Here is a 115343-nt window from a genome sequence, read left to right on the forward strand (position 1 = left end):
ATTTATAATTACATTTATAAATTTTAAAATGGATTTTATTTTAATTTTAAATTTACTTATAAGTATTATTTTGTACACGATTCTAATAGTCTACCTAATTCTATTTACAAGGAATATGAACAGGGTAAATGGTCTGCAGATCACCATGATTATTTTTTCTATTATTATGAATTTAATCGCCATAGAATTGTATAGGCTTACGAATATGATAGAATTATATTTAATAGTTAAGGTATGTATTCTCATGCTATGCATAGGATATTTATCTATTAAAACGAATGGAGAAAGGATTGTAGTTAGCTACTATTGATATGTATAAAAGATTAATTAGAATTTTAACTTTTCACATTTTAATAATTATATTTTGGGGAGTTCTCTTCAGCTTTGGAGATCTTACAGAAAATTTGAAGATTGTTGAGCTTGCGTTTTACATGCTTATGGTTACGGCACTTGTGATTTTCTACACAGAAATCTCAAACAAGGATAAAACTTCTGTTGCAAGTCTATTAAATATTATTTCTCTTGGGGCGATTGCTGCTATTCCAATTAAAGGGATAGAGTGCAAAATAATTCTAATCGCTATAAGTTTAATTTCAACTGGGATCTATATTAAAAAATATTTTATATATAAAAATATAAAGGGCATAAATATCATTCCAATTTCTAATAACTCAGTCTCCATATTTGCGGTAGCAATGGGAATTTTAATTGGAACTCTTGCATACTTATTTGACATCGACAGATTATCCATCGGAATTATTTACAATATTTTGATAATAGTATTTGAGATGCTACTTATATTTTCCATTAGAGAAAGAGAAAATAACTACGAAAAAATATACAAGATGTACTATCTCTCAGACTACATTTCCAAGGAAAGGGACGAATTTGCCAGGGTCATTCACGATGAAATCATCCAGGATATCTATGCTACCAAGAATTATCTTTCGCTAAAAGAGCCAAATATTCCTTTGACGAAGGAGGTACTCACAGACCTTGAGATTAAATCGAGAAAGCTTATGAAATTCTATCAATCGAATATTTTTGAAGGCGGAAGCATTGATATTTCTTTGGAAGAAGTGGTAGAAAATATAAAAAGTCTATATAGAGATAAAAATCTTGAAGTGAACATAGAAGTCTCTGATGAAATTAAGAGTCTAAAGGATGAAAATATAAAGAGGCTCATCCTCATAATCACAAGGGAGCTTGTAAACAATGTGTACAAACATTCCAATGGCTCTTATCTAAATTATAAAATATTTAAAAATGGAAAGGATATTTGTATAAATTTAGAAAGCAACGGCGCAGTTTCAAAAGATATTTTAAATATAGAGAAATCAACTAGAGGAGTCATGGTTCTAAAACTTTTGGTAGAGTCTAACTCTGGAAAGATTAATTATAATTTGGAAAAAGATTTGCTATCAACGACGGTTAAGCTGGAGGTGGAAGATGAAAATTCTATTGCTAGACGATCATAAAATTCTAGGACAATCCATAAAGATGCTCTTGGAAGAGGAGAGAGATGTTACCTGTGATTATATTTCATCTTCAGAAAATTTAATGGAAGCACTAGAAAATAGCTATGATATATTGCTTTTGGATATAAACTTAAAGGCGGAAAAGACTGGGATTGATTTAGTAGAAGAAATCTTGAAGAGATATCCTAAGCAAAAGATAGTCGTATTAACATCATACGATTTGGTAAATTATAGAAAGATTGCCTTTGATCTTGGAGTAAAAGATTTTATAAATAAATCTGTAGAAGCAAGTGAACTAGTGAGTAGACTTAGGTCTGTAAATGGTGGAGGAAAAATTAAAAATTCTCCACAAATTCTAGAAACACTAACGGAAAGAGAAGTAGAAGTCCTTAGAGAAATGATAAAGGGAGAAAATAAAAAGGACATTGCCAAGAAACTATATATCAGTGAGAGAACTCTCTACAATCATATCTCAAATATCTACGAAAAACTCGGTGCGAAAAATATTGTAGAAGCATACAATAGAGCCATGGAACTGGGATATATCGATCCAGTAATGTAAAAAAAGAGCTACGAGAATAGCTCTTTTATATTGTCTTTATAAATGTAAATTTTGATTCTGTTGAGAGTTCTTCTGCAAATTTAAAGCCTTCCAGGTTGAAGTTTTTTAGATCTTCTAGGTTTTCGATTTTATTCCTGCAGATGTAGTTTAGCATAAGACCTCTCGATTTTTTAGAAATGGTGGAGTGGGATTTTAGTTTGCCATCCTTTTTTTCAAAGAAGTCGAAGTCGTAGATTTTAAATTTCTTTCTATCGATTAAATTTGAAAATTCGTCGGAAGCTAGATTTAGAATAGTTTCTCCATCTTCAAATGCGCTATTAAATTCATCCTTCCAGAAATTTTTAAGACTTAGTCCATCGACTTTAATTCCTATGTTCATGTCAAGACGATAGGGACGGACGAGTTTCTCTGGATTGATCGGTCCATAAAATGCTGAAAGGATGACGAGATGTTCGTCTAGGTAAGATTTTTCATCTGAATTTAGAGAATCTATGTCGAACTTCCTAAAGGCAAGTCCAGTATACATTTCGATGGCTCTGTAACTTTCTTCGATGTAGAAATTATCTATATAATTTAAAACCTCATCTGCAACTTTGTCTGAAATTTTGTAGATGTTTTTTATTTCATCTTTATTTAAATTTTTAAGTTCTGATATTATTGTTTTTGTTTTATCCGAGTAGTTTGTAGCTTCTTTATAAGGACTTTGAAAGCTCATTTCTTTACTCGGTGAGAATATTATTTTCATAGGTACCTCCTATAATATTATAGCAAATGATATAATTTATTTAATACGATTATTTCGAGGTGGAAAATGGCAAAATATTTAAGAGAAAAGCCTTCGAATTTTAAATTTAGCCTTCATGATGCGAAGATTATAGATATTGATTATGATTATGGCGAAAATAGACTTACTTTTAAGACTCAAAGCGGTTTTATCGATGTAGAAAGAAACGAAATGGTGGACGGGGAGATCATTTTGGAAGGCGTGTCCTGGGATGATTCCTATGTCTACATCATGGAGTATAAAAATGTTCTAACTGGCAACGTGGGCAGCTTCGTTGGAGAGAAGATGTACCTGGGTGATTTTGTCGGTGCATTTGATTCTAAATTTGGAAGCTTCGATGTGATGAGCGAATATGATTCTTACATGACATATATGTTAAGTGGTTTTTTGAAGAGAGGAAGCGAAGAATTAGAGGCGAATATAGAGATTTTCTATAATGGAGATATTATTTATAATGTGAGAGGGTAAGTTTTTTTTAAAAAACGCAGTTGGGAGGACTTGCTCTTCAGATGTTATACCCGTTCGACTTCAGAGCCTACGGCTCTTTCGCTCAGGGTGACTGTAGTTGGGAGATTTTTCGTAAATAATAATTATTAATCAAAGGGGTTTATATGAATATAATATTTAAAGAAGACTGCATTCCTGAAATGGATGCTATTTTAAAACTATATAATGATGTTGGTTGGACTGCATACACCGACAATCCAGAAGAACTTTTGAATGGAATTAATCATTCTTTAAAAGTTTGGACTGTTTGGGATGGAGATTCCCTCATTGGTCTTGCCCGTGTGGTTGGAGATGGATACACCATCATCTACATCCAAGATATTTTAATTTTAAATAAATATCAAGGAAAGAAAATAGGCAGCAAACTTATTAAGCTTATTTTAGAAGAATACAAAGATATTAGACAGGTGGTGCTTCTCACTGAAGACAGTGAAAAAACTATTGGATATTATACAAAGAATGGTCTTACAGATGTGAGAGATTTAGAGTGCACCGCATTTGTAAAATAGGAGAACAAAATGAAATGTTTAAACTGTAATAATGATATGATAAAGGGAACTGTGGAAGGAGTAGGCCAAGGCGCTGGATCTTTCTACGAGTTTACCTCAGATGAAGAGAAGAAAAAAACTGGAATAGTTGGTTTCTTTACGAGAGATACTGTTTCAATCTCAACCACAATAAGAGAGCAGGACGCTTGGTACTGTCCAAAATGTAAAAAGGTCTTGATGTGGATGGACACGGATAAATAAAATAAAAATACCATCGCTTAGTTAAACGGTGGTATTTTTTATTTAGTATTTAATTTTTATATTCATCTAGCTCGACTAATTTGTCATTTTCCATTATAAATGGATGGGAAGTGGTTTCAGATTTGTAGTCTTTGTACTTATCGTAAAGATATTTAAAACAATCTTCTTTTGTAGCAAACTTGATAGCTTGATAAGGTTCTTGGAAACTTATTTTTTCAATCCAAAGGTAGTGATCATTTCCTTTAGCGAGCACTCCAACGTGACCAATAAATAGTGAATCGTAATCCAAATCATCATGAATTACCACTGAAACCATGGAAATATTATCGTTAAAATTTAAATTGAAATTGGATAGATGCTCTTCCATTTTCTTTCCATGAACTTTATAATCCTTGGTCTTTTCTGTCTTTATCTTGGAAAATATACTATAGAAATTTTCTTTTTCAGCATCATTTAAGATTTTGCTATTATCAAGAGCACTCATATCGAAGGCTAAATCTTCGTTATCGTATGGGATATTTTTAGAACCGATACTATTTTTTAGAAGAACAAAAGTATTTATTCTACAATTTGTGCCAATAAACTCACCCTTTTTAGAAGTCCAAAGCTTATCTATCTTTTCAAAATCATATTCCGGATTTATTTCTGGCTTAAATTCTCCATGTAGGGATGTATTTTCGATTGTTTGATTATAATCTTCTACAAGAGAAGCGAACTGGTCCACATCTTCCTCTTTTAGATATTTTTTAATAGTTTCTGTAACTTCTCCTAAACTTTCTTTAGAACTCATGTTGGACATGGTAGTTTCCTTTGGATTTGCGTTATTTTCTGTTCTTACATCAGTTTTATTTCCACAGGACACAAGAAAGATTAAACAGGTAATTAATATAAGTATTTTTTTCATATTTCCTCCTACATTTATTATATTTTATCAAAGTTAAATTCTCATGGTAGAAAATTTTATAAATTGTTCACGAATTGTTTAATTAACTATTCGATTTTTTAGTTTACTTCGGGTAAATATTTTAAAACATTAATTTTCATTAAGAATAAAATAAATATTTGTAGAAGGAGAAAGAGATGCGAAAGTCCATTATATTAATTATTTTTGCTTTGGTTTTATTCATGACTGGATGCACCAGTTTAGGTGAAAGCAAAGAAAGAACGAATGGCAAAGATATAATTAAAAAGATAAATGAGATAATAGAAAATGAAGAAGAGAAAAATATAGGCACTAATCCAAACGATGGAGTGGATTATAAAGATTCTGATTTAAAGACAATCTACTTGGCGGGAGGTTGTTTTTGGGGTTTAGATGCGTACATGGAAAGGATCTATGGAGTAGCTGATGTTGTAAGTGGTTATGCAAATGGCAAGACGGAGAACCCAACTTATGAAGATGTTTCTCATAAAAATACTGGTCATGCTGAAACTTTGGAAGTTAAATATGATCCTAGTAGATTAAGTCTCGATGAGCTTCTTAATTATTATTTAAAGGTAATTGATCCTACGAGTTTAAATAAACAGGGAAATGACGAGGGAACTCAATATAGAACGGGAGTATATTTTACAGACGAAAAAGATAGGGAAATAATTGAGAAAAAGCTAGAAGATGAACAAGAAAAGTACAAGAATAAAATCGTTGTTGAAGTTAAGAAATTGGAAAATTTTTACAAGGCAGAGGAATATCACCAAGATTATTTAGACAAAAATCCTTACGGATACTGCCATGTTGATTTAAGAAAAGCAAATGAAATTATAATCGACAAGGATAAATATAAAAAGCCAACCGAGGAAATTTTAAAAAGAAGGCTAACGCAGCTTCAATATAATGTGACTCAAAATAGCGACACCGAACAACCTTTTTCTAATGAATATTGGGACAATGAAAAGAAAGGTATCTATGTAGATATAGTTACGGGAGAACCACTATTTGTTTCAACAGATAAATTTGAATCAGGTTGTGGTTGGCCTTCATTTTCAAAACCAATTTCTAAGGATGTTTTAAAGTATAGTAGCGATAGCAGTCATAATATGGATAGAGTAGAAGTGAAAAGTCGCTCCGGAGATTCTCATTTAGGACATGTATTCGAAGACGGACCTAAAGAATCTGGTGGTCTAAGATTTTGCATAAATAGTGCAGCATTAAGATTTGTTCCATTGGAAGAAATGGACAAAGAAGGCTATGGATATTTAAAACATCTAGTTAAATAAAAATTTGCAAATAAAATCCCCTTAATTTAAGGGGATTATTTTAATTATATTTAGTTTCTCTTTCGTGAAGTACGTGGTGAATTTCATTCATATCCACATCTTCCAAAGTTTTATGCTTCCAATTCGGATTATTGTCCTTGTCAATTAAGACTGAGCGGATGCCTTCTTCAAAGTCGCCCCTCAAACTAGAGTCCAAGATATACATCCAATCTCTCTTAAGAGTTTCGACTCTGTCCCAATTTTCTCCAGCCTTTAGCTTTTCAAATTGTAGCGCCATGCTGTAAGGACATACCATCTCAAGTTCTTCTAAACATGCATTGGCAAACTCATCATCTTCATTTTCTTTAAGTGCACTTACTATTTCAAAGACCGTATCCTTGTCGTAGTACTTCTTTATATTTTCTTCGTTGAAGGAGAGATCTGTCTTTTTAGTTGGAAGGTCGTAATCTTTTAGCACATCTTTAAAAGCTGTTATTATTTCTTCTGTGGATTTATTCTCCCTTCCTAATTTGAAAAGTTCTTCCAATAGTTCATCTTTATTATTTTTTTCTACAAGGTAGTCTGTGATTCCAAGATGTTTTATGTCAGATGCAGAAATTATCTTTGAGTTTAGGGTTATATAGTTTGCAGTCGGTCTATCAATTTTAGATAGTACGGTTCCAACTCCTACATCTGGGACGATTCCAAGCTTGGTTTCTGGCATTGCAAATCTCACCGTTTCATCTGCAATTATTATATCTGAGTGCATTGAAAGTCCCACACCGCCACCCATGGAAACTCCGGTCCAAAATGTGATGGTTGGTTTCTTGGTGGTTGCTAGGAATAGATCTAGATCGTACTCCTTTGTAAAATAACTCATAAGACATTTTCTGTCCTTGCACTTTGAAAAAGATTCATATACTTCCTTTAAATCTCCTCCTGCGCAGAAATCTCTTCTATCTGAATTTAAAACGACAATCTTTACATCGTCATTATTTTCTAAATCTCTATAAATATTCAAAAGATCTTCGAGCATCTGTGATGAAAGGGCATTTAGACCTCCTTCTCTCGATAGAGTCACCACTGCGATGTGATCTTTTATATAATGTTTTATCATCCAATTCCTCCTAAATCCTGTTTATTCTTTGTTATTATACCCAATTTGATATTTGTTTTTATAATTTTGCTACTTAAAATAAATCTATGTTAAAATGTACTTATGAAAGAATCATTATTTAAAGAAAAAGTTTTTAAAATTGGAGATTTAATCGTAATCATATCTATCGTTTTAATTGCTTTTGTAATATTATTTTCAACTAGAAAGGGAGCTTTCGTTGAAGGTTCTACAATAAACATAAAGGTAAATGGAAAGGTTGTAAAAACCATCAAGGTGGATGGCAATATGGAAGGCAAGGTTGAACATATTCACACTGAGTTTGGGGACAATGAAATTATGTTTACAAAGCATGGAGTTAAGATGGTTGAATCAGATTGCAAGGACAAACTATGTATGAAGATGGGCGAGATCACTTCTAAGGGAGAGTCAATAGTATGTCTTCCAAATAGATTAGTTATTGAGATTGAGCCTGGAGAAGACGGATTGGATGTGTTGTTACATTGAAAGAGACAAAAAGATTATTATTCATATCACTTTTAGTGGCGCTAGGAATAGTGCTCGGAACATTTGAATCACAAATTCCACTTCCTATTCCGGTACCAGGGGCGAAACTTGGACTATCAAACATGGTGGTTTTGGTAGCTATATATACGCTAGGTTACAGAGAAGGATTTTTAATTATGATTTTTAAATCCATCATGCTCATGCTTGTAACTGGTGCAGTAAGTGCATTTATATTTTCTGCAAATGGGGCACTTTTTTCATCCGTTGCGATGATTCTCTCCCACAAATATCTTAGAAAGTACCTAAGTCCAATCGGAGTTTCTGAAATCGGATCTGCATTTCACAACTTCGGTCAGATTGTAGCTGCGATATTTATTTTAAAGAGCAAGACACTTATTTCATATCTTCCATACTTACTTTTGATGGGGATATTTACAGGATATTTTGTAGGTCTTGCAAGTTACTATATTTCAAAAAATGTTTCAAAACATAAGGAGATAAGATGGAGAAATTAATACTCGCTTCCACTTCGCCGAGAAGAATAGAAATTTTAAAAGATGAGTTTGAAATCGAAACAGTGAAACCACAGATTGAAGAGAAGATTGGATTTGTAGAAGATCCTATTTCCAACTGCATATCTCTCGCCTTTGAAAAAGCTGCGTCAGTAGCTGAGGATTATACAAATGAAACTATTTTGTCTGCAGATACAATAGTGGTACTAGATGACAAAGTTCTCGGTAAGCCAAAGAATAGGGAAGATGCTTTCAAAATGTTGAGGTCTCTTTCTGGCAGGGAACATAGAGTCATAACTGCATTTGCAATTATAAATTTGGATAGAAAAATAAAGTATACTGACTACGTTTCAAGTTCTGTAACTTTTAAAGATTTAAGTGACTCTGATATCGATGAATATTTAAATACCGGTGAATACGTAGACAAGGCTGGCTCCTATGGCATTCAAGGAATAGGAAAAGTCTTAGTTTCTCACTACGAAGGAAGTTTTCTAAATATAGTTGGGCTACCACTAGAAGAAGTTAAATCTGTAATCAAAAAGATAGATGAGGGAAGATTAAATGGAATTTAATGAGAGTTTAAAAAATTTAGAAAAAATTGAAAAGGTTGATGTGGCTAAGAAAACCATCAAGGATCTTCCAATAGAAGATCGTCCACAGGAAAAACTATTTGCGGAAGGAGAAGCATCTCTTTCCAATGCAGAGTTAATCGCCCTTATAATTAGGACTGGCACGAAAGAAGAAACTGCTGTGGAACTTTGTCAAAAACTTTTAAATGCCTATGGTGGAATCGGTGAGCTTACGAAACTTCGTCCATCGGATATCATGAAGATCAAGGGGTTTGGACCTAGCAAGGCTGCTATGGTATCTGCAGCTCTTGAACTAGCAAGACGAATATCTACAGTTTCTAAATTTGAAAAACTCCTTCTAAATAATCCAATGGCAATCTATGAATTTCTAAGCCCGCAGATGAGCCATCTTCCATACGAATCATTCCGTGTACTTTCACTTGATACAAAGAAATGTCTCATAAAATCTAGTGAAATTTCTAAAGGAACATTGGATGCGACTGTGGTCCATCCGAGGGAAGTATTTAGAGAAGCTATCGAAGTAAATGCACATTCAATCATCATAAGCCACAATCATCCATCGGGAGATCCTGTTCCTTCTCAAAAGGATAGAGATATCACAAACATACTTTTAAAAGCTGGAGATATTTTAAACATAGAACTTGTGGATCATATTGTAATCGGAAGAGGAAAGTACTTCAGTTTTAGAGAAGAGGGGATTTTATTTTGATTTACATTGACTCAAAATCTGAACAAATTTTTATATATAGAGATAGGCTCGAAGAAATATTTGAATTTGGAGAGAAAAATATCCTAGATAATATTTATTTGGGAAGGGTAGTGGAATACAATTCGTCCCTAGAAGCCTACTTCGTGGATATTGGAAGGACCAAGGTCTATCTCAAGAAGAGTGACTCTGGTCCTTTAAATATAGGTAGTAAGACTCTCCTACAGATAAGTAAAATGACAGAAGATAAATTTCCAAAGGCGGTGGTGGACTTCACCATTCCGGGAAGGTACATGGTTAAAATAGGAGGAGAAAATAAATTTTCTAAGAAATTATCCAAAGAAGAAGTAGAAGATTTAAAGAAATATAGTTTTGAAGGAGTGCTCTTTAGAACGGAAGCTAAATCTGCCACAGAAGAAGAACTTTTAAATGAATATGAAAAAATTAACTCCATCTACAATATGGTAGGTTATGAAAAAGATTTTGAACCTGCACCTAGACTTTTATACAGAAGAGATGTGGTGGATGAAGTGGTAGGTCGCTATGACGAAGACATCATAACAAACGACAGAGAAATCTACAAAAAATATAAAAATAATTACAAAATCGAATATGACAAGAATTTTGAAATCAAGTATTCGAAGATTTATCTCGATTATTTAAAATTATTTGAAGAAAAAGTTGAACTGAAATCCGGTGGAAATATCGTAATAGAAGACACCACAGCCTTAACAGTCATAGATGTAAATTCTGATAAAAATTGGGATACTAGCATGAAAAATTTAGCTTTATCGACCAACAGAGAAGCCATAGAAGAGATTATGTGGCAAGTAAAACTTAGAAATATCTCTGGAATAATCATTGTTGATTTTATAAATATGAAGGACCAAAAAGATAGGGAAAAGATTCTAAACTTTGCGAAAAAATTAAATAGCACAATGAATCTAAAACTTAGCATCCACGGATTTACAAAACTGGGATTACTCGAAATTTCTAGACAGAACATGGGAGAAAGAAGAAAGTTCGATGAAGTATAAAAAAATTGTAAAGGCTAAATTTATAAGAAAACTCAATCGTTTTACGGCGGAAGTGGAATTAGATGGAGAGATAAAACTCGCCCATCTTCCGACCACTGCAAGACTGAGAGAACTTTTGATTCCGAAAGCGACCTGCTACTTGGAGGAAGCTACAAATAAAAATAGAAAGACTCCCTACACAATTACATCCATAGTTAAAAATGGTGAGATTTTAAATATTGTCTCCACAGTTGCCAATGATTTGGTCTATAACTCCATAGTAAATGGAGAAATCCTAAGCAATTTAAAGATAAAAGACTTGAAGAAGGAAGTTAAATTTTCTCATTCTAGATTTGACATGGGATTTACGACAGAAGATGGGAAAGAAGGATTTATAGAGGTAAAATCTGTAAATTTAAAGAGAAATAATATCGCTATGTTTCCGGGCTCACCGACACAAAGGGGAAGAAAACATCTAAAAGAGCTATCTCATGCGAAAAGAGAAGGAAAGATTGCTGTCCTTGTCATAGTAGTACTTTTTGAAGAGATGGACTACTTCACTGCAAATATTGCAACGGATCCGGAATGGTCAAAGGAGCTCTTAAATTCAATCGGTGAAGGTGTAGAAATATATGCTTACAACTCCAAGGTAAAAGAAGATTCGATAGAGATAAAAGAAGAAGTGAAAGTAGATCTAGGATATTCAATAGAAAAAGGCGATGAAAAAAATAAATTTCTATTTAAAAAAGATGAAGATGTCCTAGGAAGTTTTAAACTTACAAAAGTAAAAGAGGCTTTAGAAAATAATTTTACAAGAAATGAAGCTGAAGATTATCTACTACTCTCAGAAGTAGAAATATTAGATAAATCTGAAAAATCAGTTGAACTTGTGATTTCATTTGTAGAACAGTTAACTTCAGATAAGAAACTCGATATTTTAAAGATTGAAACAAAAGAAAATGATAGAGATAAATTTTTAGAAAAAATACTTATAAAAATCGGATATGAAGAATTAAATTTAAAGGATAATAGTAGCAGAAAAATATTTAAAAAATTTGTCGATAAATAGATTATCGTTTACTATTGACTTTAATTCTCAATATGATACTATATTAAATAGAAGAATATGTTGAGAGGAGAATGGTATGAAAGACGAAATAACTGAATCTATAATAGAATGTGGAAAAAATGAATTTCTTGAAAATGGATTTGAAAAAGCATCTTTACAAGAAATTTGTAAAAAATCAAATATAACTACTGGAGCATTTTATAGAAGATTTAAATCCAAGACCGACCTCTTCGAAACTATCGTATCTCCGTCAGTACTCTCAGTTAAGAATTTGGTTTCATCTCCAAACGATGATGTGCCAACCTTTATAAGAAAAGTTTTGAATGGCAATCAAGATGAGGACACACTACTTAACTTCTTTGAACACAGAGATAATATTATTCTTTTATTAAATGCTGCAGAAGGCACAAAGTACGCGGAATTTTTCCATAATGTAGCTAAATCTATGTCAGATGTTGCTTATAAATACCTATCTTCAATGGAAGAAGCACATGAAATATCAGAAGAAGAACTACATATCTTTATGTCTAGCTACTTACAAGCTATATTTGAAGCGGTAGTACACGCACAAAATAAAGACGAATACAGAACTTATGTAGAAAATCTAAATAAATTTTATAATTGGGAAAAGATTTTAACAGACTAACTTTGACAAGCCTATTTTAATATGTCAAAATGAAACTAGAATATTTTGGAGGTCAAAATGAAGTTAGTATTATTAAGACATGGACAAAGCGAGTGGAACAAACTAAATCTATTCACTGGATGGAAAGATGTAGATCTTTCAGAAAAAGGAGTAGAAGAAGCTAAATCTGCAGGAAGAAAATTAAAAGAAGCTGGTATCGAATTTGATATCGCCTACACTTCATACTTAAAAAGAGCCATAAAGACATTAAATATCGCTCTTGAAGAGATGGATAGTCTCTATATAGAAACTGTTAAAACCTGGAGATTAAACGAAAGACATTACGGCGCACTACAAGGACTAAATAAAAAAGAAACAGCAGAAAAATACGGTGATGAGCAAGTGCATATCTGGAGAAGGTCTTTTGATATAGCACCACCACTTATGGACAAAGACGATGAAAATTCAGCTCACAGGGATAAAAAATACAGAGATTTTCCACAAGATGTAATCCCAGATGGAGAAAGTCTAAAGCTAACTTTGGAGAGAACATTGCCATTTTTTATGGATGAGATTGGACCAAGTTTAATCGCTGGCAAAAATGTGCTAGTGGCAGCCCACGGCAATAGTTTAAGATCCATCACAAAATACATTGAAAATATCTCCGACGAAGAGATAACTTCTGTTGAAATCGCGACAGGAGAACCAATCGTATATACACTAGATGAAAATTTAAAAATAATAAAAAAAGAAATTCTATAATATAAAATATAAACCAAAGGTAAATTTATCTTTGGTTTTTTATTTGGAAAGACATGAATTTTTAGAAAAGCATAAATTTAATATAATAACTAAAGTATCGTAAAATTCCTTTAAATCATTTCTTTTCTGTATTATAATAAAAGTAATGGGTAAATTTATAAAAAAGTTCGATTCTCTTATTATAGAGATGCTTAACAAGAAGATTAAATGTTCCTTCTTGGACATTTTCTTTAAAAATTTTACAAACATATGTGGTCCAGTATTTCTAACGATAATGACGGCTTTACTAATACTTATTTCTAGTACGAGAAATATGGGACTTCAGCTTGGGTCAATGCTCATTATAAACGGAATCGTGGTCCATATAATAAAGATCATAAGGAAGAGACCGAGACCCTACTGGGTAGATGAATTTATAAATACTTTGGGAATAGATCTAAATGATTATTCATTTCCATCTGGCCATACCAATGCAGCTTTTACAATATTTTTTGTACTTAAAAGCATATTTCCACAGTATCTATATATTTTTCTAATCTTTGCAATCCTTATGGCGATTTCAAGAGTGTATCTCGGAGTTCACTATCCAACGGACACGGTGGCAGGAGCATTCGTATCTTGGATACTATACTTAATTCTATATGAGAAAATCAGAATCTTTATCGGAGGTTAATATGTTACTTACAAACTTTTTAGAAAAGAGAAAATCAGTTAGAAACTTCACAGACAAATCAGCTGACAGCGCAACTTTAGACAAAGTAAAATCAATAATCAAAAATTCAGAAGAAGAAAATTACATTCTTTTTGAAAATGGAAAGATCATCGCTAAGGGATTAGAAGGCAAGGCTGGATACAATAACACAATGATCGTTGCTCCACACTATATCGGTCTTTCTGTAAATGGAAGTACTGATGAAGATAGACTAAAGACTGGATACTATCTTGAAAAGATAAACACAGAACTTATAAGACTAGGTCTATCAACATGCTGGATCACAGTAGATAATGTAGATGATGCAACTTCAAAATCTGTTTTTGGAGAAGAAGGAGCTCACATCTCTTACCTAATCGCATTTGGATATCCAAAAGCTAGAAAACTTTTCGATCCTAAGACTCAAAGCGAAAGAAAACCTGTATCAGAAATAGTTTTCGTAGACGATTTCAACCATCCTGCAACAGCAGAAGATTTGGAACAATACGGAATTTTAAATATTATGTCTACAATTAGGTATGCGCCTAACTACATGAATTTACAACCATGGAGATTTTTAATAAAAGAATCTGCTATGGAACTTTTCATGGAAGAAAAATACGACAAAACTAAGACACTAGTTGACTGTGGTGTAATAATGTATTACTTCGAAGAGCTTATGAAAGCTATGGGAAGAAAATCTACTTGGAATATAAAATTAGAAGAAGCTGAAGGTATGCTTAAAATAGCTACATTTACTATGTAATTAAAGAGACTTTATGTCTCTTTTTTTTGTAATAAAAATTTTAAGAAATTATTTTTTTACATCTGGTGAAAAATTCTATTGACATGGTAATTTCTTATTGGTATTATTGCATTAGAAAGTGCTCAAGAAATTTGAGCGAAAGAGTGCCTAGGGATCCGTACTATGTAAAGGACCAAGCGGCACAGTGCTATGCACTACACCGAAGGGACAAAAGCCCAGGAGGATAGGTTTCGCTGACCTATCTTTCTGGGCTCTTTTAATGAAAAATTTTAAGGAGTGTATTATGAAAACAATTTACGAAGGTAAGACAAAAAACGTTCTAGAATCAGAAGATGGAAAGATATTTTTAAAATTCAAAGATACCATGACTGGCACAGATGGTGTATTTGATACAGGCGGAAATGAAGTAGCCGGATCTATCGAAGGAGCAGGTAGCGAATGCTTAAAAGTTTCCAAATTCTTCTTTGAAAAACTTCGTGAAAAAAATGTAAAGAGCCACTATGTTGACTCAGATTTAGAAAACAACTTAATGGAAGTTGAACCTATTACAATCTTTGGAAAGGGACTTGAAGTTATCACTAGATTTGTAGCAGTAGGATCATTTATAAGAAGATACGGAAGCTACATTGAAGAAGGAGCATCACTTCCAGGATACACAGAGATAACATTAAAAGATGATGATAGAAATGACCCACTAATCACAAAAGAAGGACTCGTAGATCTAAACATCTTAACAGCAGAAGAATATGACGAAATCGTAAGACAAAATCTTGAAAATGCAAAGATCATAAGAGACATTCTTGAAGAAAAAGGACTTAAACTTTATGACATCAAACTAGAATACGGAAGAAGAAAAGAAAACGGAGAAATAATTTTAATTGACGAAGTAAGTGGTGGAAACATGAGAGCATACAAAGATGGCAAGTACATCGAACCACTTGAACTTTCTAAATATCTAGGTATTTAATTTATTAAAAGAACGGAGAAAGAATGAGAGTTTCAGTTATTATGGGTTCTATTTCTGACAAAGAAATAGCTGACAAAGTAGTTAAGAAATTAAAATCATTTGATATAGAAACAGAAGTTAAAGTAATCTCTGCTCACAGAGCTACTAAGCTTCTTGAAGAATATGTAAAATCTGCAGAAGAAGAATCAAAGGTATTCATAGGAATCGCAGGAAAAGCTGCTCATCTAAGCGGAGTTATTGCTGCCATGACCACAAGACCTGTAATTGGAATCCCAGTTAAAAGTTCTACTTTAGGTGGACTTGAAGCACTACTATCCACAGTAGAAATGCCTAGTGGAGTACCAGTAGCAACAGTTGCTATAAATGGCGGAGAAAATGCTGCTATACTAGCTGCAGAAATCCTAGCAGTTTCAGATGAAAATTTAAGAAACAAACTTAAACAAATGAAACTAGATATGGAAAAAAAGATTAAAGAAACTGAATATGTTTACGAGGATTAAAATTTGAGCGCAATATTTGGAGTTTTTTCTCAAAGAAAAAATAAAAATGTATTTTTAAGAATTTATGCCGGTCTCTATGCCCTTCAACACAGAGGGCAAGAGGCTATGGGCATCTGTCTAATCGAAAATGAAAAGATATCTGAGATTAAGGGAAGAGGATTAGTATCTGACAATATAAAACACGACAATAAGAATAGCATCGGAGGATACGCAGGAATTGGTCACGTTAAATACGAATACTCTGACGATGATATAACTACCCTACCTATGCCTTGGCAATACTATCCAGATGGCAAGGACCAAGTAATAATCGCAGTAGACGGTAAATTCTTAGACGATAGAGATGTAGAAGAGATAGCTGGAGTTTTAAACGGACCAATCGAAAAAATTCCAGAATATATTCTAAACCTTAAGGGAGCATATTCAATTATCTTTGCAAAAAAAGATATGATGATTGCAATAAGAGATCCCCATGGAATAAAACCACTTTCAATGGGTAAGGTTGATTCAGAAATAATATTCTCAACAGAAACCTGCGGAATCACAGGTTCAGATGCAGAAGTAGTAAGAGATCTTCAACCTGGAGAAATAGTAGTAGTTACAAAGGACGAAGTGAAATCACTAAGAGCGGGAAACTTCACAGCAACTCCATGCGTCTTTGACTTCGTGTACACAGCAAGACCAGATTCATTTATAAATGGAACGAGTGTATATAGATCAAGAATAAAAATGGGCATGGAACTCTTTGAAGAAGCTCCAGTAGAAGCTGATATTGTAGTGGGATCACCAGACTCTGGTATGATTTCAGCACTTGGATTTGCGAGAGCTTCAGGAATAAGTTACGAAAAGGCAATAGTTAGAAATAGATATATTGGAAGGACATTTATACTTCCATCAGATGAAATGAGAAAAAAAGGCGTGAAGATGAAATTATCGCCTATTAGATCACTTATTGATGGTAAGAGAGTTGTCCTTGTTGATGACTCAATAGTAAGAGGTAACACTATAAAACACGTCATCGAAATACTAAAAGATTCTGGAGCAAAAGAAATTCATGTTAGGATTGCAAGTCCACCAGTTATTAGATCAGAATCTCTTACATTCGATGTGCCAAGCCCAGAAAAATTGATAGCAAACGGAAAAACTGTAGAAGATATACGCGAATATATAGGAGCAGATTCCCTTGCATACTTAAGTCTAGACGGACTAAATAAAGCCTGTGGCAATGGTAAGTTCTATGAAAGATGTTTTGGTGGATATGATCCATTTGAAGAAGGAGATGAAGATGTCAATTAATTACAAAGATTCTGGCGTAGATGTTGAAGCTGGAGCAAAGGAAGTAAAACTTATAAAAGGTATGGTAGAAGCGACCCATGGGAAGGAAGTTCTATCATCAATAGGTGGATTTTCTGGGCTATTCAGTCTAGAAAGTATGGACTATAAAAATCCGGTACTAGTTTCTGGAACAGATGGGGTAGGTACCAAGGTTATCATTGCTCAAAGCATGGATATTAATGACACAGTTGGGATAGACTGTGTTGCTATGTGTGTGAATGATATACTTTGCCAAGGTGCAAAACCATTATTTTTCTTGGATTATATTGGAACTGCAAAGCTTGAACCTCATAGAATGGCAGAAATTGTAAAAGGTGTGACAGAAGGTTGTAAGATTTCAAATATGGCACTAATCGGTGGTGAAACTGCAGAGATGCCAGGAGTTTATCATGGAGAGGACTATGATTTAGCTGGATTTGCTGTTGGAATCGTGGATAAAGATAAAATCATCGATGGTTCTACAATCGAAAAGGGAGATATAATATTTGGTCTTTCATCTTCTGGAATACATTCAAATGGATATTCATTAGTTAGAAAGATAGTCTCTGAAAGATCAGGACATGAATTAACAGATAAGGTAGAAGGTTTAGAAAAATCTCTTGGGGAGACACTTCTAACACCTACTAGAATCTATGTAAGAGAAATGTTAGACCTAATGGCAAAAGTTGATGTCAAAGGCGCTTGTCATATAACTGGCGGCGGATACTATGAAAATATACCTAGAATGATGCCAAAGGGACTGACAGCAAGTATAGATGTAACAAATGTAAAGATTCCATATATCTTTGAACTTTTAAAGAAATGGGGAAATCTTGAACTAAGAGAAATGTATAGCACATTTAATATGGGTCTTGGAATGGTATTTGTAGTTAAAGAATCTGATAGAGAAAAGGTGCTTCAACATTTCAAAGATTACGACTCTATCTACGAAATCGGAAAAGTTGTAGATGGCGATGAAATTGAACTCAAATATTAAAGTAGCTGTCCTAGTTTCTGGTTCAGGCTCAAATCTTCAAGCAATAATAGATGCTTCGAAAAATGATAGAGATTTCGGAGCTGAAGTTGTACTTGTAATCTCAAATAGAGAAAAGGCATATGGACTAAAACGGGCAGAGTTAGAAAACATAGACCACTTCTGCATTAAAGACAATGAAGAAGTACTTAAAAAATTAAAAGAATACGAAGTAGATTTAGTAGTCTTGGCTGGATATTTAAAGATAATTCCAGAAAGCATAATAGACGAATTTCCAAATAGAATTATAAATATACATCCATCGCTAATACCATCTTTTTGTGGAATGGGCTACTATGGAATAAAAGTCCATGAAGCTGCCATAGAAAGAGGCGTAAAGGTAAGTGGTTGCACCACCCATTTTGTAAATAAAATGGCGGATGCAGGTCCAATTATCTTGCAAAAGGTAGTGGATGTAGATTTTTCCTATGATGCGGATAGATTACAACAAGAAATTTTAAAGGAAGAACATAAAATTCTACCAGAATCCATAAAATTATTCGCCCACGGAAAGCTAGAAGTAGTAGGAAATAGAGTAAAAATAAGGAGTAATAATTGATGCGTGCACTAATTTCAGTATATGACAAAGAAGGAATCGTAGAATTTGCAACCGAGCTTGAAAAACTTGGCTACGAAATAGTAAGTACAGGTGGAACATACAAAAAATTAAAGGATAGCGGTTTAAAAGTAATAGAAATTGATGAAGTTACAAAATTTCCAGAAATTTTAAACGGAAGAGTTAAGACGCTAAACCCTCTTATCCATGGAGCAATCCTCTATAAGAGAGATAATGAAGAACACGTAAAGACTGTAAATGAACATAACATTACATCCATAGATATAGTTGTAAACTCACTATATCCATTTGAAGAATGCCTAAAGAGAGGCGCTTCTCACGATGAAATGATTGAAAATATAGATATCGGTGGACCATCTATGATTAGATCCGCTGCAAAAAACTACAAAGACGTACTAATCGTAACTAATAGAAATCAATATGACGAAGTACTTAAGAGATTAAAAGAAAATAACTGCGACGAAGAATTTAGATTCTCCCTTGCAAAGGAAGCTTTTAATCTAACTGCAAGATACGACAGTCTAATCGCTGGATACTTCAATTCATTCGGCGAAAAAGAAGAATTTGAAAAGATACTTGAACCTAGGTATGTTTTGAAAGAAGTCCTAAGATATGGAGAAAATCCACATCAAAAGGCAGCTTTCTATGAAGAAGAAAATATAGACAAAGTTGAATATAAAGTTCTCCATGGAAAACAAATTTCCTACAACAATCTAAACGATATGTACGGAGCAATAAAAGCTCTTAAAAACTTCGGAGATATTCCAACTGCAATTGCAGTTAAGCACACCAACCCATGTGGAATGGGCACCGGTTCTACTTTGGCAGAAGCGTTTAGAAAAGCATACGAATGTGACGACGAAAGTATATTCGGGGGAATCATCGCTCTAAATAGAGAAGTAGATCTAGAAACTGCAGAGATGCTTTCAAAAATCTTCCTAGAAATCGTAGTGGCACCATCATTTGCAAAAGATGCCTACGAACTTTTGGCTAAGAAGAAAAATATCAGACTTATCGAAATGCCAAGAATCAACGATTTTGAAATAAAGATGTCTGTTAAAGAAGTTTTAAATGGACTTATCGTTCAAGAGTATGATAATGTTGATTTAGATGAAGATAAACTTGAAGTAGTGACTAAGAGAAAACCTACAGAAGAAGAAATGAAGGAACTTAGATTTGCTTGGACTGCTGTTAAAGCAAGTGCATCAAACTCTGTTGTTGTAGCTAAAAATGGTGGAACACTTGGAATTGGTCAAGGTCAAACCAAGAGATCTTGGGCAGTTGAAGAAGCTCTTGAAAGAGCAGGAGATAAGATCGAAGGAGCAGTGTTTGCATCAGATGGATTCTTCTTTAAAGATACCATGGAACTTTTAAATAAATACGGCATCAAGGCTATAATAGAGCCAGGTGGATCTGTAAAAGACCCTGAAGTCATTGAATTTGCAGATGCTCATGATATGTCAGTAGTCTTTACTCATATCAGACATTTTAGACACTAAAAATAAATTTAAAAAAATTTTAAAAATAGTGTTGACAAAATTTTAAATAGCCCGTACAATAAAAAACAAGTTCAAAAAACGAACTTAAAAAACAAACTTAAAAAACAAACTTAAAAACTACAAGACAGGAAGAGTAAAAAGAATTTTAGTCTTTACAGAGAAGCTACATTTTGGTGAGAGTGGCGAGATGAGATCTTTTGAACATGATCCTTGATGGGGTGGTTCGATATTTAGAATCACACGGGAACTCCCGTTACAGAGTTAGTGTATGATGGTACATGAAGTGGCATTATTATTTATTATTGTAATGCAATTAAGGTGGTAACGCGGATTATTTCGCCCTTTTTATCCTAACGGATGGAAAGGGCGTTTTTTTTATTTTACAGGAGGCAAAATGATAGAAATTAAAAATGTAAGTGTAGCATTTGAAAATAAAAACAAAGTGGTACACGCACTTAGAAATGTATCTCTTGATATAAAAGAAAAAGAGATATTTGGAATTGTTGGTTACTCTGGAGCTGGAAAATCAACCTTGGTAAGATGTATAAATCTTCTTACCAGACCAGATTCTGGAGAAATATATATAAAGGGAGAGGATATAACAAAATTATCAGAAAAAGAACTTAGAAAAAAGAGAATGAAGATAGGAATGATTTTTCAACATTTTAATCTGTTCTCAACAAGAACAATATTTGAAAATGTATACTATCCTTTAAAACATTCGAAATTAAAAGAGAGTGAGAGAATTAAAAAAGTAGAATCGCTTTTGAAATTAGTTGACATCTATGAAAAGAGGGATGAGTACCCTAGCAAACTCTCAGGTGGTCAAAGACAGAGGGTGGCAATAGCAAGAGCCCTTGCAAATGACCCTGACATACTTCTTTGTGATGAATCTACTTCAGCTCTAGATCCACAAAACACTTCTCAAATTTTAAAACTTTTAAAGAGACTTAACGAAGAACTTGGGCTGACCATCGTAATCATAACCCACGAAATGCAAGTGGTTAAATCCATTTGTACCAAGTGTGCGGTGATGGAAGATGGAAATATTGTAGAGAGCAAGAGCGTGTTAGAAATCTTTTCAAACCCAGAACACAGACTTACGAGAGAATTTATTGAAAGCACAATCCAATCAGAAGAAGTATTAGAAACTCTAAAGAACAACAAGGACGTTGTAGTGACGGACAAATCCAAACTAGTAAGACTAGATTATACAGGAGATTCCACACTGGAACCTATAATCCTTGAGCTTTACAAAAAGTTTGACGTGGTCACTTCGATCCTTTGGGGAAATGTAGAATTTATACAGGATACACCACTTGGAGTTTTGATAGTGATATTAAAGGGAGATTGTAAAAATATTTTAAAGTCCTTCGAATACATGAGGGAAAAAAATATTAGGGTAACTGAACTTAAACTGGAGGAAGAAAATGAGTGAATTTTTTAAGAATGCGATAGCGATTAAAGGTGATTTTTTACCTGCAACATTAGAAACAATTTATATGGTATTTTTTACTTCGATATTTGCAGGTATAGTAGGACTAGCACTTGGAATAGTGCTTGTAACTACGAAGGAAGGCGGAATACTTGAAAACAAGGTTTTAAATTCAATCCTAGATAAATTTATAAACCTACTTCGTGCGGTGCCATTTATAATTATTTTGGCAGTGGTTGCTCCACTTACAAGTGCCATTGTCGGCACGAGGATCGGAGCGACAGCAGCGATAGTTCCACTTTTCTTTGGAGCATTTCCATTCTATGCAAAACAAGTTGAATCAGCTCTATCTTCTATAGACAAAGGTCTTATAGAAGCGGCAGTTTCAATGGGAGATAGTCCTTTTAATGTGATCACCAGAGTCTATTTAAGAGAAGGACTTCAAAATTTAGTAAGAGTTTCTGCTCTTACCATGATATCTTTAATCGGATTAAGTGCAATGGCAGGAGCTATTGGAGCGCAAGACTTAGGTAAGCTTGCAATAGCAACCGGTTACAATAGATTTCAAGATGACGTAGTAATAGTATCGATGGTTCTTATACTAATACTTGTGTATTTTGTACAAGGAATATCAAATTTAGCAATCAAAAAATTAGAAAGATGAGGTATTAAAATGAAAAAAACAATTAAATTTTTAGCAGTAGCAGCATTAGCAGTAGTATTAACAGCATGTGGTTCAAAGGACACCGCAAAGAAAGTAGATGAAAAAGTAGGAATAGATCGTCCAGTTAAGATAGGAGTAGTAGGAACTAAATCAGACACTTGGAATTTCGTAATTAAAAAACTTGAAAAAGAAGGAATAAAGGCTGAACTAGTAGAATTCACAGACTACAATCAACCAAACGTAGCACTTCTAGCAGGAGATATCGACCTAAACTCATTCCAACATCAAAACTTCCTAGATCACTTCAACGAAGATAAGAAATCAAACATAGTTTCAATAGGAAAAACACAGCTTGCACCACTTGGAATCTATTCAAATAAAATAAAAGACGTAAGTGAACTAAAAGAAGGAGACAAGATTGCAATCCCAGATGACGTTTCCAACCAAGCAAGAGCAATATTCTTACTTCAAACTGCAGGACTTATAAAAGTTGACGGTAAACCTGGAGATCCAGTAACACCAAAAAACATTATAGAAAATTCAAAGAATCTAGAAATAATACCAATGGACGCATCACAAACAGCAAGAGCATTAGATGACGTAGCAGCATCTTGTATAAATAATGGAGTTGCAACTGACGCAGGATATACTCCATCAAAGGATTCAATATTCCTAGAACCTGTAGATGAAAATTCAATACCATATATAAATATCATAGCAGCAAGACCAGAAGATAAGGACAACGAAATATTTAAGAAAATTGTAGCAGCATACCAATCTGACGACACTGAAGAAGTAATCAAAAAAGAAAGTAAAGGATCTTCAATAGCAGCTTGGAAATAATAAACTGGAGGAAAAAAGATGATTTCAAAAGAAGTTTTAGATTTAAAAGACTATGTAGTAGAAACTAGAAGATATCTTCACAAAAATCCGGAAGTATCACTAAAAGAATATAAGACATCTGCATTTATAAAAGGTGAACTAGACAAACTTGACATCGAATATGTAAATGTAGGAGAGACTGGAATATTGGCAACCATAAAAGGAAAGCATGAAGGTCCAACAGTATTCTTAAGAGCAGATATGGATGCCCTTCCACTTCAAGATAAAATTGAAAAGGATTATAGATCTATAAACGAAGGTGTGTCCCACGGATGTGGACATGACGCCCATGTGGCGGGACTTCTTGCAACTGCTAAGATTATTGCAAAGAGAAAAGATGAAATAAAAGGAACAGTTAAGCTCTGTTTCCAAGCAGCAGAAGAGATAGGTAGAGGAGCAAAAGAATTTGTAAAAGCTGGACATCTAAAAGATGTGGACTATGCATTCGGAATCCATGTTGCAAGTTCCCTACCTGTTGGTAAAGTTGCCGTAGTTCCAGGAGCGATAAATGCCTCCTGCGATATATTTAAAATCCATGTCAAAGGAGAAAGTGCTCATGGATCTAGACCAGACCTTGGAAAGGATGCTCTTCTTGCAGCAGCATCTATAGCCGTTGAACTACAAAATATAGTTTCAAGAAGGGTAAGTCCACTAGATAGCGTCGTGCTTACATTAGGTAAATTAAACGCAGGCACAGCTTATAACATCATCGCAAATGATGGTTATATAGAAGGAACTCTAAGGACACTTGACCAAAATATAAGAGAAAAAATCTTAAAGAAGATTGAACTTATTTCCAAAAATATTGCAGAAGTCCATGACTGTGAAGCAGAGTTTGAAAACTACAACGCAGCATCCATACTTAAAAATGATGAAAAACTCACAGAAGAAGTACAAAAAATCGCAAAGAAGATACTCGGCACAGAAAATGTAATCACAGCTGGCAAACCATCTCTAGGAGCAGAGGATTTCTCAGAATTTACAAACTTAGTTAAGGGAACATTTATAAATGTGGGCACATCAAGTTGTGACGCTACCTCCTATCCTCACCACCATGAAAACTTTGATCTAGATGAAGAAGGAATCCTCTATGGGGTGGAATTATTTAAAAATATTTTAGAAAAATATTCATTAAAAGAAAATAAAATTGATCTAGAAAAATTTGGCACAAATAAAAAATCAAAAAATAAAAATAAATCTTTAGCAGGAATTTGGTAAAATTTAAAAACCTCCAATAATTATTGTTACAAAATGGAAAATTCATAATTTTAAAAAATTATAATATGTTACAATAATTATGGAGGTATTATGAGAATTTTAAGTAAGAAAAAAACAGCTGAAGTAATAGAAATACTAAATAAAACATATCCAGATGCAAAGTGCGAATTAAACTATTCGACTCCATTTGAACTTTTGGTAGCAACCATTCTCTCTGCCCAATGCACGGATGTGAGAGTAAATATGGTGACTAAAGAATTATTTAAAAAGTACAATACCCCACAGCAATTCGAAGAACTTGGAGCAACTTCGATAGAACCACTGGTAAAAACTTGCGGCTTCTACAGAAATAAAGCCAGATCCATCTATGGGGCATCGAAGATGATCATAGATGAATACGGTGGCGAAGTTCCAAATACCATAGAAGAACTTGTGAAACTTCCAGGAGTAGGGAAGAAGACAGCAAATGTAGTTGCGTCAAACTGTTTTGGCATACCTGCAATAGCGGTTGACACCCATGTGTTTAGGGTTACAAATAGAATTGGAATCGTAAATGAAAAAACTCCAGAGAAGACAGAAGAAGCACTTATGAAGAGAATAGATAAAAATATGTGGACAAAGGCTCATCATCTAATAATTTTCCATGGGAGAAGAAGATGCATGGCTAGGAATCCAGATTGTGGACTTTGTGAGGTGAGAGAGTATTGCAACTGGATAAAGTAAAAAAAGCGGTATATATAACTATAACTGTACTAATCCTTTCCATATTAATATTTAGTTACTACTATTCAGTTAAAGACTCCGGAAAAATATATAGTGGAGTAAAAGTAGACTCCATAAATGTATCTGGACTTACCTGTGAGGAAGCTGAGAAACTAGTAACTGAAAAGACCAATGAGAAAAAATCAAAAAAGATTGAATTTAAATTAGGAGATTTGACTTACTCAAGAACGCTTGGAGAACTTGGATTTGACAAAGAAATAAAAGACGCAATAAAAGAAGCGTTCTATGTAGGAAGAAGCGAAAATAAAATCGCAAACTTCTTCAGGATAATCTCACTTCCAATAGCGAATAAAAATATAGAATCTAAAACTATAATATCTGATGAAAAAGTACAAGAATCCATAAATTACTTAGTAGATAAAGTCTATATAAAATCAGAAAATGCAAAAGTAGAAAATATAGATGGAAAATTTGTAAAATCAAAAGAAGTAGTAGGAAGATATCTGGACGCATCAAATCTAAAAGAAGAGATTAAAAATTCCATAGGCAAGGTTGACACAGTTGAAATAAAAGCTTTGCCTATACTACCCGAAGTAAAATCCGAATTCTTCGATGGAATCGACGCAGTGTTAGGAAGTTTTATAACGGATTTTCACAGATCAGAAGACAATAGAAAGTTCAATATAGAACTAGGAGCAAGTAAAATATCCAATATATTTGTAGCGCCTGAACAAGAAATATCGTTCAATGACACCATCGGAGAGATGAATGAAGCAGGTGGATTTAAAGCTGCAGGAGTCATAGTAAATGGAGAGTTCGACAGAGGTTGGGGCGGAGGAATCTGCCAAGTATCAACAACCCTCTACAACGCCCTCGTAAGGTCTGACATAGAAATATTAGAAAGATCCAACCACTCCCGTCCAATAGGATATGTGGAAAGAGGAGCAGACGCAGCAGTGGCACCAGGATATAAAGATTTAAAATTCAAAAATAACTTAAAACATAAAATATATATAGACTCAAAAATCGTAGATGACAAAATAGAATTTATAATTTATGGAAACAGTAGCGACAAAGAATTCGACATAGACCTAATTACTAAATTTGTAAGTGAAAAAACACCAGAAACCATAACTAAGTACTCAGATCAAATTCCAGAAGGAGAAGTACAAGTTGAATCCCAAGGCAACAAAGGCTACGATTACTCATCATTCAAAGAATATAAAAAGAATGGAGAAGTAGTAAAAGTAGAAAAATATCTAAGCTCACACTACATACCAAAAAATAGGGTAGTAGTAATAGGACAGGGAAAAGCAAAATCAAAAGATTCTGAAGAAAAGTCAAAGAAAAAGGAAAGCAAAAAAGATAACAAAAAGGAAAGCAAAAAAGATAACAAAAAGGGAAGTAAAAAAGAAAATAAAAAAGAAACTAAGAGTAAAAAATCAAAGAAAGAAAAAAGATAAAGATTTTACGCTAAAGCACCGATAAGGTGCTTTTTTATTGTAAAGCCTTCCAGGATTTCCTTTCTCTTAAATACTTCCAATATGTCTAAAGGTGCTTTTAAAGAGGAGACTGAAATTTTGCATTACAACCTCCGCATACTTTAAGTTTCATAATTTCACCTCTACATTTAATAAAATACTTTAAAAAATTTTTTAAAACAACTATAATAAATTTATGTTTAAAGCGACAGATTATGAAGAAATTTTAAAATTTAAAAATCCTATTTTTATTGATTTGCGAAGTGAAGGAGAGTTTGAAGACGGGACAATTTTAGGGGCAATATCCATGCCCATACTTTCAAATGAGGAGAGAAAAATTGTGGGTACTCTCTATGCATCAGGAGATGTAAAGGGAGCAAAGGAAAAAGGTGTGGAGTTTTTTGCACCCAAGCTTACGGATTACTATAAGCGCATTTCCCAAATGGAAGAAGATCATGAAGTTGTCCTATTTTGTTCTAGGGGAGGCTTTCGCTCTACTGCACTTTTTAATCTCTTAAAGACCTTGGGACACAATGTCTACAAGCTAAATTACGGATACAAGTCATATAGAAAATATGTCCTTAACTTTATGGAAACCTTTAAAGATTACAAGTATGTGGTCCTTAAAGGCTACACTGGCTGTGGCAAGACGGAAATTTTAAAAGAGCTAAGGAAAAGGGGAGAGAATGTCCTTGATCTTGAAGGCCTTGCAAGACACAGAGGCTCCCTTTTTGGAGGAGTAGGCATGGGATTTCAGCCTTCTCAAAAGACCTTTGAGTCGGAGCTTATGGAAAGCTTTAAAAGTTTTAAACCAGGTCCGGTCTTTGTAGAAGGAGAGTCACCACGCATAGGAAGCATAAATCTTCCTTCGGAACTTATAAAGGCTATGGCTAAGACGGATAAAGTTTTTTTAATTGAGGACACAATTGAAAGAAGAACAGAGCGAATTAAGTCCGACTATTTAAATGACTATGGCTTGGAGAAAAAAGAAGAGATTATCTCAGCACTTGAAAATTTAAAGAGATATATAAGTGTAAAGAGATACGAAAATTATTTGAAGTTGGTGGATGAAGAAAACTTCGATCTTATAATTAAAGACTTGATGATAAAATACTATGACGCCAATTACTCTATAAATAAGGACAAAATTTTTTATAAAATTTTAAATGAAGATATTAAAAAATCCTGTGACACAATACTTAATACCTTAAAATAAAAGCATCAGAAAAGGTGCTTTTTTTTCGAATAAAATTTTGGTGATAAGTTTTATTATGAAATAAATTTAAAACAAAAAAATAAAAAACCGATACAATCGTATCGGTATTAATTGGTGCGGAAAAGGGGACTTGAACCCCTACGCGAATAGTCGCACATGCCCCTCAAACATGCCTGTCTGCCAATTCCAGCACTTCCGCAAAACATCTTATTTAGTTTACCACTTTTGAATTATTTTTTCAACTAAAATAAAAAATCTCCCACCAGGGGAGATCTATAATTAATTTTTTCTCTTTTTTATTCTTCTTGCTGCGAAAAAGATATTCTTTACATTTTTCATTGGAACTTTTCTAAAATGTTTTAGAGCTTTATATGCTAAGAATATCATTTTTAATTTTCTCATCTTCTACCTCTTTTCTTGTGGTGCATGTACCAATCTTCGTCATGAACGTTGCAGTAAAGGGATGGCACATATTGATAGTCATCCGGGTATATGCCTCCGTGATCTTTTGAATTGTATGGTGGATTTCTTTTGAACAGTATCTTTAGTTCTACATCTTCTTTTGGACAGTATTCTCCTGCGAGTCTGCCTGAAGAGTTGCAGATTAGAAGTTTTACATGTCCATCGCAGTATTCTGTAGGCACATTTGTCGCTTCAAAACTTTCTAAGTATCCATCCTGTGCTTCTTCACAGAGTTTTGTACCGAGCTTTCCAGATTTTTCACAGATAAATTTCTTAACTATTCCATCAGGTGTTTTGAATTTGTCTGGCAATTCTCCATCTTGAGCAATCTTTTCTATTTCTTTGTAGAAATTTATAAGATAATCTTTGTCTACATTTACTTCTATTTTTGGTGAGTCGGCTCCAAACCATGTAGTGATTACGTAGTCGTTTGTAAATCCACTTAGCCACATATCGCTTCTATCTTTATTGATACCCATCATCGCTCCTTGGTCATACTTTCTAGCCATAGGTTTTAGTTCACCACGGGTGACATTTGTCCTTAGTGCATCTCTAAGCAGATGACCAATGGTTTCTTTGTAAATTCTCTTACCTTTTGGGTTTGAATTGTCGATTAAGGATTCACCATTACTATCTATGATTTTAATTATTGATGTAGGTTTCTTGTAGTCACCGAGCCTTGCTACGGTTAAGTACGCATTAGTCATATCAAAAGGTGAGAAGCCGTAGTGCAAGTTGCCGAGTCCTAGTCCGTCTAGTGTTTCGTCATTTTTGTTTGGATCTTCTGTCGAGGTTATGAACCTATCATTTTCATTTATAAGTCCGATTAGTTTTAGAGTTTCTACAGATTTTTTAAATCCAACTTCTTTAAGTATTTTAACTGCTGCCACGTTGGAATTATTTTCTAGTGCAAGCCTTCTTGTGAGAAGTCCCTTGTATCCGGGATATTCATTGGATGGCCACATATTGCCATCTACAAACATCGGCACATCGTCTACCACGTCTGAAAGTCTATCTCCTTTAAGTAGAGATGCTAAGTACACAGAGAATGGTTTCAAAAGACTTCCAGGATTTCTTGTGCTGTCATAAGCTCTATTAAATATTTTTTGATTTTTAGATTTTGTATCAAGCCCGCCTACGATTGCTCTAATATATCCGGTTTGCACATCGGTTATAAGAGATGCAGATTCCGGTTGAGTTATAGGGTTTCTATCTGCATTTATAAATTCATTTGAAATTATTAGATTGTCATCTACAATTTTGTAAAATGTCGGATTGTCTTTTAAAAATGCGTGATCTATAACGATATAATCCTTTTGATTTTTAAATGAATTCTCCGGCACCTTTATCTCTTGAATACTATATGTTACAAGGGATTTGTCGCTGAATTTATAGGTGTCTACTATGTCGATTTTCTTATCTACTCTTAAAAAATTCTTGTTTATTGAAAGGTCATTGGACTTTGAAATAGAATAGTCTTCCTTAGATAATTTTAGATTGAAATTTTCATCGAAATACTTGTCGTGATTTAGATACACTAAATTTCCTGCAGAGTCGATGATATTTTCGTTTGCGTCTATATTTATGGAAAGTCCAATGCTTTCTCCGCCACTTTCTATATATGTCTTTAGATTTTCGTATACATTTTCTAGCTGATTTTGTTTTAACTTGTCAATGGAACTTATGATGTGGTAACCATTGGTAAGCAGTTTGTATTCAGCTTCATCTGCAGAGACATTGTAGAGTTTCATAAGCTCTCTCGTCGCCTGAGCCTTTATAAAGTCGGTGGAATAACTGCTCATTTGGTGGTATTTTTTAATACCTGGCTTGATCGAGCCAACTATATCGAAATCTAACGCCTCTTTATATTCTGCTTCAGTTATCTTTCCAAGGTCCAACATTTTTTTAAGAACTATTTTCTGTCTTTCAAAAGCTTTGTCATTTAGAACTATGTTGTATTCTATTCCGTCTATTACAGTAGTTCCCACTAATTTATTCTTATCCTTGTCAAAATTATCTACAGTGAGCCTCTTAACTGGAGGATATTCAACAGGTGATTTTGCAATTCCTGCCAAGAGGGCAGCTTGAGCAAGGTTTATATCTTTTGCATGTTTAGAAAAATATGATTGGGAGGCAGCTTCAACTCCGAATGCTCCTTGTCCAAGGTCGATTCTATTTAAATACCCTTCCAAAATTTCTGGTTTAGATAAAACAGATTCAACTCGAAGTGCAAGATATGCTTCTCTTATCTTTCTAGTGAGAGTCTTTTCGTTTGTTAAGTAAACATTCTTAACCAGTTGTTGGGTGATGGTTGAACCACCACGCACTAGATTTCTACTCTTTATATTTGTTAATGTCGCCCCTGCAATAGATTTTAAATCTATGCCGTGGTGAGTATAAAACCTTTGGTCTTCTATGGATACAAATGCATCTTGCAGCACTTTTGGAATTTCATCTATGGATAGAATGGTTCTATACTGTCTCGCATCAATCTTTTCTAGGAGTTCGCCCTTTTCATCATAGATATATGAGGTCTGTTCGAAACTCGAAGACAGATTTTTCAAATTGGTAGGAGGGGATTTCTTTATAATTGAATAAAAAACAGTAGCAAAAATAGTACCTATAGTTATAAGTAGTATAAGTATAGATAGAATTATTACTTTTATTTTTCTTTTTTATTTAAATCTTTAAAATTAAATTTAAAATCTAAGTTTAAATTGAAATTCATTTCTTACCTCCCAAATTCATTATAGCATTAAGAAATCGTTTTGTCTTTTTCAATATTGTATTAAACAGAGGACTTTCACCATCTTTTATATAAAATTTCAAAATCTATAAAATGATAAAATTAAAATTTTATTGTATAATGACTTTATGGAATACATTGAAAATTTAAAGAAAAAAGAAAAAGTTATACTTGTCGGCACAGACCTTGGAGCACTTCCAAATTCACTTAGTTCATCCATGGAAGAACTTAGGGAACTTGTTGAAGCTGATGGCGGGGAAGTGATGGGAGTGGTCACTCAAAATATTGAGAAGTTCAGCCCAAAATTTCTAATCGGCTCGGGAAAAGTAAATGAGATTAAAGAAATCGCAAAAAATATGGAAGTTGAAACCATTATTTTCAACGACGAGCTGACAGGGATTCAACTTAGAAACTTGGAAAAAGAATTAAAATTAAAAATTGTAGATAGAACCAACTTGATTTTGGATATTTTTGCCCTTCGTGCCAACACCTATGAAGGTAAACTGCAAGTGCTACTTGCAAAGAGGGAATACGAAATGCCAAGACTACTCGGTATAAAGGGTTGGTCCAGAACCGGTGGAGGAATCGGAACTCGTGGTCCTGGGGAACAAATTATAGAAACAGATAGAAGAAGACTCCAAAGAGAAATCGACTCCATTCGTGACAAATTAAAAGTTGCAGAAAAAAATAGAGAGACTAGATCCAAGAGAAGAATGGAATCTCGACTTCCAATCGTGTCCTTGGTGGGATATACCAACGCAGGAAAGAGTACGATCTTAAATAGAATTAAAAATTCTAACAGTAGAGAAGTATTCGTAAAAAATATGCTCTTTGCAACCCTAGATCCAAATTCAAGGAAGTCAAAACTTTTAAATGGAAGAGATTTTATAATTTCCGATACGGTTGGATTCGTATCAAAACTTCCGACGAAACTTATAGAAGCATTTAAATCCACCTTGGAAGAGATAAGAGGTTCTGATTTAATCGTCCATGTTATGGATGCATCTTCATCGGACATAGAAATTCAGTACAAGACCACAATGAATATTCTAAAAGACATAGGGGTTATGGATGTTCCAATCTTAACTGTATATAACAAGATGGATAGAGCAGAGCTTGAAGATATAATCCTACCTCAAGTGGATGGAGATTATATATTTATATCTGCTAAGCATGATGAAAATATGGACAAACTGCTAAATGCTATCGAAAAATGTTTGAATATAAAGTATCAAGAAGTTTCACTTCTATTTCCATATAGCAAGACAGATGTGCTTGATAGATTTTTAAGTGGCGTAGAAGCTATATCTGTGGAATATTTAGCTGAAGGCACCAAGGTAAGAGCCATACTAAACGAAAATGAAATCAGAGAGTACGGTGAATTTTTATGATGTACTATTCAATGCTCGGGGAATCTACCGGAGAATTTATTGAAAAAAAATCTAGATTTATTGGATTTATAAAAAGAGTTGAAACGGAAGAAGAGGCTTTGGAGTTTATAGATGAAAAAAAGTCCAAGTACTACGACGCAACTCACAATACTTACGCCTATATAATCGGAGAGAAAAAGAATATTCAAAGATACTCCGATGATGGTGAGCCAAGTGGAACTGCAGGAGTGCCAATGCTTGAAGTTTTAAAAAAAGAAGACATGACCAATGTGGTGACGGTGGTTACGAGATACTTTGGAGGAGTTCTTCTAGGAGCAGGAGGACTTGTAAGAGCATATACAAAGGGAGTAGTAGAAGCGATAAATGGTGGCACAAAAGTGCTTATAAAATCCATGAACCGAACGAAATTCACCTACGACTACACCGCCCACGGAGCGATTACAAACTATCTTATAACAAATGGGTATAAAGTAATAGAAGAAAATTATACAGACATGGTCAGCGTCACCATCGATGTGGACCCAGAGGATAAAAAGATATTTGACGATATGAATGACATGACCAGTGGAAGTGTAGAAATAAAGAGTTTGGGAGAGGTAATCCTTCCAACTGTAGATGGAAAGATATTATACGAGGTGTAAAATGGATAAATTAAATAAAATGGTAGAGCAAAAAAATTGGGCAGTAGTTGGAGCAAGATCTGACGAGTCCACCTTTGGATACAAGATTCCAATGAGGATGCTAGAACATGGTTACAATGTCTACATGGTAAATCCAAAGCTTGATGAAATTGAAGGCAATAGAGTCTATAAAAAACTTTCTGATATTGAAGAGAAGATAGACGTGGTAGATGTGGTAGTAAATCCTAAAGTAGCCATTTCAGTTCTAGATGAAGCTAAGGCTATGGGAATAGAAAATATATTTTTCCAACCTGGAACTTACACAGATGAAACTTTGGAATACGCAGACAAACTCGGACTAAATTATGTAACAAATTGTATCTATAAAATCTTGGGGGCAAAATGATTAAGAGAATAGAAGATTTCGAGAAAAAGATAGATGAAAAAGTAAATTATATAAAAAGATCAGTTGAAGAAGCTGGACTTAAAGGAGTGGTCTTTGGACTTTCGGGAGGACTTGACTCTGCAGTGGTGGCGGCACTTTGCAAGAGAGCGTTTAAAGATGATGCTCTAGGAATAATCATGCCAATCCACTCAGCACCACAGGACGAAGAAGACGCTAGACTCGTAGCAGAAAATACGGGAATAAATCTAAAAAAAGTAGACTTAACTAAGACCTTTGATGCATTTATGGAATCGGTAGATGAAACCAATGTAGAAATGAGCATCCACAATGTGAAACCTCGCCTAAGGATGACCACCCTTTATTATTACGCGCAAAGTAAATCCTACATGGTAGTTGGAAGTTCAAACTATTCTGAATACTACACAGGATATTTTACGAAACATGGAGATTCTGGAGCAGATATATTTCCGATAGTTGATCTACTGAAAACAGATCTATTTGAAATGGCAAAATACTTGGGACTTCCAGAAAAAATTATAGACAAGAAACCATCAGCAGGACTATTTGAAGGACAAACCGACGAAGATGAAATGGGCTTTACCTATGAAGAGCTAGATGGATATATTATGAAGGAAATCAAACTAGATGAAAAGAAGAAAGAGCTTATAGATAGACTTCACAGAATTAATAAACACAAGATGACGATCTTAAAAGAAGAATAAATGGAAATCAACCAAAATTTAATGGGATAAAAAACTGGCAGCTGAAGCTGCCTTTTTATTTGCAAGAAATCTTATCTTGTTAAATAATTTTTATCGATAAAAATTACAAGAAACAATATGTGATTAAATATTAAAAACCCTATCGAAACTTGTAAAAAAATTATTCTGGTGTTATTATATAAACATAGAACACCCCTAGGGGGGTGTAGGAGGTACTATGGAAAAGAAATATGATGTCAGAGGCATGACTTGCTCGGCATGTGTCGCCAATGTAACCAAGGCTGTAGAAAGGCTTGATGGTGTAAGCACTGCCAACGTCAACCTCATGACCAACTCGATGAAGGTAAATTTTGACGAAAACAAAATAAATGATGAAGAAATTATAAAAGCTGTGGAAAAAATTGGCTATGGAGCAAGCCCGGCTGGAGAAAAAATAAAAAATGAAGCTGGTCCAGTGGATGACAGGGAGAGAGCCCTAAAGCATAGGCTAATCTCTTCTAGTATCTTTATGCTCATCCTCATGTATATTGCTATGGGTCACATGGTTCACTTGCCAACTCCAAGGATCTTTCATGGAAGAGAAGGGGCGGTTATCTTTGCCTTTTCACAATTTCTATTGGCTCTTCCAGTTGTATTTATAAACAGGGACTTTTACATCTCTGGATTTAAGGGACTTAAGAACAAGGCTCCTAACATGGATAGCCTTGTTGCTATTGGTTCTCTTGCAGCTCTTATCTATGGAATCTTTGCCATTTACATGATGGCATATGGATTTGGTCAAGGGGACATGGAACTTGTTGATGCTTACAGGCACAATCTCTACTTTGAGTCTTCAGCAATGATATTGACTCTTATAACTGTTGGGAAATACTTGGAAGAAAAATCCAAGAACAAGACAAGGTCATCTCTTGCAAAGTTAATGGACCTTGCTCCAAAAATGGCGACAGTTATTGAAGATGGCAAGGAAGTTGTAAAAAATATAGAAGATGTAAGAGTTGGAGATATTTTAATTGTAAGGCCTGGCGAATCTGTGGCAGTTGACGGTAAGGTAATTGAAGGTGCATCATCTCTTGATGAATCAGCAGTGACTGGTGAGTCAATCCCAGTCCAAAAGTCTGTGGGCGACAGGGTAATCTCTGCGTCTATAAACACAACAGGGTCCTTTAAGTTCAAGGCAGAAAAGGTTGGGGAAGACACAACAATTTCTCAAATTATAAAATTAGTTGACGAGGCCAACCAGTCCAAGGCTCCTATTGCCAAGCTGGCAGATAAAATTGCTGGAGTATTTGTGCCAACAGTTTTGATTATTTCTGCAATAACTTTTGGAGTTTGGATGTATCTTGGTTATGGATTTGAAAATGCACTTAACTTTGCAATTTCTGTTTTGGTTATCTCTTGTCCTTGTGCATTGGGACTTGCAACACCAGTTTCAATAATGGTTGCAACAGGCAAGTCTGCAGATTTTGGACTTCTATTTAAGAATGCAGAAGTTTTGGAAAATCTCCACAAGATTGATGTAATCGTAATGGATAAGACAGGGACAATCACTGAAGGCAAACCAATCCTAACAGATGTTGTTACAGACTTAGACGAAGATGAATTTTTAAAAATTGCTGGGTCTCTAGAAAAAAATTCTCAGCACCCACTAGCTTCTGCAATATTAAATTATGCTGAAGAAAAAAATATAGGCTTAGAAGAAATCACTAACTTCAATTCAGTTAGCGGCAGGGGCCTAAATGGAGAGATCGCTGGAAATAAGTATTTTGCTGGAAATCTTGAATACATGCTAGAAGAAAAAATTGACCTAAAGGGCTTTAAGGCAAAGGCAGAAGAACTGGCAGGAGAGGGGAAAACTTCTATGTACTTTGCAAATGAAAATGAAGTCATGGGAATAATCTCAGTAAAGGACCTTCCTAAGAAGTCGTCAAGGGATGCAATTAAACTCCTAAGAGACATGGGAAAGATTATTATTATGCTAACTGGAGACAATGAAAAAACTGCAGAAGCAATTGCTGGAGAAATTGGAGTTGATGAAACTCTCGCAGGTCTTTTACCTCAAGATAAGAATAAGGAAATCGACAAAATTCAAAAATCTGGCAAGAAGGTTTTAATGATTGGGGACGGAATCAACGATGCTCCATCCCTTGCCAAGGCAGACATAGGCATGGCAATAGGTCATGGAACAGATGTGGCAATTGAGTCATCAGACGTGGTCCTAATGAGGTCCGACCTCTTAGATGTGGTTTCTGCCCTTGAACTTTCCAAGGCTACAATAAAAAACATCAAGGAAAATTTATTCTGGGCATTTTTCTACAACACACTTGGCATTCCACTAGCTGCAGGACTTTTGTTCCCAGCCTTTGGGATAAAACTTTCCCCAATGTTTGCAGCCTTTGCAATGAGTTTGTCATCAGTCTTTGTTGTAAACAATGCCTTGAGACTTAGAAGATTTAAGCCAAGGGGACTTAAATCTTCTCTAAATAAAAATGAACCCATAAGTGAAAAAGAAAACGCAAAAGAGGAAAATCTTAAAGAAAAAAATGAAAAAACAACTAAAATAAAGGTAGAAGGCATGATGTGTGGCCACTGCGAGAAGAGAGTTTCCGATGCTCTAGAAAAAACTGGCAAGGCGAAAAATATTGTGGCAAGCCATGAAAATTCTTCTGTAGAATTTATAGACCAAGGTCTAAGTCCAGAAGAAATAAAAAATGCTATTGAAGATGCAGGTTATAAAATTATTAAAAATAAAGGAGAAGATAGTATGGAAAAGATTTTAAAAGTAGAAGGAATGTCTTGTAATCACTGTGTGGCATCAGTAAAAAAGGCTCTTGAAGGAATTGACGGAGTAAGAGAAGCTGATGTAAGGCTTGAAGACAAAAGTGCAAGGGTAGAACTTGACAAAGATCTTGCTGATGAAGCACTTGTTAAGGCAGTTGAAGATGCAGGCTACTCTGCAAAAATTGAAAAATGAGAGCAGACAAGGAAGTCCAACTTAGAAAATTAAAAACTGTCAGGGGACAAATTGATGGACTTATAAAAATGGTGGAGGAGAACAGGTACTGCCTAGATATCTCCAACCAACTCATGGCATCAATCTCAATCCTTAAAAACATAAACAAGGATGTTCTGACAGCCCACCTAAGAGGTTGCGTTAAGGATTCCTACTCTAAGAGCCAGGAAGAAATTGACGAGAAAATCGAAGAAATGAACACAATTATAAATAAGTTGTCAAAATAGGTGGGATATGAAATTAAAAAAATAATGATAACACCCTTTTACTGGATGATCAGTAGGAGGGTATTTTTTATATAGATAATATCATAACAAGTGCAACATAAATAAACTCATAGCTAAAAAGCCATGCGTATTTTTGGTTGCTTTTGTTATTTTAGATTTGATATTTTAATTAGCGGTCATGTGTTCATTTTACATAAAGAAAGAGACTCGAATTAACGAGTCTCCCAAATAATTTGCATAGCCAATTTATTATGCTCTTTCTCTATAAATAGGCATTGACATACATCTTGGGCCCCCTCTACCTCTAGAAAGTTCCCCTGACTTCATAATGTGAAGTGTAACACCGTGATCTCTAAGAATTTGGTTTGTAACAACGTTTCTATCGTAAACAACTACTTCTCTTGGTGCGATAGCTAAAGTATTGTATCCATCTGACCATTGTTCACGAGAAGCATCTAGTAGTCCACCAGAACCTTGACGAATAAGGTCAACCTTATCAAGGTGAAGGTTCTTTAGAAGCACTTCTTCGATATCAGAAGATTCTTCTTCAGTGTGTAGGTTCTTGCCGTCAAATGTAATTCCGAAACAAGTTAGAGAATCTTCGATTTCTGGGTGAACGGTAAATAAATCTCTATCCACCATTGTAAATACTGTATCTAGGTGCATGAAGGCACGTTTCTTCGGAATTGAAAGGACAAGAATCTTTTTAAATCCAGTTTCTTCTCTTAGAACTCTCTTAGCAAATTGTTCGATTGCACGGGCAGAAGTTCTTTCAGAAGTACCTACAGCTATAAGTTCATCGCTTAGCACTAGGATGTCTCCGCCTTCGATTGATGCTGGAAGTTCTCTATTGTAGTGAAGATCTTCGTCTTTTATTTTAAAGTCGTTGTGATATTTGAAAATATACTTGCCAAATAATGTTTCGCGTCTTCTAGTTTCGCTCCACATATGGTTTAGAGAAACGCTGTGACCTATAAGAGAGAATGGGTCTCTAGTGAAGTATAGGTTTGGCATTGGTTTTGTAACGAAAAATTCATCCTTCTCGATTATTTCTGGAAGGGAAGTCTTCTTGTAATCAGGAAGATCAGATTTTCTAATTCCTCCCATCATTTTAAGAACGAGTTCCTTATTTTCCATATTTTGGAAAAGTTCTTTTAAGATTTCTTTTTCTCTGTCAACTTGGATGTCAGATTCTTTTAAGAATTCGTCTATACAAGCTTCTTTGATTCCTGAATCTGTAAGTGACTCTGCTGCTAAATCTTCTAAATAATAAACTTCGCATCCATTGTCTCTTAAGATTTGTGCAAAGTAATCATGTTCTTCGACTGCAGCATCTAGAAATGGAATTTCGTCGAATAAAAGTTCACCTAGTTGATCTGGAGCGAGGTTTGTAAGCTCGTGACCAGGTCTATGAAGAATAACTTTTTTTAATTTTTCAATCTCTGAGTAAACATTAATATTTTTGTTCATAAGTTCTCCTTTCAACTAACTTAATTTTAGATTAAATTAAATTTATTTTTTTGTCAACATGACAAGAATTTAAAAAAAAGACCTCTGATAACAGAAGTCTTTCTAATTTAACTATTCAAAGCTCTATCTATGTTTCTTATGAAGTCTTGTACATTAGTAACCATTGAAACAGCTGTTAGAGTTCCTCTGTCGGAAAGTTTGTTTACAGCGAATTCTTGAATATCAACTGTATACATGTAAACAGGTCTTATCACTCCGTCAAACTCATTGTAAGATGGGGTCATGTTTCCAGTTGCTATTGTGTAAAGAATAGCTGAAAGCATTATGATTGTTGAGGTACGTCTAGCGTGGGTCCTCATCTTGTTTTGAGCTTCGTAAACATTATCGATAGTTTCTGGTAGTGCTAATCTATCTCTAATTGTACCAGCCATTACTACTTCAGTGCCACATTCTATGGCAGCCTTCATGAAACCGTCCTTTACAAGACCAGATTCAACAAGAGCTTTAGTTGAGCCATATTTTCTTGCGAGATTTATAGTTTCATATAGGTTTACTGTAGTATTTTGTTCGTGAACGAAATGTTCTTGTCCCCAAGTGGTTCCGTAGATTCCGCGTTCTAAGTCGAAGGCAGCAGTTTCTGTACCACAGAAGATTGCTTGAACATATCCGTTTCTAATAAGTCTTTCAAGAGCAAGTCTTGCATCTTCATCAAGGGCGATTGCAGAACCGATAATCATAGTTACATATCCGTTGTTTGCTTTTTCGTGACGAAGAACATCGTAAAGTGTATCGTAGTCAACGGAGAAGGCAGTTTCTCTTGATCTTCCAGCTCTAAAAGCAAAAGTATCAAGCTCTTCAGACTCTTCTAAGAATCCGCCGGTCCACATGTAGATCCCTTCAGAACCATCTTCGGTTCGTCCGATTACAACCTTGTCACCTTTTTTTAGATTTCTAAATTCTACAATGTTAACGGATTCTTCACCAGGTGTGTCGTTTGCAACACAGACAGTATCCATTCTAGACTGGGTAGCTAAAATCCATTTGCCATTTATTTTAAAATATTCTGGATAAACAGAAAGTGCGTGGTAATGTCTTGGGCTTATGCCATCTACTTTAACTTCTTCTAAATGAACATTAGGTGCATTTTTTAGAAATTCTTGTTCGAAATCTGGATGATGGTACTTAGGCATTTGAAAATCCATTATAGCAATCCTCCTTCTTCATTTTCTCTTCTTTTATTTTCTAGTTCAACGTATTCTTCTTCAGGAAGCTCCATTTCATTTGCAAATGTCTTGTCAGCCGGAGTAACAAGAGCACGTTCTAGATTTACAACGAAGTCTTGTACGTTTGTAATCATAGGAACGAAGGCAATATTTTCTCTAGCATGAGCCATTTTGTTTGCTACGTTTTCTGTAACGTCGATTCCGTACATATATACAGGAGTAATATCTCCGTTTTCTCTAATTCTATAACTTGAAGCAAGATTTGCTGCAGCTAAGTTGTGAAGCATAGTAGCAAGTCCTATTATAAGAGTTGCTTTGTCAAGATGCTCTTTCATGTGGGTTAGACCTTCTGTTGTGTTTCCATATACTTCAGGAAGAGGTCCATCATCTCTAATGGATCCAGCAAGTACAAAAGGTACGTCCATTTGTGAAAGTGTCTTTATGATACCATCTTTTACATTTCCTTCAGCAATGAATTTTTTAATAGATCCAGCAGATCTAACTTCGTTTAGAAGGTCAAGGTGATTGTAGTGTCCGTTAGGTACGTTTTGTTGAGTGTAGATATTTTGTCCAAGGGCAGTGCCTAAGAATCCACCTTCAAGATCGTGGGTTGCCATTGCATTACCAGCCATTAAGCAGTTGATGTATCCAGCTTCAGCTAAGTGGTTTAATGCAACTCTTGTATCGTGGTCAAATACCACTGAAGGTCCAAGAACCCATACGATGTATCCGCCGTTATCTCTTTCGTATTCCATTTGTTCGAAAAGGAATTTATAATCTCTTGAAAAAGAAGTTTCAACGGCTTGACCAGGTTCAGAATATACTGATTTAGGGAAACCTTCTTTATATACTAGTACACCATTAGAACCGTCTTTAGTTCTTCCGGTTACGACTTGTTCACCTTTTTTAAGATCTCTAATTTCTTTTATAAGGATGTCACCATCTTTAAGAACTGCAACGCAGTTAAGTGAGTTATGTTCTGGTAGTAACCATTCTCCATCTACTTTGTAGAATGTTGGTAGGTGAGTTGTAAGATAAAAATTATCTGGCGCAACTCCATCTTTTTCTACTTCAGCAACAGTTATATTTTTTGCATTTTTATAAGCCTCATTTGAAAAATCAGGCTTTTCAAATATTGGTAAATGAAATTTCATACTGCCTCCTCATAGTATTTATGGTTATAGTTTATCATAATTAAAATATTATAGAGATTTTATTTATTGTTACACTTGTAAGAAAACAAGTGATTTAGCCATACAGCTTTAAATTATTCAATCTAATACAATTATATAATTAGATTTTATCCAATGAAAACTATTTGAGACTTTCTAAATTTCTAAACTCTCCAGGATTTACTTTCATAAATTTTATAAAGTTACGAGAAAATGTTTTGCTAGAGTTGTATCCAACTTCCAAAGCTATTTCTATAATCGGTTTTTCTGTCTCTATTAAAAGTTCAGCAGCTCTCTTAATTCTAAGGTTGTTTAAAAAGTTTGAGAAGTTCATCTCAACAAGGTAGGAGAGTGCTTCATTTATAGCTGGAGGAGTAAGATCAAACATTTTGGAAATATTGCCGATGTGTAGATTTTTGGCGTAGTTTTTATAGATGTATTTAACCATATTTCCCGTGTTTTCATCGTGTTTAATGTGAGTTATATTATTTATATTTTGGTAGGAATCTTTGAATTTTTTGGTTCCAATACCCTTTTGATCTTTAAACACTCTTGAAAGGTGAGCGGCGTCTGTGTAATTTAAAATATCTGCAATCTCATCTAAAGTTAAATCGGTATAGAGTAAAAAGTAGATTACTTTATTTAACTTCATCTCTTGAAGAAGATCATAGAACCCAAGTCCGGTTAAAGAATAGATATATCTAGAGATGGAAGATTCACTCATACAGAATATTTTGCTCATTTCTTCCAATGTAATCTTTCTCTTTGAATTTAGATACATGTATTGGAAAATCTCTTCTGATGGAAGTGGTGAATAGTCTTTGTGTTCGTGTTTCTTTTCAGGAATATTTCTAAGGTATAAAACTATTAATTCGGCAAGTTTTGAAATCATATAGATGGAAGAGTATTCCGCTTGTTCAGAAACCACCATTGAACGAATACCTACTTCATCTCTTATATCTTCAAATATGGTTCTCATTTTTTTAAGTTCAATTTCATTTGGAACTACGAAATTATTATTATAAAGAAGAGAAATCATATCTATATTTTCGTTGCTGACATTTAAAGTTTTCTTTATAACTTCGTTTAAAACTTCAAATGAATAGACTAACAAGTAGTAGCTAAGTGGTTTTGTAATCTCTACAATTTCAGAAATTTGCCAAGGTAGTAGTGCTATGATGACACCAGGGCGAAGATCAAACTCTCTATCTAGAACTTTTATCTTTCCTTCACCTTCTAATATATATAAAAACCTAGATTCTTTATGTAAGAGTGGAGTAGTTTTTGTGTAGTCAACTTCTACATCGAAACTTATAATATCTCCTTCTTTATCTTGTCTATTAAATGTTTTTTGAATTTCGATTTTTCTATTCTTATTCATCGTAACCTCCAAAATAATTATAACATACTAAGTAGCTCTCTAAGGAATATAAAATAGTTGGTATAATCTAAAATTTATTAAGAAACAGGAAATATTTTCATTGTATAATCAATTTAAAACAAAAATAATAAATGAAAATGTCCTTTCGAATATATATGATTATTGTAAAATGTAGATGTAGAAATACGTTAAAAATTTTTAAAATAAAAGGAGAGTTACTATGCCAAAGAATTTTAGAGGTAAGAATTACTTAAAACTTATTGATTTTACATCTGAAGATATGAGATATCTTCTTGATCTTGCAAAAGAATTTAAATCACTTAAGAGAGCAGGCGTTCCACATAAATACCTAGAAGGAAAAAACATCGTTTTATTATTTGAAAAGACTTCAACTAGAACTCGTTGTTCATTCGAAGTTGCAGGTTATGACCTAGGAATGGGAGTTACTTACCTAGATCCACAAGGATCTCAAATGGGACATAAAGAATCTATAAAAGATACTGCAAGAGTACTTGGAAGAATGTACGACGGTATCGAATACAGAGGATTTAAACAATCAGTAGTTGAAGAACTTGCAGAATATGCAGGAGTTCCAGTATGGAATGGTCTTACTGATGAATGGCATCCAACACAAATGCTTGCTGACCTTTTAACTATCGAAGAACACTTTGGACACTTAAAAGGACTTAAATTTGTATACATGGGAGATGCTAGAAACAACGTAGCAAACTCTCTTATGATCGCTTGTGCAAAAATGGGCATAAACTTCGTTGCATGTGCACCAGAAGAACTATTCCCAGAAGCACATCTAGTTGAAATGGCTAGAGAAATTGCAAAAGAAAACTTCTGCACAGTAGAACTTATCTCTGATGTAAAAGAAGGAACTAAGAATGCAGACGTTCTATACACTGATATCTGGGTATCAATGGGTGAACCAGCTGAAATCTGGAAGCACAGAATTGATCTTCTTCACAAATACCAAATCAATAAAGAAGTTATGAACAATGCAAACGAAAAAGCAATCTTCTTACACTGCCTACCATCTTTCCACGACACTGAAACAAAAGTTGGTAAAGATATTGAAGAAAAATTTGGTCTAAAGGAAATGGAAGTTTCAAACGAAGTATTTGAATCTAGACAATCTCTTGTATTTGACCAAGCAGAAAATAGAATGCACACAATTAAAGCTATCGTGTACGCAACTCTTTGCTAATAAAATCCTTCCACTTGGAAGGATACATAATGATTTAATTTAAAGATACTAAAAGATGCTATCTTTTTAATTAAAAACCATTTTGTAAATGGGTAAAATCTTATAAAATTTCCGGCTTCAATGTAAAGCCGGTCTTTTTCTTAATAGTATTAATTTACAACGTTAACTTACAACGTCAAGGAGGAAATTTGGAAAAGAATAAAAATAAATCCCTATTTAAAAATGAAGTTGGCTTAGAGGCTATAATATTTATTGCAGCATTCATGGCTTTCTTCTGCTACATGGGAAGCATTATGGGCGGCACCAATATGATTAAGACGATGATGTCCACAGGATTCGATCTTCTTATGAACGTATGCTTTTATCTTATGGCGGTTGCTGTACTTGCAGGTGGTGTCAGTGGTCTGTTTTCAGAATTTGGAGTTATTGCACTTATAAATAAAGTTCTTTCAAAAGTAATGGGACCACTTTATGATCTACCGGGAGCAAGTTCTCTAGGAATGTTAAACTGTTACATGTCTGACAATCCAGCCATCCTTACTCTTGCTCATGATGATAACTTTAGACAATACTTTAAAAAATATCAAATGCCAGCTCTTACAAATTTAGGAACTGCATTTGGAATGGGTCTAATCGTTACTACAACTATGATGGGTTTCAAAGTTGAAGGAGCTATAACAGCAGCTCTTGTAGGAAATGTTGGAGCGATTATAGGCTCTATAGTTTCTGTAAGACTTATGATGAGACATACTAAAAAATATTATGGAACAGTAGACAAGGTTGAGACCACTCTTTCCGATCCGATTCCAGAGGGAATGAGAAGGGTAAGAGAAGGTAGCATCGGTTCAAGATTTATCCAATCCCTTCTTGATGGAGGTAAAGTTGGAGTGGACATGGGAGTTTCAATAATCCCTGGTGTAGTCTTGATCTGTACGTTGGTAATCATGCTTACCAATGGAGTTGGTGAAGCTGGTGTGTATGACGGTTCAGCGAACCAAGGTATTGCTATTCTTCCTGTAATCGGAGAGAAGCTAAACGTAATTTTAAAACCTCTCTTTGGTTTTTCAAGTCCGCAAGCTATTGCAGTTCCTATTACAGCTCTTGGAAGTTCCGGTGCTGCTATCGGAATGGTGTCTGAAATGGTTAACAAAAATCTTGTAACACCTAATGACATTGCAGTATTTACTTCTATATGTATGTGTTGGAGTGGATATCTATCTACTCACATCGCAATGATGGATGCTCTTGGAACAAAAGAAATGACAGGTAATGCCATACTATGCCACACTATTGGTGGAATTTGTGCAGGAATCGCATCACATTTAATAATGTTGATCTTTTAGTTATAGGGGGCAGTTGCTCCCTTATTTTTTTTGAGGTGATTATATGAATCCAGAAAAATTTTCAAGACAGGTTGTAAATATCTTTAAAGATGCACAGAATTTAGCTGTGAGATATGAAAATGCAGAGATAACAGATCTTCATCTTTCCCTTGCAATACTTCGTACCAATGGTCTTTCTCTTTTGGAAACACTTCTTGAAATGGGTGTGGATTTAAAAGAATATGAAAATAGAGTCGTAGAAGCTATTGAGAAGCTTAGAAGTTCAAAAGGTTTGACGAAGCTTTATTACTCTCGTCCATACCAAAGGATAATCGTAAACTCTGAAGAAATTTCTAGAAATCAATATGAATCTTTTGTAAATGTAAACTCACTATACCTTGCCATACTTAGGGAAGATAAGACCGTTTCAAAGGAGATTGCAAATAGTTATGGGCTGACCTATGAGGTTATGAAATCTAAATTCCTAGAGGAATTTACGAAGAAGAAACTTGGGAACATTTCATCAGAAAATTTAAAATATCTTCTAAAGTTCGGAAGAAATCTCACTGAGGAAGCAAAAGAAGGAAAAATCGATCCAATCATAGGTAGAGATGAAGAGACTTCAAATGTCATAAGAGTTCTTTCTAGAAGAATAAAAAATAATCCTGTTCTAATCGGTGAAGCAGGTGTCGGCAAAACTGCTGTGGTAGAAGGACTTGTTTTAAGGATTGCAACTGGAGATGTACCGGAAACTTTAAGAGATAAGGTTGTGTTCTCTCTCGATATGACATCTGTCCTTGCAGGGGCGAAATTTCGAGGTGACTTTGAAGAGAGATTAAAAAAAGTTTTGGATATAGTTAAATTTTCCGACGGGCAAATAATTCTATTTATAGATGAACTCCACAACATAATTGGAAGTGGAACTAATGGTGCCATGGATACGTCAAATATTTTAAAACCGATGCTTGCAAGGGGAGAAATACTAACCATTGGTGCTACAACCACGAGAGAGTACAGAAAGTATATTGAAACAGACTCTGCACTTGAAAGAAGATTTCAAAAGATTTTGATTGAAGAGCCTTCAGAAGATGGAGCCATTTCAATTCTAAGGGGAATTAAAAAGAAGTACGAATCTCATCACAAATTAAATATCAAAGATTCGGCGATAGTATCAGCGGTTAAACTTTCCAATAGATATATTAATGACAGATATCTACCGGACAAAGCAATCGATTTAATAGATGAAGCGAGCTCCATGGTGAGGATGGAAATAGATTCAGTTCCTCAGGAGATAGATGAATTAAATCGTGAACTCATAAGACTTGAGACAGAAAAAGTCGCTCTAGAGATAGAAAAAGATATTAGAAGTAGCAATAGACTTCAAAAGCTAGAAGAAGAGATCGAAGAAAAAAGAAAAGCTTACGATGAGAAGAAAGAACTTTGGAAGAAAGAACTAGAAAGACTAGATGATATTTCTAAAGAAACTTCAAGCTTGGAACTTTTAAATAAGAATATTGAATCTGCAAAAGAGTCACATGATTTTGAAAAATTAAAACAGTTCTCAGTAGAATTTGACACAAGAGAAAAACATCTTGAAGGGCTTAAAAGCACAAAACCTTATTATCCAATTAAAGATGAAGTTACAGAATCAGAAATATTAGAAGTACTATCTAAAAGCACAGGAATTTCTATAACAACATTAAATAAAAAAGAATCTGAAAAGATTAAATCACTTAAATCCGAAATAGAGAGAACCTTCATCGGTCAAGAGAGTGCAGTAAACGAAGTTGTAAATTCAGTTATAAGAGCAAAATCCGGTCTATTTAAAAGGAATAAACCAATCTCATACTTGGTTTCAGGTCCAAGAGGAACGGGCAAGACCTACCTAGCGGAAGTGCTTTCTGAAAAATTATATGAAGAGAGCGGATCAGTTTTAAGTTTTGAAATGAGTGAGTACACTGATAAAAGTTCAGTTACAAAACTGATTGGAGCGCCTCCAGGATATGTTGGACACGAACTTGGTGGAATCTTGACAGAGACCATAAGGACGAAACCTTATTCAATATTATTATTTGAAGATATTGAACTTGCAAACGCGGAAGTGCTTGGAATTATTTATCAAATCATCGACGAAGGCAAAATAAGAGATAATAAGGGAAGGTCCATAGACTTTAAAAACACCATAGTATTTTTAACTACGAGGGAAGAGCCAAATCCTGAAGCTATGAGCCATGTTGACGATACTCTTACCCTATCAGAATTTAATTTAGATGAACTTGCAAAGATATTGGAACTTAGATTAAATGAAATCAAACTCGAACTAGAAGATCAAGCGATATTCTTGGAGTGGGATTTAAATTTAAAAGATATAATAAAGAGATTTGGAATAAAATCAACGAAAGACATCCAAAGAAGTATCGAAGAAATACTCATGACAGAAATAGCAAATCTATCCTTGGATGGAAATATAAAACAAGGAAGCACGATTTTGGTGCAATCGGACTTTACAGTAACTATAAAATAAAAATAAGCGACTAGAGTACAAAACTTTAGTCGCTTTTTATGTGTAAATTAAATTTCTTCGTAAAAATCTTTTTCTTCTTTATCTTTCTCGTATTCCTTATCGTGAAAAAGTAGAATAAATGGGAAGAAAAATCCAAGTCCCATAAATAGTTTTGAAAATGTAAGCACAGATAAAGGGGTATTCTCAACAAGATCATATAGATGGTTCCATGACCAAGGAAATAAAATATAGCAAATGACAATATAGATTGAAATAACTAAGTATATTCCTGTGAATGGATCAACTTTAAAAAACTCTGTCATCAAAAAATAATATGCAAGTAAGTATACTAAACCTACAAAGTAGGATAGAAAGATGTAAATTCCACCTATTTTTTTCATTAAAATCACCTTAAATAATTATAACAGAAATATTTTGATTTTAAAAATACAAGAGAAGGTTCACTGTGTTATCAATCATAGAAAAGAAAAAAATTCTCTGCTATAATGATAAGGTAGGAGGTATAAAATGAAAGTTACAGTTTGTATGGGATCTAGATGCACAATGATGGGTGCAAATCAGATCTATGATCAATTGGAATACATAGCCAACGAGCTCTGCGGACCAGAGTCAGAACTCTGCAGCTCAAAAAATTTAGAATTAAATATTAGTAAATGTTTAAATCTATGCAAAGGAGAAAATGAAAGAAAGGCACCGATTGTGGTAATCGATGACGAAATAGTATATAACGCAACTCCACAAGTGGTAAGTGAAAAAGTTATGGAAGCATTGAGGCAAGATATATGAAAGAAAGTTATTCGAGGATAGTTGATATTAGACGTAGAGTCTTTGCAGAGGTTGCAAGGATCGCCTACAACGACTTGGATACAAGTAATTTTGAAGATGCAAGCTACAGACTTTTCCCAGGAGAGGTTGCTCAATTTAGAGAATCAATGTTTAGAGAAAGAGCCATTGCCGATGAGAGAATAAGACTTGCTCTTGGCCTTCCAATAAGAAATATCGGAGTGTATAAAAAAATCACCGATGGATTTGACAAGATTGATATTGATACCAACGCTTACGAAAAACCACTTGTAAATGTAATTAAATTTGCGTGTGAATCATGCCCTACTAGGACTATCTATGTAACGGATAACTGTAGAAGATGTATGGCGCACCCTTGTACCAACGTATGTCCTGTAAATGCAGTTAAGATTGGTAAACATCGTGCAGAAATCGATCATGACAAATGCGTAAAATGTGGAAGATGTAAAGATACATGTCCATACCATGCGATAGTCGATTTTGATAGACCATGTAGTGCTGCATGTGGAGTAGGTGCGATAGGCTCCGATGAATACAATAGAGCAGAAATCGATCAAGACAAGTGTGTTGCCTGCGGAAGATGTATTTCTGAATGTCCTTTCGGAGCGATTGCAGACAAGTCACAGATATATCAAGTAATAAAAGCTATAAAGGCTGGTAAGAAATTATATGCGGCGGTAGCACCATCATTTATTGGACAGTTTGGACTAAGTACAACTCCAAAACAAGTTTTCGAAGCTATAAAAGAGCTTGGCTTTAAAGATGTAATTGAAGTTGGTTTGGGCGCAGACCTTACGACTTTACACGAAGCCCATGAATATTTGGAAAGAGTTCCAGAAAAAATTCCTTTTATGGGAACTTCATGTTGTTATAGCTGGTCGCTTATGATTAAAAATATGTTCCCAGAACTTAAAGAACAAATCTCTGACTCAGGTTCACCAATGAGGTACACTGCAGAATATATTAAAAATATCGATCCAGAAGCGGTGGTTGTGTTTATAGGTCCATGTACTTCGAAAAAATTAGAAGCGCTGGATACAAATATAAAATCTTCGGTGGATTTTGTGCTTACATTTGAAGAATTAATGGGAATGTTCGTTGCAAAAGATGTAGAACCTATGGACATTGAAATAGAAGATGACGTAGAAGATTCATCCGCACTAGGTAGAGGTTATCCAGTAGCAGGAGGAGTAGCAGCAGCGGTTAAGAAAGTGGCTGAAGAAATAGACCCAAGTAGAGAAATACTAATCGAAGGTGCAAATTCACTTTCCGAATGTGTAAAGATGCTAAAGGTAGCAAAAGCTGGAAGAAAAAATGGATACTTGTTAGAAGGAATGGCGTGTCCTGGTGGATGTATAGCAGGAGTTGGAACTATTCAATCTACAACAAGAGTTAAGAAAAATGTGGATCAATTTATGAAAAATTCTAAGTACAAAGATCCATTTGAAAATGAAAATATAAAAGGTTACAAATTTGAGGATTAATCTGTTGAATATTCAACAGATTTTTTTTAGATTTTATGCAAGTAAAATTTTATTAGATTGACGAAAAAATTTTTTTCTATAAAATAAATTTTAAATTAAGATTAAAAATATTTATAAAAATATTTCTAATGTCAAAGAATGTCAAGAAACTGTTTACAATCTATACTAATTTGTGTTAATATGAAATTAATTAAAGGAGAAAAGAAATTTTTTTAAAGATAAATGTCAAAGAATGTCAAAGGTGATTAGATGGCAAAGATTTCAAATAATATAGAGGAGTTTTTACTACAACTTTTAGAGGAAGAAGAGGGCTCATTGGAGATACAAAGATCCATAATCGCAAAGAAGTTTGATTGCGCCCCTTCTCAAATAAACTATGTGCTTACTACAAGATTTACTCCATTTAAAGGATTCTATGTTGAATCTCGTCGTGGTGGCGGAGGCTTCATAAGGATTACTAAACTTACAATAACTGAATATGGAAGAAAGAGAGAAAATCTATTCAATGAAATTGGAGATTCTATAACTTTAGAAAAAGCACATGATATCGTGGAAGCCCTCTATGAAATGGGAAAAATAGATGATGATGAAAAGAATTTAATCCTTGTATCCATTTCCAACAGATCTCTAAATAAAATTAGAGAAGGAAAAAATGAGGTAAGGGCAGATATTCTTAAAAATATGATTGTATATGTACTGGGAGGGAAAGAGAAATGATCTGTGATAATTGTAAAAAAAGAGAATCGGTTATTTCTTTTACAAAGGTAGAGAACAACGAAGTGACTGAGATCCATCTCTGCAAGGAATGCGCAGCGAAGAAATTCAAAGGCAATTTCCTTATGATTGATGGGTTTAAGGATTTGTTTAAAGAAATATTTAATGTTGAAGAAGAAACTATAGATGAAGAAAAGACCTGCAGATTTTGCGGAAGAAAGATAAGAGAAGTGCTTAAGACTTCTGATCTTGGATGCATCCATTGCTACGATGAATTTAGAGACGAAATAAATAATTTCTTACAAAACTATCAGCTTTCATCTGTGCACAAGGGTAAGATTCCAGTTTCTAGTCCAACGGATTTAAAAGTTGGCAGAAAGATTCTTGATTTAAAAGATAAGTTGCAAGAGGCTCTAATACTTGAAAATTATGAAGAGGCAGCGATCTTAAGAGATGAAATAAAAGATTTGGAAGTGAAGAATGATACTTTATAATGCAATTAGGATTCACAGAAATGTAGAAGGTAAAAACTTCACATCCACAATAGATAACTTAGATGCAACAGAACTTGCAAATAAAATTGCAGAATCTCTCCCAAGCTTTCGTCATAAGAGACTAAAAGAACTTACAACCTATGAGCTACTAAAACTAAAGGAAGAGTTTACCACGAGTCCAAATCTTCTAAATCATGGAGAGTTCTCTTCCTATCTTGAAGATGAAGATATAAAGATTTTTCTAATGGGAGAAGATCACATGGTCATAACCACCATGGGCAAGGAAAATTTGCTAGAAGGATATAGAAAACTATCCAGACTTGACGATGAAATATCTTCAAAGATTAACTATGCTTTCGATAAGGATTTTGGATATCTTACTACAGATCCTTCAATTGTAGGTACAGGGCTCCAAGCCTTTGTAGTGATTTCACTTCCTGCGACAAAGTATTTTGGAATAAAAAATATTTCCAAATCCATAAACAGGATGGGATATAGACTGGAACCATTTAAAGTAAATAATTCTAGTTTAAATAATATTTTTGTACTAAAAAATATGGTCACTATCGGCGAATCGGAGCTAACTATAATAAATAAAATTACAAGTATTTCAAAAGAAATAGAAAGAATTGAATTAGATAATAGAAAAAAACTCTATCTCGATGACATTGCTGTTTTAGAAGACATGGTGAACAGGTCCTATGGAATACTTCGAAACGCAAGAATTTTGAAATTAGATGAGATGATAGATAATTTAACTATTTTAGATTTGGGAGTATCTCTCTCAATTATAAAAAAGAATGGAAATAGAAATTTAATAAAAAGCATAGATTCACTTACAAATGGAGCAATTCAACACGACAGAAAACAGATTTTAGATGGCAAATCACTAGATATTGTAAGGGCGAATCTAGTTAGAAAAATGATGAAGGAGGAATTTTAGTGGCGATTTTTGATAATTTTTCAGAACCGGCAAAAAGGGCGATGCTACTTGCTCAAAGAGAAGCAAGGATAAGCGGCCAATCATATATAGGCTCGGAACACTTGTTACTTGGAATTATAAAAGAAACTTCTGGAGCTGGATCTAGTATTCTTTACCAAGTTGGAATCACCTATGATCTTGCGAAACAAGAACTAGATTCTATAGTTTCAGCCAACTCTTCAGGAGAAAATCTAGGACCACTTAACTATACACCTAGAACGAAAAGAATAATTGACCTATCCTACGAGGCAGCAAGGGTTATGAACTCAAAACTTGTAGGTACAGAACATATTCTTCTTGCTATTTTAAAAGAAGGACAGGGAATAGCTGTCATGATTTTGAGAAATCTTGGCATAGATACAGAATCTCTCGAAGCATCTATTATGAGAGCACTAAATGGAAACCCAAACCAAGGCAAGAAAGAAAATAAAAAAGAAGATTCTCCAGTTGGAGAGTGGACCATTGACCTAAACGAAAGGGCGAAGGAAGGAAAAATCGATCCAATCATAGGAAGGGCAGAAGAAATCGAAAGAATTATCCAAGTTCTTCTTAGAAGAAAGAAAAATAATCCTGTTCTAATCGGTGATCCAGGAGTAGGCAAGACAGCAATAGTAGAAGGTCTAGCAGCGAGAATCGTCGAAGGAGAAGTGCCTGATGTCATAAAGGACAAGAGAATTTTGACTTTGGATGTAAGCTCATTAATAGCAGGGGCTAAGTATAGAGGAGACTTTGAAGAGAGACTTAGGACCGTAATCGAAGAAGCGACAAGAGATAGCAGCATAATTTTATTTATTGATGAGATGCATGTCATCATGGGAGCTGGCGGAGCAGAAGGAGCAATGGATGCATCCAATATTCTAAAACCTGCATTGGCAAGGGGAGAAATTAGAATAATCGGTGCAACAACCACCAAGGAATATAGAAAGCACATAGAAAAAGACCCAGCCTTCGAAAGAAGACTTGTGGCGATAAATGTAAAAGAACCGACAGAAGAAGAATCCATAGAGATTATAAAAGGTTTAAAGGCTGCCTATGAAGATCATCATATGGTAAATATTTCTGACGAAATTATAAAATCTGCGGTAGTTTTATCCAACAGATATATAAACGACAGATATCTCCCTGATAAAGCCATAGATCTAATCGATGAAGCTGCATCTAAGGTGAGAATAAAAAATATAAAGACTCCAAGATTCGTTAAAACTTTTGAAGAAAAGTTGGAGGACATAGAAGCGGAAAAGGCAAAGGCAATCTACGAACAGGACTATGAAAAGGCTGCAAGGCTAAGAGACGAAGAATCCTCAATAAGAGAATCCTTTGAGCTTAAGAAAGAAGAATATAAAAACAATAGAGAAAAACCAGATGTTCCAGTAGAAATCATAGAAGAAATAGTTTCTTCCTGGTCTGGAGTTCCAGTTACAAAACTAACTACAGAAGAAAACACAAAACTAAGAGAGTTGGATAATAATCTTAGAAGATCTGTAAAGGGACAAGATGAGGCAATCATAAGCCTATCCAAAGCAATTAAAAGAGCAAGAGTTGGACTAAAAGATAAAAATAGACCGATAGGATCATTTATCTTTGTAGGACCAACTGGAGTTGGTAAGACCTATCTATCCAAGAAGCTCGCAGAAGAAGTATTTGGAAATGAATCCAACATGATTCGTATCGACATGTCAGAATACATGGAAAAACATTCTGTAAGTAGACTCGTTGGATCACCTCCGGGATACGTTGGTCACGAAGAAGGTGGACAACTAACAGAAATCGTAAGAAGCAATCCATACTCTGTAATACTCTTCGATGAAATTGAAAAGGCTCATCCAGATGTGTTTAACATTCTCTTACAAATTTTGGACGATGGAATTTTGACCGATTCTCAAGGAAGGACAGTTTCATTTAAAGATACAATCATCATCATGACTTCAAACGCAGGTGCAACTCTTCTTAAGAATAAATCAAGTCTTGGATTTGGAACTAGCACCAAAGCAAGAGAAGAAACAGAATACGAAAAGATGAAAAATATTATAAATGAAGAACTAAAGAAGACCTTTAGACCAGAATTTTTGAACAGGGTTGACGATATAATCGTGTTTAAAGAATTGGGCAAGCCAGAAATCAAGGACATCGTAAGAATTATGCTCGATGAACTTAAAGAGAGGGTAAAGGATCTAGAACTTGATCTTAAATTTACAGAAGACGTTGTAAATTATATTTCTGAAGTTGGTTTCGATAAAGAATATGGAGCAAGACCAATTGCAAGATCTATAAGAACCAATATCGAAGACGTGCTTGCGGATAAATTTGTAAATGGAGAGATCGAAAGAGGAGATTCTGTAACCGTTTATAAGAATGGAGAAACCCTTGTAATTCGCAGGAATAAAATTAAAAATAAGGTAGTAGAAAATGTACAAGTGTAGTGAATGTGGATATACTTCTCCTGGATTTTTAGGAAAATGTCCTGAGTGCGGTGCCTGGGGCTCAATGGAAGAGACCAAGGAGGAGAAGAAAACAAAATCCGTATCAAAGACAGAAATCTTTAAATCCAAAGGCTCAAAACCTTTAAAAGATGTGGAAGCATTAGAAGGCGAGAGAATCCTCACGGGAGTTTCTGAGTTTGATAGAGTAATGGGCGGGGGAATTTTAAAAGATTCCCTCACCATTTTAACTGCAAGACCAGGAGCAGGTAAGTCAACCCTTCTTCTTCAAGTTTCAAATATATTGGCCTCAAAAGGAAAAAAAGTGCTCTACGCATCTGGAGAAGAATCTGCAAGTCAAATAAGACAGAGGGCGAAGAGAATCGTAGAAAATATTTCTGATAATCTCTTTGTAATCTCAACTAATAACCTTGTGGATGTGCTAGATGAAGTGGAGAGTTTGGACTGCGACTTTGTAATCGTCGATTCAATACAGACTTTTATCATCCCAAATATCGAATCGAGGGCAGGTTCACCGACACAGATAATGGAATCAATTCACATGCTAATGAATATGGCGAAGAACGAAAGTAGACCAAGGGCAGTCTTTATAGTCGGACAGATGACGAAGGAAGATTCACTTGCGGGAGTGAGATCTCTAGAACACGCGGTGGACACAGTGCTTTTATTATCAGGAGAAACCTATGAAGAGTTAAGGATACTTTCCACAACTAAGAATAGATATGGAAGCACAGGAGAGATGGGATTTTTCAAAATGGATGAAAAAGGTCTCACCTCTATCGACAATCCTTCAGAATACTTCATGACAGAAAGAGATAATGGAAGAAATGTTCCAGGTTCAGCACTATCTGTAACGAGGGAAGGTACAAGACCAATCATACTAGAAGTAGAATCATTGGTATCAAAATCATTTATGCCATATCCGTCAAGAGTTTCAGAACATCTTAGAAAGGAACAACTTTTTACACTAATATCAATCCTTGAAGAGAGAGGGGAAGTTCCAATGATGGATAAAAACGTGGTTGTTAAAACTACTGGAGGGATAAAACTTCAAGATACCGCATCCAATTTATCGGTTATTGTAAGCATCTATTCAAGTCTTGTAGGTAAGCCAGTAAAAGCATCAAGCGTTTTTATTGCAGACGTAGGACTTACTGGAGAACTAAAAGTTTGTCCGTCCATAGATGTAAGAATCTCCGAAGCAAGACGCATGGGCTTTAAACATATTTACGTTCCGAAAAATATTAAACAAGAATCGAAAGATTTAGTAAAATTAAATCACATAATGGAAGTTTTGAAACATTCAATAGAAGAGTAACCAAGGGCAACCTTGGTTTTTATATTGCAATTAAAATTTCTTTAAAATTTCTTAATTAGTAGGGTACTTTCAATATGTTATAATGAAATTATAAGAAGTATGAGCTTTGCAAAAAAATATTTAAACAATCTTTAGAAGAAATCTAAAAAATTATTGAGTTTGAATAATTATTCTAATATTATTAACTTTATTTTCATATATTTATGCTAAAGTAGTACCATACTTATAGGAGAAGATTATGTTTAAAAAAATTTTTAATTTATCAAATAAAAAATCAAATACACTTATAACCATAGATAGACAATACGGATCCAAGGGCGATTTAATTGCCCAGAAGCTTGCAACTAGACTTGAAGCAGAATATTTTGATGAAAATATAATTGAGCTTAAGACTTTGGAAACTCAGGTAGATTTAAGTTCTGTGTCCAAGGATGATTCATTTTTAAAAGGAACTGTCTATGATCTATATAGGGAGAATGATTCCTATTCAGAAGAAGATATGATGATCTCTGACGCAAGATTTTTGGCAGAGGCTAAAACCATAAGAGATATTGCAAAGAGCAGAAATGCTATTATCCTAGGCAAGTGCGCAGGATATGTACTTAGAGATTACAAACCACTTAATATATTTATAGCGGCAGACTTTGAGGATAGAGTAAAAAATATTATGGATCAGATGAGCTATGATGAAGAAAGGGCCACTAGTAAGATAAAGAAGATGGATATGAGGCGTATTAATCACTACGAAAGATTTACAAAGGGCAACTTTGGACAAGCATCAGAATATGACTTCACAATCAACACCTCTAAGTTTTCTGTGGATGAAATAGTAAACATAATCATAAGTCTAAAAAATAATTATTAAATAGATTAGAAATATAATTTCTGAATAAATAAAAAATCCCCTTAAAATAATAAGGGGATTTTCTTGTTTTAAAACTTTAAAAAATATTAAATTATAATTAAAAATTTAATTTTTAGCTTTTAAAAATTTTTCAAATTTTGGGTAGATGATTGCTAGTACTGCACATGTAAGCACTAGTTCTGGACCCATGTAGGTTACGTTGTAGATGAATGAATAATAGTATGGATTCATTCCTTCTGGTGCGTAGATATACCAAACGAACGCTCCTGAGATAAATACAGAAATAAATCTTAAGAAAATTGCAAGAGCAGCACCCATTGTGGCTTTTACTCTATCTCCTCTTATAGCACCTGCGAATCCTAAAACTCCAAATCCAACTAAGTAATCAAAGATTATAGATAGTGGATGTAGAGAAAATCCTCCACTTAGTAAGAATTTTAGAACTCCAAAAGTTGTACTTGCTAGAAGTCCGTTCTTAAATCCCCATTTTTGTGAATAGAGAATAAGCGGTAACATTGCAAGTGCGGTAACTGAACCGCCTTGTGGCATCCTCCAGATTTTAATATAATCTAGAACGATACTTAGTGCGATGAAGATTCCACCTTCAACGATTCTTAATAAATTTGATCTTTTCATTTTTCCTCCTCTTATTAAGAGGGGACCTGTTCGCTACGCCGGCATTACCCGGATCAGCTCTAGGGTCGGAATTAAATCCCTCTCAGCGATGGCTCCCCTTAAAATATATTTAATACTCACTTATGGAATAGAAATGTTCTCCATCTCCATCCATAAAAGTAGGTATTCCAATTTTATTATTTTTTTTGATCTCATCGAAATATGGATCAGAATCTCTATATTTTAAAAATTCTTTTAAATTTTTCATAGAGCTTGTAATATCTACAATTCTAACTTCTTCATTTAGTTTCTTTGCGTACTCAACTGCAGGTGGGCAATGAGGGCAAAGGCTTGAGATAAAAAGTGTCTTCATTTTACTTTCTCCTCTATATTTTGTAAGTGATAAAAAATATTAAATTTATTTCACTAATTTCTATAATAACACTAAAAATTATTTATGTACAGTAGAGGGGTTTCATTTATAATCTTATAAATTTTGAAAAATAGCAGCTCATGTGTTAAAATAAAGACTTAGGTAATAATTACATAGATAATTTGAAAAATATTCACAGATGTGAAACTAATTATAAAGAGGTGACTGATGAAGAAACTTATAAAAGTTTTCTTTGTTTTAGTAGTGCTGTCATTGTCAGGATTACTAATATTTTTATATGCAACTAAGCCAGGAATTGCCAAGATAGGCGTGGATAAACTTAAAAGGCAGACGGAAGAAAAAGAAAAACAAAAAAATATTTTCGACAATAAAAAGAGGATAAACATACTCTTACTTGGTGCAACGAGCACTTCTACTCTTGCAAATCCAGAGTCAAAAGAGAGAGGTCAATCTGATACAATCATGCTTATCTCTATTGACGCTATAGAAAATAAGGTACAAGTTTTATCAATACCTAGAGATTCATGGGTCAAGATAAAAGGTCATGGCGAGAGAAAAATAAATGATGCATACGTACTTGGAGATGTTCCTCTAGCTGTAGATACTATCGAAAATTTACTTGATACATACATTGATCACTATGTGGTAGTTAAGTATGATATCATCGAACAACTTGTAGATGCACTAGGTGGAGTGGATATCGAGTGGAATAGACCTGATTACAAGTACGAAGACAACTGGATCTATCCGCCTCTTAAGATTGATTTAAAGAGAGGTACAAATCACTTAAATGGTAGAGAAACTGTTGCCTATTTAAGAGCAAGAAAGGCTTATAGGGATTCTGACCTTGGAAGAATAGATGCTCAACAAGGTTTCCTTATGCAAATATTCAAGGAGTTAAAATCTCCAAGCACCATTCTATTAGTTCCAAAACTTTTGGAAATGGCTGTTAACAATGTGGAAACTGATTTAAGTTACGGTGATATTGCATATCTTGCAACCTGGGGACTTAAATTAAATAGCCCCGATATTAGAATGGATAAAATAACTGGTGACTTTGTTAAGAAGACTCAAAGCGGTGTTCAGGTAGATGTTATAGATCTATACAAGACCCAAGCAATTAAAAAACTTCACGAGTTTCCATTTAATTTTGTGATGCCTGATAGGACACAAGAAATGGAAAGCATAACTGTAGGTAATTAAATTTAATATAAATATTTTTAAAATTTACCTTGACATTACTTTCTCTATGATGTAAACTTCTTAAGAACAAAAAAGAAGATACATTTTAGGAGGATAATAATGGTTAGGAATTTGATTGAACCTCGTGATTTCACAACTGAAGAGTTAAGTAGACTTTTTGATCTGGCTGATGACATTATTTCAAACCCACGTAAGTACATGGATGTTTGTAAAGGATATGTCTTAGCCAGTCTTTTTTTTGAGCCTTCAACTAGAACCAGACTTTCATTCGAAACTGCAATGAATAGACTCGGTGGTAGAGTAGTAGGTTTCTCAGATGCAAAAGTTTCTTCAACTTCAAAGGGAGAATCACTAGTAGATACTCTAAGAACTGTAGAAAACTACGCGGATATCTGTGCGATGAGACATCCTAAGGACGGGGCAGCACTACTTGCTACCAAGTACTTAAAAACTATGCCAATTATAAACGCTGGAGATGGAGCCCATAACCATCCAACTCAAACTTTAACAGACTTACTTACTATAAGACATTATAAAGGAAGATTTGACAACTTAAAGATAGGATTCTGCGGCGACTTAAAATTCGGTAGAACCATCCACTCACTTGTAAGGGCGATGAACAGATATGACAATGTAAAATTTGTATTCATAAGCCCAGAAGAATTAAAGATGCCTAAGATTTTTAAAAGTGAACTACCAGAAAATTCTTATACTGAAACAGATGACTTAGAAGGAAGCATAAAGGACCTAGACATCCTATACATGAGTAGAGTTCAAAAGGAAAGATTTGTTTCAGAAGAAGAATATGTAAGATTAAAAGATTTCTTCATACTTAACAAAGAAAAACTAGACCTAGCTAAGAAGGATATGATCGTTATGCATCCTCTACCAAGGGTAAATGAAATTTCATACGATGTAGATGATGATGAAAGAGCAGTATACTTCCAACAAGCAAAATTCGGAATGTACGTAAGAATGGCACTTATAATGACACTTCTAGGATTGGAGGCATAAAATGATAAATGTATCAAAGATTAAAAAAGGAATCGTACTAGACCATATAGTTGCAGGGGATGGAATCAAACTTTTCAACGCGCTTAAACTAAACGAAGTTGAAGACCCTGTAGTTCTTATGCAAGGAATAAGATCAACTTCCATGGGAAAGAAAGATCTTATAAAGATAGAAACAGATTTTAAACTTGACTTCACAGTACTAGGACTTATAGCACCACACACCACTGTAAACATTATCGAAGACGGAGCAAGGGTAGACAAGATTAGAATGGAACTTCCAGAAGAGGTAGAAGGAGTAATCCATTGCAAGAACCCTAGATGTATTACTAACGACCAAAAAGTAGAAGAACACAAATTCTACTTAGTTGACAGGGAAACCAAAGAGTACAGATGCGAATATTGTGACTCTATAACACAATTTGAAGAAATATGATCTGCAAAGTATTAAAAAATATAGATATTGACGACAGATACTTTTTTTTAAAGACAGACTTTGAAGTTGAACCCAAAGCTGGACAGTTCTACATGCTTAGATCCTGGGAAAATTATCCGACATTATCCAGACCAATTTCCATTTACAATGCAGAAGACGGACTTGAGTTTCTAGTTGAAGAAAGAGGAGTTGGAACGAACCTTCTAAGAAATTTAAAAGAAGGAGACTTAATAAAAGTTTACGGACCATACGGAAATTCATTTGATATAGATGTGGACAAGGTGGCACTCGTCGGTGGAGGAGTGGGAACAGCTCCAATGTATTTAACTGCAAAGAAAATAAAAGAAAAAAATAGAGATGCAAAAGTAAAACTCTACCTTGGACTTGATGAAGTTACTAAACTTGACGAGATGTTCTACGACTTAGAAAAATTGGGAGTGGAAATCTTTGTTAAAAGAGGTGGATTTATAACTGATATCATCGACTTCAAAGAAGAAAAATTAATCTACGCCTGCGGACCAGAGGCTATGCTTGAAAATATAACTAAGCTCTCTCTAAAAGAAAATTCTACCTGCTATGTATCCCTTGATACGAAGATGGCATGTGGAGTGGGAGCCTGCCTTGGATGTACTTGCAAGACAAAGAACGGAAACAAAAGAACTTGCAAAGAAGGACCAATATTCTTAGGAAGTGATATTTATGAATAGACTTGAAACAGAATTTTTGGGAGTAAAATTTAAAAATCCTCTAGTAGGTGCTTCCGGAACGTACGGTTATGGCGAAGATTACAAGGATTACTATCCAGTAGATTTAATCGGTGGTATCTCATCAAAAGGAGTCACTTTCAATCCAAAGCCAGGCAATAGTGGAATCAGACTTCAAGAGACACCATCTGGACTTCTAAATAGTATTGGACTTGAAAATCCTGGTATTCATGAATTTGTTAAACACGAATTAAAAGATATGACAAACCTAGGTCCAAGAATCTTTGTAAACTTAGGTTCAAATACCTTGGATGAGTATTTAAAATCAGCTGAGATATTAAACGATTATGAATTTGATTTCATAGAGCTAAACATTTCCTGCCCGAATGTAAAAGAAGGAGGAATGGCTTTTGGAATCAAGTGCGAATCATCAGAGATGATAACTAGAAAGATAAAAGAAATTTCTAAACATAAAATTGTCGTGAAACTCTCTCCAAACGCAGAAAATATAGTGGAAAATGCACTTGCAGTTGAAGAGGGTGGAGCAGATGGAATCTCCCTCGTAAATACATTCTTAGGCATGGCGATAGATTTAGAAAAAAGAAAACCAGTCTTTGACAATGTATATGCAGGACTTTCAGGACCGGCGATAAAACCGATAGCCCTTAGAATGGTGCACCAAGTTGCCCATGCAGTTGATATACCTGTAATGGCAATTGGAGGAGTAGCAGGATATAGGGACGTACTAGAATTTATAATGGCTGGGGCAAAACTTGTGCAAGTTGGCACATATAATTTTATGAATCCTTATGGAGTTAAAGAAATCCTAGAAGATTTAGAAAAATATCTAGAAAAAAATAACACCACGATAAAAGATATATACAAAATAATTTAACAAAAACAAAAACACACTGGATTTTCAGTGTGTTTTTATATTCCATAGATTTAAACAAAAAAGAGAGGCATAACCTCTCTTATAATTTTATTTGTCTAGTTTTGCTTCTAAAGCTGCAATCTTATCTTTAAGAGCTTGAACTTCTGCTTTAAGTGAATCTACTTCGCTCTTACGAGAAACTTCTGTAAGTTCTCTATACTCTTTCATCATCTTTTCAGCATCTTCTTTAAAAATGCTTACAGCTTCAAGAGTCTTTTCAACAAGTTTGTTTACTTGTTCTTGATCTTTAAGCTTGTCCATGTTTTTCTTATAGATATTGCTTAGATACTTATAGAAATCTTCAAATGATCTGTTTTCTTTAAGTTCATTGAAGTCTTTCTTCATATCTTCAATAGTGCTTTCAGTTGCTTCCTTTAGAATTTTGTAGATAGCGTCATTGTAGTCGCCTAGTTTTTTAGCATAATCTACATATTCTTTGAGATATTTTCTTTGGAGTTTAACTATTTCTTTTGTAGATTCAGAGCTATCTAAATTTTCAACAGCATTAAGAGAAAGATTCATCCTACTATCCATATCTTCTAGGAATTTAACTACTAAAGCAGGTCTTGATTTCATAGCTTCAAGATAGTAATCTTTCATATCTGCACCTGAGAATTCCCAAGGGTTTAGGATTTCTTTGAAAGCAGCACCTTTAGTATCAGCATCATCAAGAGATTTTTCAAATTCTTTCTTAAGTGCTTCTGGCATAAGTTTAAATACATTTTCTTTTAAATATGAAATTGAAAGATCTTTGTATTTTTCAAGTGACTTTTCGAAGTTTTCTTTCGCAAGTTCAGGAGCTTTGTAGATATCTTTGTAAAGATCATAAGCTCTCATATAGGAATCAAAACTATCTCTATACATTTTGGAAAACTCTTCTGGACTCTTTAGATATTCGTTGAAATCAAATGCATTCATATTTAATAGGTTTTCAACATATCTGTCGTAGTAGTCACCAAGCATTGGATTAATAGCCTTTAAGTTTTCTTTTACCTTTTCCTTGTCAAAGTACTTGTTTACGAAATCTTCTTGGAACTTCTTGGTATTTTCCATATAAGACTTCATAAAATTCCCATCTAGAAATTGGTTTTCGTTTGTAAAGAAACTGAGACCCATTTTTTCTAACATCTCACTTTGTTTTTTGAATAAATCTTCATAAAAGTTGTTCATAGTTACCCCCTTTTCTTCCATATATTTATATTCTACCACATTAGTATATGAATGTCATTTAAATAAAAAAATATGCAAGGTTTCCCTTGCACACTTTATATTTTTAAAAAAAAGAATGAGATAGTTATATTTTAACATATTAATACGATTATTCAATACCATATCAAATAATTTTAAAAAATATTTTTTTACATTAAGTCGCTAAAAATATCGAAACTATATTCGGAATCGTCGGACATATCTTCTACTTCATTTTCTTCATCAAGAATAAGATCCAAATTTTCAAAATTTTCATTTATACTTTCTATGGACAAAATATTATTTAGATAATCTTTGCCGATCCATTCGATAGTTTCATCGTACTTAGAATCATCTGGATTATTTAAAATATTTACAATTTCCATATATTCTCTTTCGCCTTCACAAGATTCGATCGGTTCTTTGCCAATTGAATTTAAAAGCTCAGCCTCTTTTTCATAATCATAGATGACATCTACAACTTGTATATCGAACACAAAAGGAGTTTCATCTCCGTAGATCATTACAAATTTGCTGCCTCTATCTAGGTAATTTTCGCAGATGGAATCTCTATCGGACTTAAAGTTTATTCCCATGGTCTTTGGTATTTCGATTCTAGAATCTGTAATTTCTATTTTTGATGATTCTATAAAGTATGTGATTTGTTTTTCTCCGGTCCAATTTAGACAGGTCATGATTATTTTAGATAGATTGTGGAAGCTAAAATCACCACGAGCTACGAAATCTCTTACTATATTTAAATCATTAGATCTAAGTTTCAAATTATATTTAAATACTTTCATAGTACCTCCTTCAATTAAAATAATTATAACATATAAAATTTTAATATAATATCTAAGAAGAAGCTCTAAATATTAAATTTTTACAGTTTATAGGGCTTATTGAATGGTTAAATCTAGTTATGAATAGTACTTTGTGGTAAAATTTAATTAGGTGATAAAATGAAAAAATACAGGGTATCCATTCGAGATATCGTAAATTCTATAGATGAAGAAAAAAATTTAAAAGATTCTAAAGAATTTATAAATGAAATAAATAAAAAAATAGACGATGGTGACTACTCAGACATCTCAACTCTCGTGCAAAAATCTGTGGACTCTGCCATCGAAGGAGTAAGAAGCTCCATAAGTTATATTTTAAATTCTTATAAAAATAAAAAGGATTTACCACCAGCGAGAAGGGAAAAGTATGCGGTACAAAATCCATCTATAAATACTGCAGCAGGATTTGCAAAATGGACTGGCTATGCAGGTATGTTCACTGGAGTAACCTTGATGTTTGGTTTTTTTGAAGAACCTACTTTGGCAATCGGAGCGATCTCTTCATTTGCAGCTGGATTTGTACTTGAAAGATGGGGTAAACTTGCAAAGAATAGAGCACTTAGATATAAAAAATATTTACGCGAATTAGGAAATAATACTGTTGTTACCATCGACGACCTATGTTCCTGTGCAGCGGTTGAGCCAGAAACGGTTATAAAGGATTTGACATATTTTATAAAGAAGGATTATTTCAAAGAAGCAAGGCTTGTAGAAAATAATTCCATATTTATTTTGGATAAGAAGACATACGAAGTATATAAGAATAATTACAAAGACGTCTACCTCGGAAATAAAAATGAAGAAAACTTAGAAGAAGGCAAGGTTGATTCAGCATTAGAAATTGGCAAGAGCTACATTACAGAGATTGCTGCCTACCTACCTAGACTTCCTGAAAATATTCAAACCGATGTGACTAAACTTCTATCTATAGTAAGAGAAATATTTAAACAAATTAAAAAAGACCCAGAAAGAATAGAAGAACTCTCCAAGTTTATGGACTACTACTTACCGACGACGGTTTCACTTCTAAAGAGGTACAATGAATTTAGCGAATCGGAGGTTGTAACAGAATCTCAAAAGAATTCGATGGCAGAAATAGAAAAGACAATTTCAACCATAGACGAAGCATTCTTAAAGTTACTTAATGAAATATACGGAAATGTAGCAATGGATATAAATTCAGACATAACTGTCTTAACCACCATGCTTAAACAGGAAGGTCTCTTAGATAATGATTTTAAAGGAGAAATAAATGGATAACGAAATTAAATTAACCTTAGATGAAAACGAAGAAGTAAAAGAACCTGTACTAGAAATTACAAAAATAGAAAATGAAATAGAAAAAGCAAAACCTGAAGTAAAACTAACTGACGAAGAGCAAAAGATGGTGGATGAATTTTCTAAAAAAATAGATTTAAAAAATTCCAACCAAGTTCTTCAATATGGAGCAGGAGCTCAATCCAAGATAGCAGGATTTTCTGAAAAGACTTTAAACAGCGTAAGGACTAAAGATTTGGGCGAAGTGGGAGATCTTCTTTCAAATGTGGTATCTGAACTTAAAAATTTTGAAATTGATGAAAAAGAAAAGGGAATCACTGCCTTCTTTAAGAAAAATACCAACAAGATTATGAATCTTAAAAATAAATATGAAAAGGCAGAAACCAATGTGGACACTATTGCAAAAGTCCTTGAAAATCATCAAGTCCAACTCTTAAAAGACATTGCAAACCTAGACCAAATGTATGATTTAAACAAGAGTTACTACAAAGAAATATCTATGTATATAATGGCTGGTAGACAAAAACTTGAAGAAGCTAGGACAAAAGAATTACCAGCACTTATAGAAAAAGCAAGCACTTCAAACTTGCCAACCGATGCCCAAGAACTAAATGACTTCCAATCATCCATAGATAGATTCGACAAAAAAATTCACGATCTAGATTTAACTAGGACTGTGGCTCTTCAAATGGCTCCACAAATCAGGATGATTCAAGCGTCAAACACAGTAATGGTTGAGAAAATTCAATCTACAATCGTAAATACAATTCCGCTTTGGAAATCACAAATGGTACTTGCCCTTTCTGCAGCACACACTGGACAGGCTGCAAAGGCTACAAAAGATGTAACCAATCTAACCAATGAACTTCTAAAGAAGAATGCAGACAATTTAAAAATGGCTACTGTAGAAACTGCAAGAGAAGCAGAAAGATCAGTAGTGGACATAGAAACATTAAAACACACAAACGAACAACTCATCTTAGCTCTATCCGAAGTTAGAAATATTCAAATCGAAGGCAGAGCGAAGAGACGAGAAGCGGAACAAGAAATGGTTAAATTAGAAAGCGATCTAAAGAAATCTCTAATTGAAATCGCTACAAAAGAAAGATAAGGAAAGAAAAAGAAAATGAAATTACTTGAAGAAAGAATAAAAAAAGACGGAAAGATTCTCGATGATGGAAAGATTATAAAGGTGGATTCATTTTTAAACCATCAACTTGATATACCATTTTTGGAAAAATTGGGAGACGAAATGTACGCCCATTTTCTTGGTAAAAAGGTAAATAAAATTTTGACCATCGAAGCATCTGGAATTGCACTGGCAACTGTTGTATCTCAAAGTTTTAACGGAATTCCAGTAGTCTTTGCAAAGAAACAAAGAACGAAAAATATTGGAAGTAATGTATATACCTCAGAAGTTAAGTCCTACACAACAGGAAAAGAATACACAATTACAGTTTCAAAAGAATATTTAAATGAAGGCGATAGACTTTTGATAATCGATGACTTCCTAGCAGAAGGTCAAGCCCTAAGAGGACTAATTGACATTTCAAACAAAGCATCTGCTCATATATGCGGACTTTCCGTTGCGGTTGAAAAGGGATTCCAAGGCGGAGGAGATGCCCTTAGAGAAGATGGATATGACCTTCTTTCTCTGGCAATAATTGATTCAGTTAAAGATAATAAAATAGAATTTAGGAGATAGAAATGAAATTTAACGAACTGGCAAAGAATAGAAGATCAATTAGAAAATTTACAGGAGAAAAAGTATCACAAGAAGATTTAGAAACTATACTTAATTCTACACTTACAGCGCCATCAGCTCGCAATAGAGATACAGTCCATTACTATGTTTTTAGAGATAAAAATTCTTTAGAAAAACTCGCTCGTATGAAGAAAGTCGGAGCAGATTTCTTAAGGGAATGTGACGTTGCAATAATGATTCTCGGAGATAAGGAACTTGCATCAGCCACATATTTTCAAGATGAATGTATCGCTGCTACAATTATGCAGCTTCAAGTTCACGACCTAGGACTAGGTTCATGCTGGGTAAATGTAGTTGCTGGAATGTATGACGATAACACCACTACCTATGAATATCTTTTAAAAGAATTCGATATTCCTGAAAAATTCGATATACAATGTGTAATCGGAATAGGTCATCCTGCAGAGGAACCTGCAGTTAGAAACCATAGAGAAATAAAAGATTTTGTCAGATTTGATAAATAGTGGCGGCTATGAAGTTTACTACGAAATCATTAGAAGAAACAAAATCTCTTGGTAGAAGACTGGGTTCAATTTTAAACCCAGGACAGGTAATCGCCCTTGAAGGAGATCTCGGAGCAGGCAAGACCACATTTACAAAATCCATAGCTCTTGGGTTAGGAGTGGATGATGTGGTGACAAGTCCAACATTTAATTTGATCAATGAATACATGGGAAGACTTCCTGTCTATCATTTTGATGTTTATAGATTAGATGGAATCGATGCGGACTACATGGGATTTGATGAATATCTATTTTCCGATGGAGTTTGTATAATTGAGTGGGCGGATAAAATAAAAGAACTTTTGCCAGAAGACACACTTTATATATATATTAAGAAAATTTCTGAAACTGGAAGAGAATTTGATTTTAAACCAAATGGTAAAAAATCGAATGAAGTAATGGAGGTGCTCATGTCATGTTGACCTTAGCAATGGATACAAGTTCCAAGACAGCCTGTGTTGGACTTATAAAAGATGGAGAAAATGTAGCAAATATCACTCTCACAGGAACTAAATTTCACTCTGAATCTCTAATTGACATGGTGGATGATGCACTTAAGTATCAAGATTTAAAAATAAAAGATGTGAATTTAATCGTAGTTGGAATTGGACCAGGATCTTTCACTGGACTTAGAATTGCACTAACCGTTGCCAAGACATTTGCTCAAACATTGAATATTCCAATAGTTGGAGTAAGTTCATTAGAAGCATATGCCTTTGGATTTAAAAATAGTGACAAGATTATTCCAATAATTGATGCGAGAAGAGAGAGAGCATTCTTCGGAGTGTATAGAACTTCTGGAGATGAAGTGATAGAAAATATAAAAGAAGACAGCCTAGCAAGTTTTGAAGAGATTAGAAAATTTATAGATGAGGACACAATCTTGGTGGGAGAAAGTGCAGAAGCTCTAAAAGAAAATATTGGGGCGAAGTTTGCATTTACCACAGAGATTCTTCCAACGGATCTTGCAAAACTCGGAGAGCTTAAATATAAAAAAGAAGGAAGCGACAACTATTTTACACTTATTCCAAACTATTTGAACGTTTCCCAAGCGGAGAGACAATGGAAGCAAGAGTAAGGCGTGCTGAAGCAAAAGACATACCTACCATAATGAGTTTGGAATACGAAAACTTCGATGAACCTTGGAGCTACGAGACAATTCTACTTGAAATGGCAAAGGGATCAAATATAACATTGGTCATAGAAAATCAAAAAGTTTTCGGTTACATGCTCGTTATAATGATGTACGAGGAATTTCATATAGGCTCAATCTGTATCGACGAAAATTATAGAAACTTAGGATACGGAGAAAAACTTTTAAAATCTTTCTTCGACATTACGGATTCATTTGGATATGACACCACACTTGAAGTTAGATACGATAACTACAGTGCGATAAAACTATATGAAAAACTTGGATTTGAAAAATCTGGAATTAGAAAGAATTACTATAAACATGGCAAGGATGCCATAATTATGTGGAGGAAAAATGTTAACACTGGGAATTGAATCATCCTGCGATGAAACTTCTGTAGCCATTGTAAAAGATGGGAGAGAAGTGTTATCCAATATAATTGCATCACAGATAGATGTTCATAAAAAATATGGCGGAGTTGTTCCTGAAATTGCATCTAGAAAACACGTGGAAGCTATATCCCAAGTTATAGATGAAGCATTTACAGAAGCAAATATTTCCTACGATGATATAGATATAATCTGTGCTACGAGAGGACCTGGACTCATAGGAGCTCTTCTTGTTGGACTGAGTGCAGGAAGGACCATGGCGTATGCTCTTGACAAACCATTTGTAGGAGTAAATCACATGATGGGACATATCTGCGCCAACTATATTTCAAACAAAGAGTTGGAACCACCATTTATATGTTTGGTGGTAAGTGGTGGACACACCTATCTCTTAGATGTAAAAGACTATACAGAATTTAAATTAATAGGCAGAACATTGGATGATGCAGCGGGAGAAGCATACGATAAGATAAGTAGAGTACTTGGACTTGGCTATCCGGGAGGCCCGGAAATAGAAAAAGCTGCAAGAAATGGAAAAGATATCTATGATTATCCAAGGGTCATGATTAACGACGGATATGATTTTTCATTTAGCGGACTTAAGACTGCTGTTATAAATCATCTTCACAACCTAGAACAGAAAAATGAAACTTACAGGATTGAAGATGTGGCGAGATCATTCCAAGATGCGGTAATAGATGTGCTTGTAGAGAAAACTATAAGACTAACAGTAGAGAGAAATCTTGACAAGATAGTCTTATCAGGAGGAGTATCTGCAAACGGAGAACTAAGACGCAGAATGGAAGAGGCGGCAAAGGAACATGGATATAAAGTTTATTATCCAGAAAAGATACTTTGTACAGACAACGCAGCCATGATTGCATCCGCTGGATACTATGATTATAAAACTGGAAATTATGAAAATAATGTAACTGCCAAGCCTAATTTAGGTCTAGAAAATTCTTGACAAAATAAGAATTTTTAAATAGAATAAAAGAAAACACATAAAGTTTTTTTCATATTGGCAATTCACATTGCCAATTTTTTCTTTTTGTACAGATAAAAATTGATATATTAATAAGGAGTTCAAATGAGTAAGTTTATATTTGTAACAGGCGGAGTAGTATCAGGAATAGGAAAAGGAATATCCGCAGCAAGCATAGGAAGACTTCTAAAGGACAGAGGTCTATCAGTATTTATGCAAAAGTTCGACCCATATTTAAACATTGACCCGGGCACCATGAGTCCATACCAACATGGCGAAGTTTTCGTAACTAGAGATGGAGCGGAAACAGATTTAGACCTTGGCCACTACGAAAGATTTATAGATGAAGAACTAACCAAGAGAGCATCTATAACTACAGGCAAAGTCTACGCAAAAATAATCGAAAAGGAAAGACGTGGAGACTTCAATGGAGCAACTGTACAAGTAATTCCACACATAACAGACGAAATAAAAAATGCGGTATATAAAGCAGCAGAAGAATCTAAAGCGGATGTAGTTATAACAGAAATAGGTGGAACAGTTGGAGATATAGAATCCCTTCCATTCTTAGAAGCAATAAGACAAATTCACGCAGAAAATAAAAAAGAAGATGTATTATTTGTGCACACTGTATTGGTACCTCAAATACCAGGGTCAGATGAACTAAAGACTAAACCGACCCAACACTCATTTAAGGAACTTATGAGCAATGGAATCAAGACCAATGTAATAATCGTAAGATCCGATGGAAAAATCACAGAATCAATTAAAAATAAAATTTCTCTATTCTGTGACGTGCCAGTGGATGCCATCGTTCAATCAGAAAATGTAGAATTTATCTATGAAGTGCCACTAGTATTTCACAAAAACGGACTAGATAACTATATCCTTAGAAAATTAGATCTAGGAAATCAACCAGAATCAAAAGGCGAATGGTCAAAGATGGTGGAAAGATTTAAAACTGCCGACAAACCTGTTAAGATTGCTCTAGTTGGTAAATATGTAGAACTTCACGACGCATACCTATCAGTTCAACAAGCATTACTAGATGCAGGTTGGGACAACGGATTGATGGTAGAAATAAAATGGATAAACTCAGAAGAATTAACAGAAGAAAACTCAGATGAATATCTATCAGATGTAGATGGAATCATCGTACCAGGAGGATTTGGTTCAAGGGGTTTAGAAGGAATGATAGAAGCCAGCAGATATTCAAGGGAACACAATATCCCATACTTTGGAATCTGTCTCGGAATGCAAATAGGACTTATAGAAATCGCTAGAAATGCTCTAGGATTTAGAGATGCCCACACCACAGAAGTAGAAGCGAAAACAACCTATCCAATAATCGACCTTATGGATTCACAAAAGGGAATTGAAAACCTAGGCGGAACCCTTAGACTCGGAAACTATGACTGTCTATTAGAACCGGATTCAAAAGTTCACAAACTTTACGGAGAAGATAAGATAGTAGAAAGACACAGACACAGATACGAATTCAACAATAAATTCAGATCAGATTTAAGAAGAGCTGGAGTTCAATTTGTAGGAATAAATGAAGATCTAGACTTAGTAGAAATAATTGAGTTAAAAGATCATCCATACTATGTAGCATGCCAGTTCCACCCAGAATTTAAATCAAGACCAAATAGACCACACCCACTATTTGTTGGATTTGTAAAAGCAGCATTTGAAAAATCTAAGGCAAACTAAGGTTTGCCTTTTTTTGAGGAGAATATGTTTAAATTTTTTTATAAGAAAGCAGAAAATATTGACAACAAGCCAATATATGAAGAAATCTTAAACTCATCGAAAGATCCAGAGTACAGACTAGAGTTTATAGAACATTACAGCCTACCTGGATTCGGAGAATATGAATACAATATTTTAACAGGAAAAGAAGATAAAATATTAAGAGAAGCAGACGAACTTTTAAATTTAATTACAAAATTTAAAAGTGATGAAAAAGAAATAGAAAATATAGATAAATATTTAAAAGATAAGAGAGCATTGGAGCTTATAAATTCATTTGAATATCTATATTTTAGATTTAACACATACGAAGAAGATGCATTAATAGGAGTCGCAACCAAACTTATGAAGCTTGGAACCAATGTAGAGACAGTGAAGCTTGGAATACTACTGACTCAGTACTTCGACTTAGAATCCAAAAGCGAAGCAAAAAAAGTAGTCTTTCATCTAGGCGAGTATCCAGACTTTACATACTACAGTTTGTTGGCATTAAAACCGACAAATATGTACTATGGTGCATTGGAAGATTATTTGAAAACTACCTTTGACTATGGAGAGCTTATAGTTAGAGAGATGGAGGGAAAAGATGGAACTAGGTAAGATACAGAAACTAAAAGTAAAAGAAATGTCGCCCCACGGAGCAATCTTGACAGATGGAAATGAAAAGGTGCTACTACCAAACAACGAAAGTAAAGATTTAAAAATAGATGGAGAAGTAGAAGCATTCCTATATAAAGACTCAAAAGATAGATTAATAGCAACACTTAAAACGCCATACCTAACAGTAGGTAAGATTGGCATGTTAGAAGTAGTAGCAAAATCAAGGGTAGGATACTTTGTAAACATAGGACTCGACAAAGATATATTCCTACCATTTAAAGAAGTAAACGGAAGAATATTTGTAGAAGGAAAATATCTATTCTACATGTATGATGACAGGGGAAGACTTTGCGTAACTATGAATCTAAGAGATCATCTAAAGAGAAATGATAAATTCAGAGTAAACGACAGAGTAGAAGGAACCATCTACGCAATAGATAGAAATTACGGAGCATTCGTAGCAATCTATGACGAGTATGACGGATACATCCCGAAAGAAGAATTAAAGGGAGCTCACACAGTAGGAGAGCGCATCGAAGCTAGAATACTTAGAATATTAAAAGACAACAAAATTACCCTAACATTTAGAGATTACGCATACAAACAAAGAAAAGATGATGCAGAAGAAATCCTAGAACTAATAAAAGAAAACCAAGGCAAACTAAACCTGGGAGATAAATCAGACCCAGAAGAAATAAAAAAAGTAACAGGACTATCTAAAAAAGCATTCAAAAGAGCAGCAGGCACACTATATAAAATGGAAATGATAGAAATAACAGATCACAGCCTGGAGCTTAAAGAATGATAGCAGAAATAGTTGACCTTTCCCATGATGGAATGGGCATCGTAAAAGAAAACGGAATCTATTTTCTAGACGGAGGACTAATCGGCGACAAAGTCGAATATGTAGTCACAAACGAAAAGAAAAAACAGGGCAAAATTTTAAAAATTATAGAAAAATCAAAATATAGAATAGAAAGTCCATGTCCATATAGCAAAGAATGTGGCGGATGTCCATTGATTGAAATGGATTACAAAAGAGAACTAGAGTGGAAGAGATCTAAAGTAGAAAACGCAATAAGAAGAATAGGTAAGATCAATAGAGAAGTAGAACCGACAGTAGAAAATAAAAAGCCATTTAGATATAGAAACATAGTACAGCTAAAAGTACAGGACAAAAAAATCGGCTACTTTAAAAAAGGAACCCACGAAGTACTAGACATAGACGACTGCAAAATCGCACCAGAAGAAATAAAAAACGTAGTAAAAATACTTAAAAATTGGAATGGACTCTCCTCCATAGAACAAGTAATAATAAGAATAAACTACCAAGGCGAAATGATGGTAATCCTTGGCACAAGAACAGGATTAAAAAAAGAAAACAACCTACTAGAAAAACTTCTAGACTTAAAAGTAATATCAGTGTACGAAGACATAAATAAAACCAGAAATCACTACGGATATGAACTTCGAGAAATATATAAATCAAAACAGATGTACGAAAAAATCGGAGATCACAAATTCATCGTGGAGCCAGGTACATTTCTACAAGTAAACCCATACCAAGTAGAAAATTTATATAATTTAGCGGTAGAAGGACTAGAACTAAAAAAAGAAGATAAAGTCATGGATCTCTACTCAGGCATAGGAACTATATCACTAAAAATGGCAGAACAAGTCGAAAGCGTAATAGCAGTAGAATCCTTTGAAGGGTCAGTAGAAATCGCAAGGAAAAATGCAGAACTAAATGGAATAGAAAACGTAGAATTCGCCCGTGGAAAAGTGGAAGATCTAACAGAAAAACTAGAAAAATATACGGTGAATAAAGTACTACTAGATCCTCCAAGAGCAGGAGCAAAAGAAGAAGCACTGCGAACAATAATAAAACTAAACCCAGAACGAATCACCTACGTCTCCTGTAATCCATCCACCTTGGCAAGGGACTTACAAATCCTTAGCGAAAAATATAAAATCGAAAAAATAATACCAGTTGATATGTTCAGCCACTCAAGTCATTGTGAGTGTGTGGCGTTGCTTACAAGGGACTAAAAGGGTAATAGTTGAAAAAGTGCGATAAAAATTAGGAGAGATTAAAAATATAATATTAAGGAATAAGTCCATAGGTAGTTAGTGAATATAATTTTATTGAGGTGATTTCTATTAAATATATAGTCAATAATATTGAATTTATAATTTCTACGTGTATATCAGTGCTGGCTATAATTGTTTCAGCAGTTGTTGCTAAAAATATACTAAAAAAAGAATTGCAAGAAAATAGAAAATTAGAACTTGAATTAAAAAATGCTGAAATTTTACAGCAAGTGAGAAATTATAACAATACATTAGTAATAAGACAAATAGACAACTTGATAGAAATATCTTTTGAAATAATTGATTATTTGAATGAAATTGAAAGTCTAAAGTTGTCAAATAAACTCTTTTATTTACTAGAAGACATTTCAAAAATTCCAACTATGATTAAGAGGTACGATTTGTTTCGGGAATTTGCCGCGGATTATAGATTAAATACTATCAATAAATACAATTATCTTATTAAAAAAATAAATAAAAATAAACATAGGTTTAAATTATTAGAAAATACTATTGAGTTCAACAAAGTAAGGATATCAATTGAACTTCCAGATTTTGAAGAAATAATGGATGATATAATACGAGATACTAAAATTTGCCAAAATATAATTTTAGAAACAAATAAGTTAGAGGAAAATTTATCAACCACTGATGATGACAGAATAAATTATATGAATAAAAAAATTGAAAGTGAATTAAAAAATAAAATTTTCTCGGATAAAAATATTTATGAGGTCTTATATAATAAAATGTCATACGCAATAAGTTCATTATATAAAATACAACCATTGATATCTGAATTTATAATTGACTTTGAAGAAGACTAAAAAGATATATTGGTTTTAAAAATTTAAAGCTTTAGTTTGGATTTTTTTGAATATATGTTTTACGAAAGGAATTTTTTATAAATTAAATCAGTTTTTCATTTTTCAAGAATCCCACAGTAATAAATTCTCTGGACAGGAATTTTTTGAAGTAGTATTATTATTTGAATCGGAAGAAGAGCGTATGGAATTTAAAGAAATTTTATGAATAATTGGTATAAGAAAAGAATATTTAAAAAATGCACACGTGCCAAGTATTCCGAATTTTCCTCAGTACAAAGAGGGGGCATTTATTTAAGAATATGAAAATGCATTAGTTCTCAATAAAATGTTAGAAGAATTTACAAATAGTTGATAATAAATATATTCCCACATACGAGGAGGCTTTTGAAAAATACCAAGTTTTATCCATACTGACCACTTAATCCCATTGCGAAATGATTTAAAAATACTAATAATGCTTGAAAAAACTTTATAAGATAATAGGAGGAAAAATGAGTAAAACTGCTGTACTAATTTATGATTCTTTTTGCAACTTTGAAATAAGCGTTGCACTTGAAATTTTAGCGCTTAATAATAGAGAAATTGTTGTATTTGCAAAGGATACCGAAGTTGTAACAAGTGAAGAAGGCCTAAAAATATTGCCTGATAAAGATATTTATGACATAGATATTGGTGAATTTGATAGTTTATTACTGCCAGGTGCAGCAGATATAGAAGCTGCTGTAGAAGATGAAGAAATAATAGAATTTATAAAAAAATTTAATGGAAAAATAATTGGCGCTATATCAATTGCTCCAATTTTGTTAGTTAAAGCTGGCATGCTAAATGGAAAAGCTTTTATGGCTGGAGTAAATAAAGAAGATCTTCTAGAAGAAGGATTTTTAGAAGCTGAATTAGTTAAGATGAAAGACTGGAATGAATGCATAGAAAATTCTATAGAAGATGGATATATTTTAGAAGATAAAATTATCACTTCAGTTTCTTATAATTTTATAAAGTTTGGACTACAGTTTGCAAAAATGTTAGGAATAGAAATTTCTCCAAAAAGTTTTGGAATTTAAAGTAATTATAGAAGAGATTAATGAATTAACCATGAAGACAATAAAAAATAAAAATATAAAAATTATCAAAAATAACAAGCAGTCATATTTAAAAGTTTTCGCAAGTGGGATACTTATAGGCTGTCTAACAAGATTATTGGACTTTTGTTCAATGGATTCCCTGTGGGGTTTTTCATCTATCCAAACCTTGTTGGGTTTTTGGATGATTACAAATACCTTAATCGTATTATTTAGCTCCTCAAATTTAGTTGCAGGTCTTAGTTCATTTATATACATGTTTGCAATGACCCTAAGTTTTTATGGCTTGCAACCAATACTTGGGATTTTTATTCCCTTGTTTACAGATGGATTTAGATTTTCCTTATTTTTAATGTTTACAATCCTATCTATTCCATGTGCACTTGCAGCCTATATTTTGTATTATTGGAATGAGGATAAGGTCTATAATTCTATTTTATATGCCTTACCAGTTGGGGCTTTATTATCAGAAACCATAGCTACTTTTGTAAACCTGCTAATAAATCATACATTTTTATTTCAATTTTTGATGGACTTAATTGGAGGGAGTGTATTTGCAGTATTATTTTTTAAAAAAGCAAAAAACAAAGCTCTATATTTTATATCAATAATAGTTAGCACAATAATTTTTTATTTCGTTTTATATCACAAGGAAGTTGCAGCATGGTTATAGACTTGATGATGATAGTTTAAATGACTGAGAATTTAAAAGGATTATAAGTTAAAAAATTAAAAATCTTTATAATAAAGAGTAGTCGGTGGTAATATGAATCAAAAGATGAAAGCAAATATAGAAAAAATTTAAAAATATAAAAATAGTAGTTATGTTGATCAGCCGTACTCAGGCATTTGGAAATTAAGAGAGGAATACAGTAGATCAGGAAGAGAGTATTTCAATTTGTTCCTCATAAGTTTTAAATGGTTTGCTCATATATATACCTCATAAAAAAAACGCCCCCCACGTATGGAAAGGGCTTGTTCCTTATCTATATTGTAACAGGAAATTTTATTAATTCTAGTACTTGTAGAAATAAAATTTGTATGCATAGAAACTATAAAGATATTAAGAGTGGTTTATAATCAATCAATTAGTGGTCATATTTCCACACACGAGGCTTTTGAAAATTTGTTAGTCTTATCCATACTGACCACTCAAGTCATGTTGAAGCCCTAGCCCTACTTGTCAAGGAGCGAAGCGACGCTGAAAAGTAGAGGCAGGTCAGCAGACATTTGCACCAAATCAAAGATTTGGGCAAATGGTTGCATCAGACCTACATTGATTCGCTTTCGCTCATCATGTTAGGTCTAGATCATGCAAAGATTTCCCAAGAGAAGCGACCGATTAGGGAGCTTCGATTGGCAGAAATCGACTACTAAGACTATAGCGTTGATACAAAAGATGTAAATTTATAAATCCTGCATTTTAAGCAGTTTATAAGCATTTTGTATTTGAAAAAGATGAAGAAGGATATGTAAAAAAGACTCAAAAAATTACATGGATGTTAGAGTAGTTCTGCAACTGGTATGAGGAAACACAAAAATATAATTAACTCGTTTTGTACTTTCTACAAGAGTAGCTTAAAAGGCTGCTCTTTTTTTATTAAAGGGTGTAAGGTTTCGTTACATCCTTTTTCAAAAAATGGAAAACTCATAAGCAACTTTACATATTCGCTTTTATAACATATAACAAAAGCATAAACGAGAGGAGGCGGACTATGAATACACTTAAAGAATATATCCAAGAAAATTTAGTACTCACAAACAAAGAAGCAGAAGAACTTGGATACAGTAGGCATAATTTATCCGAATTAACAAAAATCGGACAATTAGAAAGATTAAGACCAGGACTGTATCAATTAAAAGGAAAAGTAATAGACGATTTTGTTTTAATATCATCCAATAGTAATCGAATTATATTTTCTCATCAAACAGCCCTCTACCTCCACGACCTATCCGATAGGACTCCAAATGTATTTCATATATCTGTTCCCCAAGGCTACAATGCAAGCCATATCAAAAAGAGATACGAGGATCTACAAGTTCACTATGTAAAGAAAGATTTATACGAACTTGGAAAGACAGAAATAAAATCACCACAAGGCAATCATATCCCAGTTTACGATATAGATCGAACAATTTGCGATACCATAATCGACAGAGAAAAAATAGATAAGCAAATTTTCACAGAAGCAATAAAAAGATACTTTAAATCACCAAATAAAAATCTAAGACGACTCATAAAATACAGTAGACTATTTAAAATAGAAGATGAAATTAGAAAATATATGGAGGCATTATTGTGATTAATATCGAGAGTATAAAGGGCAAGATAAGAAGTCTGGCAGAGAAGAAAAATAAATTTTGGCACCTATTTTAAAAAATGATAGGTGCTTTTTTGATTTCGGAAAATTAATGATGGGATATTGGCTAATATAATAAAAAATTGTAGGAGAAATTATAAATATTAGTGTTTACGATTGAATAGTATTTGAAATAAAAGACATCTCTTACATAAGAGAAGAAGACGAGTACAAGAACTTTAGAATTTCACTAATGGCAAATGTTAGAATGACCAAAAATCCTATGAAACTTGACCTGACGACAGGAGATACAATTTAACAGACGCTGTCTGGCAAATTGTAGACAAGAAAAATTAAGTAAAAGAGAAGTGGAATTATTCTACTCTTTTTTTGCTTGCATTTAGAATATTTAAAACTAAATAAATTGCATGTAAATTGCTTAGCCTAGTACATAAGACAAAAGCTTTATAGCAATAAAACAGAGAGATTTTGTTAAAACATTTGGACGATTAAAAACAAATATTGATAGCTAAGAAAATGACAAAAATATTAGTATCTGGTCTTCTAAACTCTTAAAAGCAAAAGAACAAGTAAAGAGTCAAGATAAGGATGAAAAAAACATATTAGGGCAAATAAAGACTCTATAATATCTGTTGGGTGGGAGTAACTCTCTAATAGATATTTTTATGGAAAAAAATTGATAACCTTTTATTATATATAATAAAGCATTAGCTTTAACTTTGTTCAGGTTTTATGAATTAGATTATTGATAAGTAAGGTGAAAAGGACTTGGAAATTAAAAATTTCTGACAAAATTAACACAATTGACAATATTTATCAATTAACGATATAATTATAATTAACCAAGGATTAAAAAAAGGAGGAATAAATGAAAGGAAATTTTAAAAGAATGTTTGCGCTCTTGATAGCGTTAATTATAAGTATATCTTCTCTGGGAAGTAGTACTTATGCAGAGAGTATGTATTTTCGAGATGAAAATCAAGACGAAATCTATAATCTAAACGAAAATATAACTGAACCAGTCTTAAACCCCGAATACACATACTACATCAATCACAGGGACGAATTTATTTACGGATATATCCCGGAAAAATACATAAATGTAAGGGAGAAAAGCAGTCTTAGAAGTAGAAAGAAAAGGTCTTTAGATCAATTGAGGGAAGCAGGGTTTCCCCAAAAATATGATTCAAGAGAAAGAAATATTATAAGCCCTGTAAAAAATCAGTACATGGCGGGAGTTTGTTGGGCCTTCTCATCTCTTTCGACGATTGAAACTCTTTTGCTAAAAGAAGGCAAGGGAGAATTTGATTTTTCTGAAGGCCACATGGCATACAATGCATCTAAGGATGTGGACTTGGAAAGGGGCGGCAACAATCTGATAGCCATGAGATATTTTTCAAGACTGGCAGGGCCTGTCCAAGAAAAAAATGCTAAAGAATACGAAATCGTAGAGAACAATCCAAGAGTAGGTAGCAAAACTTTTGACAATAGGACAGTAAATCTCATGGATGATGCCGACAAACAATTGCACGAATTTTATGTGCCGGACATGATAGAGCTAGATTGCAACGTGGGTAATATAAAAAAATGTGTCATGGAATACGGCTCTGTTGCGAGTGGCTACTATGATGATAACGATTTCAATGATGCTTATGGATATGAAAAGACCAACCCTAACGACAAGTATCACAGAGTTAAAATACAAGATTTTGGCAATTTAGGCAAAAGGGCTATAGTCAACCACCAAGTCACAATAGTGGGTTGGGATGATGAAATGAAAATCATCAACAAGAAAAATGAAGAAGCTACGGGAGCTTTTTTAGTAAAAAATTCTTGGGGTAAGAAAAAAATCGGAGAAAAGGAAGATGGATTTATGTGGATATCCTATGACTCCTTTACTAAAGGGAAAAGAGATCCCCTATTCATCTTTCCAAGAATAGAAGATGCTAAAGATAAGTCTACCCACATCTATACCTACTCTGACTACAAGGGCAACAGAACTGAAATTGGAAATGGAACCAATGCCAACGGAGCGATAAACATCTACAAAAGACAGACCAAAGAGCCTGAAAAGCTAACCGATGTGAGGTTTTATAATAGCTCTAATACTCCAGTATGGTATGAGATATATATGACAGAAGATAGTGACAATTTTAAAACTCAAGAGAGAACTTTCAACTATCAGGGAGGAGAAGTTAAAAAGCTCATCATTAAAGAGAATTCAAATTGGAAAAAAATAGCAAGTGGAAACTTGAGTCACGCTGGATTTTATACCATAAAAGTAAATGACGACATAAGCCTATCTAAGGACAAGTTTGCCCTAAAATTCAGAAGCAACGCAAAGACTATTTCTTGTTACGACTACCAAAGTAATCAAGATGTGTCCTTCCTTTATAATGGACCAGAAAGCGAATCATATTACAACATAGACAAAAACTTCACTCTAGGTGCTTTGACAAAAGAAATAGACATGCCAGCGGTGCAAGTATCTGTCTTAGACAAGTTTGAAAAAGCAAAAGAAAATTATAAGCTTGAAGAAATAAAGCCACTTAAGGTGGAAATAAAAAACATAGGTAACACAGATATAAGCAAGCTAAACATCAGCCTGGAAGGCAAAGACAAGGCATCTTTTGACATAGTTGAAGGCGAGTTTGCAGATGTCAATCTCATAAAGGGTTCCAGCTTAGAAATCAAAATAAAGCCCAAAGAAGGACTAAAAGCAAAAAGCCAAGTGGGCGAAGCTTATGAAGCTTATCTGAGTATTTCGGCAGATAATTTAAAGACAGTAAAATCTGACAGCTTTAAATTCCAAGTAGAAAAAGATATAGAAGTAAACAAAGAGATTGTTGAATTTGGAGATGAGAATTTAAAAGAATTTATTTTAGACCTTTTAAAAGACAAGAATCATTCATCAAGAAGGGGTAGAGGCCCGTATAAAGCTGATATAGTTTTAGATAATCCCAACTATGAAAAGGATAAAGATATCGAAGACCTATATGACTTTGAAATGAAAATGTTCAAGAACTTCACTTATAGGAGAAAAGATCTAAAAGACACTAAAGGTCTAGAAAAAATGACTAATCTCACAGAGCTAGCCTTGCAAGCAAACAAAATAAAAAGTTTGGATTTCTTAAAAGACTTTAAAAATTTGACAATTTTAAAAGTTTATTCTAATGAAATAGAAGATATAACCCCACTAAAAAACTTAGTAGGATTAAAAACTTTATATATCGATGGAAATAAAATAAAAGACTTTTCACCTATAAAAGACTTGACCTTTTCACAAAATAAATTCTCCTTTGGCAAGCAAAATATCGACATCAAACTAAAGGGAAATGCCTTTAGCATAAACTTAATAGACAAAGAAGGCAGAAGCTATAATCTGGAAGAGGCAAGACTCGGCTCTAGCTTAAACGGAGATTATCAAAACATAATAGAAAAAGGCGACAATGGCATCTACAAATTCATACAAAAGCCAGAAGATACTGTACTAAACATAGGAAAAGCTAATAATACAGGAACTCCAACATGGATAATAAACATAGATGCATCTGCTCTTCCAAAGCATGAAGACGAAAATCCAAACCCAAATGAAGGCGGAGACAATGAGGAAGAAACGCCGACTCCACCAAGCCAAAGAACAAGGGTAGATTTTGAAATAGACGACACGCAAAAAAATATATCTGTCCTCAAAGAAGCTATTTTGAAAATTTTAAAATCTGGAGAAAAAGACTTTAATTCTAAGGACGGATATGGAGGAGAAATTTCTGCTACGCTTTCTAAAACTTACAAAAAACCTCAAGCAGAAAATGAAATTTTTGAAGATGAAATGGCTCTATTTACTAATCTAAGCATCACAAAAAACATGTACTTGGTGAGCTTAAAAGGACTGGAAAAGGCAACGAACCTAGAGAGCTTGACTCTTTTTGAAAACTCAATAAGAGATCTAAGTCCTATCAAGACTCTAAAAAACTTGAAGACTATAAACATGGACTCAAATTATATAGAAGATATCAGTGCTTTAGAAAATCTATCCAGTCTGCAATCCATAAGTTTTATAAGCAACGAGATTAAAGACATGACTTCCTTGCAAAATCTGAAAAATTTGAAGCTTATTAATCTTGGCAAAAACAAGATTCAAGATTTGAGTCCCTTGAAAAATCTAGGCAAGTTAGAGAATTTGAGCCTATACGACAATGAAATAGAAGACATAAGCACTTTGAAAAATTTGCCGGGTATCACATATCTGAGATTGGAAAACAACAACATAAAAGATGTTTCGGCCCTTGAAGGAAACAAAGTCTTTGCAAACTTTTCCTTTGCAAATAATAGAATTTGTGACTTCTCACCCTTGAAAAATAGAATCAGAGGCTATACCTATGCCAGGGCCACAAACGATCAAAGAATAGAGCTCACCCCAGAAAAAAATCCCTTTACTCTAGTTTTAAAAGACTGCAGCGGCAAGAGCTATAACTTGGAAGCAGATTTCATAGAAAAAGTAGGAGAAAACACGTACAAGTACAAGGCTCAAACTAAAAACACAATAGGAGTAAAGGATGATTTTTATAGCAATATAGCAGGAAAATATGCCTGGATTGTGACAATTAATCCTGTAAAGTTAATACAAGCTGACAAGGAAAAACTTGAAAAGGCAATAGAAGATGGCGAAAATAAAATAAATCAACTGCAAAAATTGTTGCCAGAAGAAAAGAAAGACTTTATAGAAAAGATTAAAAAAGCCCAAGATCCAGCTCAAATTGAAAAAATAAATAAAGAAGCTGCTGACCTTGATAAGACTAGAAAAGAAGAAGCGGCAGCTGATGATGAAAGAAAAGCGATAGAAGTTAAAAAATTAGCAGCTGCTAAAAAAGAAGCAAAATCTAAAGTTGCTGCACTTTATAACTTAACTGAAGAAGAAAAGGCTGATATCCTTAAGAGAATAGATGGAGCTACTTCAAAAGCAAATGTAATTGATATAATTACAGAAGCAGAAAAAGAAAATAACAATAAAGTTCCTGAAACTGGAAGAGACCAAAATCCATGGGGACCAATATATAATTACAACCCATTCTGGTCACTACAATTTTATTCACCAACAATAACTGCAAGCAAGCCAGCCACCGAAACAAAAGTTCCAGTAGAAATAAAGATGGATTCTAAACTTGTTATCGGTTCAAAAACTTTTGTAGTTACAGTAGATGGTGTCCAAAAAGAAGTGAAAATGGATGTAGAGCCATTTATTTCAAACAATAGAACCATGCTACCTATTAGATTTGTAGCAGAAGCTTTAGGATTTAAGGTAGAATGGGATGATCCAACTAGAACAGTTATCTTAACAGATAAAGACACAGTAGTTAAAATACCAGTGGATACAAATCAAATAATTGTAAATGGCAAAGTATTTGAAAGTGATACAGCCCCAATTCTTAAGAGCAATAGAACAATGCTTCCAATTGCAAACATCGCAAGAGCATTAGGTCTAGTAGATGGCAAAGACATAATCTGGGATGGAGCTACAAAAGAAGTAATAATTAAAAGAAATATTGCAAAATAATCCATTTCTATTTAAAAAGGGCACTTAGGTGTCCTTTTTCTACTTTATAAGATAAATTTTATACTAATTGTCCACCTTGTTGACAAGACAAAAGATTTAGAGAACCTAAAACAAGGAGATTTTGTTAAAATATTTGGATAAGTAAAAAAAGCATTGACAATAACGGAAAGGAACATAAAAATGTCCGTATTTTGTCTTCTAAGCTCTTAAAAGCAAAAGAACAGGTAAAGAGTCAAGACAAGGATAAAAAGTCCATATTAGGGCAAATAAAAAGATTTAAGACAGACGAGAAAGCCAAATCAAAAAAGAAAGACCATAGCAAAGGAACAGAGAGATAAATATCGGCAGTCTTTGAACCGAACCCATAAATACTGAACAATTTTAGTAGGTTCTGTAAATAATTTTGTGTATCAACCCAAATCCTGGTAAAAGGGTAAGGGTTGATACATTTTTTTATGTATCAATTTCTGTCCATTTCTAAGGAATAGATCTTTTCTTGATTTGACACAACTTTAATAAACTGTCAATTTTTCATCAAAATTTACAGCAGATTTCATAATCAAATTTGAGCTTAATTAAAACATCCATTCAAAAAATATTTACAATTGAGATAAGATTTGATTTCAGCCACGTATTCTACTTGTCAATTTGCTTGAAGCATCTACCATTGTTAGGTATAAGTTTTTTTGTAAAGCTTAATTATTGAGTAATATAGTCTTCTTTTTTTTCACCTTTATTAGTTGCCTATTGAAGTTTTCTAGGATATTTGTTGTATATATTAGGCTTCATATTCTTCTGGATATTTAAAATATATTGATAGTTCTGTCCAGTTATTTTTCCAAGAGCTTACGCACATTGGATATTTTTCATCCCATTTTTCTTAAAAGATGCATAGATTTGTTATTGCTAAGTCTTCTGTTTATGCTTTGGTTACAGCTTATTTAATTTCGTGTATATTTTTGTATTTATTAAATTTTACACGAAAGTAGAATGAGTTTTTATTTATTACTTGTGCCGCATTTAATTTTACATGCGATAGAATATAAATAATTAGTACAAATATATAATCTTATAACATTAGTAAAAAGAAATCTTTGAAAGGCTACAAAGGTATAGGATAAAAGAAATTAATGCAATATGAAGATTTGTTTATTGAAGAGCTAAAGATAGCATGCGAGTTTAAAATAAGACAATAGCTTCTTAGGGCTAATTTTTTACGAATTTGTTTATATTAGTCAATCCTAAGAATGATGATTTTATATCAATCCTTCCTCTTTCATAAGAGATAACTCTCTTGAAAGGGCAGGCCTATTACAAGCTAAAAATTTCGCCAAATCCTCTCTGGATAATTTATTAGAAAATAAGGAGTCTTTCCCATATTTATCTATATATTTATTAATTTTTTCCCTAATCTTAGGTTTAGAATATATATCTAATTTGTAGGTTAAGTATGAAATTTGCTCATTATACAATTTTATAATATTTTCCATAAAAATCGGTCTGCTTGAACAGGACTTTTTATTTTCTTCAAAGATTTCGCTAACATCAAGGGCCAAAACTTTAGAATCTTTTTTTGCAATCATAAATCTATCAGTTAGGGAGAAAAAATTCAAAGAAAAAGAATCTGAAGCCTCATAAATTCTATCTATAATTTCCTTATCATCATCTATTGTAGATAGATCAATTCTTCCATTCAAAACTATACCTGCCTTAAAGCCCTTAGAAAAATCATATAGATATTCGCCTTTACTAAAAATTAAGGTTTTATGATCAATACAAGAAAGTATGTGGCGTATAGTACTTTCGTCTAAACCATAAAATAATTTACTTTTTAAAATAATTTTTTCCATAAAATCTCCCCCTTTGTTGCTTCTGCAACTGCAACAAAAATTATCTATGTTATAATTATAAACGTAATGATAACTATTATCAAGGAGGAAGAGAAAATGGAAAAAAGTAAAATTAATTTTGGGCATGATTTTTTAAAGATGCTTGGAAGAACAAGACTCAGACCAGGCGGCGGTCTTATGACCGATTGGTTACTTGATCAGGTACAGATTGATAAAGATATGAAGGTTTTGGAAGTTGCTTGCAATAGAGGAGATAACCTAATAAGAGTTTATACTAAATATAAATGCAAAATAATAGGCATAGACAATGACCAAGTTGTCATAGATCAAGCTTTGGAGAATATAAAGCTTTTAGGTCTAGACAAAGAAATTGAAGTTATGAATATGGATGCCTTAAAATTGGATTTTGAGGATGAAACATTTGATTTAATAATTAATGAAGCAATGCTTACCATGCTTCCAAATGAAGAAAAAGCACAGGCTCTTAAAAATTATCACAGAGCTTTAAAAAAAGGCGGCTATTTATTAACTCATGATGTGGCAGTGGAAAATGAAAGTGAAGATATAAGAAGGCAACTTTCAAAATTTACAAATATGAATGTTTATCCTCTAACCGTAGAAAATTGGAACAAACTGTTTATAGAAAATTCTTTTAAACCTTTTTCACAAAGGACTGGCAGGATGATTCTCTTAGACAGGGATACAATCATAAAAGATGAGGGACCAGTAGGGGCTGCAAATTTTTATAAAAATGCTTATGCAGAAGAAAATAGGGATAGATTTGTAAAAATGTTAGAGCGGTCTAAAAATACAAAAATTTCTTATATAGTTTTAGCAAGTAAAAAGGAGTATTAGATGAAAGCTATTAAAAAAATATCATTAATTTTATGCTTGACAGTGCTTGCCTTAACAGGAATGACTGCTTGTGGCAATACAAAACCTGAACAAAATTTAGAAAGTAAGGAAGTAGCTCAAACTGAGAAAAAGGAAGAAAAGACAGAAGAAACTAAAGATGAAAATAAAAAAACCAGGACAATCACAGACCACGCAGGTAACACGGTAGAGGTTCCTGAGAAAATTGAAAGAATAGTAATAGACCAGATTCCTATTTTATCTACTTATATGGCTTATCACCATGGGAAGGCTCCGTATATTGTTGGTTATGCGGGTTCTCTTAAGCAGGTAATTTCAAATACAGTTTTAAAAGATATAGCTCCAGAGCTTCTTGATAGCCAAAATACAGTTCAAGCTCAATCTGACATTAATATTGAGGAAATAATGAAGCTTAAACCAGATGTTATTTTTTACAATGCTTCGAATAAAGAACACTATGAAACTCTTAAAAAGACAGGGATTCCGTGTGTAGGATTTGCTACAGTTGGTACAAATGGACCAGCTGACCCAATAGATAGGTACACACAATGGTTAAAGCTCTTAGAAGATGTATTTGGCGAAAACGGAAAGACAGATGATTTTATAAAAGCAGGTCAAGATATTGTAAAAGATGTTGAAGAGAGAATTTCAAAAATAGATGATAGCAAAAAACCAACTGGTGTGATTTTATGGAAGTATGTTCAAGGTGTACCAATGGTTGCTGGCAAAGGTGTTTTTGGGGATTTCTGGCTAAATAGAATTGGTGTTAAAAATTTAGCTAATGAAACAAAAGGTTTTGCCAAAGTTTCTATTGAACAATTTTATCAATGGGATCCAGATATACTTTATCTTGATGGACCTGGTCTTCTTGATATTACAACAAAAGATGTATTTGAAAATTCAGTAGAAGGTATCAATTTTTCAAACATGAAAGCTGTTAAGGATAAAAAAGTATATAATACTAAGCTTGGTATGTGGAATTGGTTTACACCAAATCCAGACGGACCACTTGTACTAGCTTGGCTTGCAAAATCAACTTACCCAGAAGAATTTAAAGACTATGATCTAAAAGCAATGATTAAAGATTACTATAAAACATGGTATGATTATGAATTAACAAATGAACAAATTGAGGATATGTTTGATATATGATTAAAGAAATCTTTATCAAAGATAAAAAGATAACAGCAAGCTCATATGTGATACTAATTAGTCTACCTATATTGATCAGCGTTTTGGCACTTGCTATTGGGAGAATGCCTCTAAGCATCAGACAGATTGTAGATTTTTTCAATGCTTATTTAAGCGGAAGGGATTATGACCCCATGCTTGAATCAGTAATAATAAATGTAAGATTACCAAGGATTATTACTGGTCTAATAGTTGGAGCTGGTCTTTCCGCAGCAGGTCTTGCCTTTCAAGGGGTTTTTTCAAACCCATTGGCAACTCCTGATATATTGGGCGTAAGTTCAGCTGCAAGTCTTGGAGCTGTAATTGGAATACTTTTATCACTTTCCACCCTATCTATTCAAGTCTTTGCTTTAGCTTTTGGATTAATTGGAGTAGTTTTGACCCTTTATATCGGTAAGGGTAGAACTAAATCATCAACGATAATGCTTATATTGGCGGGTCTTGTGGTTTCTTCATTATCAAATGCTCTAGCGTCTCTTCTAAAATATACAGCAGACCCGACAGATAAGTTGCCAGCCATCAGTTATTGGCTTATGGGCTCTTTTGCAAGATCATCTTATAAAAATTTGATGCTTTCAGCACCCCTAATAATTTTGGGAATCATCATAATAAGACTCTTGATATTTAGGCTAAATATTATGAGCCTATCAGAAGATGAAGCAAAAAGTCTCGGGGTTAATGTCAAAAAAACCAGACTTATTTTTATATTTGCATCAACACTTATTACAGCTTCATCTATATCAATGTGTGGTCAAGTCGGATGGATTGGTTTGATAATTCCTCACATGGCAAGGATGATGGTAGGAGCCAACAACACTCATACCCTACCCTTTAGCATATCTTTAGGAGCAAGTCTTATGGTATTAATAGAAGCTTTATCAAGAACAGTTTCTGTAATAGAACTACCAATATCAGTTCTTACAGCAATAATAGGAGCTCCAATTTTTATAAGTTTAATTAGAAAAACTGGGGGTGGTTTCAATTAAATTAGAAATAAAAGATGCAGGATTTTATTATGATAAAAATCATGTATTATTTAAGAATTTATCTTTTTGTCTGGAGCAAGGTCAGGTTTTATCTATTTTAGGACCCAATGGAGTTGGTAAGACTAGCCTTATAAGATGTATATGTGATTTTGAAAAATGGAAACTAGGAAATAGTTTTATGGATGGAAAAGATATTTCAAGTTTTAATAGAAGAGACTTATGGTCTAACATATCCTATGTTCCACAAAAAAGGTCATTTTCTTTTGAATATTCTGGAATTGATATGGTAGTGTTAGGGCTTTCTAGTAAAATTGGACCATTTGCAAAACCAAGCGCAAGAGAATATAAGAAGGCAAATAATATTATGAAAAGTTTAGCTATCGAGAATCTTAAAGATAAGTCATGTTCTGTGATGAGTGGGGGAGAACTTCAGATGGTTCTAATAGCTAGAGCTTTAATATCAGATCCAAGTTTAATCATATTAGATGAGCCAGAAAGTGGTCTTGATTTTAAAAATCAACTTAAAATAATTTCATTAATCAAAAAACTATCCAAGATAGATAATATTAGTGTTATTATAAATACTCATTACCCAGCACATGCTCTTGAAATAGCGGATAAATGCTTGATATTAATGGAAAATGCTAGACATAAAATAGGCAAAACATCTGATATTATCTGTAAGGAAAATATGAAAGACGCCTTTGGGGTAGAGGTCTTACTTGAAAAAATAAAAAAAGATAAGAAAGAATATGAGACTGTAATACCAATTAGGATAGTAGGAGATTAAAATGAAAAATATTAGTAAGGGAAAAATATTGATACCAGAAGAAGTCATACCTATAAAAGACAATCAAACTATAAGCAAGAAACTTGTAGATTTATATGATCTTCACATCCTGCTTATGAGTCTGGACCAAGATACCAGCATTTCCCCTGAATTTTATGCTGAAGAAAGATTATATTTTGTTTTAAAAGGCGAGATTAACTTTAATAATGAAAAACTTATAAATAATGAATTAATACTTTTTGAAAAAAATAAACTTTTTGACATAGAGACAAATAAAAAAAGTATATTTTTAGAAATCGCAATTAACTTAGAGGAGGAAGAAATGAAAAATATTGACAAAGGAAAGAAAATTAAACTAGTTGACTATTTAGATTATGTAGATGGAGGAATCGCAAACATTGACATTGTATCAAAAGAAGGGTTTAGGCTTGTTCTAATGGCATTTGATGCAGGGGAGGGGCTAAAACCACACAAGGCTCCTGGAGACGCTCTTGTCCTAGCGCTTGAGGGCAAGGCGAAGCTTCTTGTTGGAGATAAAGAAGTCGAGATTGAATCCGGAGAACAAATAGTATTTCCTGCAAATGTAATCCATAATGTAACTGCAATTACAAGATTTAAGATGATGTTAATCTTATCTATAGATAAATAACAAAAGATCTTGAATGATTTTTTATCGTAAATCTAAAACTTAAAATTGGGTCTATTGGGCTGTTACAAAAGTCCTAGCATAGAAAAAAAGACAAGGAAACTAAAAATCCTCGTCTTTTTTTTGAAACAATGAATTTATGAAAAAAATTACAAATACATCATCTTTTAGAAAAAAGATTCTTCCTGAAACTGTGCAAGAAATGATGCACAGATTCCTTTATTTTATCAGATGGTTTTTAAACAACTAATTTCAATACTAAGAGGGAGAAAGAGTCCAATAAAAAATTTCATCAAGAAGTGGAAAAGGAGAAGTTATATTCTATGTCATTTAAAGCTGATTTTGTTGGAGAACCATATTAGGTTTCTTGTTATTACAAAAATAGTCGTTGTCCTATTTGTATTTATACAAAGCAGTTGGGAGTAGATGAATTAATACCTCTATTTTTTGAGCTTGATGTGGTTATAATAGTTCTTCAACAAAGATCACACCGCAGAAAAGATGCCATAGCAATGGAGCCAATTGTTGCGATTTTTTAGCAAAGGCGATAGAGAAAGAACCAAAGCCATAAGGATAAGATATGGGGTGTAAAAAATAAAATTTAGCTTAATCACAGTAATCGCATTTTAAATTGTGATGTTTGCAAGCTAAATTACGAACCTCACTAGGAAGTTTTCCCTTGTATCTTTTGTAATAGATGGAAAATTTGCTATGGGATGTGTATCCAACAGATTCTGCAATTCCCTTTATAGGTAGATCGGTATTTAAGAGAAGAGTTTCAGCTACATTAATTCTTTTTCTTTGAGTGTATTCTGTAATGCTTTGACCATATTTTTCTTTGAACAAATTTTTTAATTTCGTTCCGCTCATTTTAGATATTTTTTCAAGGGTTTCTTGATTTACATTCATGGCGAAATGATCATCTAAGAATCTTGCTACATCTTCAAGTGCTTTATTATCATCAGATTCAATTTTATATTTTTTTCTATTTAAGTAGGTATCGATTACTATACTTATCCACTCATTTGCTTTGGCTTTAAAGAAAAAATCAGCGGCAGGAGCGTCCATCTTACAATTTAATATTTCCATTGCCACTTTTTCCAATGACTTTGTAAGTATTATTTGATTTGTTTGAAGTAAAGCCCTATAAAAGGATTCAAGATCGATATTAATGGATGACAGGTGCTTTTCTAAAAGTTCTCTTTTAAATCCAACAGAAACAGTGAGATAGTAACTATTCTCGTGTAATAAAAATAGAAAGTCATCTTCTATATTGTCAAAATCAAGAGTATATAAGGAGTTTGGCGTCAAAGTTTGATAAGGGTTAAATTTTTCACCGTTTGCACTTACAATATAGCTAGAGCATATCGAAACATAGTTTTCCATACTATAAGTACTATTTTGAATAACTTCTTCTTTGATATAAAAATCGTGGATATCAATAATAAATTCATTTCCTTCATAAAACCAATATAGGCCTTCTGCATTAATTGAATCATCTTTACTCCAACAAAATGTATGCCCTGCACTTGAATATTTCTTATTATTTTTACATTCATCTACGTTCATATATTCTTTTACAAAATCATAATATGTCATAACACACTATCCCTTTTAGACAATATTCCAATTAGCTTTATTAATTCAAAACTATTGTATTAGTAATTATAACTGATGTATAATAAAAACGCAATGATAATTATTATCTCCTAGGCAAATTTGAATCTAATAGGAATATTAAGGAGGGGAATATGAAAATTTATAAAAGGCTTTTTTCCTATGTGCCTGAAGAAAAACATAATGGATATATAGCAGTTTTTTTATCAGCACTATCTGCATTTTTAATGGTGTACGGATATTCGTTACTGTATAAACTTTTAAGAAGTTCCATTGTTGAAGGGGATTTATTAGTAGCTAGGACTTTGTCCATTCAAGCTGTCTTATATTTGACGATAGGGGCATTAGTTTACTTTTTGTCGGGCTTTTTTTCTCATAAACTTGGATTTCGCTTAGAAACTAATTTAAGAAAAAAAGGTATAGATGGACTTACAGGAGCAAGTTTTCGCTTTTATGATTTAAACCCATCTGGAATTATAAGGAAAACTATTGATGACAATGCAGCTAAAACTCATACGGCAGTAGCACATATGATACCAGATAACTCTCAAGCTTTTTTAATTCCAGTATTATCTTTAATACTTGCCTTTTCTATTAGTAGCAGAGTGGGATTAGTTATTCTTATACTAACAATAGTAGGGGCTCTTATTTTAAAGAACATGATGGGTGGAGGAGAGTTCATGGAATACTACCAAAAATCCTTAGAAATTTTAAGTGGTGAAACAGTTGAATATGTCAGAGGCATGCAAGTTGTTAAAATATTCGGAGCTACTGTAGAGTCTTTTAAAACTCTTTATAAGGCGATTAAGGATTATTCTAAGTATGCTCTTGATTACTCAATTAGTTCTAAAAAACCTTATGTACTATATCAATGGATATTTTTTGGAATTATTACAATTTTGTCTATCCCTATAGTTTTTACCATAAATAAAGTTAATAATGCTAATTTGCTTATTGTTGAACTATTCATGATTTTGTTTTTAAGTGGAGTAATGATGGTTTCATTTATGAAAATTATGTGGGCTAGTATGAACATCTTTAACGCTAGGTATGCGGTAGATACTTTGGAAGATTTATATAAAAAGATGAATGAAGATAAATTGTCTTATGGAGAGAATATTAATTTCAAAAACTATAATATAGAGTTTGATAATGTAACATTCGGTTACAATGGAAATAAAGTATTAGAAAATTTATCTTTTAAATTAGAAGAAGGAAAAAAATATGCCTTGGTGGGTCATTCAGGATCAGGTAAATCGACTATTGTAAAGCTATTATCTGGTTTTTACAAAGTAGATAGTGGCAGTATAAAGATTGGAGAGAGACCCTTAGAATCTTATAGTAAGGATGCTCTAATAAACACAATTTCTTTTGTTTTTCAGGATAGCAAACTTTTTAAGACATCTATTTACGAAAATGTTGCTCTTGCTAATAGAAATGCAAGTAGAGAAGAAGTTATGAAGGCTATGGAACTTGCAGGTTGTAATGTTATTTTAAATAAGTTTCCTGAAAGGGAGAATACCATAATCGGCTCAAAAGGAGTCTATTTATCAGGAGGAGAAAAACAGAGAATTGCTATTGCAAGAGCCATGCTCAAGAAATCTAAAATTGTAATTATGGATGAAGCTAGTGCTTCTATTGATCCAGACAATGAGTATGAGCTTCAAAAGGCCTTTAAAAACCTTATGAAAGATAAAACAGTTATTATGATTGCCCATAGAATAAGTAGTATTCGTTCCGTTGATGAAATTTTAGTTTTGGATAACGGTGAAATAATTGAAAGAGGCAGTGATCAAGAACTTATTTCAAAAGGTGGAAAATATAAGGAATTATTAGAGCTTTACGATAGTGCAAATCAATGGAGGGTTAAAGATGAGGAAATTTTATAAAAAACGCTTTTGTCTGACTGATAAAGGGGCAAAAGATCTCACTAAATCTACTATATCGAGTTTCTTGGTTTACTGTATTAATATGGTCCCTGCCTTTATTTTAATGATGTTAACAGATGAGCTTCTTTTGAAAAATGTTAAAAGCCCTTATTTATATTTTGGCGTTTCTGTTGTTACATTAGTAATAATGTATGTTTTGTTAGCCAAAGAATATGATGATCTTTATACTACAACTTATGAAGAGAGTGCTAATTTAAGAATAGATATTGCTGAAACTCTATCAAAACTTCCCCTATCCTACTTCTCAAAACATAATTTATCAGATATATCTCAAACGATTATGGCAGATGTGGAAAAAGTAGAACATGCTATGAGTCATTCAATACCTAAAGTAGGAGGAATGGTTTTATTTTTCCCACTAATTGGAATTATGTTAATGATAGGTAATTTTAAGATGGGGCTTGCAGTAATGATCCCAACTATTTTAAGTTTTATACTAATACCTATTGCTAAAAAGTCGCAGGTAAAAGGAAACAAGAAATATCACAAGGTACTTAGAGAAAACTCAGAAAAATTCCAAGAAACCATTGAACTTCAACAAGAAATAAATAGTTTTAACTTATCCGATGAAGTGAGGTCTTCGTTATATATGCAGATGGATGAAAGTGAAAAAATACATCTTAAAGTTGAACAAGGCTCTCTTTTTGTAATGGGTTTATCCTCTGCTCTTGGCTTTGTAAGTATTGCAGTAGTTAGTTTTGTTGGGATTAGCCTTATTCTATCTGGGGAGATTGACATTTTATATCTCTTAGGTTATTTAATGGCTGCCATAAAAATAAAAGATATTTTCGATTTATCAAAAGAAGGATTATTAGAAGTGTTCTCTATAGATCCAAGTGTTGAAAGGATTAGGGAGATTAAGGAAACAAAAATTCAAGAGGGTAAAGATGTAGAACTGAATATGTTTGATATAGTCTTTAAAAATGTAGCTTTTTCTTATGATGATAATCAGGTTTTAAAGGACATTAGCTTTACTGCGAAACAGGGAGAGGTAACGGCTCTAGTTGGAGCTTCTGGCTCTGGAAAGACAAGTATATTAAGATTAATATCAAGATTATATGATTATGATAAAGGTCAAATTTTAATAGATGGAAAGGATATAAAAAACATTTCCACAGATTCTTTATTTAAGAAAATATCTATTGTTTTTCAAGATGTTACTTTATTTAACTCATCTATATTAGAAAATATTCGTATAGGTAAAAAAGATGCCAGCTATGAAGAAGTTGTAAAGGCAGCTACCCTTGCAAATTGTATGGATTTTATTAATAAACTTCCTAATGGGTTAGATACAGTTATAGGAGAAAATGGGTCAGAGCTTTCTGGTGGTGAAAGACAAAGACTTTCTATAGCTAGAGCCTTTCTGAAGGACGCACCAATACTTATATTAGATGAAATATCAGCAAGTTTAGATGTGGACAATGAAAAGAAAATCCAAGAAAGTTTGAATAAATTAATAAAGGATAAAACCGTTATTATTATATCCCATAGATTAAAATCTATTGAAAATGTAGACAAAATTATAGTCATAGAAAATGGATATGTGGAAAGTCAAGGCAATCATAAAGAACTGATAGAAGAATCAAAATTGTATAACAATTTATTAGAAAAAACAAAACTAGCAGAAGAATTTATTTATTGAGGGGATTAAAAATGAAACAAAACATGAAAGAACAGTTGTTAACCAAGAAGCCATTGTCTTTAATGTTTCAATTATCTATACCAGCAGTAATTGGGATGGTAGTTATAGGCCTATATCCACTTATGGATGGAATATTTGCTGGACAAATAATTGGCGAGAATGCTATGGCGGCTTGCTCAATAGCTATGCCGCTTACATTTTTTAATAATGGGATTGCAACGCTTATAGGGATAGGTTCGGCATCCATTTTATCAAGAGCCATGGGAAAGGGTGATAAAGATACTATAGACAAGCTTATGGGAAATCTTATCTATTGGATTATATTTTTTTCAACGATCCTAACAATAGGAGGAATACTTCTAGGACCCTATTTTTTAGATTTAATTGGAGCAACAGGAGAAATAAAGGCATTAGGAATAAGGTATTTAAGAATAATATTTCTAGGCTCAATTTTTGTAAACTTTACCCAGTCAGCCAATATGGTTATGCGTGGCGAAGGACTTATGAAAAGAGCAATGAGTATCATGGGACTTGGTGCCTTTATCAATATAGCTCTTGATCCAATACTAATGAAATTAATGGGTGATTATGCCATTGAGGGAGCAGCTATAGCAACTGTAACAGCACAAATAATCCAAGCGGTTATTACTCTTTATTATTTTAAGAGTAAAAGCGAAAATGTAAAAATAAAGAAAATAAAAAAAGAAAAAGATATATCAAAGGAAATGTTTGGAGTAGGAGTATCAGCTATGATCATGCAAGTATTTTTCATGGTTCAACAAACATTGCTTTATAGACAAGCTTTTAGATATGGAGGAGATCCAAATGCAATATTAATGTCGGCAACTTTGAGAATTTATGGATTTTCATTTATACCAATTTGGGGAATGAGTCAGGGGTTACAGCCGATTATTGGTACAAACTTTGGAGCAAAACAATACGATAGAGTAAAGGAAACTATGAAGATATTTTCTATAGGAGGAACAGTACTTGCAGCAATTTTTTGGTTACCAGCACAAGTATTTTCAAAACAGTTACTTGGTTTATTTAAAGTAAGTCAGGATATAATTTCAAGCGGAGTTAATAATTTCAGAATGTTCTATTCAGTATTTATTCTTTATGGAATTATGATTATGACAATAACTTTTTTCCAAGCGATAGGGGATGGGAAAAAAGCTGGAATGATTGTAATGTTAAGACAGCTAATACTACTTGTTCCAGCCTTACTTATATTACCAAGAGTATTCGGAGTAGGGGCTGTTTGGTGGGCAGAACCAGTTGTAGATTTTACTATGATAATGGTAGGTTTAGCAATGCAAGCAAAGGCTCTTTCAAATATGAATGTAAATGATTAAAAATAAAATAAAGAGACAAACAAAAATAACAGAAGAATTTATTTATTAGGAGGACATAAGCAAAGACTTGCAATAGCATCTGTTATGTGCAAGGATTCTCCGCTTGTCTATTTCGACGAACCTTCAAGTGATATGGATTATTCCAATATGATAAAAATATCGGCAGTCTTTGAACTGCCTTTATTTTTTATTTAGTTTAACGCAGCAAATCATATAATTGAAAGAAATCTGTTTTATATGCTATAATTGAGTTGATAATAAATATCACTTAATATAAAAAGGAGGTAGACTTATGACCCTAAATAAATATATCTTAATAGGTCTTTTTGGTTCATTCTTGATGTTTTTGGGAGACATGACCCTATATTATGATCCAAATGATTACGATGGCAAGGATACTATAAATAATATCATTGGCATTATGAAAAATGTCAGCATAAAAAGATTATACATTGGTGGTCTTTTAGGTCCAATATGTGCCTTTATATATTGTATTGGGTTTTTCCATATTGTTTTGGGCATACAAGAAAAGTATTTAAATGTTGCTTGGTTTGTATTTTTAATAAATGTTTTTGGTATGATATTGGGAGGGGCTTATCATATTCAATGTGCCTACTTAGGTCTTTTATCAAGGCACGAAAACAAGGGAGCGCTTGATGAATTTTTAAAATTTTTAAAATTTCAAGCAAAAATAGTTTTTGGAATTATGGCTTTAGCAAACATAGCCCTAGCATTGATAATTTTATTTGGGTTAACAGTATTTCCAAGCTGGCAAGCCTTATTTACACCTATATTTCTTTTGATTTTTACTCCTCTTGCTGAGAGATTGCCAAAGGGACTACACATGATCGTTCGTGGAGGTTGGTTAAACATAATATATTTTATTTACTACCTATCTTTATTGATAAATTATACTAATATCAATTTATAAGATTATAAAGTAAAGGATTAAAATTATTATTTTAGTAGACAAGACAAATTTTAGAAAATTAATTATTTACAGGAGGAAATTTTATGAAACAAGTAGATTTTATTGATGACAAGAAAACAAAAGCTGACTACAAAAACTGGGTTCCCAAAAGCTTGTTAAAGAATTTAATATTTGCAAGCCTTGCAGCTTTCATCCTATTTATAGCCTTTGGTGTCAGTGATTTTGTATTTAGTGGAAGAACTCGTCTAATATGTGCCCTTATTCTTGGGTTTGTAACGTTGATACTTATTTTCTTTGCAAGCTGGATGAGATTTTTATATAGAACTTTTGATTACAACGGAAAAAGAAAGCTTGCCAAAGTCATAATAGAGGGGACTGCCGACTATGTAAAAATTCCAGATGGCGGTATAGGACTTGACATTGGATGTGGTAGCGGGGCACTTACCATAGCTTGTGCAAAGAAAAATCCAAAAGCGACAATGGTGGGTTGTGACATATGGAGAGGTACATATAAAACTGAATTTTCTAAAGAACTCTGTGAGAACAACGCAAAATTAGAGGAAATAGCAAATGTAAGATTTGAAGAGGGCAATGCTGTAAAACTTCCCTTTAGGGATGAGAGTTTTGATGCAGTGACAAGCAACTACGTTTATCACAATATAACGGGGGAAAATAAACAAAAACTTTTACTGGAAACATTACGTGTACTTAAAAAGGGAGGAGTTTTTGTTATCCATGATTTGATGAGTAAGTCAAGATATGGAGATATGAATAAATTTATGGAAAAGCTGAAAAAAGATGGCTTCGAAGATGTGCAATTAATTGATACAACAAAGGGTCTTTTTATGAGTCACAAAGAATCTTTATTCCTTGGACTTTCTGGCTCAGCTCTTCTTATTGGGAGAAAATAAAATTGTATATAAATTAGTATAAAAATTTTATCTGCAAATTTGAAACGATTAAATAAATTTAATAAGCTAAGTTTAAAAGCATCTACAAATGTAGGTGCTATTTTGTTTGTAAATTTAATTTTATGTAACAAGAAGTTTTATCAAAATCTTCTATAGTATAGATATAATCTAATAAAAATATGCTATAATTAAATTAAGATTAAAGAAGTGTCATGTAATTTATAGGAGTGTGGAGTTTTTAGTCACAATTATATTTACTAACTAGATTAGCTTTTTCAAATGTTAGAAATATAAATTTATTTTGTGATTTGCATTGGGAGGACATAGGATGAAATATAATGGTTTTTATTTTTGGTTATTTAAAAGACCGATGAAAAAAGTTCTTATAGAGAAGTATGGCAAAGTATATGCTTCGGATATTATTAGAAAGAGCAAGGGTGTCTATAGAGATTTGGTTGAGAACATGGATGACATCGGTGCTGACAACCCAATGGTTTACAATGAAATGTTTGCTCTAGTATTTGTATCTCCATATTTAGCAAGCGATAAGAAGATTCCGCCAGAAACCATCCAAGAAATGATGCGCAGATCTCTCTACTATATTAAGTGGTTCTTTGCTATGACAGACTTAAATACAAAGAGAGGTAAGGCTAGCAACAAAAAGAATATAGTTAAGTATTATAAATGGTACACTCCAGAAAAAGAAAAACTTTATCCGACTTCTTTTAAGGTCGATTTCGAAGGTCAACCTTACGAAGATGCTTGTTACTATCGAATAACTCGTTGCCCAATATGTACATATACAAAGAAGCTAGATGTGTTTGAACTGATGCCACTTTTTTGTGAGCTTGATGATGTGATGATTACCCTTCAGCATGGAGTTTTACATAGGAAAGAAACCATAGCTAAGGGAGGAGACTACTGCGATTACTTCATCGTAGGAAATAAAGAGTAATAGATAATTTATTATTTGTAGTCTATTTGATTTAAATAATTTTAATTAAGGGAAAGAAATGAATATCATTACATATGGAAATAAAAATAATAAATCAATATTTTTTATTCATGGTCTTGCCTCTACTGCGGATCTATGTTTTAAACCCCTTCTTCCTTATTTACAAGACTACTATGTAATTTTCTGTGAATTAGATGGTCATTACGGAAGTAACCCCAAAGACTTGACTTCCTTGAAAGAAACAATAGATTCAATAGAAAGTTACATATTAAATGAAATGGGCGGGAGTCTATATGGACTATGTGGATTTTCCATGGGAGCTACCATTGCTGTTGAACTCATTGGTAGAGGAAATATTTCTCTTTCAAAAGTCCTACTAGATGCGGCGATTACTGCTGAATTAGGGCTTATGGCTACGCCATTTACCTATGCTTTTATTATAGGGACAAGTAGAATCAAAAATAAAAAGCCAATACCTAAATTTTTATTAGATAAGATTATGGGCAAGGATAATCTAAGCATAATAGAAATGATGTATCCGCAAATTTCAAAAAATACGATTAAAAATGCCTGTAACTTTATCTATCATTACAAAGTCCCAGAAAATTTAGCCAATTTTTCAAATCCAGTACTATTTTGGCGAGGAAGCGAAGAGCCAATCCCTGAGAAAAGTGAAAAGATATTAAGAGAGTATCTTCCACAAATGAAAACAGAAGTATTTGAAGGAATGGGCCACGGACAATTCCTACACGAACATCCCAAAGAATACGCAGAGAAACTAAAAATCTTTTTGGAAAATAAATAAGGAGAATATTATGGATATAACAAGAGCAATATTAGATGGAATTGCAATGGCTGCTATCTTTAACGGTGCAGTTGCAGCTTTTGTACTGATTAACCCAAGATTTTTCTTCGATTCCTATCCAAAGAAAATACAAAATTCGGCTCCAGAAAAGATGACAAAAGAAGAGAAAAGAATAAATTTAATACTTACGATTATAATTTCAGGAATCGTATTTATATATGGAGTGACATCTCTTTTACATACAGGAATAAGAGAACTTAGATATCTTTTCTGGATGAGCTATATTCAGTGGATAATATTAAACTTGGGAGATTTCTTTCTATTAGATGTAATTTTGTTCCAAGGAAAGTACAAGAATAAGATAGTAATACCAGGCACAGAAGGACATGAGGACTACGAATTTGGAAATTGGATGAAACATTTGGCTATTAAAGAACATTTTATCTTGATGCCATTTTTACTAATTCCAATAGTATCCATAGTCCAAGCGTGGCTAGTGATTCTACTTGGATTATAAAATAAAATTTTGACACAGAAGTGCGAGAAAAACTCTTAAAAAATGCAAATAATATAAGATAATAATTTATAACAAAAATAAATTTAACTAAAAATCACGAGGAGAATAATTTGGAAATTAGAAAAATATCAAAATCAGACTTAGAAGATTTAGCAAGATTAATGGTGGAAGTATTTAATACACCACCATGGAATGACACATGGACAGAAGAAACAGCTTCCGAGTCCTTGCTTTCACTAATAGATGCACCTGGATTCTATGGCAATGTCATGGTTGATGGGGATAATATAATCGGGGCGATAATGGGTAACAAAAGATTGTATTCCACAGAAACCACCTACTATCTCTATGAGTTTTTCGTTTCAGATAAATATAGAGGAAAGGGAGTTTCGAAAAAATTATACGAGAAGACTATGAGCGAATTGAAGGAGGAGGGAGTAAGTGGAGCCTTCTTCACAACCATTAGAAATAGTGCAGCATATAAATTTTATATAAAAGAAGGAGCATGGGATTTAGAAGATTCCGCTTGTTTCTACCACAAATTCTAAAATATTAATTCACCTATTAAAAGTAGGTGTTTTTTTTACAAAAATTTAAAATCAGTAAAAAAAGCAAGTTTTAATTATTACGATATTTAAGAAATTCCTTAAGTAATTTGTAAGAAATAGTTAGATGTTTTGTAAAAGTTATTTATTATAATACGGTCATAGATACAAAAGATATCTAAATAAAACTTAAGGAGAAAAAAATGAAAACAAATTTAAAAAGAAAAATAGGTTCAATTATACTAATAGGATGTCTAGCTCTAGGTCTAGCTGCCTGCGAAAAATCAAATGCATCTGATTATTCAACTGGGATGGTTACAAGAGAAGACATACAAAGTGAATTTGTAGAAACTTGTAAGAATCTTAATTGGCCAGAAGGTTACGAAGTTCCAAAAGAAATCGATGAAAAAGAAGACGGCGCAGATTATGAAAAAGGATTTGGAAATACAAGAGCAAGCATGTATTGGGAAGCAGCTTGGGAAAAAGAATGGTTAAACACTTATAAAACAGATCCAGCAAGAGCCGAAAAAGCATTAAAAGAACTAGAAAACGCAAAAATGATGCCATACATGTCAGAAGACAAGTGTGACGATGCTACAAGGGAATATTTCGATAAAATCATGGAACAAGCTAAGAATGGAGATCCATCAGGTTTCGAAGAAAATATAAAATTAAACGCACCTGAATAATTTTTCATATCTTGTCATAATATAAAAACAAACTTCTAGATTAATCTAGGAGTTTTTTTAATTATACAAATAAATAATTTTTAAAATCGCCTAATTCTTTTTTTATCGCCTAAAAAATGATATAATTTAGGAGATAATAGGAGGATTAGGTGATGCGAAATTTTGATTATTCTAAATTAAATAGTATAAAATGGGATGGAGAAATTTTAAATTATATTTCCAAAATTGGAGAATACAAGGGTAGACAAGAGCTTTTTCTGAGTCAAAAGCCAAAAGTTTTAGACACTCTAGTGGAACTTGCAATTATCCAAAGTACAGAGTCTTCGAATAAAATTGAAGGGATAAGCACAACTAATACAAGGTTAAAAGATTTAGTTCTAAAAAAAATAAAACCAAAAAACAGAGATGAAGAAGAGATATTAGGCTACCAAGATGTTCTATCCACAATCCACGAGTCTTACGAATTTATACCAATTACACCAGAGATAATTCTGCAGCTTCACAGAGATCTATTTAAATACTCTGAGAAATCTATTGGAGGAAAATTTAAAAATACACAGAATCTAATAACGGAAACCCTCTCAAATGGAGAAAGGATAGTTAGATTTACCCCACTTAAACCTTATGAAACTGAACAGGCTGTCAGGATGATTTGCAAGTCATATAACGAAGAAATAGATAGGGGAGAGGTCAATCCTCTCATACTAATTCCAACATTTGTCCATGATTTTTTATGCATTCACCCATTCAATGATGGAAACGGAAGGATGTCGAGACTTCTAACCACCTTGCTTCTCTATAAACTAGGCTACGTAGTGGGAAAATATATAAGTCTAGAAGAAAAAATAGAAAAAACTAAGAATGTTTATTACGAAGTTCTTCAAAAAAGTGGTTATGGTTGGCATGAAAATAATGAAGATATAAACTTTTTTGTAAAATATATTTTAGGTATTATTTTATCGGCTTATAGAGATTTTGAAGAGAGAGTAGATATATTTAATACTAATCTTTCTGCATTTGAACAAGTTGAACAAGTCGTAGCTAGGAAGATAGGTAAATTTACCAAGAGTGAAATAATGGAACTTACCCCATCAATAAGTAAATCATCCGTAGAAAATTCACTAAAAGAATTAATAGAGAGAAATGTAATTGAAATGCATGGAAAGGGCAGGGCGACTTACTATATAAAAAAATAATTTTATAGTAATAATATTTTACCTTCTATATAAAGCTAGATAAGCATTAGTAATTAAACTAGCTTACTTTAGATTAAAAAAACATAATAATACAAAATAATTTAAAAAATGCTTTTAGAAAATAATATAAAATTCTAAAAGCATTTTTTATTTTAATATTAAAAATAAATTTTGTCATATCTCGAACATTAATAGTTTCAACTACTCTATAAAACGGTTAAATTATATTTTAAAAATCTAATCTAACATGAATTGTGAGCTAAAATATTTTTGAGAATTTATTATTAAAAAAGTCAGAATTTGCGATGTTTATAAGTAAGAAAATCGTTTGCTTTTTATAATTTTATCTTATAAAATCAGGGTAAAGGAGGTAGATCAGAATGAAAATTGCAGATTTAAAATCAATTCATATTTTTGAAGGTATAGATGATAAAATTTTAGAGAAAATTTGTAAATTAGATATAGACAAGGCTCATTTAATGCCAGGAGATATGGTGGTTTGTGAAGGGGAAGAGGTAGACAGTCTTATAGTAATTAAATCTGGTCTACTTAAACAAGCTAAGTATTTAGAAGATGGTTCGGAAAAAACAGTTGCTTACTATTATGAGAATGAAGTTTATCCTTTACATCTATTATATACAGAAATTAAATTTTGGCCCTACGATATTTATGCTGAGTTTGAAAGCGAGATTTTCTACATACCATGGGATGAGTTAAAAGAGATAATAGCTTCTGAAAAAAGTCTTGTAAACAATGTCTTACTTTTCACTGCAAATTGCACATGTCATACAAAGATCATATTAAATGCCACAAGATATAAAAAGGTTCAAGAAAGAATTGCATATTGGCTCACTATGAAGAAATATATCAGTTATTGTAAGATACCTGTTACTCAGAAAATGCTATCTGATACCCTAAGGGTTACGAGACCGAGCCTTAATCAAGAATTAAAAAAACTCGAGTCATTAGGTGTCATAAAAATAGAGACAAATAATATTGAAGTTATAGATGAAGAATATTTAAAGGAGATTATTGAAGATATTTAGAAAACATTTGCAAATGTTCGTATGCTAACTTGCTACACTAAAAAATAGTTGGTAAGATGTATACAGAAAGCAAAGCTCAAGACTTAGTAACAGTATTTCATAGCTACATATGGGTTTTAAGCTTTTATCTTTTATCTTCATTCCGAGCTCAAATGAAGATAATGCCAGAATTAATGAAAACGATACTTTGAATAGTAAAGGAGATTATTATGACAGAAAAAATGAACCCGGAATTTAAATTTGTTGACGGATACGGATTTAACGAAGATATACTTAAGGAAGCATTTGCTGAAGCAAGAAAGATTTACAAAGAAAGAGGATTCATGAGAAACATGGGTCAAGGAAAAGCACCAGCTATAACTACAGTTGATATGGCTAAAGCTTGGATGAGTGAAGGACACCCATTCACTTGTGATAAATCTGAAGAAGTTTGTGCAAATGCACTTAAAGTTCTTGAAGCAGGAAGAAAAGCTGGAGTTCCTATATTCCATACTACTACAGGATATACTGGAGATAAACAATGGGACCTTCCAAGATGGGATGAAAAAATACCTATGAGCGCACTTGACATTGACAGTGAATGGATGGAAATTGATCCTAAGCTTAAGCCACTTCCAGAGGAGCCAGTTATCCATAAGAAATACGCTTCTAACTTCTTCGGTACTCACTTAGCTCACATCCTTACATTCCTTGGAGTTGACACTCTAATCGTAATGGGAGCTACTTCTTGTGCATGTGTTAGACACACTGTAATGGACTCAACAGGGTACGGATTTAAGACACTTATCCCTGAAGGAACTGTTGGAGACAGAGTTCCAGGAGTTGTTGAGTGGAATATGTTCGACATGGAAGCTAAGTTTGCTGACGTTCTTCCAGTTGACGATGTTGTTAAATACCTAGAAAGCATTGACAGTTCTGTTTATACAAAACACGAAAGAAAATTTGACAAATAAAACATATTTTAATAAGTAAACTAATACGCTGAGGCAATTTAGGGCATTACGCTATAAATGCCCAGCGTTTTTTTATAAGGAGATGCTATGAAAAGACTATTAATTAAGAATGGTACTATTATTTCCGCTACATCTGAATATGTGGCTGACATATTAGTTGAAGGAGAAAAAATAAAAGAAATCGGTATAGATCTACCGGTAGATGGCTGTGAAGTTATAGATGCTACTGGCAAGTATGTATTCCCTGGTGGAGTAGATGAGCACGTGCACATGGGACCTTTTGGATCCTATTCATTCGAAACTTCTCATGCAGCACTAGTGGGTGGAACTACAACTATAGTAGACTTCGCTCCACAATTCAAAGGTAAGACTCTTATTGAATCTCTGCAAGAGCATGAAAAAGAAAACGCAATAGGCAAGGCATCTTGTGACTATTCATTCCACTCAATGGTAATGGACAACGATCCAGATCTACTTATGAGAAGTATTCCAGAGCTTGCTAAAAACGGAGTTGCTAACATAAAATTCTTCATGGCATACAAGGGAACACCTTTCTATGCAAATGATGAACTTATTATAAAAGGAATGACTGAAGCTAAGAAATATGGTTTAACATCCATGCTTCACTGTGAAAACGGAGACTTCATCGAAGCTTTAGCTAAAAAATACAAGGCTGAAGGAGTTAAAGATCCTATAGGACACTCCCTATCTAGACCACCAATAGTTGAAGACGAAGCAACATTTAGAGGAATTGAAATGGCGAAGATCGCTGACTGTCCGCTATTTGTAGTACACGTTTCTACTAAGAATGCAATGAAATTTGTAAAACAAGCTAGAGAAGAAGGATACAGCGTATATGGAGAAACATGTACACACTACCTAACTCTAGACGAGTCAAACTTCTTAAAACCTGACTTCGAAGGTGGAAAGTACGTATGTGCACCAGCACTTAGAACCAAAGATCACTTAGAAGCACTATGGGATGGAGTTGACAAGGGATACTTGACAGCAGTTGGTTCTGATAATGCTGCAGTTATAGGTGGATTCGAATCTAAGAAAAAAGGTATCGATGATTTCACAAAGATTCCTAACGGATGTCCGGGTATGCAAAACAGACTTTATATGATGTGGACTCAAGGCGTTATGAAAAATAGAATTACAAGACAGAGATTCGTTGAACTAACTTCAACTAACCCTGCAAAAGTTTGTGGATTCTATCCTCAAAAGGGAGCTATACTTCCAGGATCAGATGCAGACATCGTAATCTACAACCCAGAAGTTAAGGGCACTATCACATTCAAAGATAACTACGAAGGCAGTGACTACGAAACTTACGAAGGATTCGAAAGATCTGGAATATGTGAAAAAGTATTCTTAAGAGGAAAGTTAATGGCTGAAAATGGAAAGTATGTAGGCGAAAAGGGAACAGGAAGATACATCAAGCAAAAAGCATACGCACTTCCATACGACAGATACGTTCCAAGAAAAAAATAAAAATTTAAATTTAGAGGGAGAGTTTAACTCTCCTTTTTTAATGGACAACAAAATTTTTGAGTTTTGATTAATGGTAATAACAGCGCTATAATAAAATTAAGAAGGTAAAAAATGTTAATCAATCAATTAGTAAGTTATTTAGTCATAAATTTTATAAAGTAAAAATTAATTTAAATAGTATTTTTTAAAAACTTTCGATTTTACTTGCAATTACATAATTGCAACCAATAGTTGACAAATATCTAGGTATAGTTGATAGAAATAAAACACATTGTTTAGTAAAATTTTAAAAGAAAGGAGGACTTATATGAATCTTTCGGATCGAATAAGAGAACTTAGAAAAATTAAAGGTATTTCTCAAGATGAACTCGCTGAAAAGCTAGGAGTTTCACGCCAAGCTATATCAAAATGGGAAAACGAGCAAAGTATACCTGATATTGACAAGATTATTATGTTAAGCGATTATTTTGAGGTTTCAACTGATTATTTACTAAAGGGAGTTGAAACTGTAAAATCAATGAATAAAAAATATAAAAACCTATTTCTTTTAAGTTTTGCTATTGTGTTTGCATTAGTATCATGTGTGTTGTCTTTTTCGGCAAATAGATTTAGACGAGATGAAATTCTTATGATTTCTATTGCTGGAGCCTTTGTAGGATTGGCAGTTGGATTTGTAGTTTTGTATATTATAAAATCTCTAAAGAAGGAAGACTTGACTAAGTGATGAAGGACAAGGCTGTAGAAGAAAGCGGCATTTAGAAATTGAAATCAATAACAAAAAAATATTTTATATTAAATAATCGTTCTGAAAAATATAGTTTAATAAAAAAACTGATTTTTGATTAATAATAAATCGAGGGTTATAATAAAATTACGAATGTAAAAATGTTCATAAATCAAAAGGAGATTTTTATGAAAAAAGAAATTAAGACCACTGCAGCTATTTTTCCTATGCCTGTGCTTATGATTTCAACTTTTAATGAAGATGGAACTGTGGACGTGATGAATGCGGCTTGGGGAACTATGTTAAGTCCGGATATGGTTGCTCTAAATCTATCTGAAACTCACAAGACCGTTGAAAATATAAAGGAGAAAAAAGGATTTGTAGTCCACATCGCAGATGCGAAACATATGGTGGAAGCAGATTGGTTCGGAGTTGTAAGCGGAAGAAAAGATAAGGACAAGTTTGCAAAATCCAAGATGACTTTTGAAAAATCTAAGCTAGTTGATGCTCCTATCATCAATGAATTTCCAATTGCAATGGAATGTGAATTTATAGAGTATCAAGGCGGTGAAAGAGGTATCGGAGTAATCGGAAAAGTTCTAAGAACCTCTGTCGAAGAAGCTAATCTAAAAGATGGCAAGGTGGACGTGGATTCACTAGAAGCTATTGCTTTTGATCCATTTACAAGTGGATATTACAAAGTAGGCGGAAGAGTCGGCAATGCTTTTAAGGATGGATTTGAACTTAAATAGATAGATTGCATTTAATGTAAAATAAGAAGTGCCGTATTATAAAATTTAAAATCATATAATCCAAAATACAGATGTAAAAGATAAAAAAAGATTAAGTATTATGTTTTTAATCTTAGTTTTGCTAGGAACTACAGGTTTTCCAAATATAGGTTTGGCAAGTTATATATGAAGTGAGAAGATATAGAATGAAAAGTTTGAAAGATAGAGATATTATATCTGAGAGAATTATTGAAGGTTTTACTTATGATCCAAAGTTAATAGTTCATGCAATTTTTGAGATTTCTGAATATTTAGGTCATAGTATGCAAAACCCAATCTTTCCGGCAGTATTTAGTTTGAGCCAATATTTGACATGGGAAGAGCATGATAAATTATTAGATGTATTTTTTGAGATTGCTAGAAATAAAGATGAGTATATTGATTTTATTAGTATTAAGAAAAAACTATTAGAAGAAATTCCAGCTCTATCAGGTTTAAATGATAGCTGTATAGCTTCGCTTATTAAGCTTTACGCGAGAATTTATGTTCCAGAGTTATATAATTTTGCAATGACAAGACTTGGTGAGTATGAATTTAAAACTGAGGGAAAATAGTAAAAGTTATAAAATACAAAAAAAGTACTACTATTTTTCAAATAATGTTTATGAATAGAATTAATCATAGTGAGACAAATCTAAATTAAAAGAGATGTCTCAATTTTTATTTAAAAGTAAAATATAAATTGTAAAAATTACAAAATTTAATTTAAAACACAAAGACCAAGATATTCTAATTGTAAGAAGTAGCCTTGGTCTTTTTTATTTGAATGATGAAGTTAATGAGATAATCTATGCTAAAATTCAAGAATATAAGATAAATTATCTTGTTAAATTATTTTGTAAATTTTATAATTTAATTAGATAGAGAATTAAAATAAAAGGAGATAAAATGAAAATTAGAAAAGCAATTGCAAGTGATATAGATGCCATTGAGAGAATATACAATGAAATTCATCTGGCAGAGAAAAATGGTGAAGCAAATGTTGGTTGGGAAATGGGAGTGTATCCTGTTCGCAAAACTGCTGAAGACGCTCTTAAAAGAGAAGATCTTTTTGTGCTTGAAGACGATGGAGTTATTATCGGTAGCGGAATAATCAATCAGAACCAAGTCGATGTTTATGCTAATGCCAATTGGAGATACAAAGCTGATCCATCGGAAGTAATGGTATTTCACACTCTTGTAATCGATCCGAATAAAAAGGGAAAAGGCTATGGCAGAGCTTTTATGAAATTTTATGAAGAATATGCACTACAAAATAATTGCAAATATCTGCGCATTGATACTAATGAAAAAAATAAAGTTGCTAGAAGAATCTATAAATCTCTTGGATATGAGGAAATTGGAATGATTCCATGTACATTTAATGGAGTCGAAGGCGTGAACCTAGTATTGATAGAAAAATATTTAAAAAATAATATATAAAATGAAAAAGACTGGAAAACAAATCCCAGTCTTTTTTGTGTTATCTTCTTTTTTTAATTGAACCGAGGAGACCTCTTGCGATTTCTCGACCGATAGTTCTAGTAATTGTGCCAAGCATTGAGTCTATGCCCTTGTCGATGTAAGTCTTTTGGCTGCGACTGGATTTCTTAGCTCTTTCCAATTCTTTTCTTTGAGCTTCCAGTTCTTTCTGTCTTTCTGCTTCTAATTTTTCTTTCTCAGCTTCCAATTTTTCTTTTTCGATTCTTTCTAACAAAACTTCGTAGGCAGACTCTCTGTCGATTGCATCCTTGTACTTTGCATAAAGTGGAGAAGAGTTAACCAAAGCTCTATACTCATCATCGGTTAGAGTTGCAAAAGATGAATGAGGCGGAAGGATAAGTGCCTTGTCTGCCACAGTTGGCGCGCCACTTTCATCTGCAAATGAAACCAAGGCTTCACCTGTCCTAAGATTTATTATTTCCTCTTTGATGTCCATGGATTCATCCTGTCTAAATGTATCTGCAACAGCATTTATTGCCTTTAGTTCCTTTGGTGAATAAGCCCTTAGCTGATGAACGATTCTGTTTGAAAGTTGTGAAGAAATAGTTTCTGGCACATCGAGAGGATTTTGAGTGATGAAAAATACACCCACACCCTTACTGCGAACTAGACGAACCACTTGAATAATCTTATCTTGAAGCACCTTAGGAGTGTTGTTAAAGAGTAGATGAGCTTCGTCAAAGAAGAACACAAGCTTAGGTCTGTCCAAGTCTCCAACTTCCGGGAAGTTTTCATATATTTCTGAAAGCAGGTATAGTAGAAGCATGGAGTAGAGAAGTGGATTTGAAATCAGTTTCGTTGCATTCAAAATATTTACAACACCCTTGCCACTTGCATCGGTTCTAATTAGATCTCCAATGTCTATTGCAGGCTCTCCAAAGAATAAATCTCCGCCAGCATCTTCAATGAAGAGAAGTTTTCTAGAAATGGCAGAGAGACTTTGACTGGCAACATTTCCATAGGTTTTACTGATTTCGTCCTTGTGATCGCCGACGAAATTTATAACCTGTTTAAGATCTTTTAAGTCAATTAGCAGTAGACCTTCGCTATCTGCAACCTTGAAAATAATATTTAAAACACCAGTTTGAGTATCGTTTAGTTCCAAAATATTTGCGAGCATGAGAGGACCCATCTCAGAAACAGTTACTCTTAGAGGAATTCCTTTTTCGCCGTATATATCCCACATGTTAACAGGATAATTTTTAAACTCAAAGTCAGGGATTTTAAGTTCATCAAGCCTTGACTTTAGTTTGTCATTCATCGCTCCAGACTTAGAAATATTTGCGAGATCGCCCTTTACATCCGCGAGGATGGTTGGAACCCCAGCATCAGAAAGACCTTCCGTAAGCACCTTTAGAGTGACAGTCTTACCCGTTCCGGTGGCGCCACTGATAAGACCATGTCTATTAATTTTATTTAAAAGAATGTAATTTTCCGTTTTTCCCTTACCAATCAAAATTTTATCCATGAGAACCTCCTTTAATATCTAACTTAATTATAGCAAATAATAGGCAACTTCACAGAAAATAACCATAAAATCTGTTTAAAAATGTATTTACATTTGGTATATTGAAATTATTATAATAAATATTTTTAATAAAGAGGAAACGATGAACGACAGAATAAGAAAATATTGGGAAAGATTTTGCGAAGAGAAAAATATTTCAAAAGATACGAAATTTGAAGCATGGAGTTTTGGAAGTACTAGAGAGATGGCTGATGAATTGGCGGAATTAGTAAAGAAAAATATCAAGACAGCTACCACATCTGCCTACGAACTATATGAAGAAGACGAATCTATCCCAGAAGTAGGAGAATACAATATTATTTTAAATGGATCCGATGAACCGGTATGTATAATCGCAACAAAAGAAGTAAAAATAGTTCCTTATAATGAGATTACACCTGAGCATGCTTGGCGAGAAGGAGAAGGGGACAGGACTTATGAATACTGGAGAAAGGTTCATGATGAATTTTTTGAAGAAGAATACAAAAATATGGGAAAAAATTTTTGTGAAGACGCACCTATGGTGTGCGAAGTATTTGAGAAAGTGTGGGGTTAAGTGTTGATAATTATTTTCATAGCAGAAGCATTTTATTTTCACAGCTGAGAGACTCTATTAAGAAAAAATTTGTTGAAAAAACCAAAGGAAGACAGTCACCCTGAGAGGCAGTCGAGTTCTGCAAATCAGCCTTCACTTTGCTTCGCTTCTTTGGAACTCTTTGCACGAGACCTGCAACGAAATCAAAGATTTCGGATAGGGATTAGAGGATTTTCAAAGAAAACCAAAAGGAAGGCAGTCACCCTGAGCGGAGGGTGGAGCAAGGCGGAACCCGTAGTCGAATGGGTCTAACCATGGTGGGGTTAAGTTTGGATGATTTTACTTGCAGAGACTAGGTTAAATATAGCAACTACCCGTTCGACTCACTTCGTTCGCTCAGGGTGACTGTAGTTGGGAGAAAGAATAGGTAAACTCTGGTGGAGCTAAGTGTTGATAATTATTTTCGTAGCGGAAATTTTTTCACGCCAAGGAACAGACCATGTCGAAGCTATTGAAAAAGAAAGCGATGGATTGTTTAGCGAATCCACTATATATTGGAAAAATCGAAAATGAATATTTAATGTCGTAAAGCGTAAAGTACTTTGTGGATTAGTTAAACTCATAGTGTAAATTAATCTGCAAAGTATTTTTTTATATATGATAAATATAGATTGCATTTAGATTGTACTTAAACGACTAGCCTATTTAATTGTTTTTTATTTGTTGTAAAATGGTATTTGAAACTATGAAAATATTTTCTGAAGAGGAGGAAAGAAATGGATATCAAAAAAAATGCAAAAGCTGGAACATTGGAATCTAGTGATGCTGAAGTTGAAGTTTTCCCAAGTGAAAAATTAGAGATTGAAGTAAAAAGTACTGTTTATGCTCAATTTGGCAAACAAATCGAAGATGTAATTAAAAAAGTAGTAGAAAATTTCGATGTAAAAAGCGGAAAAATAAAGGTAGATGACAGAGGTGCTCTTGATTGCACAATAAAGTCAAGAGTCGAAACAGCTATCTTTAGAGCAAATGACATGACAGAAAATCTACCATGGGGGGATAGGATATGAGAAGAAGCATAAGAAGAACCATGATGTTTCTCAATGCTCAAAGGGCATCTTTGGTAAAAGACGCATACATATATGGAGCAGATTGTGTAATTTTAGACCTTGAAGATGCAGTTAGTCCTAATGAAAAAGATTCTGCAAGAGTTCAATTATATAACACTCTAAAATCTGTTGACTATGGTGAGACAGAAGTTTGGGTAAGGATCAACGCCACAGACAGCCCATATTGGAAGGAAGACGTTAGAGCTTCAGTTGCAGGTGGCTGTGACGGTATAAGAATACCAATGTGTGAAACAAAAGAACAGGTTGAAATAGTAGAAGAATTTGTAGAAGAATGCGAGAAAGAATTTAACAAGGAAGTGGGATCTACCATGTTAATGGCAGCCCTAGAAACACCTCTTGCTATTATAAATTGCTATGAAATCTGCAAATCAAGCGATAGGCTTATGGGAGTTGCTCTATCAGGTGGAGACTTTGCAAGGACAATGCACGCTACAACAACAAAAACTGGTGAAGAATATTTCCTAGCCCGTTCTCAAATGCTACTATCAGCAAGAGCTGCTGGAGTTATGTGCTTCGATACAGTTTATACAGACCTTGATGATGAAGAAAGCTTAAGACGTGAAACTGAAATGATTAAAAACATGGGATTTGATGGGAAATCTATCATTTCACCTAAACAAATAGATATTGTTCATGATGTCTTCACTCCAAGTGAGAAAGAAATTGCAAATGCCCAAAGAGTTATCCTTGCTGTACAAGAGGCCAAAGAAGCTGGTATTGGTGTAGTAGTTGTAAACGGAAAAATGGTTGACAACGCTCACGTAGAAGGATCTTACAGGACACTTGAAATGGCAAAGGCTGCAGGAAAATATGAGGGAGAATTAGTATGAAAAACTCAGTGAATAGAGAAATTCCAGATTATTTGTTAAAAGATGGAAATGAAATATTTAAGGGTGCCTATGCCAATGATGGCAAAGAAATCGTAAGGGATACCCCAACTATAAAATCAAATATTAAACCAAGAGATACAAAGCTAGTAGAAAATCTTAAAGAAGCAATAAAAAAGACTGGTCTTAAGGACGGAGATACAATTTCTTTCCACCACCACTTTAGGGACGGCGACTTTGTAGCAGCCATGGTTATGGATGCAATCCACGAATTAGGAATCAAGGACTTATTTATCTGTGCATCTTCTTTGGGAAAGGCACACAGAAATTTTGTGCCAATGATTGAAGATGGCACAATAACAGGAGTTTCAACTTCTGGTGTCCGTGATGAAATTGGGGAAGCTATTTCAGAAGGCAAACTTAAAAATCCTGCTTATATAAGAAGTCACGGGGGCAGGGTTGGAGCTATAGAATCTGGCAAGGTAAAGATAGATGTAGCTTTTATTGGAGCAAGCTCTTCAGACGAATATGGAAATGCCAGCGGTATAAATGGTAAGGCAAATTGCGGAGTACTATCATATGCGGGAGTTGATGCTAAATATGCTGACAAGGTAGTAGTTATCACAGATACCCTAGTTGATTTTCCAAACTACCCACACCCAATCAGCTCAG

Annotated in this window: 112 protein-coding genes, 1 tRNA gene, 4 pseudogenes and 1 other annotated feature (1 of these 118 cut by a window edge); of the genes and pseudogenes, 99 read left to right on the plus strand and 18 right to left on the minus strand. The window is 33.5% G+C overall.

The genetic code is table 11. The annotated features are described in order from the left end of the window. From HMPREF9225_RS10405 to HMPREF9225_RS05095, 3 genes and pseudogenes are all read left to right on the plus strand, one after another. Positions 1 to 310: pseudogene (locus HMPREF9225_RS10405) on the plus strand (hypothetical protein); the annotation flags it as partial. 94 nt (positions 311 to 404) lie between these two features. Next, entirely contained in the window at positions 405 to 1478 is a 1074-nt protein-coding gene (locus tag HMPREF9225_RS05090) for a sensor histidine kinase (RefSeq protein ID WP_211203942.1), read from the plus strand. Further along, a complete protein-coding gene (locus HMPREF9225_RS05095; protein WP_008901882.1) occupies positions 1450 to 2040 on the plus strand; it encodes a response regulator transcription factor in 591 nt (196 codons plus the stop codon). Before HMPREF9225_RS05090 ends, HMPREF9225_RS05095 begins: the two co-directional genes overlap by 29 nt. Positions 2041 to 2065: 25 nt before the next feature. Here HMPREF9225_RS05095 and yaaA read toward each other — a convergent pair whose 3' ends face one another. Next, the gene (gene yaaA / locus HMPREF9225_RS05100) at positions 2066 to 2785 is read right to left on the minus strand and encodes a peroxide stress protein YaaA (protein WP_008901883.1); all 720 of its coding nucleotides are present in this window, start codon (positions 2783 to 2785) and stop codon (positions 2066 to 2068) included. Positions 2786 to 2851: 66 nt separating this feature from the next. Here yaaA and HMPREF9225_RS05105 point away from each other — a divergent pair, with 66 nt between their 5' ends. From HMPREF9225_RS05105 to HMPREF9225_RS05115, 3 genes are all read left to right on the plus strand, one after another. Then, entirely contained in the window at positions 2852 to 3292 is a 441-nt protein-coding gene (locus HMPREF9225_RS05105; RefSeq protein WP_008901884.1) for a hypothetical protein, read from the plus strand. 143 nt (positions 3293 to 3435) lie between these two features. After that, a complete protein-coding gene (locus HMPREF9225_RS05110; protein WP_008901885.1) occupies positions 3436 to 3840 on the plus strand; it encodes a GNAT family N-acetyltransferase in 405 nt (134 codons plus the stop codon). Positions 3841 to 3849: 9 nt separating this feature from the next. After that, a complete protein-coding gene (locus HMPREF9225_RS05115; protein WP_008901886.1) occupies positions 3850 to 4080 on the plus strand; it encodes a PF20097 family protein in 231 nt (76 codons plus the stop codon). A 49-nt stretch (positions 4081 to 4129) separates the two neighbouring features. On the opposite strand, the gene HMPREF9225_RS05120 is transcribed toward HMPREF9225_RS05115, so the two are convergent. After that, on the minus strand, positions 4130 to 4984 hold the full coding sequence (locus tag HMPREF9225_RS05120; RefSeq protein ID WP_008901887.1) for a DUF4300 family protein: 855 nt from the start codon (positions 4982 to 4984) through the stop codon (positions 4130 to 4132). 176 nt (positions 4985 to 5160) lie between these two features. On the opposite strand from HMPREF9225_RS05120, the gene msrB reads away from it, so the two are divergent. Next, positions 5161 to 6294, plus strand: a complete 1134-nt coding sequence (msrB, locus tag HMPREF9225_RS05125; RefSeq protein WP_008901888.1) for a peptide-methionine (R)-S-oxide reductase MsrB — start codon at positions 5161 to 5163, stop codon at positions 6292 to 6294. A gap of 40 nt (positions 6295 to 6334) precedes the next feature. Here msrB and HMPREF9225_RS05130 read toward each other — a convergent pair whose 3' ends face one another. After that, on the minus strand, positions 6335 to 7390 hold the full coding sequence (locus tag HMPREF9225_RS05130) for an enoyl-CoA hydratase/isomerase family protein (protein WP_008901889.1): 1056 nt from the start codon (positions 7388 to 7390) through the stop codon (positions 6335 to 6337). A 102-nt stretch (positions 7391 to 7492) separates the two neighbouring features. Here HMPREF9225_RS05130 and HMPREF9225_RS05135 point away from each other — a divergent pair, with 102 nt between their 5' ends. From HMPREF9225_RS05135 to mnmH, 23 genes are all read left to right on the plus strand, one after another. Continuing rightward, positions 7493 to 7894, plus strand: a complete 402-nt coding sequence (locus tag HMPREF9225_RS05135) for a NusG domain II-containing protein (RefSeq protein ID WP_008901890.1) — start codon at positions 7493 to 7495, stop codon at positions 7892 to 7894. After that, positions 7891 to 8409, plus strand: coding sequence for a Gx transporter family protein (locus HMPREF9225_RS05140; protein ID WP_008901891.1), 519 nt, complete (start codon positions 7891 to 7893; stop codon positions 8407 to 8409). Before HMPREF9225_RS05135 ends, HMPREF9225_RS05140 begins: the two co-directional genes overlap by 4 nt. Further along, positions 8397 to 8978 (plus strand): Maf family protein, encoded by a 582-nt coding sequence (locus tag HMPREF9225_RS05145; RefSeq protein WP_008901892.1) that lies wholly within the window; start codon positions 8397 to 8399, stop codon positions 8976 to 8978. Before HMPREF9225_RS05140 ends, HMPREF9225_RS05145 begins: the two co-directional genes overlap by 13 nt. Further along, entirely contained in the window at positions 8968 to 9705 is a 738-nt protein-coding gene (radC, locus tag HMPREF9225_RS05150; protein WP_008901893.1) for a RadC family protein, read from the plus strand. Before HMPREF9225_RS05145 ends, radC begins: the two co-directional genes overlap by 11 nt. Beyond that, positions 9702 to 10739: a ribonuclease E/G gene (locus tag HMPREF9225_RS05155; RefSeq protein ID WP_008901894.1), complete on the plus strand. Its 1038-nt coding sequence runs from the start codon at positions 9702 to 9704 to the stop codon at positions 10737 to 10739. Before radC ends, HMPREF9225_RS05155 begins: the two co-directional genes overlap by 4 nt. Next, positions 10729 to 11787 (plus strand): DNA/RNA nuclease SfsA, encoded by a 1059-nt coding sequence (gene sfsA / locus HMPREF9225_RS09810; RefSeq protein ID WP_008901895.1) that lies wholly within the window; start codon positions 10729 to 10731, stop codon positions 11785 to 11787. Before HMPREF9225_RS05155 ends, sfsA begins: the two co-directional genes overlap by 11 nt. Positions 11788 to 11863: 76 nt before the next feature. Continuing rightward, the gene (locus HMPREF9225_RS05165; RefSeq protein WP_008901896.1) at positions 11864 to 12433 is read left to right on the plus strand and encodes a TetR/AcrR family transcriptional regulator; all 570 of its coding nucleotides are present in this window, start codon (positions 11864 to 11866) and stop codon (positions 12431 to 12433) included. 57 nt (positions 12434 to 12490) lie between these two features. Further along, positions 12491 to 13174 (plus strand): 2,3-diphosphoglycerate-dependent phosphoglycerate mutase, encoded by a 684-nt coding sequence (gene gpmA / locus HMPREF9225_RS05170; RefSeq protein WP_008901897.1) that lies wholly within the window; start codon positions 12491 to 12493, stop codon positions 13172 to 13174. A 313-nt stretch (positions 13175 to 13487) separates the two neighbouring features. Beyond that, positions 13488 to 13847: a phosphatase PAP2 family protein gene (locus HMPREF9225_RS09815; RefSeq protein ID WP_050748289.1), complete on the plus strand. Its 360-nt coding sequence runs from the start codon at positions 13488 to 13490 to the stop codon at positions 13845 to 13847. Position 13848: 1 nt separating this feature from the next. Continuing rightward, entirely contained in the window at positions 13849 to 14631 is a 783-nt protein-coding gene (locus tag HMPREF9225_RS05180) for a nitroreductase family protein (RefSeq protein ID WP_040551328.1), read from the plus strand. Between the two features lie 283 nt (positions 14632 to 14914). Next, positions 14915 to 15598, plus strand: coding sequence for a phosphoribosylaminoimidazolesuccinocarboxamide synthase (locus HMPREF9225_RS05185; RefSeq protein ID WP_023060224.1), 684 nt, complete (start codon positions 14915 to 14917; stop codon positions 15596 to 15598). Positions 15599 to 15621: 23 nt separating this feature from the next. Continuing rightward, positions 15622 to 16098: a 5-(carboxyamino)imidazole ribonucleotide mutase gene (gene purE / locus HMPREF9225_RS05190; RefSeq protein ID WP_008901901.1), complete on the plus strand. Its 477-nt coding sequence runs from the start codon at positions 15622 to 15624 to the stop codon at positions 16096 to 16098. Positions 16099 to 16101: 3 nt separating this feature from the next. Further along, positions 16102 to 17394: an amidophosphoribosyltransferase gene (locus HMPREF9225_RS05195; protein WP_008901902.1), complete on the plus strand. Its 1293-nt coding sequence runs from the start codon at positions 16102 to 16104 to the stop codon at positions 17392 to 17394. After that, positions 17384 to 18409: a phosphoribosylformylglycinamidine cyclo-ligase gene (gene purM, locus HMPREF9225_RS05200; protein ID WP_040551329.1), complete on the plus strand. Its 1026-nt coding sequence runs from the start codon at positions 17384 to 17386 to the stop codon at positions 18407 to 18409. Before HMPREF9225_RS05195 ends, purM begins: the two co-directional genes overlap by 11 nt. Next, on the plus strand, positions 18387 to 19004 hold the full coding sequence (gene purN / locus HMPREF9225_RS05205) for a phosphoribosylglycinamide formyltransferase (RefSeq protein WP_008901904.1): 618 nt from the start codon (positions 18387 to 18389) through the stop codon (positions 19002 to 19004). Before purM ends, purN begins: the two co-directional genes overlap by 23 nt. After that, complete coding sequence (gene purH, locus HMPREF9225_RS05210; RefSeq protein WP_008901905.1) at positions 19004 to 20521, plus strand: bifunctional phosphoribosylaminoimidazolecarboxamide formyltransferase/IMP cyclohydrolase; 1518 nt, start codon at positions 19004 to 19006, stop codon at positions 20519 to 20521. Before purN ends, purH begins: the two co-directional genes overlap by 1 nt. 112 nt (positions 20522 to 20633) lie before the next feature. Beyond that, positions 20634 to 20868 (plus strand) — a binding site (T-box leader). Positions 20869 to 20915: 47 nt separating this feature from the next. Then, a complete protein-coding gene (locus HMPREF9225_RS05215) occupies positions 20916 to 21959 on the plus strand; it encodes a methionine ABC transporter ATP-binding protein (RefSeq protein ID WP_008901906.1) in 1044 nt (347 codons plus the stop codon). Further along, positions 21952 to 22620 carry a methionine ABC transporter permease gene (locus HMPREF9225_RS05220; protein WP_008901907.1) on the plus strand — a complete coding sequence of 223 codons (669 nt, stop codon included), beginning with the start codon at positions 21952 to 21954 and terminating at the stop codon, positions 22618 to 22620. The genes HMPREF9225_RS05215 and HMPREF9225_RS05220 overlap by 8 nt, the downstream gene beginning before the upstream one ends. Positions 22621 to 22629: 9 nt before the next feature. Beyond that, positions 22630 to 23463: a MetQ/NlpA family ABC transporter substrate-binding protein gene (locus HMPREF9225_RS05225; RefSeq protein WP_008901908.1), complete on the plus strand. Its 834-nt coding sequence runs from the start codon at positions 22630 to 22632 to the stop codon at positions 23461 to 23463. Positions 23464 to 23481: 18 nt separating this feature from the next. Next, entirely contained in the window at positions 23482 to 24720 is a 1239-nt protein-coding gene (locus HMPREF9225_RS05230) for a M20 metallopeptidase family protein (protein WP_008901909.1), read from the plus strand. A 90-nt stretch (positions 24721 to 24810) separates the two neighbouring features. Then, positions 24811 to 25443, plus strand: a complete 633-nt coding sequence (nth, locus tag HMPREF9225_RS05235) for an endonuclease III (RefSeq protein WP_008901910.1) — start codon at positions 24811 to 24813, stop codon at positions 25441 to 25443. Next, positions 25425 to 26906 carry a VanW family protein gene (locus HMPREF9225_RS05240; protein WP_008901911.1) on the plus strand — a complete coding sequence of 494 codons (1482 nt, stop codon included), beginning with the start codon at positions 25425 to 25427 and terminating at the stop codon, positions 26904 to 26906. The genes nth and HMPREF9225_RS05240 overlap by 19 nt, the downstream gene beginning before the upstream one ends. A 214-nt stretch (positions 26907 to 27120) precedes the next feature. After that, a complete protein-coding gene (mnmH, locus tag HMPREF9225_RS05245) occupies positions 27121 to 28140 on the plus strand; it encodes a tRNA 2-selenouridine(34) synthase MnmH (RefSeq protein WP_008901912.1) in 1020 nt (339 codons plus the stop codon). 112 nt (positions 28141 to 28252) lie between these two features. On the opposite strand, the gene HMPREF9225_RS05250 is transcribed toward mnmH, so the two are convergent. From HMPREF9225_RS05250 to HMPREF9225_RS05255, 3 genes are all read right to left on the minus strand, one after another. Beyond that, a tRNA-Leu gene (locus HMPREF9225_RS05250) sits at positions 28253 to 28339 on the minus strand. Between the two features lie 80 nt (positions 28340 to 28419). Then, entirely contained in the window at positions 28420 to 28542 is a 123-nt protein-coding gene (locus HMPREF9225_RS10565) for a hypothetical protein (RefSeq protein WP_008901913.1), read from the minus strand. After that, positions 28539 to 31166, minus strand: a complete 2628-nt coding sequence (locus HMPREF9225_RS05255) for a transglycosylase domain-containing protein (protein ID WP_008901914.1) — start codon at positions 31164 to 31166, stop codon at positions 28539 to 28541. The genes HMPREF9225_RS10565 and HMPREF9225_RS05255 overlap by 4 nt, the downstream gene beginning before the upstream one ends. 310 nt (positions 31167 to 31476) lie before the next feature. Between HMPREF9225_RS05255 and hflX the strand changes: the two genes are divergently transcribed. The 6 genes from hflX (at position 31477) to HMPREF9225_RS05285 (ending at position 37724) form a co-directional block, all read left to right on the plus strand. Continuing rightward, positions 31477 to 32739 (plus strand): GTPase HflX, encoded by a 1263-nt coding sequence (hflX, locus tag HMPREF9225_RS05260; protein WP_008901915.1) that lies wholly within the window; start codon positions 31477 to 31479, stop codon positions 32737 to 32739. Beyond that, on the plus strand, positions 32739 to 33380 hold the full coding sequence (locus HMPREF9225_RS05265; RefSeq protein ID WP_040551688.1) for a YigZ family protein: 642 nt from the start codon (positions 32739 to 32741) through the stop codon (positions 33378 to 33380). The genes hflX and HMPREF9225_RS05265 overlap by 1 nt, the downstream gene beginning before the upstream one ends. Position 33381: 1 nt before the next feature. Then, positions 33382 to 33765, plus strand: coding sequence for a CoA-binding protein (locus HMPREF9225_RS05270; RefSeq protein WP_008901917.1), 384 nt, complete (start codon positions 33382 to 33384; stop codon positions 33763 to 33765). Next, positions 33762 to 34487, plus strand: coding sequence for an NAD(+) synthase (gene nadE / locus HMPREF9225_RS05275; RefSeq protein WP_008901918.1), 726 nt, complete (start codon positions 33762 to 33764; stop codon positions 34485 to 34487). Before HMPREF9225_RS05270 ends, nadE begins: the two co-directional genes overlap by 4 nt. Before the next feature lie 217 nt (positions 34488 to 34704). Beyond that, positions 34705 to 37458 carry a heavy metal translocating P-type ATPase gene (locus HMPREF9225_RS05280; protein ID WP_008901919.1) on the plus strand — a complete coding sequence of 918 codons (2754 nt, stop codon included), beginning with the start codon at positions 34705 to 34707 and terminating at the stop codon, positions 37456 to 37458. Further along, complete coding sequence (locus HMPREF9225_RS05285) at positions 37455 to 37724, plus strand: metal-sensing transcriptional repressor (RefSeq protein ID WP_008901920.1); 270 nt, start codon at positions 37455 to 37457, stop codon at positions 37722 to 37724. Before HMPREF9225_RS05280 ends, HMPREF9225_RS05285 begins: the two co-directional genes overlap by 4 nt. A 249-nt stretch (positions 37725 to 37973) precedes the next feature. On the opposite strand, the gene HMPREF9225_RS05290 is transcribed toward HMPREF9225_RS05285, so the two are convergent. From HMPREF9225_RS05290 to HMPREF9225_RS05305, 4 genes are all read right to left on the minus strand, one after another. Further along, entirely contained in the window at positions 37974 to 39194 is a 1221-nt protein-coding gene (locus HMPREF9225_RS05290) for an arginine deiminase (protein ID WP_008901921.1), read from the minus strand. 107 nt (positions 39195 to 39301) lie between these two features. After that, positions 39302 to 40396 carry a putative NPN-dependent ornithine cyclodeaminase gene (locus HMPREF9225_RS05295; RefSeq protein ID WP_008901922.1) on the minus strand — a complete coding sequence of 365 codons (1095 nt, stop codon included), beginning with the start codon at positions 40394 to 40396 and terminating at the stop codon, positions 39302 to 39304. Then, positions 40396 to 41571: a putative NPN-dependent ornithine cyclodeaminase gene (locus HMPREF9225_RS05300; protein ID WP_008901923.1), complete on the minus strand. Its 1176-nt coding sequence runs from the start codon at positions 41569 to 41571 to the stop codon at positions 40396 to 40398. The genes HMPREF9225_RS05295 and HMPREF9225_RS05300 overlap by 1 nt, the downstream gene beginning before the upstream one ends. A 160-nt stretch (positions 41572 to 41731) precedes the next feature. After that, positions 41732 to 42970: a helix-turn-helix domain-containing protein gene (locus tag HMPREF9225_RS05305; protein WP_008901924.1), complete on the minus strand. Its 1239-nt coding sequence runs from the start codon at positions 42968 to 42970 to the stop codon at positions 41732 to 41734. A 220-nt stretch (positions 42971 to 43190) separates the two neighbouring features. Between HMPREF9225_RS05305 and argF the strand changes: the two genes are divergently transcribed. The 3 genes from argF (at position 43191) to HMPREF9225_RS05320 (ending at position 48029) form a co-directional block, all read left to right on the plus strand. Beyond that, entirely contained in the window at positions 43191 to 44183 is a 993-nt protein-coding gene (gene argF / locus HMPREF9225_RS05310; protein ID WP_008901925.1) for an ornithine carbamoyltransferase, read from the plus strand. 188 nt (positions 44184 to 44371) lie between these two features. Then, a complete protein-coding gene (locus HMPREF9225_RS05315; protein ID WP_008901926.1) occupies positions 44372 to 45526 on the plus strand; it encodes a CD0519/CD1768 family membrane protein in 1155 nt (384 codons plus the stop codon). Between the two features lie 43 nt (positions 45527 to 45569). Next, complete coding sequence (locus tag HMPREF9225_RS05320) at positions 45570 to 48029, plus strand: ATP-dependent Clp protease ATP-binding subunit (RefSeq protein WP_008901927.1); 2460 nt, start codon at positions 45570 to 45572, stop codon at positions 48027 to 48029. Between the two features lie 47 nt (positions 48030 to 48076). On the opposite strand, the gene HMPREF9225_RS05325 is transcribed toward HMPREF9225_RS05320, so the two are convergent. Continuing rightward, positions 48077 to 48409 carry a hypothetical protein gene (locus tag HMPREF9225_RS05325; protein ID WP_008901928.1) on the minus strand — a complete coding sequence of 111 codons (333 nt, stop codon included), beginning with the start codon at positions 48407 to 48409 and terminating at the stop codon, positions 48077 to 48079. Between the two features lie 127 nt (positions 48410 to 48536). Here HMPREF9225_RS05325 and HMPREF9225_RS05330 point away from each other — a divergent pair, with 127 nt between their 5' ends. The 8 genes from HMPREF9225_RS05330 to HMPREF9225_RS05365 all read left to right on the plus strand — a co-directional run bounded on the left by HMPREF9225_RS05330 (position 48537) and on the right by HMPREF9225_RS05365 (position 57128). Beyond that, positions 48537 to 48815 carry a (2Fe-2S) ferredoxin domain-containing protein gene (locus HMPREF9225_RS05330; RefSeq protein ID WP_008901929.1) on the plus strand — a complete coding sequence of 93 codons (279 nt, stop codon included), beginning with the start codon at positions 48537 to 48539 and terminating at the stop codon, positions 48813 to 48815. Next, positions 48812 to 50317, plus strand: coding sequence for a 4Fe-4S dicluster domain-containing protein (locus tag HMPREF9225_RS05335; RefSeq protein WP_008901930.1), 1506 nt, complete (start codon positions 48812 to 48814; stop codon positions 50315 to 50317). Before HMPREF9225_RS05330 ends, HMPREF9225_RS05335 begins: the two co-directional genes overlap by 4 nt. Before the next feature lie 249 nt (positions 50318 to 50566). Beyond that, entirely contained in the window at positions 50567 to 51034 is a 468-nt protein-coding gene (locus tag HMPREF9225_RS05340; RefSeq protein WP_008901931.1) for a CtsR family transcriptional regulator, read from the plus strand. Beyond that, complete coding sequence (locus tag HMPREF9225_RS05345) at positions 51031 to 51525, plus strand: UvrB/UvrC motif-containing protein (protein ID WP_008901932.1); 495 nt, start codon at positions 51031 to 51033, stop codon at positions 51523 to 51525. Before HMPREF9225_RS05340 ends, HMPREF9225_RS05345 begins: the two co-directional genes overlap by 4 nt. Then, positions 51512 to 52468 (plus strand): arginine kinase, encoded by a 957-nt coding sequence (locus tag HMPREF9225_RS05350; protein ID WP_008901933.1) that lies wholly within the window; start codon positions 51512 to 51514, stop codon positions 52466 to 52468. The genes HMPREF9225_RS05345 and HMPREF9225_RS05350 overlap by 14 nt, the downstream gene beginning before the upstream one ends. Further along, a complete protein-coding gene (locus tag HMPREF9225_RS05355) occupies positions 52468 to 54927 on the plus strand; it encodes an ATP-dependent Clp protease ATP-binding subunit (RefSeq protein ID WP_008901934.1) in 2460 nt (819 codons plus the stop codon). The genes HMPREF9225_RS05350 and HMPREF9225_RS05355 overlap by 1 nt, the downstream gene beginning before the upstream one ends. Then, a complete protein-coding gene (gene radA / locus HMPREF9225_RS05360) occupies positions 54914 to 56263 on the plus strand; it encodes a DNA repair protein RadA (RefSeq protein ID WP_008901935.1) in 1350 nt (449 codons plus the stop codon). Before HMPREF9225_RS05355 ends, radA begins: the two co-directional genes overlap by 14 nt. A 238-nt stretch (positions 56264 to 56501) precedes the next feature. Further along, positions 56502 to 57128 carry a cytidylate kinase-like family protein gene (locus HMPREF9225_RS05365; RefSeq protein ID WP_008901936.1) on the plus strand — a complete coding sequence of 209 codons (627 nt, stop codon included), beginning with the start codon at positions 56502 to 56504 and terminating at the stop codon, positions 57126 to 57128. Between the two features lie 105 nt (positions 57129 to 57233). On the opposite strand, the gene thiT is transcribed toward HMPREF9225_RS05365, so the two are convergent. After that, entirely contained in the window at positions 57234 to 57764 is a 531-nt protein-coding gene (gene thiT / locus HMPREF9225_RS05370; RefSeq protein ID WP_008901937.1) for an energy-coupled thiamine transporter ThiT, read from the minus strand. A 109-nt stretch (positions 57765 to 57873) separates the two neighbouring features. Next, complete coding sequence (locus HMPREF9225_RS05375; RefSeq protein ID WP_008901938.1) at positions 57874 to 58116, minus strand: glutaredoxin; 243 nt, start codon at positions 58114 to 58116, stop codon at positions 57874 to 57876. 228 nt (positions 58117 to 58344) lie between these two features. Between HMPREF9225_RS05375 and HMPREF9225_RS05380 the strand changes: the two genes are divergently transcribed. The 5 genes from HMPREF9225_RS05380 to HMPREF9225_RS05400 all read left to right on the plus strand — a co-directional run bounded on the left by HMPREF9225_RS05380 (position 58345) and on the right by HMPREF9225_RS05400 (position 62386). Next, positions 58345 to 59340, plus strand: coding sequence for an LCP family protein (locus HMPREF9225_RS05380; protein ID WP_008901939.1), 996 nt, complete (start codon positions 58345 to 58347; stop codon positions 59338 to 59340). Positions 59341 to 59439: 99 nt separating this feature from the next. Beyond that, the gene (pyrB, locus tag HMPREF9225_RS05385; RefSeq protein ID WP_008901940.1) at positions 59440 to 60354 is read left to right on the plus strand and encodes an aspartate carbamoyltransferase; all 915 of its coding nucleotides are present in this window, start codon (positions 59440 to 59442) and stop codon (positions 60352 to 60354) included. 1 nt (position 60355) lies between these two features. Beyond that, positions 60356 to 60787, plus strand: coding sequence for an aspartate carbamoyltransferase regulatory subunit (locus tag HMPREF9225_RS05390; protein ID WP_008901941.1), 432 nt, complete (start codon positions 60356 to 60358; stop codon positions 60785 to 60787). Beyond that, positions 60784 to 61494: a dihydroorotate dehydrogenase electron transfer subunit gene (locus HMPREF9225_RS05395; RefSeq protein WP_008901942.1), complete on the plus strand. Its 711-nt coding sequence runs from the start codon at positions 60784 to 60786 to the stop codon at positions 61492 to 61494. Before HMPREF9225_RS05390 ends, HMPREF9225_RS05395 begins: the two co-directional genes overlap by 4 nt. Continuing rightward, complete coding sequence (locus HMPREF9225_RS05400) at positions 61487 to 62386, plus strand: dihydroorotate dehydrogenase (protein ID WP_008901943.1); 900 nt, start codon at positions 61487 to 61489, stop codon at positions 62384 to 62386. The genes HMPREF9225_RS05395 and HMPREF9225_RS05400 overlap by 8 nt, the downstream gene beginning before the upstream one ends. A gap of 87 nt (positions 62387 to 62473) precedes the next feature. Here the strand turns inward: HMPREF9225_RS05400 and HMPREF9225_RS05405 are convergent, their stop codons facing one another. Further along, on the minus strand, positions 62474 to 63595 hold the full coding sequence (locus HMPREF9225_RS05405; RefSeq protein WP_040551330.1) for a coiled-coil domain-containing protein: 1122 nt from the start codon (positions 63593 to 63595) through the stop codon (positions 62474 to 62476). 188 nt (positions 63596 to 63783) lie between these two features. Next, the gene (locus HMPREF9225_RS05410; protein WP_008901945.1) at positions 63784 to 64416 is read right to left on the minus strand and encodes an IS1096 element passenger TnpR family protein; all 633 of its coding nucleotides are present in this window, start codon (positions 64414 to 64416) and stop codon (positions 63784 to 63786) included. A 159-nt stretch (positions 64417 to 64575) separates the two neighbouring features. Here HMPREF9225_RS05410 and HMPREF9225_RS05415 point away from each other — a divergent pair, with 159 nt between their 5' ends. The 19 genes and pseudogenes from HMPREF9225_RS05415 (at position 64576) to HMPREF9225_RS05495 (ending at position 84734) form a co-directional block, all read left to right on the plus strand. Next, positions 64576 to 65715, plus strand: coding sequence for a 5-bromo-4-chloroindolyl phosphate hydrolysis family protein (locus tag HMPREF9225_RS05415; RefSeq protein ID WP_008901946.1), 1140 nt, complete (start codon positions 64576 to 64578; stop codon positions 65713 to 65715). Further along, positions 65708 to 66844 (plus strand): toxic anion resistance protein, encoded by a 1137-nt coding sequence (locus HMPREF9225_RS05420; RefSeq protein WP_008901947.1) that lies wholly within the window; start codon positions 65708 to 65710, stop codon positions 66842 to 66844. Before HMPREF9225_RS05415 ends, HMPREF9225_RS05420 begins: the two co-directional genes overlap by 8 nt. 15 nt (positions 66845 to 66859) lie before the next feature. Next, a complete protein-coding gene (locus tag HMPREF9225_RS05425; RefSeq protein ID WP_008901948.1) occupies positions 66860 to 67438 on the plus strand; it encodes a xanthine phosphoribosyltransferase in 579 nt (192 codons plus the stop codon). Between the two features lie 2 nt (positions 67439 to 67440). Then, positions 67441 to 67962: a nitroreductase family protein gene (locus tag HMPREF9225_RS05430; RefSeq protein ID WP_008901949.1), complete on the plus strand. Its 522-nt coding sequence runs from the start codon at positions 67441 to 67443 to the stop codon at positions 67960 to 67962. An 8-nt stretch (positions 67963 to 67970) separates the two neighbouring features. Next, positions 67971 to 68423: a tRNA (adenosine(37)-N6)-threonylcarbamoyltransferase complex ATPase subunit type 1 TsaE gene (gene tsaE / locus HMPREF9225_RS05435; protein ID WP_023060116.1), complete on the plus strand. Its 453-nt coding sequence runs from the start codon at positions 67971 to 67973 to the stop codon at positions 68421 to 68423. Beyond that, positions 68417 to 69079 (plus strand): tRNA (adenosine(37)-N6)-threonylcarbamoyltransferase complex dimerization subunit type 1 TsaB, encoded by a 663-nt coding sequence (tsaB, locus tag HMPREF9225_RS05440; protein WP_008901951.1) that lies wholly within the window; start codon positions 68417 to 68419, stop codon positions 69077 to 69079. The genes tsaE and tsaB overlap by 7 nt, the downstream gene beginning before the upstream one ends. Beyond that, a complete protein-coding gene (rimI, locus tag HMPREF9225_RS05445; protein WP_008901952.1) occupies positions 69064 to 69510 on the plus strand; it encodes a ribosomal protein S18-alanine N-acetyltransferase in 447 nt (148 codons plus the stop codon). Before tsaB ends, rimI begins: the two co-directional genes overlap by 16 nt. After that, the gene (gene tsaD, locus HMPREF9225_RS05450; protein ID WP_008901953.1) at positions 69491 to 70492 is read left to right on the plus strand and encodes a tRNA (adenosine(37)-N6)-threonylcarbamoyltransferase complex transferase subunit TsaD; all 1002 of its coding nucleotides are present in this window, start codon (positions 69491 to 69493) and stop codon (positions 70490 to 70492) included. The genes rimI and tsaD overlap by 20 nt, the downstream gene beginning before the upstream one ends. Before the next feature lie 123 nt (positions 70493 to 70615). Further along, the gene (locus HMPREF9225_RS05455; RefSeq protein ID WP_008901954.1) at positions 70616 to 72223 is read left to right on the plus strand and encodes a CTP synthase; all 1608 of its coding nucleotides are present in this window, start codon (positions 70616 to 70618) and stop codon (positions 72221 to 72223) included. Between the two features lie 24 nt (positions 72224 to 72247). Beyond that, positions 72248 to 72862 carry a hypothetical protein gene (locus HMPREF9225_RS05460; RefSeq protein WP_008901955.1) on the plus strand — a complete coding sequence of 205 codons (615 nt, stop codon included), beginning with the start codon at positions 72248 to 72250 and terminating at the stop codon, positions 72860 to 72862. Next, on the plus strand, positions 72849 to 73667 hold the full coding sequence (locus HMPREF9225_RS05465) for a CvfB family protein (RefSeq protein ID WP_008901956.1): 819 nt from the start codon (positions 72849 to 72851) through the stop codon (positions 73665 to 73667). Before HMPREF9225_RS05460 ends, HMPREF9225_RS05465 begins: the two co-directional genes overlap by 14 nt. Further along, entirely contained in the window at positions 73664 to 74911 is a 1248-nt protein-coding gene (gene rlmD / locus HMPREF9225_RS05470; protein WP_008901957.1) for a 23S rRNA (uracil(1939)-C(5))-methyltransferase RlmD, read from the plus strand. The genes HMPREF9225_RS05465 and rlmD overlap by 4 nt, the downstream gene beginning before the upstream one ends. Before the next feature lie 161 nt (positions 74912 to 75072). Continuing rightward, positions 75073 to 75780 (plus strand): hypothetical protein, encoded by a 708-nt coding sequence (locus HMPREF9225_RS05475; protein WP_008901958.1) that lies wholly within the window; start codon positions 75073 to 75075, stop codon positions 75778 to 75780. Between the two features lie 491 nt (positions 75781 to 76271). Continuing rightward, positions 76272 to 76841, plus strand: coding sequence for a DJ-1/PfpI family protein (locus tag HMPREF9225_RS05480; RefSeq protein WP_040551331.1), 570 nt, complete (start codon positions 76272 to 76274; stop codon positions 76839 to 76841). A 31-nt stretch (positions 76842 to 76872) separates the two neighbouring features. Beyond that, a complete protein-coding gene (locus HMPREF9225_RS10410; protein WP_211203943.1) occupies positions 76873 to 77532 on the plus strand; it encodes a hypothetical protein in 660 nt (219 codons plus the stop codon). A gap of 1042 nt (positions 77533 to 78574) precedes the next feature. Then, positions 78575 to 79162, plus strand: a complete 588-nt coding sequence (locus HMPREF9225_RS05490) for a type IV toxin-antitoxin system AbiEi family antitoxin domain-containing protein (RefSeq protein WP_008901962.1) — start codon at positions 78575 to 78577, stop codon at positions 79160 to 79162. Positions 79163 to 79298: 136 nt separating this feature from the next. Continuing rightward, positions 79299 to 79475 (plus strand): annotated as a pseudogene (locus HMPREF9225_RS10500) (nucleotidyl transferase AbiEii/AbiGii toxin family protein); the annotation flags it as partial. 238 nt (positions 79476 to 79713) lie between these two features. Then, positions 79714 to 79800 (plus strand): annotated as a pseudogene (locus HMPREF9225_RS10505) (DNA-binding protein); the annotation flags it as partial. 248 nt (positions 79801 to 80048) lie between these two features. Beyond that, complete coding sequence (locus HMPREF9225_RS05495) at positions 80049 to 84734, plus strand: stalk domain-containing protein (RefSeq protein WP_008901963.1); 4686 nt, start codon at positions 80049 to 80051, stop codon at positions 84732 to 84734. Between the two features lie 1256 nt (positions 84735 to 85990). Here the strand turns inward: HMPREF9225_RS05495 and HMPREF9225_RS05500 are convergent. Further along, the gene (locus tag HMPREF9225_RS05500) at positions 85991 to 86584 is read right to left on the minus strand and encodes a Crp/Fnr family transcriptional regulator (protein ID WP_008901965.1); all 594 of its coding nucleotides are present in this window, start codon (positions 86582 to 86584) and stop codon (positions 85991 to 85993) included. A 96-nt stretch (positions 86585 to 86680) separates the two neighbouring features. Between HMPREF9225_RS05500 and HMPREF9225_RS05505 the strand changes: the two genes are divergently transcribed. Genes HMPREF9225_RS05505 through HMPREF9225_RS05525 form a run of 5 tightly spaced genes read left to right on the plus strand, consistent with a single transcriptional unit; the run spans position 86681 to position 91073 of the window. Then, positions 86681 to 87439: a class I SAM-dependent methyltransferase gene (locus HMPREF9225_RS05505; RefSeq protein WP_040551333.1), complete on the plus strand. Its 759-nt coding sequence runs from the start codon at positions 86681 to 86683 to the stop codon at positions 87437 to 87439. Next, positions 87440 to 88609 carry an ABC transporter substrate-binding protein gene (locus HMPREF9225_RS05510; protein WP_008901967.1) on the plus strand — a complete coding sequence of 390 codons (1170 nt, stop codon included), beginning with the start codon at positions 87440 to 87442 and terminating at the stop codon, positions 88607 to 88609. After that, on the plus strand, positions 88606 to 89634 hold the full coding sequence (locus HMPREF9225_RS05515) for a FecCD family ABC transporter permease (protein WP_008901968.1): 1029 nt from the start codon (positions 88606 to 88608) through the stop codon (positions 89632 to 89634). The genes HMPREF9225_RS05510 and HMPREF9225_RS05515 overlap by 4 nt, the downstream gene beginning before the upstream one ends. After that, entirely contained in the window at positions 89621 to 90424 is an 804-nt protein-coding gene (locus HMPREF9225_RS05520; RefSeq protein ID WP_008901969.1) for an ABC transporter ATP-binding protein, read from the plus strand. The genes HMPREF9225_RS05515 and HMPREF9225_RS05520 overlap by 14 nt, the downstream gene beginning before the upstream one ends. Position 90425: 1 nt before the next feature. Beyond that, on the plus strand, positions 90426 to 91073 hold the full coding sequence (locus HMPREF9225_RS05525; protein WP_008901970.1) for a cupin domain-containing protein: 648 nt from the start codon (positions 90426 to 90428) through the stop codon (positions 91071 to 91073). Between the two features lie 603 nt (positions 91074 to 91676). Here the strand turns inward: HMPREF9225_RS05525 and HMPREF9225_RS05530 are convergent. Beyond that, the gene (locus HMPREF9225_RS05530; protein WP_008901971.1) at positions 91677 to 92669 is read right to left on the minus strand and encodes a helix-turn-helix domain-containing protein; all 993 of its coding nucleotides are present in this window, start codon (positions 92667 to 92669) and stop codon (positions 91677 to 91679) included. A 152-nt stretch (positions 92670 to 92821) separates the two neighbouring features. On the opposite strand from HMPREF9225_RS05530, the gene HMPREF9225_RS05535 reads away from it, so the two are divergent. The 19 genes and pseudogenes from HMPREF9225_RS05535 (at position 92822) to HMPREF9225_RS05620 (ending at position 110612) form a co-directional block, all read left to right on the plus strand. Beyond that, positions 92822 to 94576 carry an ABC transporter ATP-binding protein gene (locus HMPREF9225_RS05535; RefSeq protein WP_008901972.1) on the plus strand — a complete coding sequence of 585 codons (1755 nt, stop codon included), beginning with the start codon at positions 92822 to 92824 and terminating at the stop codon, positions 94574 to 94576. Beyond that, on the plus strand, positions 94560 to 96278 hold the full coding sequence (locus tag HMPREF9225_RS05540) for an ABC transporter ATP-binding protein (RefSeq protein WP_008901973.1): 1719 nt from the start codon (positions 94560 to 94562) through the stop codon (positions 96276 to 96278). The genes HMPREF9225_RS05535 and HMPREF9225_RS05540 overlap by 17 nt, the downstream gene beginning before the upstream one ends. An 11-nt stretch (positions 96279 to 96289) precedes the next feature. After that, on the plus strand, positions 96290 to 97633 hold the full coding sequence (locus tag HMPREF9225_RS05545; protein WP_008901974.1) for an MATE family efflux transporter: 1344 nt from the start codon (positions 96290 to 96292) through the stop codon (positions 97631 to 97633). A 42-nt stretch (positions 97634 to 97675) separates the two neighbouring features. Then, positions 97676 to 97807 (plus strand): annotated as a pseudogene (locus HMPREF9225_RS10650) (ABC transporter ATP-binding protein); the annotation flags it as partial. Between the two features lie 118 nt (positions 97808 to 97925). Beyond that, positions 97926 to 98564, plus strand: coding sequence for a DUF6796 family protein (locus HMPREF9225_RS05550; RefSeq protein WP_008901975.1), 639 nt, complete (start codon positions 97926 to 97928; stop codon positions 98562 to 98564). A gap of 83 nt (positions 98565 to 98647) precedes the next feature. Then, positions 98648 to 99475 carry a class I SAM-dependent methyltransferase gene (locus tag HMPREF9225_RS05555; protein ID WP_008901976.1) on the plus strand — a complete coding sequence of 276 codons (828 nt, stop codon included), beginning with the start codon at positions 98648 to 98650 and terminating at the stop codon, positions 99473 to 99475. A 328-nt stretch (positions 99476 to 99803) separates the two neighbouring features. Then, positions 99804 to 100430 (plus strand): L-2-amino-thiazoline-4-carboxylic acid hydrolase, encoded by a 627-nt coding sequence (locus HMPREF9225_RS05560; RefSeq protein ID WP_008901977.1) that lies wholly within the window; start codon positions 99804 to 99806, stop codon positions 100428 to 100430. 58 nt (positions 100431 to 100488) lie between these two features. Further along, positions 100489 to 101235 (plus strand): alpha/beta fold hydrolase, encoded by a 747-nt coding sequence (locus HMPREF9225_RS05565; protein WP_008901978.1) that lies wholly within the window; start codon positions 100489 to 100491, stop codon positions 101233 to 101235. Between the two features lie 10 nt (positions 101236 to 101245). Continuing rightward, positions 101246 to 101752, plus strand: a complete 507-nt coding sequence (locus HMPREF9225_RS05570; protein WP_008901979.1) for a hypothetical protein — start codon at positions 101246 to 101248, stop codon at positions 101750 to 101752. A gap of 110 nt (positions 101753 to 101862) precedes the next feature. Continuing rightward, positions 101863 to 102300: a GNAT family N-acetyltransferase gene (locus HMPREF9225_RS05575; RefSeq protein WP_008901980.1), complete on the plus strand. Its 438-nt coding sequence runs from the start codon at positions 101863 to 101865 to the stop codon at positions 102298 to 102300. A 200-nt stretch (positions 102301 to 102500) separates the two neighbouring features. Next, entirely contained in the window at positions 102501 to 102986 is a 486-nt protein-coding gene (locus HMPREF9225_RS05580; protein WP_008901981.1) for a hypothetical protein, read from the plus strand. Between the two features lie 152 nt (positions 102987 to 103138). Beyond that, positions 103139 to 104182 carry a Fic family protein gene (locus HMPREF9225_RS05585; RefSeq protein WP_008901982.1) on the plus strand — a complete coding sequence of 348 codons (1044 nt, stop codon included), beginning with the start codon at positions 103139 to 103141 and terminating at the stop codon, positions 104180 to 104182. A 380-nt stretch (positions 104183 to 104562) separates the two neighbouring features. Then, positions 104563 to 105228 (plus strand): Crp/Fnr family transcriptional regulator, encoded by a 666-nt coding sequence (locus HMPREF9225_RS05590; protein ID WP_008901983.1) that lies wholly within the window; start codon positions 104563 to 104565, stop codon positions 105226 to 105228. A 209-nt stretch (positions 105229 to 105437) separates the two neighbouring features. Then, on the plus strand, positions 105438 to 106181 hold the full coding sequence (locus tag HMPREF9225_RS05595; protein WP_008901984.1) for an isochorismatase family protein: 744 nt from the start codon (positions 105438 to 105440) through the stop codon (positions 106179 to 106181). An 87-nt stretch (positions 106182 to 106268) separates the two neighbouring features. Beyond that, the gene (hydA, locus tag HMPREF9225_RS05600) at positions 106269 to 107675 is read left to right on the plus strand and encodes a dihydropyrimidinase (protein ID WP_008901985.1); all 1407 of its coding nucleotides are present in this window, start codon (positions 106269 to 106271) and stop codon (positions 107673 to 107675) included. Positions 107676 to 107982: 307 nt separating this feature from the next. Then, a complete protein-coding gene (locus HMPREF9225_RS05605; RefSeq protein ID WP_008901986.1) occupies positions 107983 to 108399 on the plus strand; it encodes a helix-turn-helix domain-containing protein in 417 nt (138 codons plus the stop codon). Between the two features lie 188 nt (positions 108400 to 108587). Beyond that, a complete protein-coding gene (locus HMPREF9225_RS05610; protein WP_040551334.1) occupies positions 108588 to 109151 on the plus strand; it encodes a flavin reductase family protein in 564 nt (187 codons plus the stop codon). Positions 109152 to 109336: 185 nt separating this feature from the next. Beyond that, positions 109337 to 109744: a hypothetical protein gene (locus HMPREF9225_RS05615; protein WP_008901988.1), complete on the plus strand. Its 408-nt coding sequence runs from the start codon at positions 109337 to 109339 to the stop codon at positions 109742 to 109744. A gap of 334 nt (positions 109745 to 110078) precedes the next feature. Beyond that, positions 110079 to 110612, plus strand: a complete 534-nt coding sequence (locus tag HMPREF9225_RS05620) for a GNAT family N-acetyltransferase (protein ID WP_008901989.1) — start codon at positions 110079 to 110081, stop codon at positions 110610 to 110612. A 40-nt stretch (positions 110613 to 110652) separates the two neighbouring features. Here the strand turns inward: HMPREF9225_RS05620 and HMPREF9225_RS05625 are convergent, their stop codons facing one another. Continuing rightward, the gene (locus tag HMPREF9225_RS05625; protein ID WP_008901990.1) at positions 110653 to 112140 is read right to left on the minus strand and encodes a helicase HerA-like domain-containing protein; all 1488 of its coding nucleotides are present in this window, start codon (positions 112138 to 112140) and stop codon (positions 110653 to 110655) included. Between the two features lie 142 nt (positions 112141 to 112282). Between HMPREF9225_RS05625 and HMPREF9225_RS05630 the strand changes: the two genes are divergently transcribed. From HMPREF9225_RS05630 to citF, 4 genes are all read left to right on the plus strand, one after another. Beyond that, complete coding sequence (locus tag HMPREF9225_RS05630) at positions 112283 to 112735, plus strand: ASCH domain-containing protein (RefSeq protein WP_008901991.1); 453 nt, start codon at positions 112283 to 112285, stop codon at positions 112733 to 112735. A gap of 755 nt (positions 112736 to 113490) precedes the next feature. Beyond that, positions 113491 to 113784, plus strand: coding sequence for a citrate lyase acyl carrier protein (gene citD, locus HMPREF9225_RS05635; RefSeq protein WP_008901994.1), 294 nt, complete (start codon positions 113491 to 113493; stop codon positions 113782 to 113784). Beyond that, positions 113781 to 114674: an aldolase/citrate lyase family protein gene (locus HMPREF9225_RS05640; RefSeq protein WP_008901995.1), complete on the plus strand. Its 894-nt coding sequence runs from the start codon at positions 113781 to 113783 to the stop codon at positions 114672 to 114674. The genes citD and HMPREF9225_RS05640 overlap by 4 nt, the downstream gene beginning before the upstream one ends. Continuing rightward, positions 114671 to 115343, plus strand: partial view of a citrate lyase subunit alpha gene (gene citF / locus HMPREF9225_RS05645; RefSeq protein ID WP_008901996.1) — the 5' end (the start) only. 869 nt of this gene lie beyond the right edge of the window; only the first 673 of its 1542 coding nucleotides appear in the window; the start codon lies at positions 114671 to 114673; its stop codon lies beyond the right edge, outside the window. Before HMPREF9225_RS05640 ends, citF begins: the two co-directional genes overlap by 4 nt.

The organism is Peptoniphilus duerdenii ATCC BAA-1640 (assembly GCF_000146345.1).
In the GTDB taxonomy this organism is placed as follows: domain Bacteria; phylum Bacillota; class Clostridia; order Tissierellales; family Peptoniphilaceae; genus Peptoniphilus_B; species Peptoniphilus_B duerdenii.

Excerpts from the sequence above, each read along its gene's own strand:
- HMPREF9225_RS05095 (WP_008901882.1), top strand. The coding sequence starts at position 1,450 with ATGAAAATTCTATTGCTAGACGATCATAAAATTCTAGGACAATCCATA.
- yaaA (WP_008901883.1), bottom strand. The coding sequence starts at position 2,785 with ATGAAAATAATATTCTCACCGAGTAAAGAAATGAGCTTTCAAAGTCCT.
- HMPREF9225_RS05105 (WP_008901884.1), top strand. The coding sequence starts at position 2,852 with ATGGCAAAATATTTAAGAGAAAAGCCTTCGAATTTTAAATTTAGCCTT.
- HMPREF9225_RS05110 (WP_008901885.1), top strand. The coding sequence starts at position 3,436 with ATGAATATAATATTTAAAGAAGACTGCATTCCTGAAATGGATGCTATT.
- HMPREF9225_RS05115 (WP_008901886.1), top strand. The coding sequence starts at position 3,850 with ATGAAATGTTTAAACTGTAATAATGATATGATAAAGGGAACTGTGGAA.
- HMPREF9225_RS05120 (WP_008901887.1), bottom strand. The coding sequence starts at position 4,984 with ATGAAAAAAATACTTATATTAATTACCTGTTTAATCTTTCTTGTGTCC.
- msrB (WP_008901888.1), top strand. The coding sequence starts at position 5,161 with ATGCGAAAGTCCATTATATTAATTATTTTTGCTTTGGTTTTATTCATG.
- HMPREF9225_RS05130 (WP_008901889.1), bottom strand. The coding sequence starts at position 7,390 with ATGATAAAACATTATATAAAAGATCACATCGCAGTGGTGACTCTATCG.
- HMPREF9225_RS05135 (WP_008901890.1), top strand. The coding sequence starts at position 7,493 with ATGAAAGAATCATTATTTAAAGAAAAAGTTTTTAAAATTGGAGATTTA.
- HMPREF9225_RS05145 (WP_008901892.1), top strand. The coding sequence starts at position 8,397 with ATGGAGAAATTAATACTCGCTTCCACTTCGCCGAGAAGAATAGAAATT.
- radC (WP_008901893.1), top strand. The coding sequence starts at position 8,968 with ATGGAATTTAATGAGAGTTTAAAAAATTTAGAAAAAATTGAAAAGGTT.
- sfsA (WP_008901895.1), top strand. The coding sequence starts at position 10,729 with ATGAAGTATAAAAAAATTGTAAAGGCTAAATTTATAAGAAAACTCAAT.
- HMPREF9225_RS05165 (WP_008901896.1), top strand. The coding sequence starts at position 11,864 with ATGAAAGACGAAATAACTGAATCTATAATAGAATGTGGAAAAAATGAA.
- gpmA (WP_008901897.1), top strand. The coding sequence starts at position 12,491 with ATGAAGTTAGTATTATTAAGACATGGACAAAGCGAGTGGAACAAACTA.
- HMPREF9225_RS09815 (WP_050748289.1), top strand. The coding sequence starts at position 13,488 with ATGGGACTTCAGCTTGGGTCAATGCTCATTATAAACGGAATCGTGGTC.
- HMPREF9225_RS05180 (WP_040551328.1), top strand. The coding sequence starts at position 13,849 with ATGTTACTTACAAACTTTTTAGAAAAGAGAAAATCAGTTAGAAACTTC.
- HMPREF9225_RS05185 (WP_023060224.1), top strand. The coding sequence starts at position 14,915 with ATGAAAACAATTTACGAAGGTAAGACAAAAAACGTTCTAGAATCAGAA.
- purE (WP_008901901.1), top strand. The coding sequence starts at position 15,622 with ATGAGAGTTTCAGTTATTATGGGTTCTATTTCTGACAAAGAAATAGCT.
- purM (WP_040551329.1), top strand. The coding sequence starts at position 17,384 with ATGTCAATTAATTACAAAGATTCTGGCGTAGATGTTGAAGCTGGAGCA.
- purN (WP_008901904.1), top strand. The coding sequence starts at position 18,387 with ATGAAATTGAACTCAAATATTAAAGTAGCTGTCCTAGTTTCTGGTTCA.
- purH (WP_008901905.1), top strand. The coding sequence starts at position 19,004 with ATGCGTGCACTAATTTCAGTATATGACAAAGAAGGAATCGTAGAATTT.
- HMPREF9225_RS05215 (WP_008901906.1), top strand. The coding sequence starts at position 20,916 with ATGATAGAAATTAAAAATGTAAGTGTAGCATTTGAAAATAAAAACAAA.
- HMPREF9225_RS05220 (WP_008901907.1), top strand. The coding sequence starts at position 21,952 with ATGAGTGAATTTTTTAAGAATGCGATAGCGATTAAAGGTGATTTTTTA.
- HMPREF9225_RS05225 (WP_008901908.1), top strand. The coding sequence starts at position 22,630 with ATGAAAAAAACAATTAAATTTTTAGCAGTAGCAGCATTAGCAGTAGTA.
- HMPREF9225_RS05230 (WP_008901909.1), top strand. The coding sequence starts at position 23,482 with ATGATTTCAAAAGAAGTTTTAGATTTAAAAGACTATGTAGTAGAAACT.
- nth (WP_008901910.1), top strand. The coding sequence starts at position 24,811 with ATGAGAATTTTAAGTAAGAAAAAAACAGCTGAAGTAATAGAAATACTA.
- mnmH (WP_008901912.1), top strand. The coding sequence starts at position 27,121 with ATGTTTAAAGCGACAGATTATGAAGAAATTTTAAAATTTAAAAATCCT.
- HMPREF9225_RS10565 (WP_008901913.1), bottom strand. The coding sequence starts at position 28,542 with ATGAGAAAATTAAAAATGATATTCTTAGCATATAAAGCTCTAAAACAT.
- hflX (WP_008901915.1), top strand. The coding sequence starts at position 31,477 with ATGGAATACATTGAAAATTTAAAGAAAAAAGAAAAAGTTATACTTGTC.
- HMPREF9225_RS05265 (WP_040551688.1), top strand. The coding sequence starts at position 32,739 with ATGTACTATTCAATGCTCGGGGAATCTACCGGAGAATTTATTGAAAAA.
- HMPREF9225_RS05270 (WP_008901917.1), top strand. The coding sequence starts at position 33,382 with ATGGATAAATTAAATAAAATGGTAGAGCAAAAAAATTGGGCAGTAGTT.
- nadE (WP_008901918.1), top strand. The coding sequence starts at position 33,762 with ATGATTAAGAGAATAGAAGATTTCGAGAAAAAGATAGATGAAAAAGTA.
- HMPREF9225_RS05280 (WP_008901919.1), top strand. The coding sequence starts at position 34,705 with ATGGAAAAGAAATATGATGTCAGAGGCATGACTTGCTCGGCATGTGTC.
- HMPREF9225_RS05285 (WP_008901920.1), top strand. The coding sequence starts at position 37,455 with ATGAGAGCAGACAAGGAAGTCCAACTTAGAAAATTAAAAACTGTCAGG.
- HMPREF9225_RS05290 (WP_008901921.1), bottom strand. The coding sequence starts at position 39,194 with ATGAACAAAAATATTAATGTTTACTCAGAGATTGAAAAATTAAAAAAA.
- HMPREF9225_RS05295 (WP_008901922.1), bottom strand. The coding sequence starts at position 40,396 with ATGGATTTTCAAATGCCTAAGTACCATCATCCAGATTTCGAACAAGAA.
- HMPREF9225_RS05300 (WP_008901923.1), bottom strand. The coding sequence starts at position 41,571 with ATGAAATTTCATTTACCAATATTTGAAAAGCCTGATTTTTCAAATGAG.
- HMPREF9225_RS05305 (WP_008901924.1), bottom strand. The coding sequence starts at position 42,970 with ATGAATAAGAATAGAAAAATCGAAATTCAAAAAACATTTAATAGACAA.
- argF (WP_008901925.1), top strand. The coding sequence starts at position 43,191 with ATGCCAAAGAATTTTAGAGGTAAGAATTACTTAAAACTTATTGATTTT.
- HMPREF9225_RS05320 (WP_008901927.1), top strand. The coding sequence starts at position 45,570 with ATGAATCCAGAAAAATTTTCAAGACAGGTTGTAAATATCTTTAAAGAT.
- HMPREF9225_RS05325 (WP_008901928.1), bottom strand. The coding sequence starts at position 48,409 with ATGAAAAAAATAGGTGGAATTTACATCTTTCTATCCTACTTTGTAGGT.
- HMPREF9225_RS05330 (WP_008901929.1), top strand. The coding sequence starts at position 48,537 with ATGAAAGTTACAGTTTGTATGGGATCTAGATGCACAATGATGGGTGCA.
- HMPREF9225_RS05335 (WP_008901930.1), top strand. The coding sequence starts at position 48,812 with ATGAAAGAAAGTTATTCGAGGATAGTTGATATTAGACGTAGAGTCTTT.
- HMPREF9225_RS05340 (WP_008901931.1), top strand. The coding sequence starts at position 50,567 with ATGGCAAAGATTTCAAATAATATAGAGGAGTTTTTACTACAACTTTTA.
- HMPREF9225_RS05345 (WP_008901932.1), top strand. The coding sequence starts at position 51,031 with ATGATCTGTGATAATTGTAAAAAAAGAGAATCGGTTATTTCTTTTACA.
- HMPREF9225_RS05350 (WP_008901933.1), top strand. The coding sequence starts at position 51,512 with ATGATACTTTATAATGCAATTAGGATTCACAGAAATGTAGAAGGTAAA.
- radA (WP_008901935.1), top strand. The coding sequence starts at position 54,914 with ATGTACAAGTGTAGTGAATGTGGATATACTTCTCCTGGATTTTTAGGA.
- HMPREF9225_RS05365 (WP_008901936.1), top strand. The coding sequence starts at position 56,502 with ATGTTTAAAAAAATTTTTAATTTATCAAATAAAAAATCAAATACACTT.
- thiT (WP_008901937.1), bottom strand. The coding sequence starts at position 57,764 with ATGAAAAGATCAAATTTATTAAGAATCGTTGAAGGTGGAATCTTCATC.
- HMPREF9225_RS05375 (WP_008901938.1), bottom strand. The coding sequence starts at position 58,116 with ATGAAGACACTTTTTATCTCAAGCCTTTGCCCTCATTGCCCACCTGCA.
- HMPREF9225_RS05380 (WP_008901939.1), top strand. The coding sequence starts at position 58,345 with ATGAAGAAACTTATAAAAGTTTTCTTTGTTTTAGTAGTGCTGTCATTG.
- pyrB (WP_008901940.1), top strand. The coding sequence starts at position 59,440 with ATGGTTAGGAATTTGATTGAACCTCGTGATTTCACAACTGAAGAGTTA.
- HMPREF9225_RS05390 (WP_008901941.1), top strand. The coding sequence starts at position 60,356 with ATGATAAATGTATCAAAGATTAAAAAAGGAATCGTACTAGACCATATA.
- HMPREF9225_RS05395 (WP_008901942.1), top strand. The coding sequence starts at position 60,784 with ATGATCTGCAAAGTATTAAAAAATATAGATATTGACGACAGATACTTT.
- HMPREF9225_RS05400 (WP_008901943.1), top strand. The coding sequence starts at position 61,487 with ATGAATAGACTTGAAACAGAATTTTTGGGAGTAAAATTTAAAAATCCT.
- HMPREF9225_RS05405 (WP_040551330.1), bottom strand. The coding sequence starts at position 63,595 with ATGAACAACTTTTATGAAGATTTATTCAAAAAACAAAGTGAGATGTTA.
- HMPREF9225_RS05410 (WP_008901945.1), bottom strand. The coding sequence starts at position 64,416 with ATGAAAGTATTTAAATATAATTTGAAACTTAGATCTAATGATTTAAAT.
- HMPREF9225_RS05415 (WP_008901946.1), top strand. The coding sequence starts at position 64,576 with ATGAAAAAATACAGGGTATCCATTCGAGATATCGTAAATTCTATAGAT.
- HMPREF9225_RS05420 (WP_008901947.1), top strand. The coding sequence starts at position 65,708 with ATGGATAACGAAATTAAATTAACCTTAGATGAAAACGAAGAAGTAAAA.
- HMPREF9225_RS05425 (WP_008901948.1), top strand. The coding sequence starts at position 66,860 with ATGAAATTACTTGAAGAAAGAATAAAAAAAGACGGAAAGATTCTCGAT.
- HMPREF9225_RS05430 (WP_008901949.1), top strand. The coding sequence starts at position 67,441 with ATGAAATTTAACGAACTGGCAAAGAATAGAAGATCAATTAGAAAATTT.
- tsaE (WP_023060116.1), top strand. The coding sequence starts at position 67,971 with ATGAAGTTTACTACGAAATCATTAGAAGAAACAAAATCTCTTGGTAGA.
- tsaB (WP_008901951.1), top strand. The coding sequence starts at position 68,417 with ATGTTGACCTTAGCAATGGATACAAGTTCCAAGACAGCCTGTGTTGGA.
- rimI (WP_008901952.1), top strand. The coding sequence starts at position 69,064 with ATGGAAGCAAGAGTAAGGCGTGCTGAAGCAAAAGACATACCTACCATA.
- tsaD (WP_008901953.1), top strand. The coding sequence starts at position 69,491 with ATGTTAACACTGGGAATTGAATCATCCTGCGATGAAACTTCTGTAGCC.
- HMPREF9225_RS05455 (WP_008901954.1), top strand. The coding sequence starts at position 70,616 with ATGAGTAAGTTTATATTTGTAACAGGCGGAGTAGTATCAGGAATAGGA.
- HMPREF9225_RS05460 (WP_008901955.1), top strand. The coding sequence starts at position 72,248 with ATGTTTAAATTTTTTTATAAGAAAGCAGAAAATATTGACAACAAGCCA.
- HMPREF9225_RS05465 (WP_008901956.1), top strand. The coding sequence starts at position 72,849 with ATGGAACTAGGTAAGATACAGAAACTAAAAGTAAAAGAAATGTCGCCC.
- rlmD (WP_008901957.1), top strand. The coding sequence starts at position 73,664 with ATGATAGCAGAAATAGTTGACCTTTCCCATGATGGAATGGGCATCGTA.
- HMPREF9225_RS05480 (WP_040551331.1), top strand. The coding sequence starts at position 76,272 with ATGAGTAAAACTGCTGTACTAATTTATGATTCTTTTTGCAACTTTGAA.
- HMPREF9225_RS10410 (WP_211203943.1), top strand. The coding sequence starts at position 76,873 with ATGAAGACAATAAAAAATAAAAATATAAAAATTATCAAAAATAACAAG.
- HMPREF9225_RS05490 (WP_008901962.1), top strand. The coding sequence starts at position 78,575 with ATGAATACACTTAAAGAATATATCCAAGAAAATTTAGTACTCACAAAC.
- HMPREF9225_RS05495 (WP_008901963.1), top strand. The coding sequence starts at position 80,049 with ATGAAAGGAAATTTTAAAAGAATGTTTGCGCTCTTGATAGCGTTAATT.
- HMPREF9225_RS05500 (WP_008901965.1), bottom strand. The coding sequence starts at position 86,584 with ATGGAAAAAATTATTTTAAAAAGTAAATTATTTTATGGTTTAGACGAA.
- HMPREF9225_RS05505 (WP_040551333.1), top strand. The coding sequence starts at position 86,681 with ATGGAAAAAAGTAAAATTAATTTTGGGCATGATTTTTTAAAGATGCTT.
- HMPREF9225_RS05510 (WP_008901967.1), top strand. The coding sequence starts at position 87,440 with ATGAAAGCTATTAAAAAAATATCATTAATTTTATGCTTGACAGTGCTT.
- HMPREF9225_RS05515 (WP_008901968.1), top strand. The coding sequence starts at position 88,606 with ATGATTAAAGAAATCTTTATCAAAGATAAAAAGATAACAGCAAGCTCA.
- HMPREF9225_RS05525 (WP_008901970.1), top strand. The coding sequence starts at position 90,426 with ATGAAAAATATTAGTAAGGGAAAAATATTGATACCAGAAGAAGTCATA.
- HMPREF9225_RS05530 (WP_008901971.1), bottom strand. The coding sequence starts at position 92,669 with ATGACATATTATGATTTTGTAAAAGAATATATGAACGTAGATGAATGT.
- HMPREF9225_RS05535 (WP_008901972.1), top strand. The coding sequence starts at position 92,822 with ATGAAAATTTATAAAAGGCTTTTTTCCTATGTGCCTGAAGAAAAACAT.
- HMPREF9225_RS05540 (WP_008901973.1), top strand. The coding sequence starts at position 94,560 with ATGAGGAAATTTTATAAAAAACGCTTTTGTCTGACTGATAAAGGGGCA.
- HMPREF9225_RS05545 (WP_008901974.1), top strand. The coding sequence starts at position 96,290 with ATGAAACAAAACATGAAAGAACAGTTGTTAACCAAGAAGCCATTGTCT.
- HMPREF9225_RS05550 (WP_008901975.1), top strand. The coding sequence starts at position 97,926 with ATGACCCTAAATAAATATATCTTAATAGGTCTTTTTGGTTCATTCTTG.
- HMPREF9225_RS05555 (WP_008901976.1), top strand. The coding sequence starts at position 98,648 with ATGAAACAAGTAGATTTTATTGATGACAAGAAAACAAAAGCTGACTAC.
- HMPREF9225_RS05560 (WP_008901977.1), top strand. The coding sequence starts at position 99,804 with ATGAAATATAATGGTTTTTATTTTTGGTTATTTAAAAGACCGATGAAA.
- HMPREF9225_RS05565 (WP_008901978.1), top strand. The coding sequence starts at position 100,489 with ATGAATATCATTACATATGGAAATAAAAATAATAAATCAATATTTTTT.
- HMPREF9225_RS05570 (WP_008901979.1), top strand. The coding sequence starts at position 101,246 with ATGGATATAACAAGAGCAATATTAGATGGAATTGCAATGGCTGCTATC.
- HMPREF9225_RS05580 (WP_008901981.1), top strand. The coding sequence starts at position 102,501 with ATGAAAACAAATTTAAAAAGAAAAATAGGTTCAATTATACTAATAGGA.
- HMPREF9225_RS05585 (WP_008901982.1), top strand. The coding sequence starts at position 103,139 with ATGCGAAATTTTGATTATTCTAAATTAAATAGTATAAAATGGGATGGA.
- HMPREF9225_RS05590 (WP_008901983.1), top strand. The coding sequence starts at position 104,563 with ATGAAAATTGCAGATTTAAAATCAATTCATATTTTTGAAGGTATAGAT.
- HMPREF9225_RS05595 (WP_008901984.1), top strand. The coding sequence starts at position 105,438 with ATGACAGAAAAAATGAACCCGGAATTTAAATTTGTTGACGGATACGGA.
- hydA (WP_008901985.1), top strand. The coding sequence starts at position 106,269 with ATGAAAAGACTATTAATTAAGAATGGTACTATTATTTCCGCTACATCT.
- HMPREF9225_RS05605 (WP_008901986.1), top strand. The coding sequence starts at position 107,983 with ATGAATCTTTCGGATCGAATAAGAGAACTTAGAAAAATTAAAGGTATT.
- HMPREF9225_RS05610 (WP_040551334.1), top strand. The coding sequence starts at position 108,588 with ATGAAAAAAGAAATTAAGACCACTGCAGCTATTTTTCCTATGCCTGTG.
- HMPREF9225_RS05615 (WP_008901988.1), top strand. The coding sequence starts at position 109,337 with ATGAAAAGTTTGAAAGATAGAGATATTATATCTGAGAGAATTATTGAA.
- HMPREF9225_RS05620 (WP_008901989.1), top strand. The coding sequence starts at position 110,079 with ATGAAAATTAGAAAAGCAATTGCAAGTGATATAGATGCCATTGAGAGA.
- HMPREF9225_RS05625 (WP_008901990.1), bottom strand. The coding sequence starts at position 112,140 with ATGGATAAAATTTTGATTGGTAAGGGAAAAACGGAAAATTACATTCTT.
- HMPREF9225_RS05630 (WP_008901991.1), top strand. The coding sequence starts at position 112,283 with ATGAACGACAGAATAAGAAAATATTGGGAAAGATTTTGCGAAGAGAAA.
- citD (WP_008901994.1), top strand. The coding sequence starts at position 113,491 with ATGGATATCAAAAAAAATGCAAAAGCTGGAACATTGGAATCTAGTGAT.
- HMPREF9225_RS05640 (WP_008901995.1), top strand. The coding sequence starts at position 113,781 with ATGAGAAGAAGCATAAGAAGAACCATGATGTTTCTCAATGCTCAAAGG.